Origin of the sequence: Sphingopyxis sp. YF1, from assembly GCF_022701295.1 — a bacterium.
GTDB lineage: Bacteria > Pseudomonadota > Alphaproteobacteria > Sphingomonadales > Sphingomonadaceae > Sphingopyxis.
In genome coordinates this window covers 3,465,001-3,557,500 of sequence record NZ_CP033204.1, presented here as the reverse complement: position 1 = coordinate 3,557,500, position 92,500 = coordinate 3,465,001, and the positions used below count along the sequence as shown (strand labels likewise).

General features: G+C 67.5%; 73 protein-coding genes, 2 tRNA genes and 2 rRNA genes (2 of these 77 running past the window's edge). 42 read left to right on the top strand and 35 right to left on the bottom strand.

Annotated features, from left to right (window positions below; all coding sequences use genetic code 11):
• From EAO27_RS17175 to EAO27_RS17165, 3 genes are all read left to right on the top strand, one after another.
• A 23S ribosomal RNA gene (locus EAO27_RS17175) occupies positions 1-1,130 on the top strand (it extends 1,663 nt beyond the left edge of the window).
• A gap of 132 nt (positions 1,131-1,262) precedes the next feature.
• Positions 1,263-1,377: ribosomal RNA gene (gene rrf, locus EAO27_RS17170) — 5S ribosomal RNA — on the top strand.
• Between the two features lie 106 nt (positions 1,378-1,483).
• Positions 1,484-1,560: transfer RNA gene (locus tag EAO27_RS17165), tRNA-Met, on the top strand.
• Between the two features lie 69 nt (positions 1,561-1,629).
• Here EAO27_RS17165 and EAO27_RS17160 read toward each other — a convergent pair.
• Both EAO27_RS17160 and EAO27_RS17155 read right to left on the bottom strand, forming a co-directional pair.
• The gene (locus EAO27_RS17160; protein WP_242772205.1) at positions 1,630-3,357 is read right to left on the bottom strand and encodes an amidohydrolase; all 1,728 of its coding nucleotides are present in this window, start codon (positions 3,355-3,357) and stop codon (positions 1,630-1,632) included.
• A 15-nt stretch (positions 3,358-3,372) separates the two neighbouring features.
• Complete coding sequence (locus EAO27_RS17155) at positions 3,373-4,815, bottom strand: alginate export family protein (RefSeq protein ID WP_242772202.1); 1,443 nt, start codon at positions 4,813-4,815, stop codon at positions 3,373-3,375.
• Positions 4,816-5,024: 209 nt separating this feature from the next.
• Between EAO27_RS17155 and EAO27_RS17150 the strand changes: the two genes are divergently transcribed.
• Entirely contained in the window at positions 5,025-6,524 is a 1,500-nt protein-coding gene (locus EAO27_RS17150) for an AMP-binding protein (protein ID WP_242780629.1), read from the top strand.
• A gap of 214 nt (positions 6,525-6,738) precedes the next feature.
• Here the strand turns inward: EAO27_RS17150 and EAO27_RS17145 are convergent, their stop codons facing one another.
• From EAO27_RS17145 to EAO27_RS17110, 8 genes are all read right to left on the bottom strand, one after another.
• Positions 6,739-8,166 (bottom strand): aldehyde dehydrogenase family protein, encoded by a 1,428-nt coding sequence (locus EAO27_RS17145; protein WP_242772200.1) that lies wholly within the window; start codon positions 8,164-8,166, stop codon positions 6,739-6,741.
• Positions 8,167-8,194: 28 nt separating this feature from the next.
• Positions 8,195-9,307, bottom strand: coding sequence for an NAD(P)-dependent alcohol dehydrogenase (locus tag EAO27_RS17140; protein ID WP_242772198.1), 1,113 nt, complete (start codon positions 9,305-9,307; stop codon positions 8,195-8,197).
• A 10-nt stretch (positions 9,308-9,317) separates the two neighbouring features.
• Complete coding sequence (locus EAO27_RS17135; RefSeq protein ID WP_242772196.1) at positions 9,318-10,202, bottom strand: AraC family transcriptional regulator; 885 nt, start codon at positions 10,200-10,202, stop codon at positions 9,318-9,320.
• 9 nt (positions 10,203-10,211) lie between these two features.
• The gene (locus tag EAO27_RS17130) at positions 10,212-11,429 is read right to left on the bottom strand and encodes a cytochrome P450 (protein WP_242772194.1); all 1,218 of its coding nucleotides are present in this window, start codon (positions 11,427-11,429) and stop codon (positions 10,212-10,214) included.
• 2 nt (positions 11,430-11,431) lie between these two features.
• Positions 11,432-13,654: a TonB-dependent receptor gene (locus tag EAO27_RS17125; protein ID WP_242772192.1), complete on the bottom strand. Its 2,223-nt coding sequence runs from the start codon at positions 13,652-13,654 to the stop codon at positions 11,432-11,434.
• A gap of 133 nt (positions 13,655-13,787) precedes the next feature.
• Complete coding sequence (locus EAO27_RS17120) at positions 13,788-14,171, bottom strand: OsmC family protein (RefSeq protein ID WP_242772190.1); 384 nt, start codon at positions 14,169-14,171, stop codon at positions 13,788-13,790.
• Between the two features lie 22 nt (positions 14,172-14,193).
• Positions 14,194-15,168 carry an alpha/beta fold hydrolase gene (locus tag EAO27_RS17115; protein ID WP_242772188.1) on the bottom strand — a complete coding sequence of 325 codons (975 nt, stop codon included), beginning with the start codon at positions 15,166-15,168 and terminating at the stop codon, positions 14,194-14,196.
• A gap of 171 nt (positions 15,169-15,339) precedes the next feature.
• Positions 15,340-16,206 (bottom strand): oxygenase MpaB family protein, encoded by an 867-nt coding sequence (locus tag EAO27_RS17110; protein WP_242772186.1) that lies wholly within the window; start codon positions 16,204-16,206, stop codon positions 15,340-15,342.
• 88 nt (positions 16,207-16,294) lie between these two features.
• Between EAO27_RS17110 and EAO27_RS17105 the strand changes: the two genes are divergently transcribed.
• The gene (locus EAO27_RS17105) at positions 16,295-17,506 is read left to right on the top strand and encodes an acyl-CoA dehydrogenase family protein (RefSeq protein ID WP_242772176.1); all 1,212 of its coding nucleotides are present in this window, start codon (positions 16,295-16,297) and stop codon (positions 17,504-17,506) included.
• A gap of 142 nt (positions 17,507-17,648) precedes the next feature.
• Here EAO27_RS17105 and EAO27_RS17100 read toward each other — a convergent pair whose 3' ends face one another.
• Entirely contained in the window at positions 17,649-18,740 is a 1,092-nt protein-coding gene (locus EAO27_RS17100; protein WP_242772173.1) for an acyl-CoA dehydrogenase family protein, read from the bottom strand.
• Positions 18,741-18,772: 32 nt separating this feature from the next.
• The gene (locus EAO27_RS17095; RefSeq protein ID WP_242772171.1) at positions 18,773-19,420 is read right to left on the bottom strand and encodes a TetR family transcriptional regulator; all 648 of its coding nucleotides are present in this window, start codon (positions 19,418-19,420) and stop codon (positions 18,773-18,775) included.
• A gap of 118 nt (positions 19,421-19,538) precedes the next feature.
• Here EAO27_RS17095 and EAO27_RS17090 point away from each other — a divergent pair, with 118 nt between their 5' ends.
• From EAO27_RS17090 to EAO27_RS17075, 4 genes are all read left to right on the top strand, one after another.
• Positions 19,539-22,022: a TonB-dependent receptor gene (locus tag EAO27_RS17090; RefSeq protein ID WP_242772169.1), complete on the top strand. Its 2,484-nt coding sequence runs from the start codon at positions 19,539-19,541 to the stop codon at positions 22,020-22,022.
• Positions 22,023-22,200: 178 nt separating this feature from the next.
• Positions 22,201-23,502: a hypothetical protein gene (locus EAO27_RS17085; RefSeq protein WP_347567088.1), complete on the top strand. Its 1,302-nt coding sequence runs from the start codon at positions 22,201-22,203 to the stop codon at positions 23,500-23,502.
• A 160-nt stretch (positions 23,503-23,662) separates the two neighbouring features.
• Positions 23,663-28,387: an NAD-glutamate dehydrogenase domain-containing protein gene (locus tag EAO27_RS17080; protein WP_242772167.1), complete on the top strand. Its 4,725-nt coding sequence runs from the start codon at positions 23,663-23,665 to the stop codon at positions 28,385-28,387.
• A 147-nt stretch (positions 28,388-28,534) separates the two neighbouring features.
• Positions 28,535-29,398 carry a hypothetical protein gene (locus EAO27_RS17075; RefSeq protein WP_242772165.1) on the top strand — a complete coding sequence of 288 codons (864 nt, stop codon included), beginning with the start codon at positions 28,535-28,537 and terminating at the stop codon, positions 29,396-29,398.
• A gap of 30 nt (positions 29,399-29,428) precedes the next feature.
• Here EAO27_RS17075 and EAO27_RS17070 read toward each other — a convergent pair whose 3' ends face one another.
• A complete protein-coding gene (locus EAO27_RS17070) occupies positions 29,429-29,659 on the bottom strand; it encodes a ribbon-helix-helix domain-containing protein (protein ID WP_242772163.1) in 231 nt (76 codons plus the stop codon).
• Between the two features lie 133 nt (positions 29,660-29,792).
• Here EAO27_RS17070 and EAO27_RS17065 point away from each other — a divergent pair, with 133 nt between their 5' ends.
• Entirely contained in the window at positions 29,793-30,536 is a 744-nt protein-coding gene (locus EAO27_RS17065) for a DUF4019 domain-containing protein (protein ID WP_242772161.1), read from the top strand.
• A 291-nt stretch (positions 30,537-30,827) separates the two neighbouring features.
• Here EAO27_RS17065 and phbB read toward each other — a convergent pair whose 3' ends face one another.
• The 7 genes from phbB to EAO27_RS17030 form a co-directional block, all read right to left on the bottom strand.
• The gene (gene phbB, locus EAO27_RS17060) at positions 30,828-31,550 is read right to left on the bottom strand and encodes an acetoacetyl-CoA reductase (RefSeq protein ID WP_242772158.1); all 723 of its coding nucleotides are present in this window, start codon (positions 31,548-31,550) and stop codon (positions 30,828-30,830) included.
• A gap of 102 nt (positions 31,551-31,652) precedes the next feature.
• A complete protein-coding gene (locus EAO27_RS17055) occupies positions 31,653-33,470 on the bottom strand; it encodes a DUF1963 domain-containing protein (protein WP_242772155.1) in 1,818 nt (605 codons plus the stop codon).
• A gap of 334 nt (positions 33,471-33,804) precedes the next feature.
• On the bottom strand, positions 33,805-34,800 hold the full coding sequence (gene hemH / locus EAO27_RS17050) for a ferrochelatase (RefSeq protein WP_242772152.1): 996 nt from the start codon (positions 34,798-34,800) through the stop codon (positions 33,805-33,807).
• Positions 34,797-37,085, bottom strand: a complete 2,289-nt coding sequence (locus EAO27_RS17045) for a molybdopterin cofactor-binding domain-containing protein (RefSeq protein ID WP_242772136.1) — start codon at positions 37,083-37,085, stop codon at positions 34,797-34,799. Before EAO27_RS17045 ends, hemH begins: the two co-directional genes overlap by 4 nt.
• A gap of 89 nt (positions 37,086-37,174) precedes the next feature.
• Complete coding sequence (locus EAO27_RS17040; RefSeq protein WP_242772133.1) at positions 37,175-37,780, bottom strand: hypothetical protein; 606 nt, start codon at positions 37,778-37,780, stop codon at positions 37,175-37,177.
• A gap of 471 nt (positions 37,781-38,251) precedes the next feature.
• Positions 38,252-38,677 (bottom strand): CoA-binding protein, encoded by a 426-nt coding sequence (locus EAO27_RS17035; RefSeq protein WP_242772116.1) that lies wholly within the window; start codon positions 38,675-38,677, stop codon positions 38,252-38,254.
• Positions 38,678-38,708: 31 nt separating this feature from the next.
• Complete coding sequence (locus tag EAO27_RS17030; RefSeq protein ID WP_242772105.1) at positions 38,709-39,683, bottom strand: Mrp/NBP35 family ATP-binding protein; 975 nt, start codon at positions 39,681-39,683, stop codon at positions 38,709-38,711.
• 91 nt (positions 39,684-39,774) lie between these two features.
• Here EAO27_RS17030 and EAO27_RS17025 point away from each other — a divergent pair, with 91 nt between their 5' ends.
• The 7 genes from EAO27_RS17025 to EAO27_RS16995 all read left to right on the top strand — a co-directional run bounded on the left by EAO27_RS17025 (position 39,775) and on the right by EAO27_RS16995 (position 47,066).
• Positions 39,775-40,953, top strand: a complete 1,179-nt coding sequence (locus EAO27_RS17025; RefSeq protein WP_242772103.1) for a protease modulator HflK — start codon at positions 39,775-39,777, stop codon at positions 40,951-40,953.
• Positions 40,953-41,804, top strand: a complete 852-nt coding sequence (locus EAO27_RS17020) for a protease modulator HflC (protein WP_242772094.1) — start codon at positions 40,953-40,955, stop codon at positions 41,802-41,804. Before EAO27_RS17025 ends, EAO27_RS17020 begins: the two co-directional genes overlap by 1 nt.
• 134 nt (positions 41,805-41,938) lie before the next feature.
• Entirely contained in the window at positions 41,939-43,435 is a 1,497-nt protein-coding gene (locus EAO27_RS17015) for a trypsin-like peptidase domain-containing protein (RefSeq protein WP_242772092.1), read from the top strand.
• 138 nt (positions 43,436-43,573) lie between these two features.
• Positions 43,574-43,939, top strand: coding sequence for a VOC family protein (locus EAO27_RS17010; protein WP_242772089.1), 366 nt, complete (start codon positions 43,574-43,576; stop codon positions 43,937-43,939).
• Positions 43,940-44,105: 166 nt separating this feature from the next.
• On the top strand, positions 44,106-45,284 hold the full coding sequence (locus EAO27_RS17005; protein WP_242772079.1) for a VWA domain-containing protein: 1,179 nt from the start codon (positions 44,106-44,108) through the stop codon (positions 45,282-45,284).
• 116 nt (positions 45,285-45,400) lie between these two features.
• A complete protein-coding gene (locus EAO27_RS17000) occupies positions 45,401-46,207 on the top strand; it encodes a lipid II flippase Amj family protein (RefSeq protein ID WP_242772076.1) in 807 nt (268 codons plus the stop codon).
• The gene (locus EAO27_RS16995; RefSeq protein ID WP_242772071.1) at positions 46,200-47,066 is read left to right on the top strand and encodes a DUF817 domain-containing protein; all 867 of its coding nucleotides are present in this window, start codon (positions 46,200-46,202) and stop codon (positions 47,064-47,066) included. The genes EAO27_RS17000 and EAO27_RS16995 overlap by 8 nt, the downstream gene beginning before the upstream one ends.
• Here EAO27_RS16995 and EAO27_RS16990 read toward each other — a convergent pair.
• The 4 genes from EAO27_RS16990 to EAO27_RS16975 form a co-directional block, all read right to left on the bottom strand.
• Complete coding sequence (locus EAO27_RS16990; protein ID WP_242772069.1) at positions 47,057-47,464, bottom strand: DUF559 domain-containing protein; 408 nt, start codon at positions 47,462-47,464, stop codon at positions 47,057-47,059. The genes EAO27_RS16995 and EAO27_RS16990 overlap by 10 nt on opposite strands.
• Before the next feature lie 70 nt (positions 47,465-47,534).
• A complete protein-coding gene (locus tag EAO27_RS16985; protein ID WP_242780625.1) occupies positions 47,535-48,779 on the bottom strand; it encodes a Xaa-Pro peptidase family protein in 1,245 nt (414 codons plus the stop codon).
• Between the two features lie 14 nt (positions 48,780-48,793).
• Positions 48,794-49,999, bottom strand: a complete 1,206-nt coding sequence (locus tag EAO27_RS16980) for a DUF1343 domain-containing protein (protein WP_242772067.1) — start codon at positions 49,997-49,999, stop codon at positions 48,794-48,796.
• Positions 49,996-50,910, bottom strand: a complete 915-nt coding sequence (locus EAO27_RS16975) for a GIY-YIG nuclease family protein (protein WP_242772065.1) — start codon at positions 50,908-50,910, stop codon at positions 49,996-49,998. The genes EAO27_RS16980 and EAO27_RS16975 overlap by 4 nt, the downstream gene beginning before the upstream one ends.
• Before the next feature lie 99 nt (positions 50,911-51,009).
• On the opposite strand from EAO27_RS16975, the gene tyrS reads away from it, so the two are divergent.
• Positions 51,010-52,236, top strand: a complete 1,227-nt coding sequence (gene tyrS, locus EAO27_RS16970) for a tyrosine--tRNA ligase (RefSeq protein WP_242772063.1) — start codon at positions 51,010-51,012, stop codon at positions 52,234-52,236.
• 75 nt (positions 52,237-52,311) lie between these two features.
• Positions 52,312-52,650 carry a PilZ domain-containing protein gene (locus EAO27_RS16965; protein WP_242772061.1) on the top strand — a complete coding sequence of 113 codons (339 nt, stop codon included), beginning with the start codon at positions 52,312-52,314 and terminating at the stop codon, positions 52,648-52,650.
• A gap of 117 nt (positions 52,651-52,767) precedes the next feature.
• Here EAO27_RS16965 and recG read toward each other — a convergent pair whose 3' ends face one another.
• Complete coding sequence (recG, locus tag EAO27_RS16960; protein ID WP_242772058.1) at positions 52,768-54,831, bottom strand: ATP-dependent DNA helicase RecG; 2,064 nt, start codon at positions 54,829-54,831, stop codon at positions 52,768-52,770.
• Between the two features lie 606 nt (positions 54,832-55,437).
• On the opposite strand from recG, the gene EAO27_RS16955 reads away from it, so the two are divergent.
• Positions 55,438-55,698: a succinate dehydrogenase assembly factor 2 gene (locus tag EAO27_RS16955; protein WP_242772051.1), complete on the top strand. Its 261-nt coding sequence runs from the start codon at positions 55,438-55,440 to the stop codon at positions 55,696-55,698.
• Positions 55,695-59,189, top strand: coding sequence for a transcription-repair coupling factor (gene mfd / locus EAO27_RS16950; protein ID WP_242772041.1), 3,495 nt, complete (start codon positions 55,695-55,697; stop codon positions 59,187-59,189). Before EAO27_RS16955 ends, mfd begins: the two co-directional genes overlap by 4 nt.
• Positions 59,190-59,210: 21 nt before the next feature.
• On the opposite strand, the gene EAO27_RS16945 is transcribed toward mfd, so the two are convergent.
• From EAO27_RS16945 to EAO27_RS16935, 3 genes are all read right to left on the bottom strand, one after another.
• The gene (locus EAO27_RS16945; RefSeq protein ID WP_242772038.1) at positions 59,211-60,419 is read right to left on the bottom strand and encodes a GNAT family N-acetyltransferase; all 1,209 of its coding nucleotides are present in this window, start codon (positions 60,417-60,419) and stop codon (positions 59,211-59,213) included.
• Positions 60,353-61,135: a cupin-like domain-containing protein gene (locus EAO27_RS16940; protein WP_242772035.1), complete on the bottom strand. Its 783-nt coding sequence runs from the start codon at positions 61,133-61,135 to the stop codon at positions 60,353-60,355. The genes EAO27_RS16945 and EAO27_RS16940 overlap by 67 nt, the downstream gene beginning before the upstream one ends.
• Before the next feature lie 184 nt (positions 61,136-61,319).
• Positions 61,320-62,519 carry a GGDEF domain-containing phosphodiesterase gene (locus tag EAO27_RS16935; protein WP_242772033.1) on the bottom strand — a complete coding sequence of 400 codons (1,200 nt, stop codon included), beginning with the start codon at positions 62,517-62,519 and terminating at the stop codon, positions 61,320-61,322.
• 62 nt (positions 62,520-62,581) lie between these two features.
• On the opposite strand from EAO27_RS16935, the gene moaA reads away from it, so the two are divergent.
• From moaA to EAO27_RS16905, 6 genes are all read left to right on the top strand, one after another.
• Positions 62,582-63,586, top strand: a complete 1,005-nt coding sequence (gene moaA, locus EAO27_RS16930; protein ID WP_242772030.1) for a GTP 3',8-cyclase MoaA — start codon at positions 62,582-62,584, stop codon at positions 63,584-63,586.
• A 27-nt stretch (positions 63,587-63,613) separates the two neighbouring features.
• Positions 63,614-64,384: an NAD kinase gene (locus tag EAO27_RS16925; RefSeq protein WP_242772026.1), complete on the top strand. Its 771-nt coding sequence runs from the start codon at positions 63,614-63,616 to the stop codon at positions 64,382-64,384.
• 120 nt (positions 64,385-64,504) lie between these two features.
• A tRNA-Asn gene (locus EAO27_RS16920) sits at positions 64,505-64,579 on the top strand.
• 167 nt (positions 64,580-64,746) lie between these two features.
• Positions 64,747-66,315 carry a helicase HerA-like domain-containing protein gene (locus EAO27_RS16915; RefSeq protein ID WP_242780623.1) on the top strand — a complete coding sequence of 523 codons (1,569 nt, stop codon included), beginning with the start codon at positions 64,747-64,749 and terminating at the stop codon, positions 66,313-66,315.
• A complete protein-coding gene (locus EAO27_RS16910; RefSeq protein ID WP_242772023.1) occupies positions 66,312-66,755 on the top strand; it encodes a hypothetical protein in 444 nt (147 codons plus the stop codon). The genes EAO27_RS16915 and EAO27_RS16910 overlap by 4 nt, the downstream gene beginning before the upstream one ends.
• 55 nt (positions 66,756-66,810) lie before the next feature.
• Positions 66,811-68,097 carry a cytochrome P450 gene (locus EAO27_RS16905; RefSeq protein WP_242780621.1) on the top strand — a complete coding sequence of 429 codons (1,287 nt, stop codon included), beginning with the start codon at positions 66,811-66,813 and terminating at the stop codon, positions 68,095-68,097.
• Positions 68,098-68,226: 129 nt separating this feature from the next.
• Here the strand turns inward: EAO27_RS16905 and EAO27_RS16900 are convergent, their stop codons facing one another.
• Positions 68,227-68,637: a thioesterase family protein gene (locus EAO27_RS16900; protein WP_242772020.1), complete on the bottom strand. Its 411-nt coding sequence runs from the start codon at positions 68,635-68,637 to the stop codon at positions 68,227-68,229.
• A gap of 70 nt (positions 68,638-68,707) precedes the next feature.
• On the bottom strand, positions 68,708-69,178 hold the full coding sequence (gene queF / locus EAO27_RS16895; protein ID WP_242772017.1) for a preQ(1) synthase: 471 nt from the start codon (positions 69,176-69,178) through the stop codon (positions 68,708-68,710).
• A gap of 112 nt (positions 69,179-69,290) precedes the next feature.
• Between queF and EAO27_RS16890 the strand changes: the two genes are divergently transcribed.
• From EAO27_RS16890 to EAO27_RS16870, 5 genes are all read left to right on the top strand, one after another.
• Entirely contained in the window at positions 69,291-70,619 is a 1,329-nt protein-coding gene (locus tag EAO27_RS16890; RefSeq protein WP_242772014.1) for a hypothetical protein, read from the top strand.
• A 175-nt stretch (positions 70,620-70,794) separates the two neighbouring features.
• Positions 70,795-71,637 (top strand): 3-mercaptopyruvate sulfurtransferase, encoded by an 843-nt coding sequence (gene sseA, locus EAO27_RS16885; RefSeq protein WP_242772012.1) that lies wholly within the window; start codon positions 70,795-70,797, stop codon positions 71,635-71,637.
• Positions 71,638-71,836: 199 nt separating this feature from the next.
• Positions 71,837-73,168, top strand: coding sequence for a chromate efflux transporter (chrA, locus tag EAO27_RS16880; RefSeq protein ID WP_242772010.1), 1,332 nt, complete (start codon positions 71,837-71,839; stop codon positions 73,166-73,168).
• A gap of 139 nt (positions 73,169-73,307) precedes the next feature.
• Positions 73,308-74,522, top strand: a complete 1,215-nt coding sequence (metC, locus tag EAO27_RS16875) for a cystathionine beta-lyase (protein WP_242771999.1) — start codon at positions 73,308-73,310, stop codon at positions 74,520-74,522.
• Entirely contained in the window at positions 74,519-75,445 is a 927-nt protein-coding gene (locus EAO27_RS16870) for a mechanosensitive ion channel domain-containing protein (protein WP_242771997.1), read from the top strand. Before metC ends, EAO27_RS16870 begins: the two co-directional genes overlap by 4 nt.
• A gap of 77 nt (positions 75,446-75,522) precedes the next feature.
• Here the strand turns inward: EAO27_RS16870 and ppa are convergent, their stop codons facing one another.
• A complete protein-coding gene (gene ppa / locus EAO27_RS16865; protein ID WP_242771995.1) occupies positions 75,523-76,059 on the bottom strand; it encodes an inorganic diphosphatase in 537 nt (178 codons plus the stop codon).
• Positions 76,060-76,197: 138 nt separating this feature from the next.
• Positions 76,198-78,123, bottom strand: coding sequence for a peptidase M61 (locus tag EAO27_RS16860; protein WP_242771992.1), 1,926 nt, complete (start codon positions 78,121-78,123; stop codon positions 76,198-76,200).
• Between the two features lie 93 nt (positions 78,124-78,216).
• Between EAO27_RS16860 and hisS the strand changes: the two genes are divergently transcribed.
• From hisS to EAO27_RS16815, 9 genes are all read left to right on the top strand, one after another.
• The gene (gene hisS / locus EAO27_RS16855; RefSeq protein ID WP_242780619.1) at positions 78,217-79,491 is read left to right on the top strand and encodes a histidine--tRNA ligase; all 1,275 of its coding nucleotides are present in this window, start codon (positions 78,217-78,219) and stop codon (positions 79,489-79,491) included.
• Between the two features lie 95 nt (positions 79,492-79,586).
• Entirely contained in the window at positions 79,587-80,654 is a 1,068-nt protein-coding gene (gene prfA, locus EAO27_RS16850; RefSeq protein ID WP_242771989.1) for a peptide chain release factor 1, read from the top strand.
• Positions 80,655-80,784: 130 nt separating this feature from the next.
• A complete protein-coding gene (gene prmC / locus EAO27_RS16845) occupies positions 80,785-81,624 on the top strand; it encodes a peptide chain release factor N(5)-glutamine methyltransferase (RefSeq protein WP_242771986.1) in 840 nt (279 codons plus the stop codon).
• 252 nt (positions 81,625-81,876) lie between these two features.
• Positions 81,877-82,737, top strand: a complete 861-nt coding sequence (locus tag EAO27_RS16840; RefSeq protein ID WP_242771983.1) for a DUF4167 domain-containing protein — start codon at positions 81,877-81,879, stop codon at positions 82,735-82,737.
• A gap of 195 nt (positions 82,738-82,932) precedes the next feature.
• A complete protein-coding gene (locus EAO27_RS16835; RefSeq protein ID WP_242771980.1) occupies positions 82,933-84,339 on the top strand; it encodes a DUF4139 domain-containing protein in 1,407 nt (468 codons plus the stop codon).
• A 10-nt stretch (positions 84,340-84,349) separates the two neighbouring features.
• Positions 84,350-85,960 (top strand): hypothetical protein, encoded by a 1,611-nt coding sequence (locus EAO27_RS16830; protein WP_347567087.1) that lies wholly within the window; start codon positions 84,350-84,352, stop codon positions 85,958-85,960.
• An 8-nt stretch (positions 85,961-85,968) separates the two neighbouring features.
• Entirely contained in the window at positions 85,969-87,555 is a 1,587-nt protein-coding gene (locus EAO27_RS16825) for a hypothetical protein (protein WP_242771978.1), read from the top strand.
• Between the two features lie 11 nt (positions 87,556-87,566).
• The gene (locus tag EAO27_RS16820; RefSeq protein ID WP_242771976.1) at positions 87,567-89,054 is read left to right on the top strand and encodes a DUF4139 domain-containing protein; all 1,488 of its coding nucleotides are present in this window, start codon (positions 87,567-87,569) and stop codon (positions 89,052-89,054) included.
• Between the two features lie 3 nt (positions 89,055-89,057).
• Positions 89,058-90,758, top strand: a complete 1,701-nt coding sequence (locus tag EAO27_RS16815; protein WP_242771974.1) for a hypothetical protein — start codon at positions 89,058-89,060, stop codon at positions 90,756-90,758.
• A gap of 17 nt (positions 90,759-90,775) precedes the next feature.
• On the opposite strand, the gene EAO27_RS16810 is transcribed toward EAO27_RS16815, so the two are convergent.
• Together EAO27_RS16810 and EAO27_RS16805 are read right to left on the bottom strand one after the other, a co-directional pair.
• Positions 90,776-91,171 carry an acyl-CoA thioesterase gene (locus tag EAO27_RS16810; RefSeq protein ID WP_242771972.1) on the bottom strand — a complete coding sequence of 132 codons (396 nt, stop codon included), beginning with the start codon at positions 91,169-91,171 and terminating at the stop codon, positions 90,776-90,778.
• Entirely contained in the window at positions 91,161-91,469 is a 309-nt protein-coding gene (locus tag EAO27_RS16805; RefSeq protein ID WP_242771970.1) for a hypothetical protein, read from the bottom strand. Before EAO27_RS16805 ends, EAO27_RS16810 begins: the two co-directional genes overlap by 11 nt.
• Positions 91,470-91,596: 127 nt before the next feature.
• Here EAO27_RS16805 and EAO27_RS16800 point away from each other — a divergent pair, with 127 nt between their 5' ends.
• A complete protein-coding gene (locus EAO27_RS16800) occupies positions 91,597-92,022 on the top strand; it encodes a CBS domain-containing protein (protein ID WP_242771942.1) in 426 nt (141 codons plus the stop codon).
• A gap of 25 nt (positions 92,023-92,047) precedes the next feature.
• On the opposite strand, the gene EAO27_RS16795 is transcribed toward EAO27_RS16800, so the two are convergent.
• Positions 92,048-92,500, bottom strand: the final stretch of a protein-coding gene (locus EAO27_RS16795; protein ID WP_242771938.1) for a lipopolysaccharide biosynthesis protein. The gene runs 1,059 nt beyond the window's last position; the window shows 453 of its 1,512 coding nt (coding positions 1,060-1,512); its start codon lies off the right edge, out of view — the gene reads right to left on this strand; the stop codon is at positions 92,048-92,050.

Below are 92,500 nucleotides of genomic sequence, written 5' to 3'. Positions count from 1 at the left end.
GGGGGCACAGGCCAGGGGGTAGCGACTGTTTAGCAAAAACACAGGGCTCTGCTAAGTCGGCTTCAAGACGACGTATAGGGCCTGACGCCTGCCCGGTGCCTGAAGGTTAAGTGGAGGGGTGCAAGCTCCGAAATGAAGCCCAGGTAAACGGCGGCCGTAACTATAACGGTCCTAAGGTAGCGAAATTCCTTGTCGGGTAAGTTCCGACCTGCACGAATGGCGTAACGACTTCCCCACTGTCTCCAGGAGATGCTCAGCGAAATTGAATTCTCCGTGAAGATGCGGAGTACCCGCGGTTAGACGGAAAGACCCCGTGCACCTTTACTGCAGCTTCAGAGTGGCATTAGGAAAGAACTGTGTAGCATAGGTGGGAGGCTTTGAAGCACTGGCGCCAGCCGGTGTGGAGCCATAGGTGAAATACCACCCTGTTGTTTTCTGATGTCTAACCTCGATCCATGAAACTGGATCAGGGACCCTCTGTGGCGGGTAGTTTGACTGGGGCGGTCGCCTCCTAAAGAGTAACGGAGGCGCGCGATGGTAGGCTCAGGACGGTTGGAAACCGTCTGTTAGAGTGCAATGGCATAAGCCTGCCTGACTGCGAGACTGACGAGTCGAGCAGAGACGAAAGTCGGTCATAGTGATCCGGTGGTCCCGAGTGGAAGGGCCATCGCTCAACGGATAAAAGGTACGCCGGGGATAACAGGCTGATGATTCCCAAGAGCTCATATCGACGGAATCGTTTGGCACCTCGATGTCGGCTCATCACATCCTGGGGCTGGAGCAGGTCCCAAGGGTTTGGCTGTTCGCCAATTAAAGTGGTACGTGAGCTGGGTTCAGAACGTCGTGAGACAGTTTGGTCCCTATCTGCCGTGGGCGTCGAAATTTGAGAGGAGTTGACCCTAGTACGAGAGGACCGGGTTGAACATACCTCTGGTGTACCTGTCGTGGCGCCAGCCGCGCAGCAGGGTAGCTATGTATGGACGGGATAACCGCTGAAAGCATCTAAGCGGGAAGCCTCCCTCAAGATAAGATTTCACAGAGCCGTGGAAGACCACCACGTTGATAGATCGGATGTAGAAGCGCGGTAACGTGTGGAGCTAACCGATACTAATTGCTCTATTCGCACTTAAGAGTCCCGCCATCAACGACAGTCCTGTCAGGCCAAAAGCCTTCAGACTGTCCGCGAAGGACGGATGATTGAAGATCAGTCCATATTGCACGGGCATCGATTGAACCCTTTTTGACCTACGCCGGCTTCATTGCTTGGTGACCATGGCGTCAGTGACCCACCCGATCCCATCTCGAACTCGGACGTGAAACCTGACAGCGCCGATGGTACTGTGGCTCAAGCCCCGGAAGAGTAGGACGTCGCCAGGCATTGCAGCCGGCGTATGGTCGAAACACAAAACCCATTCACAAGTTCAAAGGCCGGCAGAAATGCCGGCCTTTTGCTGTTCAGCGGCCCAGGGCCGCTCTTTGGTGGCGCGGGATGGAGCAGCCCGGTAGCTCGTCAGGCTCATAACCTGAAGGTCGTAGGTTCAAATCCTACTCCCGCAACCAAAATAACCACCCCCCAACTCCCGGGCTTGCTTGCGCCCGGGGGACAGTTCGGACAATCTCTACCCCTCACTAAACCCGCCGTCCTTCCTTGAAGGTGTCGGTGACGGCAATGTTCGCGAGCCGGTCGGGATCGATCGTCAGCGGATTGTCCGAAAGCACGGTCAGGTCGGCAAGCTTGCCGGGCAACAGCGATCCTTTGCGGCCATCCTCATAATGCTGCCATGCGGCCCAGAGCGTCATCGCCTTCAGCGCGACATCGACCGGCACGCGCTGGTCGGGCCCCAATATGTCGCCCGAGCGCGTGCGGCGGGTGACCGTCGCCGACAGCACGCGCATCGCATTGGGATGCGCGACGGGGGCGTCGTGGTGCGAGGTGAAGCGCATGCCGCGGCGCAACGCCCATCCGCACGGCGAGATATTTTCGGCGCGCCGCGGCCCGAGCACCGAATCGCGGTGCCAGTCGCCCCAGTAGAAGGTGTGCATCGGAAAAAAGGAGGGGACGATGCCAAGGGCTTTGAGCTGGTCGACCTGATCCTCGCGCGTTACCTGCCCGTGGATCAGCACCGGGCGCCGGTCGGCGGCGCCATGTTTTTTCGTCGCCTCGCGCACCGCGGCGATCATCAGGTCGACCGCGGCGTCGCCATTGGCGTGGACCTGGATTTGCCAGCCGCGGGCAAAGGCCAGCTCGATGGCGTCGATCGCCTGTTTCGCGGTGATCGCCGGATAGCCGGCATAGGCCGCCGACTGGCCATCGGGGGGAATATGATAGGGCTGCGACATCCACGCGGTCTTGGCCTGCGGCGATCCGTCTATCGTCAGCTTGGCGCCGCCGATGCGGAAGCGACCGGCGTAATCCTTGCGATAGGCGGAGAGATCCATCGCATCCGGCGACGCCAGAATGTCGGGAAAGGACAGCAGGTCGATCGGCAGCCCGCCCTGCTGCGCGACCGCATCGATGAGCTTGCACGTATCGGTCGACGACCGCCCGTCCTGACAGGTGGTATAGCCGAAGCTCGCGTAAAAGGCCGCGCCCTCGCGGATCATTTCCATATTCGCCTGCGCGTCGAGGCGGGTGAAGAGCACCCCCATCATCGCGAACAGCGCGCTTTCCTCGAGCACGCCGTTCGGCTCGGTCGACCCGGCCTCGCGCCGATAGACGCCGCCGTCGGGATCTGGCGTCGCGGCGGTGACGCCCGCGGCGGCGAGCGCGGCGCTGTTGACCGACCCCATGTGGCTCGACTGGTGGAGCAGCAGGATCGGGACATCGCTTGAGATCGCATCGAGTTCGGTACGGGTCGGATGCCGTCGCTCGCGCAATTGCGAATCGTCATAGCCGAAACCGATCACCAGCCCGGTCTTGCGCACCAGGTTGGCGTGTCTGCCCATCCATTCGCGCGTGATCTTCTGAAGCGCGGGGATCGAATCGCCCGCGCCGTCGGGGGCCGGCAGCAGATTGGCGTAGCGTGCCTGCAAACCGACCATCACGACATGGCCGTGCGGATCGAAAAAGCCGGGAAGCAGCGTCCGCCCCTGCAGGTCGAAGCGCTGCGCGCCGCGGCCAGCCGCGGCATTGGCGGCGTCGAGCGTACCCGCGGCGACGATCAGCCCGCCCCGCACCGCGATCGCCTCGACGTTCGGCGCTGCATCCTCCATCGTCAGGATCGGGCCGCCGTGAAAGACCGTCACGACGCCGGCATCCTGCGCCATGACGCGCGTGCCCGTTGCGAGGAGGCCCGCCGCGATTCCGCCCTGTGCGAGCAGCATCCGGCGATCGATGGCGGCATCGGTCCAGGCCATGACGTTTTTCCCCTGTCAGAAGTTGACGACCATATTGACGAAGCCGCCGGTCCAGATCGGTGCGGTGACGTCGTTCGAGATCGAATCGACGCCCTTTCCCGGCGACGAGAGCGAGATGCCCGCGGTGAGAAAGACATTGGGCGTCATCACGCGCCGATATTCGAGGTAGAAATCGTCCGAGAGATGTTTGCGCGTCACCCCGGTGATCGGCTGCGCGATGCCGTCCTCGAACTCGACGCGGGTCGCCTGACCGAACTGGATTGGGCTGCGCAGTCTGTTGGCGCGGATGTGCGCCGCGCGAAGGGAAATCGTGTCGCGCGGACCCGGCGCGACGCTCAGCACCAGTTGATGCGCGTTGACGTTCGAATTGATGAACATCATCGACGATTTCGTGCCCGTCGACCAGGCGCTGGGGTTGCCCTCGTAATAGAGCGGATCGAAACGTTCGAGCCCGGGGGTGTCGGGATCGTCGCCGGAGAAGGTCTGATAGACATAGGAAATCGACGGCCGCCAGCGATGGCGGGTGAAGGTGTAGCCGACCTGCGCGCGCGCGGCCCATGCCTTGAGGTCGATCCGCTTGTTGCGCTCGATCGCGAGGTCGAGCCCGATCCATGCTCCTTCGAGCGGACCGCCAGCGGGTGCAAGCCGGCCATAGGCCGAAACGAAACGCAGCCCGTCGCGCCCGCCCTGGATGAAGTTCGGAACGCCGATCCCGCCGGGGGGGGCCTGCGGATAGGGTGAGGATGAGTTCAGCACCTTGCCCAGCGTCACCCCGACAAAGCTTCCGCCCTCCGCGTCGTAGCGCAGGTCGACGCCGGCGATATGCGTGCCGGTGTCATTGTCGGGCGCCTCGTTGGGATCGAGATAGAAGGCGGTTCCCTGCACTCCCCCGCTCGCGGCGGTCGCCAGCGCCGCGACCCGCCACGCCCGACGCGGCCCGAGCTTCAGTGCGCCGCGGGAAAAGCCGTTCGATCCGCCGTTGGACAGCAGCATGCCCGTTCCTGCCTTCCATTCGCGGGCGCCGAAGGAGACGTCGAGGCGGGATCCGTTTTCGTCCCCGCGCCGCAGCCCCAGATACAGTTCCTCGACGGTTGCCTGGCCGGTGTTGCCGGCGGCAAAGGCATCGGTGCCCACCGTCGTCGATACGACGACCGACGCCGCGCCATAGATGCTGGTGCGATCGTCGGGACGATGGTCGAAGGCGATCCCCGGCTTCACGTAGAATTCGGCCCATTCGCCATCCGAATCGAAGTCGCTGTTGCCCGCAACCGTTTCGGCAAACTCCCAGAACAGATTTTTTTCGGCGACTAGGTTGAGGCCCGCCTCGACGCGCGCGCGCACCTCGAGATCGTCGGTTTCGGCCAGAAGAAAGGGATTTTTTTCTTGCGCTGCGGCTCGGTCGGCGGCCGGAAAAGCCGCCCCCAGCATCACCATGGCTGCCCAGGCAGATCGGAGCATCGTTCGCACGCCTCCCTCGGCGAAGACTATCAGCATGTTGGCGCGAAAGATAGCCGCAAGTCCGGCGGTTTTCCGGATACGCGTCGCTGGACCCTGCGCCCGCCGGTGATCGTGTCCGCGCTCTGGACTCAAAATAGTTAGTATACTAATTGTATTGGGTGCATGGGCCGTTCCGGCGCGGCGGGAGAGGGAGAAAGCCATTGCGGATCGTGACCGCCGATCATGCTGTCGAGGGCGCCGAGTTCGGGGAGCGTGTCGACCGGGCGGCGGGACTGTTCGCGGCGCGCGGGATCGGCGCGGGCGATTGCGTTGCGCTGCTGCTGCGCAACGATATCGCCTTTCTCGAGGCGAGTCTCGCGTGCCGGCGCGTCGGCGCCTATTGCGTGCCGGTCAACTGGCACTTCGCCGCCGACGAAATCCTCTATGTGCTCCGCGACTGCGGCGCGAAGCTGCTCGTCGCGCACGCCGACCTGCTCGCACCCGTCGCGGCCGACGTCCCTTGCCCCGCGATCACCGTGCCGGTGCCGCCGGCGATCGCCGCAGCCTATCGCAGCGCGACCGCCGACACGGGGACGCGCGACGACTGGGACGCCGCGCTCGCCGCTGCCGTCCCCTGGACCGCGCCGTCGCCGCCCGCGGCCGATTCGCTGATCTATACCTCGGGCACCAGCGGCAATCCGAAGGGCGTAAAGCGCCGTCCGCCGGCGCCCGAACAGGCCGCGGCGAGTGAGGCGATGCGCGCGTGCCTCTATGGCATCGGTGCGGGCGCGCGGGTGCTGGTGCCCGCGCCGCTCTATCACACTGCGCCGAACCTGTTCGCGCACCGCGCGGTCGCGCTTGCCGACCTGCTCCTCCTCCCGCCGCGCTTCGATCCGGTCGCGCTGCTCGCGGACATCGCGCGTCACCGGATCACGCACCTCTATGCCGTGCCCGCGATGTTCAGCCGCCTGCTCGCGCTGTCCGCCGTCGAGCGAACGGCGCACGACCTGTCGTCGCTGCGCTTCGTGCTCCACGCCGGTGGGCCCTGCGCTCCGGCGGTCAAGGCGGCGATGATCGAATGGCTGGGGCCGGTGGTCGAGGAATATTATGGTTCGACCGAAGCGGGGCCGATCACCCATGTGTCGAGCGCCGAATGGCTGGCGCATCCGGGCACCGTCGGCAAGGCAATTCCCGGCGTCGAGATCGCGATCGTCGATGATTCGGGGCGGCCGGTGCCGCAGGGCGAGGTCGGAGAGGTGCAGTCGCGCAACCCCGGCTATCCCGATTTCACCTATCTCGGCCGCGACGCCGACCGCGCCGCGCTCGACCGCGGCGGCATGCTCGCCTCGGGCGACATGGGCTATCTCGATCCCGAGGGGCGGCTGTTCCTGTGCGACCGCAAGCGCGACCTCGTCATTTCGGGCGGGGTGAACATCTATCCCGCCGAGATCGAGGCGGCGCTGCAGACGGTCGAGGGGGTTGCCGACTGCGCGGTGTTCGGGGTGCCCGACGACGTCAACGGCGAAGCGCTGCTCGCGGTGGTCGAGCCGGTCGCGGGCGCGCGCGTGACGCCCGAGGGCATCGGCGCGTCGCTGCGGAGCCGCATCGCATCGTACAAGGTGCCGCGCACGATCCTGCTCACCGACGCGCTGCCGCGCGAGGAGACGGGAAAGATCCGCAAGCGGCTGCTGCGCGACCCCTATTGGGCGGCGGCGGGGCGCAGCATCTGAGCGCGCTGCGCGATTCGGTTTCGACTCGGTTCGGCAGCCCCCGATGCGCCGGCGATTCGCATCGGGCGCGGCGATGAACCGAGTGTCTGGCGCGGTCGCCGGAGGGGCCGGGCGCTAGCCAAAGCCCGCTGCAACTGTCACTCTACCAAAGCAGTAGAGATACTGGCGCGGCCCGTAGCCGAGACTGGCTTCCCTTGGCTACGGGCCGCCAATATCAGGCGTTTTGCTTCTTGCGCCGCACGATCGTCTGCGCATTGGTATATTCGAGCAGGCCGTCGAGCCCGCCCTCGACCCCGACCCCCGACTGCTTCATGCCGCCGAATGCCGCGGTCGGCGACAGATGCTGGGTTTCGTTGACCCACACCGTCCCGCTCGCGATGCGCTGCGCGATCGCGAACGCCTTGTCTTCGTCGCTGCCCCACACCGATCCGCCGAGGCCGTAATCGGTCGCGTTGGCGCGCGCGACGACATCGTCATAATCGTCGAAGCGGATCAGCGGGAGCACGGGTCCGAACTGTTCCTCCTGCACGATGCGGCTGTCCTCGGGCGGATTGTCGAGGATCGTCACGGGAATGAAATAGCCCGGCACATCGGCCGTCTCGCCCCCGATAAGGAATTTATAACCCCTGTCCTTCGCGTCCTGGATCAGGTCGAGCACGCGGCGGTATTGCGCCTCATTGTTGATCGGGCCGATCTGCGTGCCCTGTTCGGACCCGTCGCCTACCTTCACCGTCTTTGCATAAGCGACGAGCGCGTCGCGGAGCGGTTCGTAGATATCCTTGTGCACATACATGCGCTTGGTCGCGATGCAGATCTGGCCATTGTTGCGGAATGCGGCCCAGAACAGTTCCTCGGCGACCTTTCCGACGTCGATGTCGGGCATGACGATCGCGGCGTCGTTGCCGCCGAGTTCGAGCGTCACGCGCTTCAGCGTCGGTGCCGCCGATTCCATCACCCGGCGCCCGGTCGCGGTCGACCCGGTGAAGCTGATCTTGTCGAACCCGGGATGGCTCGTCATCCATGGTCCCAGCGCATCGCCGCCGGTGACGATGTTGAGCACGCCGGGCGGCAGCATGTCCTTGACCAGTTCGCCGAATTTCAGCGTTGCGAGCGGGGTGAAGGGCGAGGGTTTCAGCACCATCGTGTTGCCCGCGAGCAGCGCCGGGCCGACCTTGAACATCGCGAGGATCATCGGAAAATTCCACGGCGCGATCGCACCGACGACGCCGAGCGGGACGTGCCGCGTCTCGCTGTATCGCTCGTCGCTGTCCTCGTTGACCGTTACCGGCAGGTCGAGGCTCGCCGCGCCCATCAGCCAGTATCCCGCGCCCATGATTTCGCCCTCGGCCTCGGCATGCGGCTTGCCCTGTTCGGCGGTCAGCAGGCGTTTGAAGGCGTCGACGTTCGCGAGCACGGCCTGCCCCATCGCGTTGAGCGCGGCCTTGCGTTCTTCGACCGGCGTGGCCGCCCAGCCGGGGAAGGCTGCACGCGCCGCGGCGATCGCGCGGTCGAGGTCGGCCGGCGTCGCGTCGGGGACGCTGCCGATCACCTGTTCGGTCGCGGGGTTGAGCACGTCGAAACATGCGCCCCCGCGGTCGAGCCTGCCGCCGATCAGCATCGCATAGTCGCGGTCGAAATCCATGGTTTCTCTCCAGCTTTATGGTGTCTTTTTAAGGTATCAGCACGACCTTGATGCACTCGCCGCGTGCCTGCGCTGCCAGCGCCTCGTTGATCTCGGCGAGCGGAAAGGTCCGGATGAGCCTGTCGAAGGGAAAGCGCCCCGCGGCATGATGCGCGATCAGTTCGGGAATGAAGGTCTGCGGATCGCTGTCGCCCTCGATGATCCCGATGATGCGATGTCCGGGGGTCATCAGCGCGGCGATATTGACGCTGATCGCGGCATCGCGGTTCGCGGGCACACCGACCAGCCCGATCGCGCCATGGCTGCCGAGCGCGGCGAGCCCCGCCTCGATCACCGACACGACGCCGCTGGTGTCGAAGGCGAAATCGAGCCCCGCGGGGACGATCGCGCGCAACGCTTCGGCGAGATCGCCCGCTTCGGCAGGGTCGATGGCATGCGTCACGCCAAGTTCCAGTCCGAGTTCGCGCCGCGCCGCGACCGGCTCGACGAGGATGATCGTCGCACAGCCCTGGATCACCGCGCCCATCACCGCGGCGAGCCCGACCGGACCGCCGCCGAAGATCGCGATGCTCGATCCCGCCGGGCAGGCGAGCGAGTTCATCACCCCGCCCGCTCCGGTCTGGAACCCGCAGCCCAAGGGGCCGAGCAGTTCGAGCGCGATGTTCGATGTATCGACCTTCACGACATTGCGCGCGCGCGTGACGGTGAGCGCCGAGAAGGATGACTGGCCGAAGAAGTGCGAGGTTATCCTTTCGTCGCCCTTGGCATAGGCGGTCGATCCGTCGTCGAGCCGCATCCCGGCATAGTTGAGCGGCACGAAGCTCTGGCAATAGCTCGGCAGATGTTCGTCGCAGCGCGGGCAGGCGCCGCAGCTCGAAAAGCCGACGACGACTTCGTCGCCGACGGCAAGGCCCTCGACACCCTCGCCGATCGCCTCGATCACGCCTGCGCCCTCGTGGCCGAGCACGCCGGGCAACGCGAAGGGCGCGAACTGGTCGCGGAAGATCAGGTCGGTGTGGCAGAGGCCGACGCCCGCGATGCGCACGCGCACTTCGCCCGCGCGCGGCGCCTCGACCTCGATCGCCTCGATCGTGAATTCGCCCCCGGGCTGGCGCACCACGGCCGCCATCGCTTCGGTCATTCCCGTCTCCCTAATGCTGTCGCCGCGCTTCCTGCTGGCGATAATCGCTCGGCGCCATGCCGAACCAGGCGCGGAAGGCGCGGCTGAAATGGCTCTGGCTGGTGAATCCCGTCGCCTCCGACAAGGCGGCGAGGGTCAGGTCGGTCTGGACGAGCATCTGCTGCGCACGATCCAGCCTTGCCTTCATCACATATTGGTGCGGCGAGATGCCCGTCGCTTTCTTGAACAGGCGGCAGAAGTGCGACGGGGTGACCCCGGCGACCGCAGCCATCGCCTCGAGGCTATGCTCTTCCGCGGGGTTCGCGAGGACCGCGTTCATGATCTTGTGGAGGCGATAGGCGGAGAAATCGGACACCGGAATCTCGACCGGATTGCCGTGCGCGGGCGGCCCCGAGAGGATGTGCGCCTTGAGCGCACCCACCATCGCGGCGACATAGGCGGTGCGCTCCTCGGCCTGCGGCGCATAGAGTTCGGACAGGATCTGGCGCGTCAGCGCGACGCCGAGCGGATCGGCAAAGGCAAAGCGCATCTTGTTGAACTGTTCGGCGTGCGGCTGCCCCGCGAGCACTTCCGACGACATCGACAGCGTCACCACGTCGAGCTCGCCGTCGACCAGCCAGCCGGTCGGCATGCCCGCGGGGACGATCGTCGCGCAGCCGGGGATCGAACTCGTCTCGGTCCAGCCGTCCCTGTCCCATGTCTTGACCTGCGGCTTGCCGGCGACATGGACGGTGAAGATCGGCTGTGGTAGCGCGGGGAGCGTGTAGCTGCCGACGAACTGGCGCCAGCGGCACAGCGACCAGCCGTCGCCGAACGATCCCATCTCGACGTCGGGCGCGCGGCCGAGGACGTCGCAGATGATCGCCTTGTTGTCCCAGACGCTCTCGTTTCGCATTCTTCTTCCTCAGGCCGTCAGCCTGATCTCGAGCCGCTTGAAGCCGTTGATGAAGTTCGACCGCACGCGGCTCGGCTCTCCCATGATCTCTATGCGCCGAACATGACGCGCCATTTCGGCAAAGGCGAGTCGCAATTGCATCTCGGCGAGGCGCGAGCCGACGCAGACGTGGACGCCCGCACCGAAGGCGAGATGCTGGCGGATCGGACGCGCGATGTCGAAGGCGTCGGGATCGGGAAAGACCGCCGGGTCGCGGTTGCCCGCGGGGTAGAAGACGACGACCTTGTCGCCCTTGCGGATGACCTGGCCGCCCAGCTCGGTGTCGCGCGTCGCGGTGCGGCGCATGTGGATGACGGGGCTGGCGTGGCGCACCATTTCCCTGACCGCGTTCGGGAGCAGCGTGGGGTCGGCGCGGACCCTCTCCCATTGATCGGGGTGGTTCGCAAAGGCGATCAGGCTGTGGTTGATCGAGTTGCGCGTCGTCTCGTTGCCGCCGACGAGCGCGAGGATGAGGTTGCCGATGAAGTCGCCGAGCGGCACGGGCTGCCCGTGGATCTCGGTGTTCGCGAGCAGCGAGGCGATGTCGGAGCCGGGGGTAGCGCGCCGCTCCTCGAACAGCGCCGCGGCGAAGCCGATGAACTCGCCCATCACCGCCGCCATCGCTGCGGGCGACTGGCGGAAATCGGGATCGTCCTCGCCGACGAAGGCGTCGGTCCAGCGGTGGAGGTCGTGCCACATCTCCGCCGGCACGCCGAGCAGTTCGGCGAGGGTGAGGAGGGGCAATGGCACGGTCAGGAGCGGGAGGATGTCGACCGTCTCGTTCAGCGGCACGTCGGCGAACAGCCGTTCGACGCGTTCGGCGATGCGCGTCTCGATTCCTTCCAGCCGCCCCGGCGACAGCGCGGGCATCACGAACTTGCGATATTGCGTGTGCGTCGGCGGGTCGCGCGAGATGAAGGGGATGCCGATCGCCGCTTCGCCGGCACCGGTCAGCCCGACCTCATTCTCGTTGAAGATGCGGTGCCCGCCATTCTCGTGCGCCGAGGAGAAGAGATCGGCCTGCCGGGACACCTGGTTGATCTCGTCGAATCCCAGCACCGCCCAGAAACCCGCGCCATCGCTTTCGGGGTTCCAGTGGACCGGGCCCGCAGCGCGCAAGGCTGCGAGCTCGGCATAGGGCATGCCGCCGACATAGAGGTCGGGGTCCTTGAGGTCGACGGCCGCCACGATCAGAAGCCGTAGCGCAGGCTGACGCCGTAGGTGCGCGGTGCCGCAGGGATCAGGAAGTTGAACGGGAAACCCGCACCGCGCAGGTCGAGGCCGTAACCATAGGTCTTGCGGTCGAAGATATTGTTCGCGAACGCCCGGACCGTCAAATTGTCGTTGCTCCAGCTCAGCGATGCGTTGACCTTGGCGTTGGCGCGCTGTTGCAGTTCCGAATTGACCTGCGGCGTGCCGGGCGCGTCGATGTCGTTGAACGGCGAGAAATATTGGCGGCTCGAATAGGCCATGTTCGGCGCGAAGGTCAGCGTGCCGCCGCCGACCTCGACCATGTCCCATTCGAAACCGAGCTGCGCGGTGAGCTTCGGCGCGAAGGGCAGTTCGTTGCCCGAAAGGTCGGCGCCCTGCAGCGTCAGCCTTTTATATTTCGAGTGCAGCCAGCCGAGCGCGGCGTTGACGCGCAGCCCGTCGGCCGGGCGCAGCGTCGTTTCGACCTCCACTCCATAGACTTCCGACGCCGGTGCGTTGACGAGGAAGGAGACCGGCCCCGCGCGCGTGTCCTGCAGCTGCTGGTTCGAATAGTCATAATAGAAGGCCGAAGCGGCATAGGTCAGCAGCCGGTCGGCGGTGCGCCCCTTGATCCCGACCTCATAGGCGTTGACGCGCTCGGGTTCGATATAGCCGATCCCCGCAGACGAGGTGTAGCCGCCGCCGTTGACCGCGCCGGCGCGGTAACCGCGGTTGTAGCTCGCATAGACGAGCGGGCCGTTGTCGAACGTATAGCTCAGCGCGATACGGCCGGTCAGCGCATCGTTGGTGTCGGCGAGCGCGAAGCGCGCATCGGGATCATAGGCGCAGGTGCCCGCGACCCCGGCGCACGGCACCGTCGTTGCGATCGGGGTCGGCGTGTCGTCGACGCCGCCGACGAACAGATAGGCGAAGGCGTCATCGTAGCGCGACTTGTCCTTGGTGTAGCGCGCGCCGACCGTCAGCACGAGCCGCTCGGCAAGGTCGATGTCGGCCTGCCCGAACACCGCATAGCTTTTGCGCACCTGCCGGTAATGCTGGAAGAAGCCGCCCGCGGGGGGCAGCGGCAGGTTGAAGCGATTGTCGGTGATGTTGCGGTCCCAGCCGTAGAAAAGGCCGCCGACGAAGGCGATGCCGTCGCCGTCATAATTGGCGCGCAGTTCCTGGCTGAACTGGCGGTAGCGCGAGCGCCAGTTGATATCGAGCAGGTCGAGCGGCGAGCCGTCCGCCGCCTGCTGCAGGTCCTGCTTGCCGCCGTCGTAGCTGGTGATCGAGGTCAGGCTGAGCGTGTCCGAAAGTTCGAGCGCGATATTGGCCGAAAAGCCCCACGCGTCGGTGCGGTTCTCGCCGATCCGATTCTCGTTCGTCTCGAAAAAGCCCAGCCCGGTGCGAAAGGGTTCGAGCCCGTGCACCGCCGCCTGCGTCCCGCGGTCGCGGCCGGCATAGGCGCGCAGTACCACGTCGAGCGTTTCGGTCGGCTTGATCCGCAGCGACGCGCGGCCCTGCAGCGTGTCAACCGAATTGGCGTCGCGGCCGCCGGGGAAGACATTTTTGATCTGCCCGTCGCCCTTGGCGTAGTTCGCCGCAAGGCGAAGCCCCGCGACATCCTCGGCGAGCGTCGCCTCGGCGGCGCCCTGCGCGGTGATCGTATCGAAATTGGCGTAGCCGACCTGCACATAGCCGTTCGTCCCCGACAGGCCGGGCTTCTTCGTGATGAAGTTGATCGCGCCGCCGGTGGTGTTGCGCCCGAACAGCGTCCCTTGCGGCCCGCGCAGCACCTCGATGCGGTCGAGGTCGAAGAGGCCCATGCCGTGGCTGGTGCGCGGCGCGAGATAGACGTCGTCGAGATAGACGCCGACGGGCGAGGCCTGATTGCTGTTATATTCGTTCGCGACCCCGATGCCGCGCAGCGAGAAATTGGGCTGCGTATCGCCATAGGGGCTGTTGATCTGGAGGTTCGGGACGGCGTCGCCGAGCTGCGCCGAATTGGTGATGCCGCGTTCGGCCAGCGTGTCGCCGCCGAGCGCGGTGACCGCGAGCGGCACGTCGAGCAGCGATTGTTCGCGGCGCTGTGCGGTGACGACGATGTCGCCGTCGGCTGCGCCGTCAGCGACCGGAGCGGATGTTTCCTGGGCCAGCGCGGCGGTTGATGCGGTCGCGGCCAAGGTCGCCAGAAGGGCGCGTTTGAAGCGCGGATATGCCATCGTCTTTCTCCCATCAACGCGCCTCTGCGGGCGCCGTTTCGGGAGGAAGGCTAGACGCGATGCCGGCGACGGGCTTTAGCCGGGCTTGCAACGAGTTTTGACATTTCTTGCGCGGGGTGGGCCGCCGGCCGCCCTAGACCAGCCGGGTGTCGATCGGCAGCCCGCCTTTCAGCGTCAGCGTCACCGGCGTGCGCTCGGCGATGTCGGCGAGGCGCGCGGCCTGTTCGTCGTCGAGCCCGGTGATCTTCAGCGTGCGGTCGATGCGGCGGTCGGGATGCTGGCCCGACAGGCGCAGTCCGACCTCGACCGACTCGAGCGGCCATTGCTTGCGGTCGGCGTACATGCGCAGCGTGATCGCGGTGCAGGCGCCGAGGCTGGCGAGCAGCAGGTCATAGGGCGCGGGGCCGACCGCGCCGCCGCCGAGCGCGGGGGGCTCGTCGGCGATCAGACTGTGGCCGCCGACGTCGATGTCGGTGCGATAGCGGTCCTTGCCGATCGTGGCGGTGCCGTGGGCCATGCGTTTCTCTCCTGCAGGCGGGTCAGGCGGCGACGGTGCGCCGAAGCCATGGAACGAGCAAGGCCTCGACCTCGGTCGCGCGCTCGGCCTGCGTCCAGTGGCCGCACCCCGCCAGCATATGCGCCTCCAGATCGGGAACGACCGCGCGCATCAGCGGGATCGGATCGGCGGTGCCGAGGATCAGCGCCGGATCGCTGGTGCCGCCGATGAACAGCGCGGGGCGGCGAATGACGGGATCGAACGCGGCGGCCCAGTCGAAATCGCGGCCGTGGTTGCGGTAGCGGTTCAGCGTGCCGGCGAAACCGGTGCGCGCGAAGGTCGCGGCGGCATGGTCGAAATAGCCCGGTTCGAGCCAGCCCGGCACCGCGTCGGGGAATCGCAGCCCGTCGAGCAGCGCCGCGCCGTGCGGCTTGTCGTTCGGCCAGTCGCCGGGCGCGGCATCGCCCGATATGCAATGGTAGAAGGCGCGCAGGAACAATGCGGGATCGGCTTCGAGTTCGGCCTCGGCGACGCCGGGCTGCTGGAAATAGGCCTGATAGAAAAAGCGCCCCTTGTCGGTGAAGCGCCGCGTGAAGATCGCGTCGAAGGGCGCGGCGGCGCGGCCGAGCCAGGGGATCGAGAGCGCGGCGACCGCGCCGAAGCGGTCGGGGCGCGCCATGATGCTGTTCCACACGATCGAGGCGCCCCAGTCGTGGCCGACAAGCGTCACCGGTATGCCGGGAGACAGCGCGTCGGCGACCGCGACCAGATCGGCGACGATCGCCTCCATCCGGTACGCTTCGATCGCGCCGGGGCGGTCGCTGTCGCCATAGCCGCGCACGTCGATCGCGCAGGCGGTATAGCCGGCGGCGGCGGTGGCGGGGGCAAGGCGGTTCCACGACTGGCGCAGTTCGGGGAAGCCGTGGACGAACAGGACGAGCGGCCCGGTGCCGTGGACGTCGGCGGCGATGCGGGTGCCGTCGGGGGTGGTGAAATAGGTCGGTCTCTCGTCCACCATTGCACGCCTCAACCCCTCACATCCTGTTATGTGCTTCCCTATCCTCCCTGCGGCGAAGCCGTGGGGAGGGGGACCATCCGAAGGATGGTGGAGGGGCTGTGACGGCAGCGCCATCGCCCCTCCGTCAGCGCTTCGCGCTGCCACCTCCCCATGGCTTTGCCACAGGGAGGATCAATCCGCGCGCTGACCCTGACGCCAGGCGGTATCGCCGGGCAGGCCGAGGCGCAAGGCGGCCTGCCACGCGGGTGACGCGGGATCCTTGCGACGCTCGGCGAGCTTGCCCATCGCCTTGACCATGATCCGGTCGCGCAGGCCGAGATCATGTTCGGGACCGAGCGTGAGCCGCTGGCGCACCACCGGCGGCAGCAGCGACACTGCGGCGCGCGCGAGCGCCTTGTGCAGGAAGCGCGGCACCGTCGGTGCGGCGCGGCCCGAGCGGATGATGTCGAGAAATTCCTCGTTGATCGGGTGCGATTCGAAGCGCGGCAGCAGCGCGTCCATCATCGCGAGGAATTCGGCCTCGGACTTGGGCGCGTGCGTCACGCCGTAGAGCGCGGCGACGGGTTCGCCCTCGGCCCAGAAACGCGCCTGATCGGCGGGCGAAAGCGGCCGCACGAAACGGTGATAGGCGGTGAGGAAACCATATTGGGCGGTGGCATAGACCCAGTTCAGAAGCTCGGGGTCGAGCGCCGAATAGGCCTCCCCCTTCGGCGTTTCGCCCGACACCCTGGCGTGCATGCGATTGACCCCGCCGATGACGCGGCGTGCGGCGCTGGCGGGGCCATAGACGCCGACCATCGCCGCCATGCCGGTGCGCTGCGAGCGGCCGATCGGGTCGACCTTGTAGATCGAATGATCCCACACCCCCGAACGGATGCGCGCGTCGGCGAATTCGAGCAGCACCGCCGCGACCCCGCCGACCGCCATCGCGATCGGGTTCTTGAAGACGCGCCACTGGACCGATGTCGGCGCGAGCAGCGCGGCCTCGCCCGCGGGTTTGGTAAAGTCGATCGCCATCGCGGGCGGTGGATTGCTCATGCGGTTCATGCCGATCGTCTTCCGTCGCAATTGACCCTGTCGCAAAAGTTGTTATCAGGATTGATAATTCAATGCAACGGACGAGACGATGGACCTGAACTGGAGCGCCGAAGAAGAGAATTTCGCGGCGGAGATACGCGAGCTGCTGGCTGGGGCGCTGACCCCCGGCCTGCGCGCGGGGGCCGAAGGGGCGACGAGCGTCTATCCCGACCATCATGTCTCGATGGACTGGCAGGCGCGGCTGCATGCCGAGGGGCTCGCCGCGCCGCACTGGCTGCCCGAACATGGCGGGCGCGACTGGACCCCGGCAGAGTTCTACCTCTACGCTCGCGAACGCGCGCGCGCCGGGGCGCCGGCGCTGTCGCCGATGGGCATCCACATGGTCGCGCATGTCATCGCCGCCTTCGGCACGCCCGAGCAGAAGGAATATTTCCTGCCGCGCATCCTGACCGGCGAGGTGTTTTTCTGTCAGGGCTATTCGGAACCCGGCGCGGGGTCGGACCTTGCCGCGCTCCAGATGAGCGCGGTGCCCGACGGCGACGATTATGTGCTCAACGGGTCAAAGATCTGGACGACGCATGCGGGCGAGGCGAACTGGATCTTCTGCCTCGTGCGTACGTCGAAGCACGAGCGGCCGCAGCAGGGGATCACCTTCCTGCTCGTGCCGATGGACCAGCCGGGGGTGACGGTGCGCCCGCTGACGATGATCTCGGGCGAGACGATCCAGGCCGAGGTCTTCTTCGACGATGCGCGGTCGGCGCGAAGCAACGTGATCGGCGAGGAGGGGCGCGGCTGGACGGTCGCCAAATATCTGCTCGAATTCGAACGCGGCGGGTCGGCGCATGCGCCCGCGCTGGCGATGCGCGTCGACGCGCTCGCCCGGCAGGCGCGGGAAACGATGGCGGGCGATCCGGTCTTCGCGCACAAGCTCGCGAAGGCGCGCATCCGCGTCGACATCCTCGAGATGATCGAGCTCAAACTGCTGTCGGGCGCGGGGCAGGGCGAGAGCGTCGGCGTGATGGCGTCGATGCTCAAGATCCTGTCGACCGAACTCGCGCAGCACATCACCGAACTCGCGCTCGAGGCGGCGGGCCCCGCGGGACTGGCGTTCCAGCCGCATGCGGGCATGCCGGGCGCCGACGTGCCCGCGCACGAGCCGCCCGCCGACGGACATGTCACCGGCGCGGCATGGCAGGCGGTCGCGCCGCTGCGCTATTTCAACGAACGTGCGGGGTCGATCTACGCGGGGTCGAACGAGATCCAGCGGAATATCCTGGCGAAGGCGGTGCTGGGATTGTGACCCTTTCATCCTCCCTGTCGCGAAGCGATGGGGAGGGGGACCGTCGCCGAAGGCGATGGTGGAGGGGCCGGCAACGTCGCGCCATTGCCCCTCCGTCAGCGCTCCGCGCTGCCACCTCCCCATGGCTTCGCCACAGGGAGGATCAGGAAGCCATCGCCGCCGCATAGCGCGCGACATGAAAATCGCTCGTCCCCAGCCTTTGCCCGATCGCGGTCGCCCGCTTGAAATAATGACCGACGCGCAGCTCCTCGGTCATCCCCATCGCGCCGTGGAGCTGCACCGCTTCCTGTCCGATCGTGCGCAGCGCGTCGCCGATCGTCGCCTTGGCGGCAGCGGTCGCCTGTGCGTCGCCGGGCTTGAGCGCCGCGAGCATCGCCGCGGCGGAAATCGCCTCGCGCAGCATCAGCATGTCGACCATGCGGTGCTGGAGCGCCTGAAAGCTCGACAGCGTCGCGCCGAACTGGCGGCGCTGCTTGGCGTAGAGCAGGGTGTCGTCGAGCAGCACGCGTGCGAGCCCGGCCGCCTCGGCGGACAGCGCGGCGATGGCGGCGTCGATCGCCGCCTGCAACGCCGCCTCGCCATCGCTCCCGCATCCGATTTCGGCGGCGCCGTCGATCCACAGCCCGTCGAGGTCGATGTCGGCCGCGGGCATGTCGTCGATCGTCCAATAGGGTTGCAGCCGGCCCGCCAGCGACGCCGCGGGGACAAGGAACAGGCGCAGGTCATCTTCGCCGTCGCGCGCCGGGACGACGATATGGTCGGCCTCGGCTGCGAAGCCGACCGCGATCTTGCGGCCGGTCAGCGTCCATCCGTCATCGGCGCGCGCCGCGCGCGCCGCGATCGCGCCGATGTCGCCGCGCGTCGCGGCTTCCTCGATCGCGGTGACGATAAGCGCTTCGCCGCGCGCGATCGCGGCGGCGCGTGCCGTTTCGTCCAGCGCCAGCAGCAGGCCGGCGGTCAGGACGTGGCAATCGATATAGGGGGTCACCGCGAGCGCGGCGCCGAGCTCCTCGGCAACGATCATCGCCGCGACGCGGCCGCCGCCGAAGCCGCCGACATCGCCGGGCAGCGCCGCCGCGCCGATCCCGATCGCCGCGTCGGCGGTGCGCCAGAGCGCGAGCTGCGCGCCTGCGTCGCGCATCGCCCGGCGTTTTTCGAACGGCAGTTGCTGGGTCAGGAAACGCGCGAGCGAGTCGCGCAGCAGGCGTTGGTCGTCGTCGAGTTCGAGCTTCATGCCCGGGGCTATGCGCCCGCGGGCCTTAATTATCAAGTCTGATAATTTTTGACCAGTCCCGCGAGCAAGGTTTCGACCGTATGCTGGCGATAGCGGGCATGGAGGTCATCGTCGGCGTGCGGCTTGCCCTTGAACACCACCTGCAGGGTGAGGCGGTTCGAATAGAGGCCGTCCGCCGCGCCGATCGTGTTGAAGTAGAAAAGCTTGGGATCGACAGGGTGGAATTCGCCCGCGGCGATGCCCTCCTCGATGATCCGCGCCTGTGCCCCCGCGATTTTCGACAGCAGTTCGTCGCCGATGTGGCGGACGCGCTCGGGCTCGGCGTCGCGGACCATATACTGGATCAGGCGGTTGAGGTACGGGATGCGGTAATAGGTGTCGAGGATGCCCTCAAGATGGATGCGCATCCGTTCGGTGGGGGCGACCGCCAGCCGGAACAGCGCGTCGAGCTGGCGGATCGCGCGGATGACGTCGCGATCGAGCAGCGCCGCGAGCATGCCTTCCTTGTCGCCGAAATAATAGCGGATCATGCCGTGGTTGACCCCGGCGCGCGCGGCGATCTCGACGATGCCGATGTCGATCTTGTCCTGTTCGCGCATAAGCGCGCTCGCGGCATCCAGCAACGCGTCGCGAATCGATCCGCGCGTCCGGGTTTCCGCCTTTGCTGCTCGGGTGGCCATTGTCGCTCCTTGCGCCCGAAAGACCATTGTTGCCTGCAAAATGCAAATGCTGGTTGCAATATCTATCATGACTGATAACTATCACCTCTGATAATAAGCTTCATCAGGGAGAGTGATCATGGCGGTTGGGGTGCGTGCAATGGGTCTGGCCGGCGTGGCGCTGGCGGCGGTGCTGGCAAGCCAGCCGGCGATGGCGCAAACGGGGGCCGGGGAAGCGCCCGCCGCGGCGAAGGCCGATCCGGCCGACGACGGCGCGATCGTCGTGACCGCGCAGCGCCGGGCCGAGAGCATCAACGACGTCGGGCTCGCGATCCAGGCCTTTTCGGGCGACACGCTGAAGGACCTGCGCGTCACCTCGACCGAGGATCTGCAGGCGGTGGTGCCCAGCCTCAATGTCTCGCGCGGCTATCAGGGCATCCCGATCTACACGCTGCGCGGGATCGGCTTCAACACCATCAACCTGTCGGCAACCTCGACCGTCGGCACCTATCAGGACGAGGTCGCGCTCGCCTATCCCTTCATGAACAGCGGCCCGGTCTACGACCTCGAACGCGTCGAGGTGCTGAAGGGCCCGCAGGGCACGCTCTACGGGCGCAACACCACCGGCGGGCTGGTCAACTTCATCAGCGCCAAGCCCAAATTCGGCACCTTCGCGGGCGGCGTGACGGTCGAGGCGGGGAGCGAGAAGACGCTCAACAGCGAGGGCTATCTGAACATCCCCGTCGGCGATGCGGTGGCGATCCGCGCCGCCTTCCGCACCGAGGACAGCTGGGACGGCTGGCAGAAGAGCGTCTCGCGCGACGAGGATCTGGGCGAGGTGCACCGCTATGGCGGCCGCCTCACGCTGACCGCCGAGCCGGTCGACGGCATGAAGATCGAGCTGGCGGGCAATTTCTGGATCAACAAGTCGGACACGCTCGCGGGGCAGGCGGTGGGCTTCACCCCGAACACCGATCCGGCGAACGGCACGATCTTCAGCCTGTTCAACGCGGCGGGGCTGCCCGCCTATGTCGCGGCGAACAAGGACAAATGGGATTCGGGCAGCGCCGACTGGGCTCCGCTCTCGCAGCGCGGCCCGAACATCGGTCGCGGCACCGGCATCGACGGCCCGCTTCAGGAAGACAGTGACTTCCTCGGGCTGCGCGGGCTGATCCAGTTCGACCTGACGAGCGATCTGAGCTTCATCTCGCTCACCGGCTACAACAAGGTCAACCGCGACGCGACCTACGACTGGAGCGGTGCACCCTATGAAATCCTGATCCAGCGCGCGCAGGGCAAGATCGAGAGTTTCTCGCAGGAACTGCGTTTCCAGGGCTCGACCGGCCCCGCCGAATGGGTCGTCGGCGGCTATTATGCCAAGGATGTCGTCAGCGACACCAACCAGACCTTGCTCGGCCAGAACGCCAATGTCGGTGCGATCCGCGCGCTGGTCCTCCAGCTCGGCCTCCTGAACACGCCGTTCAACAGCCAGGGCTTCACCGCCGCCGACGTCGCGACGGCCTTTCGCACCTATCGCGACGTTGCGGATTTCGACACCGAAACCTTCAGCCTGTTCGCCAGCGCCGACTGGGAATTGTCCGAAACGCTCAAGCTGACGACGGGGGTGCGCTATACCGAGGACCGGCAGGAATATCAGGGCTGCTCGCGCGATCTGAACGGCTCGATGCTGCCCAACGTCAACCTCTTCAACCGCGCCTTCTTCTTCCAGGTCTATGGCGCCTTCACCGCGCCGATCACCGAAAACCAGTGCAACACCTACGACGTCGATACCGGTACCTTCGGGCTTGTCACCTCGGACCTCAAGGAAGACAATGTCGCCTGGCGCGGCGCGCTGACGTGGGAACCGACCGACGACACGCTCGTCTATGCCTCGGTCAGCCGCGGCTACAAGTCGGGCTCGACCCCGGTCAACGCCGCGAACATCGCGACGCAGAACCGCCCGGCGCGACAGGAACAGCTCACCGCCTATGAACTCGGCACCAAGCTGGCGCTCGCCGACCGCAAGGTGAACCTCAACCTCGCCGCCTTCTATTATGATTATCGCGACAAGCAGCTCGCGGTCTATTTCGCCGACCCGATCTACACGACGCTGCTCCGCCTCGACAACATCCCCAAGTCGCGCGCCTACGGCCTCGACGGCGACGTCAGCATCCAGGCGACCGACAGCCTGAACGTCACGCTCGCGGGGACCTGGCTCAAGACCGAGATCCAGGGCTATGTCGGGATCAACGCCGCGGGCGCGCCGTTCGACTTCGACGGTTTCGCTTTCCCCTACAGCCCCAAATTCTCGGGTTCGGCGACGATCACCTACGACACGTCGGTCGGCGATACGCTCGGGCTGCGCGCGATCGTCAACGGCCGCTACCAGTCGAAGACCGGCAGCACGATCGAGGATTTCGCGCCGCTCGAGATCAAGGGCTACGGCATATTGAACGCCAGCCTCGCGCTCTACGAGCAGGACGGCCAGTGGGAGGTGTCGGTCTGGGGCAAGAATATCACCGACACCTATTATTGGCAGTCGGCGGCGACCAACGCGAACACCGCCGTGCGCTTCCCCGGCCGCGCGCCCTCCTATGGGGTAAGTGCGAAGGTGAATTTCTAGGCGTCCAGGCCCCGCCCCGCCGTGCGTCGGCGGGGCGGGGTGGATGCCTTCCCCGGCTCTGCACGCTGCTGCGTGCCGGAGATACTCCCGCGCTGTAACCCACCGCATCCCGCATCGTTTACGCCGCCTTTACCGTTCCCGGTGCACAAGATTCGCCGATGTTTGCGACTGGGGACATATGATGGACAGCATGCGCGGGCTGCTTTCGGGCAGTCACGACCAGGGCGATGGCGCGATCGATGCGCCGCCGGTCGTCGGCGTCGACGAACGCCGGATGCAGGTGCGGGCCTATAACCACTGGGCCTCGCTGCTCGCCGATCGCGCTTACCCCTCGGTCGAGGATCTCGACCTCGACCGTGCCGGCGACTTCGGTCCCTATTCGGTGCTGCTCGATTTCACCCAGGGAATCGAAAATCCCGCCATCGCCTTTCTCGGAGACCAGCTGCGCGCCGAATCGCGGATCGACGACGACGTCCACTATATTGCGCAGGTGCCGGGGCGGTCGCTGCTGTCGCGGCTGACCGACCATTATCTCCAGATCATCGCCAACCGTGCGCCGATCGGCTTCGAGGCCGAATATGAGAGCGACCGCGGCCAGACGATCATGTATCGCGGCATCCTGCTGCCCTTCTCGTCCGACGACGACACGATCGACTTCATCATGGGGGTGATCAACTGGAAGGAAGTGGCGCCCGCCGAACAGGAAGCCGAATTGCAGCTGTCGGTCGAGCAGGCGCTGCGCAGCGCCGCGCCGCTGACCGCGCCGGTGCCGGTGTGGGCCGACGGCCCGGGCGAGCATGGCGAGGACGATCCTGCACCCGGTTTCGCCGCGCTGGCGGCGCTCGACGACGGCGCCGACGCGGTGGTGCCCGACACCGGGGCGGGGCTCGCCGACTGGCTTGCCGCCGCACGCGAAACCGCCGAACGGGCGCTCGCCGCCGACAGCCGCAGCCGCAGCGCGCTCTATCAGGCGGTCGGCAAGGCTTGGGATTTCGCGCTCGCCGCCGAGGCGCAGCCCGAAGAATTCGCCGATCTGCTCGCCGATGCCGGGCTGAAGGCGCAGGCGCGCGCGCCGATGACGCCGCTGGTCAAGCTGGTTTTCGGCGCGACCTACGACAAGACCCGCCTTGCCGAATATGCCTGCGCGCTGGCGCATGCGCGCGAAACGGGGCTGGAGCGCGGGGCGCTTGCGCCCTATCTCGACGCCTATCCGGGCGGGCTCAAGGGGTTGGTCCGCGACGAACGCGCAAAGCGCCGGCCCGCCGCCGCGAAGCCCGACGGCGGCGCGTCGCTCGGCACGCTGCGCGCGGCGCAGCCGGCGCTGGTCCTCGAACATGATGCGGGCGACGCCGAATTCGTCGTGCTGATCGCGCGCGCGATGCCCGGCGGGCATATCGGCATCGTCGCCAAGGCGGCCGACGAACCCGCGCTCGTGGCGCGGCTTGCCCGCGGCGCCCATCTGATCGCGCCGGGCGCCTGAGCGCGGCTGCGTAACAGACAATCCGAAACTTGAAATAATTTTACGCGCGCGTTTCGCGGGGTCTTGAGCCGCGCGCGCGGCAGGCGCATAGGGGCGGACAGCGAACGGGCCAGCCGATCGTGGCAAGGGTCCGTCGTCCCGCTACTGGATGCGCCCACCCATGCCCAAAAAAGATTCCGACGTCGCCGACAGCCCCGCACAGGAGGCGCCGGCACCCGCGGCCGTTCCCGCAAAACTGACCAAGGCCTATGTCACCGCGCTGCGCGGCAGCGCGCTGCCCGGCGAGGATGACGATCTTCACGCCGCGGCGCTTGCCGACGCCGGCGAATTCGCGGCGCGCGCGTCGCTCGACCGCAAGGCGGGCAAGCCCTCGCTCTTGCTCGAACCGATGGTTGCCGACGGTACCGACCGCCGCATGCGGCTCGCGGTGATCAACGACGACATGCCCTTCCTCGTCGATTCGGTGTCGCAGATCGTCGGGGCGCAGGGCCTTGCGGTGCACCGCATCCTTCACCCCGTCGTCTCCGCGGCGCGCGACGCATCGGGTCATCTGACCGCGGTCGAACCCGCGCGTCCCGGCGCCGTCGATCGCGAATCGGTGATCTACATGGAGCTCGAGCGTGGCGACGCGCGCGCGCGCCGGCGCCTGCTCGACGGCCTCGAAGCCGCGCTCGCCGACGTGCGCGCCGCGGTGACCGACTGGAAGGCGATGCGCGCCGCGATGCTCGCCGATGCCGCGATGCGCGCCGACGGCGAAGGCGCCGAGCTCCTGCGCTGGTTCGAGGGCGGGGCGATGACCCAGCTCGGCCACGAATGGCGGACGCGCGCCGGCAAGGCGCAGGATGCGCTCGGCATCGCGCGGTCCTCGTCGAGCGACCTCCTGTCGCCCGCCGGGCTCGAAGCGGCCTTTGCCTGGTTCGACAAGGGACGCGCGGCGCCGCTGCTGATCAAGTCGAACCGGCTGTCGTCGGTGCATCGCCGCGTGCTGCTCGACCTCGTCGTCGTTCCCGAAATGAAGGGCAAGAACGTCGAGCGGCTGTCGATCCACGCCGGCCTGTGGACCAGCGCGGCGCTGTCGACGCCGACCGCGAAGGTGCCGGTGCTGCGCGCGCAGCTCGACGCGCTGATGACGAAATTCGGCTTCGACCCCGCGGGCCACGCCGGCAAGGCGCTGGCGCATGCGCTGACCGCGCTGCCGCACGACCTGCTGATCGCCTTCGATGCGCAATCGCTCGAGGATCTTGTCCTCACCTCGATGTCGATCACCGACCGCCCGCGGCCGAAGCTGGTGATGGTGCGCAGCGCGCTGGGGCGGCATCTGTTCGCCTTTGTCTGGCTGCCGCGTGACGAGGTGTCGACCGGGCGCCGGCTCGCGGTCGAATCGCTGCTCGTTCGCGAAGCGCAGGCGGGGGTGATCGGCTGGACGATGGTGCTCGAGGACGGCGGCGCGGCGTTGCTGCGCTTCACGCTCGACCTGCGCAGCGGCGGGGTCGTGCCCGACGCGGCAAAGCTCAACGCGCAGCTCGAACAGATGGTGCGCGGCTGGCAGCCTGAGGTCGAGGCGGCGCTGGCGAAGCGCGGCGATGCGGGCCGCGCGGCGGCACTGACCGCGCGCTTCGCGCCGCTCCTTCCCACCAATTACCGCAATCTCTATGACCCCGAGGAAGCAGCGCGCGACATATTGCGTCTGCGCGACCTCGACGCCGACCGCCCGCGCAGCGTGCGTCTGGCGAAAAAGAGCCTCGACGGCGACGATCTGCTGCGGCTCAAGGTCTACAGCGCGGCGGGGCCGCTCGCGCTGTCCGACGTGGTGCCCGCGCTCGAACACTTCGGTTTCGAGGTGCTCGAGGAAATTCCGACGACGCTGGGTGCCTATCGCGCGCCGGGGGCCGAGGAAGAGGCGGCCGAGCGGCCTGCGGTGATCCACGACTTCACGCTGCGCGTGCCCGCCAATGTCGACGAGACCGCGCTGCTGCCGCACGTCGGGGTGATCGAGGGCGCGATCGAGGCGGTGCTGGACGGCAAGGCCGAAAATGACGCGTTCAACGAACTGGTCATCGTGACGCAGACCGATCCGCAGGCGATCGTGTGGCTGCGCGCCTGGTTCCGTTACATGCGGCAGGGCGGGTCGAGCTACGGCATGGACACGGTGGTCGCGGCGCTGCGCCACGCCCCCGACCTGACCGCGGCGCTGGTCGAGCGCTTCTGCGCGCTGCACGATCCCAGGAAGCAGGACGCCGACCGCGCGGCCTATCTCGACAGCGAGATCCAGGCGGGCTTCGCGGGGATCAAGTCGATCGACGACGACCGCATCCTGCGGCTGTTCCACGCGGTGATCGGCGCGACGCTGCGCACCAACGCCTTCGCCCCCGCCGCGGCCGAGGCGCTGGCGTTCAAGATCGATTCGAGCCTCGTCCCCGGCCTGCCCAAGCCGCTACCCTGGCGCGAAGTGTGGGTCTATTCGCCGCGCGTCGAGGGCACCCACCTGCGCGCCGGCCCCGTCGCGCGCGGCGGGCTGCGCTGGTCCGACCGCCGCGACGACTTCCGCACCGAGATCCTTGGCCTCATGAAGGCGCAGCGCGTCAAGAACGCCGTGATCGTGCCGACCGGCGCGAAGGGCGGCTTCTATCCGAAGGCGCTGCCCGATGCGTCGCTCGACCGCGACGCCTGGTTCGCCGAGGGCACCGAATGCTATCGCATCTTCATCCGCTCTTTGCTGTCGATCACCGACAATCTGGTCGGCGGCAAGGTCGTCCATCCGAAGGGCGTGGTGATCCGCGACGGCGACGATCCCTATTTCGTCGTCGCCGCCGACAAGGGCACCGCGACCTTCTCCGACGTCGCCAATGCGCTGGCGATGGAGCGCGACTTCTGGCTCGGCGACGCTTTTGCGAGCGGCGGGTCGAAAGGCTATGACCACAAGGGCATGGGCATCACCGCGCGCGGGGCGTGGGTGTCGGTCCAGCGTCACTTTGCCGAAATGGGCGTCGACGTGCAAACCGACAGCATCCGTGTCGTCGGCTGCGGTGACATGTCGGGCGACGTGTTCGGCAACGGCATGCTGCTGTCGAAGGCGATCCAGCTCAACGCGGCGTTCGACCATCGCCACATCTTCCTCGACCCCAACCCCGATCCGGCGAAGAGCTGGAAGGAGCGCGACCGTCTGTTCAATCTGCCGCGGTCGAGCTGGGACGATTATGACCGGAAACTGATCTCGAAGGGCGGCGGGGTGTTCCCGCGCAGCCAGAAGAGCATCCCGCTGACCCCCGAGGTCCAGGCGATGCTCGGGCTGTCGGTCGACGAGATCGATCCGGTCGGGCTGATCTCGGCGATCCTCAAGGCCCCCGCCGACCTGCTCTGGTTCGGCGGCATCGGCACCTATGTGAAGGCCGCGAGCCAGAACAATGCCGAGGTCGGCGATCCCGCCAACGACGCGCTGCGCGTCGATGCCGAGGATCTGCGCGTGCGCGCGGTCGGCGAGGGCGCGAACCTCGGCGTCACGCAGGCGGCGCGCATCGCCTTTGCGATGAAGGGCGGGCGGATCAACGCCGACTTCGTCGACAACAGCGCGGGCGTCGACTGTTCGGACAACGAGGTCAACATCAAGATCGCGCTCAACCGCGAGATGGCCGAAGGGCGGCTCAGCCAGGAGGACCGCGACGCGCTGCTCGTGCGGATGACCGACAATGTCGGCGCGCTCGTGCTCGAGGACAACCGGCTCCAGGCGCTCGCGCTGTCGATCGCCGAAAAGGGTGGATCGGCGGCGGTGCCGTCGCTGGTGCGGATCATGGAGACGTTCGAGGCATCGGGCCGGCTCGACCGCAAGGTCGAGGGGCTGGCGGCGAACGACGAGCTCTTGCGCCGCGCCGCCGAGGGCCGCGGGCTGACGCGCCCCGAACTCGCGGTGCTGCTCGCGACCGCGAAGCTCGCGCTGCAGGACGCGATCGAGCATAGCGACCTCGCCGACGATCCGGCACTCGCGGGCGACCTCGCGGCGGCCTTCCCCGACGAGATGCAGCGCGATTTCGCCGGTGCGATCGCCGATCACCAGCTGCGCCGCGAGATCATCGCGACCAAGCTCGCCAACCGCATCGTCAACCGCATGGGGGTCGTCCACCCGTTCGAACTGGTCGAGGAGGAAGGCTGCTCGCTCGGCGACGTCGCCGCGGCGTTCGTCGCGGTCGAACGGCTGATCGAGATGAAGGCGATCTGGGCGTCGCTCGACAGCGCCAGGATCGACGAATCGGTTCGACTGTCGCTGTTTTCGCAGGCCGCGTCGGCGATGACCTCGCAGATGGCCGACCTGCTCCGCCTGTCGCCGAACACGGTGCAGCCGGGGCCGATCGTCGCGCGGCTCGAACCCGGCGTCGACCGGCTCACCGCGGGGGTCGACGCGCTGCTCAGCCCGTCGGTCCGGCGCCAGTGGGACATGCTGTCGCAGCAATTGCTCGACGCGGGCGCGCCCGAGGCGTTGGCCGCGTCGGTCGTCCGCCTGTTCAAGACCGACGGCGCGATCGGCATCGTCGACCTCGCCGAACGGCGCGGCGACGACGAGATCGCGGTGACGCGCGCCTTCACCCATCTGGGTGAGGCGCTCGGGCTCGACTGGGCGCAGACGCTGGCGGCGCACATGAGCCCGACCGATCCGTGGGAACGGCTGCTGGTGAACAGCCTCGCGCGCGATTTCCAGCAGATGCGGCTGGGTTTCCTCGCGGGGCTCAAGGGCGGCGATCTCGACGCCGCGGTGACCGGATGGCTCGCCGAGCATGCGGCGCGCGTCGCGCAGTTCCGCGCGACGGTCGACCGTGCGCGGACGATCCCGAACCCGAACGGCGCGATGCTCTCGCACCTCGCCGGCCAGGCGCGCGCGCTGCTGGGACGGTAATCATCGCGTCCATCATCTCGTCATGGCGACCCTGGCAAAAGCCGGGGGAAGCAATCCGGAGTGGTACACGCCACTCTGGATTGCCGCGTCGCCCCGATCGAGCCCGGGGCTCCTCGCAAGGACGGGTTTGAGAAGGTGAAGTAGCAGATGCCCTTTCAACCCCGCGTCGCGATCCTCGTCCCGGCGCCCGATTATTACGAGAAGTGGCAGCCCGCCTTCGCGCGCAAGGCGGCGGCGCTTGCAGGCGCAGGGCTGGCGGTCGAGCAAAGGGTCTGGGGCGACCCCGGTGACCTGTCGGGTTTCGACCTGATCCTGCCGCTCTTCGCCTGGGGCTATCAGCGCGACGTCGTGCGCTGGTACGCGCTACTCGACCGGCTGGAGGCCGAGGCGCTGCCGGTGGTCAATCCGGTGCCGGTGCTGCGCTGGAACAGCGACAAGGCCTATCTCGGCGAACTGGCGGCCGGGGGCGTCGCGGTGGTGCCGACGGTCGAGGTCGCGGCGCTCGATGCGGCCGCGCTGGCCGGTGCGCGCATGACGCTCGGCGCCGACGAGCTGGTGGTCAAGCCCGCGATCTCGGGCGGTGCCGACGGCACGCACCGCATCGCGGCCGGTGCGGACATTCCCGCCGATGCGCTGGGCGAGCGGCGACTGCTCCAGCCGCTGATGCCGGGGATCCTCGCCGACGGCGAATTTTCGCTCTTCTTCTTCGCGGGCCGGTTCAGCCACGCCATCGTCAAGCGCCCCGCGGCGGGCGATTTTCGCGTCCAGGAACAGTTCGGCGGGTGCGAGACCGCGTGGGACGCGAGCGATGAAGCGCAGACGCTCGCCGCTGCGGCGCTGGCGGCGGCACCCGCCGCGCCCGTCTATGCCCGCGTCGACATGGTCGGCGATGCGGCGGGCGTGCTGCACATCATGGAACTCGAGCTGATCGAGCCCTCGCTGTTCCTGCACTTCGCCGAGGACAAGGGCGCAGCGTTCGGCTTCGCGGTGGCGGGCGCGATCAACCGATAGTCCTCGCTGTGGCGCAGCCCATGGGGAGGATCAATGGCGCCCCCGCCACAACCACTGCCGGATCGCCGAGGTCAGGTTCGGCGGATCCTCCGCCTCCATTCTTTCGACGTCGATGCGTGCCACCAGCGCGTTGATGGGGAGCGCCTGCCGCACGGCCTCGGCTTCGAGCGCGTCCCAGAAGACCGGTTCGAGGCTGATCGAGGTCGGGTGGCCGGCGATCGTCACCGAGCGCTTGACCGGGGGGTGATAGGGATATGGCACGGCCCGGGTTTATCGCGCGCTCCGTGCGGGGGGTACGATTAATTTGGGGGTGACCGCGATTCGGGCGGATCCTAAACCCCGGTCGCAGGAACGTCGCCTTCGCGGGGGCAGCGGACAAGGGATTTGACGGGTGATGACGGGAATCGAGGCGCTCACCGAAAAGGAGAAGGAGACGCTGCGCCTGCTCGTCAGCGGCCACGACGCCAAGTCGATGGCGACCCTCCTCGGGCTGTCGGTGCACACGGTCAACGAGCGGCTGCGCGACGCGCGGCGCAAGCTGGCGGTGTCGAGCAGTCGCGAGGCGGCGCGGCAGTTGCGCGCGAGCGAGGACCGGGCCCCCGAAATATTGGGGGACAAGGCTTTGGGGGAAGCCGCGGCCGCCCCGGGCGTGGAAGAGACGACGGCATCTGCCGGGACGCGCCGCATGGGGCGGCCGTCCGGCTGGATTGCCGGAGGTCTCATCATGTCATTGGCTCTTGCCCTGTTCGCTTTCGTTTCCCTGTCGGGGAGCGCCGATACGCCCGCCGCGGCGCCCGCGACCGCGCCCGCCGAAAGCCCCGCGGTCGCCGCGGCGCGGGGGTGGCTCGTGCTGGTCGACAGGGGCGACTGGAACGGAAGCTGGGAGGCGACCGGGCAGGCGTTCAAGGCGCTCAACACCGCGGAGACCTGGGCACGCGTGGCGCGGCAGGTGCAGGGGCCGATGGGGGCGGTGAAGTCGCGTGTGCTGCTGAGCGAAGAAACGGTACCCGCGCCGCCCTATGGCTATCAGATGGTCAAGTTCCGCACCGACTATGCGAACAAGACGGGGGTGATCGAGACGCTCTCGCTGGTGCGCGAGGGCGGAAGCTGGCGCGTCGTGGGGGTGACGGTGGAATAGGTCGCTGTTCCACGGTCGGTCAGAGATTTGACGTTACCCTCTTCTCCGTCCGTGCTGAGCTTGTCGAAGCACCGTTCTTCCTTTCGACGTCGCGAGGAAAGAACGGCGCTTCGACTGGCTCAGGGCGAACGGGTTTGTAAGTCATATGCTATCGGCGACGGCAAAGCCCTCGCCCTGACGTCAGACGGGGCCGGACGGCCCTATCGGGCCGTGCCGGTGGCTGCCGTTTCGCGGCACCGGCGCCCAACGCGTCATTCGCTGCGCGAACGCCTTGTTAAGCGCCTCCCTGGCTCAATACATATGCTGCCCGCCGTTGATCGACATCGTCGATCCGGTCACGAACCCCGCATCCTCGCTGCACAGAAAGGCGACGCCGCGCGCGATTTCGTCGGCCTGGCCGAGCCGCCCGACGGGGATTTTCGCGACGATCTTTTCGAGCACCGGCGCGGGCACGGCGGCGACCATGTCGGTGTCGATATAGCCCGGGGCGATCGCGTTCACCGTGACGCCCTTCTTGGCGCCTTCCTGCGCCAGCGCCTTGGTAAAGCCGTGGATGCCCGATTTGGCGGCGGCGTAATTGACCTGGCCGTACTGGCCCGCCTGGCCGTTGATCGATCCGATGTTGACGATCCGGCCCCAGCCGCGCTCGACCATGCCGGGAAAGCACGCCTTCGCCATGTTGAAACAGCCGCCGAGGTTGATGCGCATCACGTCGTTCCAGTCCTCGAAGCTCATCCGCGCGAGGGTGCCGTCGCGGGTGATGCCCGCGTTGTTGACGACGATGTCGATCGGGCCGACTTCGGCGGCGACGCGCGCGCAACCCTCGAGGCAGGCCTCATGGTCGCCGACGTCCCATTTATACGCCGCGATGCCGGTGCGTTCGGTGAATTCGCGCGCGCGATCGTCGTTGCCGCCATAATTGGCGACCACCGTGGCGCCCGCTTCCTTGAGCTTCAGGGAGATGGCTTCCCCGATGCCGCGGCTGCCACCGGTAACGATTGCGATTCGTGCCATATTCACTCTCCCACAGGGTCGGTTCGCCCCTGATTAGGGCGCGCGCGGGAGGGCCGCAAGTTGACCGTTACGTCAATCGGACGGGCCGCCGCGGGGGGCCCGTCAGCTGCCGAACTGGACGAGCGGACGGTCCCAGCGCCCGGCGGCGAGGTCGGCCTTGCGCATCGTCAGCACCAGGGGATCGGTGTCGCCGAAACTCCAGCTCATCAGCCCGCTCGACGGCAGCTCGAGCAGCGTCGCGTGGCTGTCGGCGTCATAGTCGCGGACGTAGCGCTGCGGGACGTGGCCGATGCCCGGCATTTCGCGCGCGGCGAGTTCGCGCGCCCAGGGTTCGAAGCGCGCACGCGCCGCCGCCGGCAGCGCGGCGGGATCGGCGGCATAGGCATGTTTGGCATGGTCGAACCAGATCGCCAGATAGTCGTGGACCCACAGCGGCGCGTCGGGATGATGTTCGGTGAGCGGCAGCGTCAAGCGCTCGACCAGCTCGGTGCCGGGGCGGCCTTCGGGGTCGGGCTTGCGGTTGACCTTGGTCCAGCGGATCGCGCGCAGCGCTTCCATCACCGCAGCGGCGTCGGAAGCCGAAAAGGACAGGCGCCCGGCGCTGTCGCGGACGATCGCGACGATCTCTTCGGCGCGTGCGCGCGCCTCGCGGTTCGCCGCGCGCGCGGCATCGGTCGCGGCGTGGAGCGCGTCGAGCGTATCGCGCATCGCCACCAGCCCCTCGCGGCCGAGCGGGTCCCTGGTGCCGGCATCGTGCTGCGCCAGCCGGCGCTCGACGCTCGCGCGCTGGGTGTCGATCGGCGACGGGCCGTCGACCTCGCGCCAGAAACGCTCGATGCGCATCGCGAGGATGTCGACCATCGCGCGCATCAGCGCCCAGTCGAAGGGATGGAAGGCGGGGTCGGCGATGTCGTATCCCGCGCGATGGAGGCGATGCGCGGGATCGTCGTCATCGCCGGGTGCGTCGTCCGCCGCGCCGGGGGCCTCCGGCCCGACCGCGACCAGGTCGACCGGCCATTCGGGAAAGGCGTGGCGCGTGAAGGGCATCAGGTCGCCGAAGCGCAGCCCGCCCGCTGGGGCGAAAAAGCTGCCGCCCGCGTCCGGCGGGTGCGGCGGGTCCATCGGCTCGCCATCCTCGGAGACCGGAACGACCGCGATGTCGCCGTCGCGCGGATGGATGAAGAAGGCGAGGCTGCCCTGCCGCGGGCCGAGCCCGTCCCACAGGTCGCGCGGCAGATCGGCGCACGCGATCTGGCCGAGGAAGTCCCCTGGAACCTCGCGGATTTCGGGCCAGCGCGCGCCGGGGTCGAGCCGTGGGCGCCCGCCGAGCCAGCTCGTCCGGGCCTCGTCGGTGCGCGGCGGGATCTGCGCAACCAGGCGCACCGCGGCGCCGCCGCTGCCGCGCGCCTCGATCCGGTCGGCTTCGCGCACCACCCCGGTCGCCATCGCGTCGAGCATCGCACCGATCGTTGCGCGGCCGCCTTCGTCCGGTGCCGTGGAGCGTGGCGGCGCGGCGGGCGCGTCGCGTTCGGCGACGAGGGTCTCGCCGGCAAAGGCATGGGCCGCGGGGATGACGGCCGGTCCCGGGCTGGGCTGGGGTGCCGCCGGTTCGGGGGGCGGCGCGGCGAGGGTTTCGGGCGCCGGTGCCGCCTTGCCGCTGATCCGCGCAAGGCGCGCGGCGGAGATTTCGGCCGGCGCATCGAGCGCGGGGTTGCGGCGCGGCAGCCGCGGCGGTTTCTCGCCTGCGCTGCGCGAACCCGACGATCGCGTCGGCCATCGCGGCAGCCGGAACGACGACAGCGAAGACAGCGAAAAGGGCACCGACGGCCCGCGGCGGGCGCGCCACACGAAGAAGACGATCGCAAGATAGGCGAATGTCACCGCGCCGAGCGTCAGCATTGCGGTTCCGACTTCACTCATCCCGACCTCCTCGAACGGCGCGGCGCAGGCCGCGGCACGCGGCGACGAGCCTAAACAAAGAGGTTAAACAGGAGGTAAGCGACGGAAGCGAGGGGGCGGGTATCGACCGATAGAAGACAGATATCCTCCCCATGGCTTCGCCACAGGGAGGATTTAGATATCCGCCAACGACCGGTCCTTGCCGTGCCCCGGCGAAAGCCGGGGCCCAGAGCAGAACTACGCAACGCTGACTTTCTAACGCCCTGGGCCCCGGCTTTCGCCGGGGGACAAACTGAGAGCAAACGTCCGCTTCCCACGCCAAAGCCGCCGCCCGGTCCGCGCCCTGCCTTGCCGCCTACACCCACCCCGCCAGTTCGCGGCGGAGCAATGCTTCGAGCATCGCGAGGCCGGGCTCGCTGTCGTTCAGGCAGGGGAGGTAGGCGAAATGCGTGCCCCCTGCGGCGATGAATTGCTCCTGGCCGCGGATCGCCAGTTCCTCGAGCGTTTCGAGGCAGTCGGCGGCGAAGCCGGGGGCGAAGATCGCGAGCTTTTTCCCTTCGCGGCCGAACTGTTCGAGCATCGTGTCGGTCGCGGGTTCGAGCCATTTGGCGCGGCCGAAGCGCGACTGGAAGGCGGTTTCGACCGGACGTCCGAGCGCGTCGGCGAGCAGGCGCGCGGTCTTGAGGCACTGGCAATGATAGGGGTCGCCGAGGTGCAGCGTGCGTTCGGGCATGCCGTGGAAGCTCGCGACGAGCGTATCGGGGACGAAGTCGAGCGCGGCGAGCCCCGCTTCGACCGACGCCTTGAGCGCGCCGATATAGAGCGGGTCGTCGGGATAGGGCGGCAGGAAGCGCAGCGCTGGCTGCCAGCGCAGCGTCGCCAGATGCGCGGTCGCGGCGTCGGTGACCGTCGCCGTCGTCGCGGCGCAATATTGCGGATAGAGCGGCGCGATCAGGATACGGCGGCACCCCGCGGCGAGCATCGTATCGAGCGTCGCGGGAATCGCGGGCCGGCCGTAGCGCATCGCATGCGCGACGATCACCGCATCGCCGAACGCCGCCTGCAAGGCCGCCGCCTGCCGCCGCGTGATCGCGGCGAGCGGCGAACCCTCGTCGGTCCACACTTGGGCGTAGGCGTGCGCCGATTTCTTCGGCCGCGTCGGCAGGATCAGCCCGCGCAGGATCGGCTGCCAGACGAGCCGCGGGATTTCGACGACGCGCGGGTCGGAAAGAAATTCGGCGAGATAGCGGCGCACCGACGGCGCGTCGGGCGCGTCGGGGGTGCCGAGGTTGACGAGCAGCACGCCGATGCGCGGCGCGGCGACCGCGGGATGATCGTCGGGGCGGGTCATGCGGGATCGGCCGTCAGCGGCAGGCGGCGGATGCGGCGCCCGGTCGCGGCATAGAGCGCGTTCGCGATCGCGGGGGCGACGACGGGGACGCCGATCTCGCCCAGTCCGCCGGGATCGCGGTCGCTTTCGACGAATTCGACCACGATCTCGGGTGACTGCGACAGGCGCGGCAGGCCGAGCTGGCCCAGCTTGCGCGCGGTCGCGACCCCGCCGTCATAATCGGTGGTCGCGCTGGCCGCGGCGGCGAGGCCGAAGATCAGCCCGCCCTCGATCTGCTGGCGCGCGATCGCCGGATTGACGAGGCGGCCGGCGTCGACGACCGCGACCAGTTGCTCGACCTGCAGTCCCTGTTCGCTCGGTCGCGCGGTCGCCATCAGCGCGATATGGCTGCCGCGCATGCTGTGGCAGGCAAGCCCCTGCGCCGATCCCGACAGCATGCCTTCCCACCCGCCGATGCTCGTCGCGGTGAGCAGGCAGCGCGCGAGCAGCGGCTGGTCGCCGAGCATCGCCATGCGGTACGACAGCGCGTCCATCTCCGCATACGCTGCCATCTCGTCGACAAAGCATTCGGTGAAGAAGGCGGTGTAGCTGTCGGCGTTGCCGCGCCAGCGCCCGGTCGGCAGGCCGATGTCGGCGGGGCAATGATCGACCGCGAGGTGCGGGATGGCATAGCCGCTCGCCGCGCCCTCGACCGCGACCGCGTCCGACGATCCCGCCGCGGCGCGCTGTGCGACGTCGGGGGGCGTGTTGGCGAACAGCCGGTCGCGAAATTCGTGCGTCGCCGGCGGGACCGCGATCCGCGCGACCAGCGCGTCGATGCCCCCCGCGGCGTTGAGCGTCGCGACCATCTTGGCGCGGGCGGGGGGGCGGGGAAGGTCGCGCATGATCTCCTCGGCGCGCGACCAGCACAGCTGGACCGGGCGCTTGACCTGCATCGCGACGATCGCCGCCTGCACCGCGACATTGTGGTCGAGGCAGGCGTCGAACGATCCGCCCGCCATCATCGGGAACAGCGTGACATCGCTTTCCGCCAGCCCGGCGCCGCGGGCGATCGCGGTGCGGCATTGCGCGGGCGCCTGCGTCGCGACCCAGACGCGCAGCCGGCCCTTGGCAAAGGCGGCGGTTGCGGTGCGTGTCTCGATCGGGGCGTGGAGCGCCGGTGCGACGCTGTATGTCGCCGAGATCCTGGTGCGCCCCGCCATCGCCGCGCCGACGTCGCCGCGGTGGACGATGCGGTGGCCGTCGGCCTTGATCGCGGCCTTCAGCGCGGTGTCGATGCGCTGCGAGGACACCGGTTCGCCCGCGGTCTCGAACACCGGCGCGAAGCGGTCGAGCGCGCGGTTCGCCGCCCACCAGTTGCGCGCGACCGCGGCGACCCAGCGTTCGTGCTCGACGACGTACAGCACCCCGGGCGCGGCGAGTCCCGCCTTGCGGTCGATGCCTTTCAGCCGCGTCGCGCCGAGCGGCCCCTGGCGGATCGCGGCATAGACCATGTCGGGCAGGCGGATGTCGCCCGCGAAATTGGCCGAGCCGTCGACCTTGGCGGGCAGGTCGAGCCGCGTGACCTCCTTGCCGTAGAGCGGGTCGGCGCTTGCGGCGCGATAGGCGGGCTCGGGCGGCGGTTCGAGCCGCGCGGCGGCAGCGGCGACCTCGGCGAAGCGCAACTTCTTCGCGCCGTGCACGACGAAGCCCTCCTGCGTGTCGCATTCCTCCCAGTTCGCGTCCCAGCGCCGCGCCGCGGCCATCATCAGCAACGCGCGCGCCTGCGCCGCGGCGTCGCGGCACGGCCCCTCGAACATGCGCACCGACGACGAATTGGCAGTCAGCATCACCGCGTGGCGCACTGCCCACTCGCGCCGCGCCCAGCCGCGCACGTCGGCGACGAAATCGGGCACCCCCGACCGCGGGGTAAAGGTGCCGGCGTCCTCGTCGACCAGCAGCGTATTGGTATAGAGCGGGCTGATCGGCGCGGTCTCGACCGCGACCGTGCGCCAGTCGGCGCCAAGCTCGTCGGCAATGATCTGGGGCAGCAACGTTGTCACCCCCTGCCCCATCTCGCACTGCGGAACGACGACGCTGACATGGCCGTCCTCGCCGATCTTGAGGAAGGCGTTGAAAATATGCTCGCGATCGGAGGCGGTCAGGTTGGGGGCATAGTCGCGCGGCCACAGCGACCAGGCGAGCGTCAGCCCCCCCGCCGCGGTCGCGCCGACGAGCAGCGACCGGCGGCCGATCGGCGGCCCGCGCCGCTTTTCCATCTCGATGCTGTCGCGAATGCCCGCCATCGCCGACGCTGATAAGCGGGGCGTCGAGGCGAGGCAAAGGCTTTCAGTTTGCCATCCTCCCCATGGCTACGCCACAGGGAGGATATTCCTTACCACCCCCACGGTGCGGGCGGGGGCGGGGTCACCGGGCGGTCCCACGAAAAGCCGACACGGAAATGGCGGTTTTCGCGGCGCAGTTCGTAAGCGAAGCCGAGCGGGGTCTGTTCGATCGCCCAGACATTAGTCGTCGACGCGCGGCGGCCGGTCCGCTCGAACAGCGCGATCGATTCGGCGTCGACCGGAAATTCCTGCCGCGTCGCGGTGCCGGGCGCTACGGTGTCGCCGCCATAGAGCGGGCGCTCGTCCGGGGTGCCATCGGCGTGGCGATGATCGTGCTTGAGGCGTAGGCCGGTCGCGGTGCGGGTGACGATCCAGGTGCGCGAGCGGTCCCAGCTGTCGTCGGGTCCCAGCCCGTCGATGTGGAAGGGGATTTCGATGCGGTGGGGGGTGCAATGGCGGATGTGCATCACCATCGCCTTGCCCTGCATGTCGGCGTCAGCGGCTTCGCTGGTTTCGATCTTGCCGGCATAGGCCTGTCCGCAGCGTTCGGCGAGCGCGGCGAAGAAGGCGTCCTGCGGGTTGGGCGGCGTCGCGGGCGTCGCGGCGCATCCGGCAAGGAGGGCGGCGGTGGCGAGGAGGGGGAGGGCGTGTTTCATCGCCCCTCTTCTGGAGGGAAATACCGGAAATCGAAAGGCCAGCGCAAAATATTGCCGATGACGCCCTCGCGAACGCGATCCAGCGCTGCCGGTTTCGGTCGGTTGTTGCAGTTCCATTTCCCGTCACCCTGGGCTTGATCCGGGGCCTGCCTTATCTTTGATCCGGCAGCGAAAGAAGGAAGGCGGGTCCCGGATCAAGTCCGGGATGACGAACGGCAGCAAGCGACCGGAAGCGGCCATTCTTCTCCCCTCCCGCTTGCGGGAGGGGTCGGGGGTGGGCAGCGGCGTCGCGATAGCCCACCCCGCTGCGGCTAGCCAGCAAGCTGGCAAGCCTCGCTGCCCCTCCCGCACGCGGGAGGGGAAACCGGTTCGTCGCTCAATCGGCAGCTCCCCACCCCAAAGACGACGTCAGCAGACGCCCGTGCGATCAACAGGATCGCGAAAATCCAAGGCGAAAATCCGAGCGCGTCCCTATCGGCGCAGCAGCCCCAGGCGCGGGATCTCGACCTTGGGACAGCGGTCCATGACGACGGTCAGCCCCGCCGCGTCGGCGCGCCGCGCCGCGGCCTCGTCGATCACCCCGATCTGCATCCACACCGCCTTTGCGCCATGGACGATCGCCTCGTCGACCGCGGCGCCGGCCTGGGCGCTGTTGCGAAAGATGTCGACGATCTCGGCGGCGGGTTCGACGTTGGCGAGCGTCGCGACGACGGGCGCGCCGTGGATGGTCGTCCCCGCGTGGCCGGGGTTGACCGCGATCACGTCGTGGCCCTGGCCGATCAGGAATGCGAGCACCTCGTTCGACGCGCGGGCCGGGTTGGGCGAAGCGCCGATCACCGCGATGCGGCGCGGGCTCGCGAGCAGGTCGCGAATTTCACCATCGTCGTTGATCGCCATATGTCCTCCCGTTGACGAGGGGGCGTCCGCCCTATTTCTTGCGCGCCTTGAGCCAGTCGGCGACCTTCGCCGCTATCGCGTGGAACGGCTCGCCCTGCGGGTCGGTTCCGGCCGCCGGCGGCACGCCGCCGTCGCTTGCGAGACGGATGCCCATCGACAGCGGGACGCGGCCGAGAAAATCGAGCCCCATCGTCTTCGCCGCCGCCTCGGCGCCGCCATGGCCGAAGGGATCGCTGAGTTCGCCGCAATGCGGGCAGGCGTAGCCCGCCATATTCTCGACCAGCCCGATCAGCGGCACGTCGGCCTGCTCGAAGAAAGCGATCGCGCGCGTCGCGTCCATCAGCGCAAGGTCCTGCGGGGTCGAAACGATCACCGCACCCGCGGGCTTGTGCTTCTGGATCATCGTCAGCTGGACGTCGCCGGTGCCGGGGGGTAGGTCGATGATCAGCGTGTCGATGTCGCCCCAGCTCGCGTCGACGAGCTGTTCGAGCGCGCGCCCGGCCATCGGCCCGCGCCAGGCGATCGCCTGGCCCGGGGCGGCGATCTGGCCGGTCGAGAGCATCGGTACGCCATAGGCGTTGGGGACGGGGGCGAGTTTCGATCCGCGTGCCTCGGGCTTGACGCCCTCGCTGTCCATCAGCCGCGGCTGCGACGGGCCATAGATGTCGGCGTCGACCAGTCCGACCTTCAGCCCGCGCCGCCGGAGCGCGACCGCAAGATTGGCGGCGAGCGTCGACTTGCCGACCCCGCCCTTGCCGCTGCCGACCGCGATCAGGGTCAGCCCCTTGCGTTCGGCGGTCATCGCGACGCGGACGCTGGTGACGCCGGGCCGTGCGAGCAGGCCGGCGCGCAGCTTCTCTTCGAGCGGGGCGCGGTCTTCGGCGGCAAGCCCGGTGACGTCGAGGACGATCGCGAGCGTGCCCGCCTCGTCGAGGAAGCGCAGGCCCGAGGTGCGGCCGCCGCTAAGGTCGGTCGCGATGCTGGCGAGGGGAGCGGTGTCGGTCATGTCCGGGGCAGATAGGCATGGCGGAGGCGATTGCCAGCCATTTTCGCGTACACCCCCTGTTATTCGACGCGCGCGTCCCTATAAAAGCTCCATGAGCAACGAGAATAGCGACGTTACGGGACGCCGCCCCCTTTCGGGTGTGCGGCATTTTTTCGGGTCGATCGTCCAGATGGCGAACAGCCCATGGGGCCCCAAGGGCGGCGACGACAGCGCCAGGGGAAGCGGCAGCGGCGGCGATGGCAAGAAGCCCGGCCCGCGCAATCCGTGGGTCAGCCCCGATCCGGTCGACATCAATCGCGGGCGCAAGCCGCGCGGTCCCTCGGCGCTCGACGAACTGCTGCGCAAGGGACGCGGCGGTTTCGGCGGCGGTGGCTCGGGCGGCGGCGGCGGCCAGATGAACCTGCCCGATTCGGCGAAGCTCTGGAAATGGGGCATCCTCGCGCTCGTGCTCGTCTGGGCGATCTTCTCCTCCTTCCACATCGTTCCCCCGGAAAAGGAGGGCGTCGTCACGCGCCTCGGCAGCTATTCGCGGACCGTCGGTCCCGGCGTCAAATTCACCTGGCCGGCGCCGATCGAGCGCATCAGGCTCGAGGACGTGCGTGCGATCCGTACCATGCCGATCGGCTCGCCCAACGCGACCGACGAGAATTTCGTGCTGACGCGCGACCAGAGCATCGTCGACCTTGCCTATGAGGTCCGCTGGTCGGTGCGCGATCCCGAACTCTTCTTCTTCCAGCTCGCCGATCCCGAAGGCACGATCCGCGAGGTCGCCGAAAGCGCGATGCGCGCGACGGTCGCCAATTTCGACCTCGTCCAGGCGATCGGCCCCGGCCGTGTCGAGATCGAGGCGCAGGTGCAGCAGCGCATGCAGGATCTGCTTGACCAGTATCGCGCCGGCGTGACCATCCAGGGCATCGCGATCCGCCAGGCCGATCCGCCGAGCCAGGTCGACGAGGCGTTCAAGGAGGTCACCGCGGCGCGGCAGGAACGCGAATCGGCGATCAACCTCGCGCGCGCCTATCAGCAGCAGGTGCTCGAACGCGCGCGCGGCGACACCGCGGCGTTCGACAAGATCTACGAACAATATAAGCTGGCTCCCGCGGTCACCCGCCAGCGTCTCTATTACGAGACGATGGAGCAGGTGCTGTCGAACGTCGACAAGACGATCGTCGAGGCGCGCGGCGTCACCCCCTATCTCCCGCTTCCCGAGGTGCAGCGCCGGATGAACACCACCCCCGCACCCGAAGCCGCGCCGAAGGGAGGCCAGTGATGTTCGAGAATATGACCCAGCGACCGATGCGCCTGCTGATCGGCGTCGTCGTCCTGCTCGTCATCCTGTCGCAGTCGCTCGCGATCGTGCCCGAGGACAAGCAGGCGCTGATCCTGCGCTTTGGCGAGATCGAACGCACGGTGAACCGCTACAAGCCGAAAGAGGATTTCGGCCGCTCGGGTGCCGGGCTCGTGCTGCGCGTGCCCTTCACCGACGGCATCCAGTTCATCGACAAGCGGATCCTCGGCGTGAACATGGAGCGGCAGCAGGTGCTGTCGACCGACCAGCAGCGGCTGCAGGTCGACGCCTTCGCGCGCTTCCGCATCACTAACCCGGTGCGCATGTACACGGCGATCCGGACCGAGGAGCGGCTGCAGCAGCAGCTCGCGACGATCCTCGGTTCGTCGCTGCGCAACGAGCTCGGCAAGCGCACCTTCGCGACCTTGCTGTCGGCCGAACGCGGCGCGGTGATGGACAATATCCAGGTCGCATTGAACCGCGAGGCGCAGAAATATGGCGCCGAGATCATCGACGTGCGGATCAAGCGCGCCGACCTGCCCGAGGGCGCGACGCTCGAGGCGGCGTACAACCGCATGCGCACCGCGCGCCAGCAGGAGGCGATCTCGATCCGCGCCGAGGGGCAGAAGGAAGCGCAGATCATTCGCGGCGCCGCCGACGGCGAAGCGGCGCGCATCTATGCCGAGAGCTTCGGCAAGGACGCCGACTTCTACGACTTCTACCGCGCGATGCAGAGCTACCGCCAGACCTTCCTGGGCGAGAACAACCAGGGCGGAACGTCGGTGATCCTGTCGCCGGACAATGAATATCTGCGCCGGTTCCGGGGGAATTGAGGCCGGCGGCCGGGCGGCGGATGAACAAGGGCTGTCATGGCCGTTCATGTTCAATCGCCGTTCAGCCTCCGCCGAGCAGACAACCGCCGCCGGGGCATTTTGAGTTTTTCCTGAAGAGAAGAGGAATAGCGATCGTGCGTTATGTTTATGGCATCACTTCGGCGCTGCTGGCCGGTGGCACGGCGCTGGCGCTGGTTACGCAATCACCCGTCGGCGCGCAGGTCGCGCAGAACGAAGGCAGCGAGATCGCCAAGGTCGTGCCCCGCTCGGGCGCGCCCGAAAGCTTCGCCGACCTTGTCGAACAGCTCCAGCCTGCGGTGGTCAACATCTCGACCAAGCAGGAAGTCACGCTCGGCGTCCGGCTCAATCCCTTCGCGGGGACGCGCGAGCCGATCACGCAGGAACAGCAGGGCGGCGGCTCGGGCTTCCTGATCTCGGCCGACGGCTACATCGTCACCAACAATCACGTCATCGCGGGCGGCCCGCGCGGCGAGGAAGTCAACCAGGTCACGGTGACGCTGACCAACCAGAAGGAATATCGCGCCAAGATCGTCGGCCGCGACGTCGCGTCCGACCTCGCGCTGCTGAAGATCGAGGCGACGGGGCTGCCCTTCGTCAAGTTCGCGCAGGGCAGCAACGCCCGGGTCGGCGATTGGGTGGTCGCGATCGGCAATCCGCTCGGGCTCGGCTCGACGGTGACCGCGGGGATCATCTCGGCGGTGCAGCGCAACCTCGGGCAGGGCGGCGCCTATGACCGCTACATCCAGACCGACACCGCGATCAACCGCGGCAATTCGGGCGGGCCGCTGTTCGACCTCCAGGGCAATGTCGTCGGCATCAACAACATGCTGATCTCGCCCGTCGGCGCCAACATCGGGGTCAATTTCGCGATCCCCGCCGACGCCGCGATCCCCGTGATCAACGCGCTGCGCGCGGGCGAGACGGTCCAGCGCGGCTATCTCGGCATCGGCATCGCCCCGGTCGACGAGGATCTCGCGGCGGCGCTCGGCCTGCCCAAGGACCGCGGCGAATTCGTCCAGCGCGTCGAACCCGGCCAGGCCGCCGAAAAGGCGGGGCTGAAGCGCGGCGACGTCGTGACCAAGGTCGACGGCAAGGAAGTCTCGCCGCGCCAGACGCTGTCGTACATCGTCGCCAACACCAAACCGGGGACGCGCATCCCGCTCGAAATCGTCCGCGACGGCAAGGCGATGACGATCAACGCAGTCGTCGGCACGCGGCCGCCCGAAAGCGAGCTGACCGGATCGAACTTCGACCCCGAAGAGGAACAGACCGTTCCCGAGGATCCGAAGGGCGCCGCCGACAAGACGATCCAGGACAGCCTTGGGCTCGCGGTGCAGGTTCTCACCCCCGACATCGCGCGTGCGGTCGGGGTCGATGCCGGGACCAAGGGGCTCGTCGTCGGCGCGGCGTCGGCGAACAGCGACGCGGGTCGCAAGGGCCTGCGCCGCGGCGACGTGATCCTCAGCGCCAACCGCACCCCGGTGACGTCGAGCGAAGCGCTCGCAAAAATCCTCACCGATGCGAAGACGGCGAACCGCGAGGCGGTGCTGCTCGAAATCCTGCGCCGCGGCGGCCCTTCGGCCTTCGTCGCGATCCGGGTCCAGAAATGATCTGACGCCTTGCCCCGCCGGGGGAAGGAAGTCGATCGACAGGCGGGCGCCGCGACCTTCGGGTCCGGCGCCCGTTTTTCTTTGCGCACCCTGTATTGTGTTCCTATTATGTTCCAACCTCGAATCGGGAGAGAGACGATGATCGGATATGTGACCCTCGGAACCAGCGACCTCGGCAGGGCCGCGGCCTTCTACGACGCGATCGCCGCCGAACTGGAAACGCCGCGGATGATGGAATTCGACACCTTCATCGCCTGGGGCAAGCCGGGCGCGGCGGGCATCGGGCTGACCAAGCCCTTCGACGGCAACCCGGCGAGCGTCGGCAACGGCGTGATGGTCGCGCTCGAGGCAAGGGACAAGGATCAGGTCCACCGCCTCTACGACATCGCGCTTGCGCACGGCGGCACGTGCGAAGGCCCTCCGGGACCGCGCGGCGAAGGCTTCTACGCCGGCTATTTCCGCGACCCCGACGGCAACAAGCTCAACGCCTTCGTGATGGGCTAGGCGCCGCGTTCGCGGGACCGCTGGTTTCTCGACGCGGGTATGGACGCCGGCATCGGGAGGGGGAGCTGTCCCATCCAAGGCATGCTCGCCACGCCGCGCCCGCGCGCTGCTTTCCGTTTACGTAAAGTGATTGCGTGCGCCGCGCCGACGCGATAGGCCTTGGCGCATGTTGTTCGGTTTCCTCGAAGAGCTGCGTGCCGCGGGCATCCCCGTGAGCATGAAGGAGCATCTTTTGCTGATGGAGGCGCTCGACCGTGAGGCGATCGACCGCAGCCCCGAACAATTCTATTACCTCAGCCGGGCCATCTATGTGAAGGACGAGGGCCAGCTCGACCGTTTCGACCAGGTGTTCAACAAGGTCTTCAAGGGCCTGCTCACCGATTACGGCCAGAATCCGGTCGATGTCCCTGGCGACTGGCTGAAGGCGGTCGCCGAGAAATTCCTGACGCCCGAGGAAATGGCCGCGATCGAGTCGCTTGGCGACTGGGACAAAATCATGGAGACGCTGAAACAGCGGCTCGAGGAACAGCAGAAGCGCCACGAGGGCGGCAACAAGTGGATCGGCACCGGCGGCACCTCGCCCTTCGGCAATTCGGGCTATAATCCGGAGGGCGTGCGCATCGGCGGCGAAAGCAAGCACAAGCGCGCGCTCAAGGTCTGGGAAAAGCGCGAATTCCAGAATCTCGACAACACCAAGGAACTCGGCACCCGCAACATCAAGATCGCGCTCCGCCGCCTGCGCAAGTTCGCGCGCGAAGGCGCGGCGGACGAGCTCGACATCCCCGGCACGATCGACGGGACGGCGCGGCAGGGCTGGCTCGACATCCGCATGCGTCCCGAGCGGCGCAACGCGGTCAAGCTGCTGTTGTTCCTCGATGTCGGCGGGTCGATGGATCCGTTCATCAAGCTGTGCGAGGAATTGTTCAGCGCCGCGACCACCGAATTCAAGAATCTCGAATTCTTCTATTTCCACAATTGCCCGTACGAAGGGGTGTGGAAGGACAACAAGCGCCGCTGGTCCGAACGCCATCAGATGTGGGATATCCTCCACAAATATGGCCATGACTACAAAGTGATCTTCGTCGGCGACGCGTCGATGAGCGCCTATGAAATCACCCATCCGGGCGGCAGTGTCGAACATTTCAACGAGGAATCGGGCGCGGTCTGGCTCCAGCGCATCACCCATGTCTATCCCGCCGCGGTGTGGCTCAATCCGGTGCCCGAGGCGCATTGGGGCTACACCCAATCGGTGAAGCTGATCAAGCAGCTGATGAACGACCGCATGTACCCGCTGACGCTCGCGGGGCTCGACGACGCGATGCGCGAGCTGACGCGCAAGCATTGAGCCTAATCGTCATTGCGAGGGCCGCAGGCCCGTGGCAATCCAGCGCGGCGTAAACCGCCCTGGGTTGCTTCGCTTCGCTCGCAATGACGAGGCTCCGGGTTTCTGACTGGGCCCCCATGTTCGACCTGCCCCTGCTGACCATCCTGCTGCTCACCGGCTTCATCAATCTGATCGGCGCGCTCGCCTATGCGGCGCGGATCGCGGGGGTGCGGACGCGGCGGATCGCGATGTCCTTTGCGCTGTTCAACATCCTCGTGCTCTTCTCGCGCACCTCGAACAGCTTTTTGGGGCCTTTCCTTGCCAAGCGGATCGAAACGCGCATCCACGACGGCAGCGGCGCGTCGCTCTTCATCGACATGCAGCTCGTGCTCGCCGCGGCGAGCGTCGCGACGCTGGTCGGCATCTTGCTGGTACCGACGGGGCAGCGCATGTTCGCTGCGGCGATCGACTGGTACCAGGACAATCGCTCGACCACCCGGCTGGCGCTCAAGGCGGTCAGTCCGGCCGGACTGCGCACGCTGCGCCAGTCGCTCAAGTTCCCCAGCCTCGCGCACCTCAAGGGCTGGCGCATGCCCAAGGGGATCGGTTGGGGCGTGCTGGTGGCGAACTGCCTCGCGCAGTCGCTCCTCGCGGTGGGCGTCGTCGCGTCGCTCTACGCGGGCTATCTCGCCCCCGAATTTCGCGTCACCGCGTCGCAGCTCTCGGCGCTGATCAACGGTTTCGCGACGATCCTGCTCTTCGCCTTCATCGATCCCCAATTGTCGGTGATGACCGACGACGCGGTCGAGGGGAAGGTCGACGAGGGCGATTTCCGCCGCGCGATCACCTTCATCTCGCTCAGCCGGCTCGCGGGCACGATCCTTGCGCAGGCGCTGCTGCTACCCGCGGCGCTGCTGATCGCCTGGGTCGCCGTGCATGTCTGAGCCCGGGTCGGGCAAACCGCGCGGCCACAGCCGTTTCCACGCCGTTCGCGTGCGGATCGAGGCGATGGCGGTCGAGCCCGGACCGCGCGGCTGGTTCCTCGAATTTCTCGTCTTCGGTTTCAAACAGGGCTGGGCCTGCCTGTTCGGCGGGCTGATGCTCGCGCTGCTGCTCGGCACGCACCTGTTCTGGCCCGACGGCGCGTCGCTCCACCGTTATGACGCGATCACGATCGGCGCGGTGCTGATCCAGTTCGGCATGCTCGCCTTCCGGCTCGAAACGCCGAAGGAAGCACTCGTCATCCTGATCTTCCACATCGTCGGCACGGTGATGGAGCTGTTCAAGACCGCCGCCGGATCGTGGCAATATCCCGAGGCGAGCCTGCTCCACATCGGTGCGGTGCCGCTCTTCTCGGGCTTCATGTACGCCGCGGTCGGCAGCTATATCGCGCGTGTCTGGCGGATTTTCGACTTCCGCTACACGGGCTACCCGCCGGCGTGGACGAGTTACGTCCTTGCCGCCGCCATCTATATCAATTTCTTCGCGCACCACTGGCTGTACGATATCCGCTGGTTCCTGTTCGCCGCGACCGCCCTGCTCTTCTGGCGCTGCCAGGTGTGGTTCCGTCCGCTGCACGTCCACCGCCGCATGCCGCTGCTCGTCGGCTGGGGCCTCGTCGCGCTGTTCATCTGGTTCGCCGAGAATATCGGCACCTTCGCGCGCGCGTGGACCTATCCCAGCCAGGACGACGGCTGGCACATGGTCGGGCTGGAGAAGCTCGGCAGCTGGTATCTGCTGATGATCATTTCGTTCGTGCTGGTGAGCCTGGTTCAGCGGCCGAAGGCGCCGGATCATGCATAGCGTCGCTTTCTGATCCTCCCCTCTCTGGAAGGGAGGGGGCGGGGGTGGGTCCCGCCGAGGCACTCGGCGGCTTCTTCCAGAATCAGCTGCGCGACGCCTTCAGGATTGGCGAACACATCACTGTTCCACATGCGCATGACGTGCCAACCTTCCGCCTTCAGGAATTCTGTCCGCCGCTGGTCATAGGCGCCCTGATCGAGATGCTGGCTGCCGTCGAATTCGATAGCCAATCTGGCTTCCCGGCACGCGAGATCGATGATGTAAGTTCCGACCACCAGTTGGCGTGTAAATGCTGGTCGATAGCGGGAGAGGAGCCGCCAGATCGCTCGCTCCGCTGGCGTCGCTTCATTCCGCAGCCGTCGAGCGCGTTCAGTCATCTCTTTCGAAACACGGCGCATCGCCAATCAGTAGGGCGGCGAGCTTCGCTCGCCAACCCACCCCTAACCCCTCCCTGGAAGGGAGGGGGATTTAGTCGAACGGCTTGTCGATCGACGGCGGCGGTTCGCTGAACCATTTCGGCCCGCTGTCGGTCATGGTGAAGCAGTCCTCGAGCCGGATGCCGAACTCCCCGGGGATATAGATGCCGGGCTCGTTCGAGAAACACATGCCGGGTGCGAGCCTCGTCGTCTCACCGCGTACCAGATTGACCGGTTCGTGCCCGTCGAGCCCGATGCCGTGGCCGGTGCGGTGCGAGGTGCCGGGCAGCTTGTAGCCGGGCCCCCAGCCGAGGCTTTCATAGTAGGTGCGCACTGCGTCATCGACCGCGCCCGCCGGCGTGCCGAGCTTCGCCGCAGCGAAAGCGACGTCCTGTCCTTTGCGCATCTGGTCCCATACCTGTCGCTGCCGCGGGGTCGCCTTGCCGAAGACGAAGCTGCGCGAAATGTCGGATTGATAGCCGTGCACCGTCGCGCCGCAGTCCATCAGTACGACCTCGCCTTCGCGCACCGCCTGCGGCTTGCCGCTGCCATGCGGATAGGCACTCGCCTCGCCGAGCAGGATCAGCTCGAATTCGCTCCGGCCGCCGAGCGCGACGGTCGCGGCGCGCATGATCGCGCCGATGTCGGCGGGCGCCATCCCCGCCTCGATTCGCGGCGCGGTGTGGCGATAGGCGGCAAGCGTGATGTCGGCCGCCAGCTGCATCAGCGCGATTTCCGCGGGCGACTTGTGCATCCGGCACCCGCGCACCACCGGCGCGCCATTGACCACGGTCGCCTCCGGCATCGCCTTTTCGAGCCCGTCGACCGCGAAATAGCGCACCGTCTCCTCGACGCCGATGCGGCCCTTCGCCAGCCCGCGCTTGCCGAGCCAGGCCGCGGCGGCCGCGAGCGGATTCGCGTCCTCGTTCCACGTCAGCACCGCGGCCTCGATGCCGAGGCTCTCGCGCACCGAGGGCTCCTCGAAGAAGGGGGTGACGATCGCGACCTCGCCCTCGCGCGTCAGCACTGCGGCGGTCAGCCGCTCGCTCCGCCACCATTCGACCCCGGTGAAATAGACGAGGCTCGACCCCGGCTCGATCAGCAGCGCGCCGATATCGTTCGCGGCCATCAGCGCTTTTGCCTTGGCGATGCGCGCCATGCGTTCGTCGCGCCCGATCGGGACGGCCTTCGCGGCGAGGTTCGGAAGGCCCGCGGTGTCGGCGGCAAGCACCGGCGCCGGCCATGTCGCGGCCAACCCGCCCAGCGCCGTGATGCCGAGAAATTGCCGTCGCTGCATCATTCGCCCCCTCGTCAATATAGCAGCAGATCGGCGATCTCGTCCCGCCAGCTGCCCTCGTCCGGTCCCGCCAGCGCATCGAGGTCGCCAGCCTCCGCCGCGGCATCGTCGACCCACGAGCGCAGCCCCGGGCCGCCGTTGATCACGTCGATCGCGAGCACGTCGTCGGTGTACTCGTACTTGAAATCCTTGCCGCGCCAGACCGGATAATCGGGATACAGCGAACGGATCGCCTTGAACCCCAGCGCCTGCACGCGCCACGGCCGGAACGCCGTATGGTCGTACCAGCCGCCCTCGGCATGGATGAATACCCCGCTGTTGAGCGTCCCCCGATGCTTGTGAAAGGTCGGCTCGAACCAGATGTCGCGCAGCCGGCAGCCCGCGAGCCATTCGGGCGCGAGCCGGTGCATTTCGGCGATGACCGCGCGCGCATCGATGTTGGGAGCGCCGAACAGTTCGAGCGGGCGCGTCGTGCCGCGCCCCTCGCTCAGGGTCGCGCCCTCGACCATCACCGTCCCCGCATAGGCGCGCGCCATGTTGAGGTTCGCGGCATTGGGGCTGGGGTTGATCCACACGCGCTCTTCCGGCCAGCCGAAGCCCGGCCCCGCGGGCTGCCACCCTGCCATTTCGATCACGCGGTAATCGACGTCGAGCCCGAAGTGACGGATGAACCAGTGCCCCATCTCGCCCAGCGTCAGCCCGTGGCGCATCACCATCGGCCCGGCGCCGACGAAGCTTTCCCAGCCCGCCTGCAGCCGCGTCCCTTCGACCGGACGCCCCGCCGGGTTCGGCCGGTCGAGCACCCACACCGCCTTGCCGTGCGCCGCCGCGGCTTCGAGCACGTAGAGCAGCGTCGTCACATAGGTGTAGATGCGGCAGCCGAGATCCTGGAGGTCGACGAGCATCACGTCGAAGGTGTGCATCGACTGCCCCGACGGCCGTCGCACCTCGCCGTAGAGGCTGAACACCGGCATGCCGTAGACCGGGTCGGTGAAGTCGGGCGACTCCATCATATTGTCCTGGAGGTCGCCGCGCACGCCATGCTGTGGCCCGAACACCGCGGTGACGTCGATCCCCGCGGCGACCAGCGCGTCGAGGCTGTGGACCAGGTCGGCGGTGACCGAGGCGGGATGCGCGAGCAGCGCGACGCGCTGACCCTCGAGCGGTTTGCGCAGTGCGGGGTCGGCGAGCAGGCGGTCGATGCCGAATAGGGTGGTCATGCCGCGGGGGGTGCCCCAAGCGTCAGCGCAAAGCAATCGGGATGATGGAAGTCGGGTTTGCCGGACGGGTGGGCGAGCGCCCAGTAGCTTTTGGTGCCGTCGACCTCTTCGATGACGGCGGAGAGGCCGATCTGCCACGGCTTGCGCGCCGATAGCCGTGTCAGGGGTGACATATCGACAGCAGCCGAAATGATCATTTCGCCGTCCGCCAGTTCTACATCGATCGGAGGAGCGTCGAGCGGCGGCGGCGCGATGGGCTGCCGGTAAGCTTCGAATTCATAGGCGGCCCACGCGCTGGAGGGCGCGAAATTGAATTCGGCATAAGCCGAGCTGGCGACGGGCTTCGCAAAGGCTTCGACACAGGTCGTTTGCCACAGTCCGTCGCTCCGACGGGCATAGGCAACGGGCCCCGGTATCGACAGGCGGTGGAGATCTCCGACGACATGAAAGCGCAGAACGAGCTGACCCCATTCGTTTCGGGCAGCGGATGCGGTGATCCGCCTTACTGCGTCACAAGGTGTTTCGGGGTGGCAAGACAAGGACAGCCCTTCGACAAGCTCAGGGCAAACGGTGGCGGGGGTATGGGACATTGCGGCCTTCTTTTCCGTTCGTCCTGAGCTTGTCGAAGGACCGTTCTTGCTTTTTGCCAACGTCGAAATCTGGTGCCAATCGCCCCTGATCAGTGCCATCTTCTTGATGCGGCTCCAACCCTTGATCCGGCGCTCGGCCTCCAGCGCTTCGTATCGCGTCGGAAACTCCTGACTCCAGACCAGCGTGACGGGCAGGCGATCGGCGGTGAAACCCGGAAACGAGCCGGCCTCATGCTGGCCGATCCGGTGCGGCAGATTGTCGGTATGGCCGATGTAGAACATTCCGCCCCGGCAGTGCAGCATATAGGCCCAGAAACTCATCGGGCGAAGGTGAAGGAAGAACGGTCCTTCGACAAGCTCAGGACGAACGGGTTTGGGTTGTTTCCATCGCTTATGCCGCATGCTAAGCGCCCGCCCGCTATGACCAGTTACAAATCCGATCTCCTGCGCGTGCTCGACGAGCGCGGCTATATCCACCAGACGACCGATGCGGAAGGGCTCGATGCTCTCGCCGCGCAGCAGATCATTCCCGGCTATATCGGCTTCGATGCCACCGCGCCCTCGCTGCACGTCGGCAGCTTGGTCCAGATCATGATGCTGCGCCGCCTGCAGCAGACGGGGCACAAGCCGATCGTGCTGATGGGCGGCGGGACGACGCGGATCGGCGATCCGACGGGCCGCGACGAGAGCCGCAAGATGCTGTCCGACGAGACGATCGCCGCGAACATCGCGTCGATCTTCAGCATCTTCCAGCGCTTCCTGACCTTCGGCGACGGCCCGACCGACGCGGTGATGGTCGACAATCAGGACTGGCTCGGCCAGCTCGGCTACATCCAGCTGCTGCAGGAAGTCGGCACCCACTTCACGATCAACCGCATGATGACCTTCGATTCGGTGCGGTTGCGGCTCGAACGCGAACAGCCGATGACCTTCCTCGAATTCAACTACATGATCCTCCAGGGCTATGATTTCCGCCACCTGTCGCGGTCGATGGGGGTGCGGCTCCAGATGGGCGGATCGGACCAGTGGGGCAACATCGTCAACGGCATGGAGCTTGGCCGTCGCATGGACGGCGCCGACCTGTTCGGGCTGACGACTCCGCTGCTGACCACCGCCGCGGGCACCAAAATGGGCAAAACCGCCGCCGGGGCGGTGTGGCTCAACCCCGAACAACTGTCCCATTTTGACTATTGGCAATTCTGGCGCAACACCGACGACCGCGATGTCGGCAAGTTCCTGCGCCTCTTCACCGACCTGCCGATCGAGGAGATCGCGCGCCTCGAAACGCTCGAGGGCGCCGCGATCAACGACGCCAAGAAAATCCTCGCCGACGCCGCGACCGCGATGTGCCGCGGCGAGGAAGCGGCGCGGACCGCAGCGGAAACGGCGATGCAAACCTTTGAAAAGGGCCAGATCGGCGGTGACCTGCCGCAGGTTGCCGCCCCGGCCGAAGGGCTTCGCATCCTCGACGCGCTGCGCGAGCTCGGTTTCGCGGCGTCGAACAAGGAGGCGCGGCGCAAGCTCGAAGAGGGCGCGGTGAAGGTCGATGGTGCGGTGATCCGCGATCCGCAACACCTGATCCTGCCCGCCGCCGACCCGGTCCCGGTCAGCCTCGGCGCCAAGAAACACGGGCTCGTCATCGGCTGACGGCTTGCCGCATCGTTTACCGTTTTTTAGAAGTATCCGACCGATCCTTCGGGTCTGACCAGCAAGGGTATGAGCATGCGCAAGATCGACACCAGCAAGGCCAATTACGTCGGGCTCGACCAGCGCCTCGCGCCGCGCAGCGACGTCTATTGCCGCCTGCCCTTCATCCTGCCCGACGGCGGACAGGAAATGTGCACCTGCGTCAACATCAGCGCCGACGGCCTGCTGATGCGCTACGAGCGCGCGCTCGAGGTCGGCGATCCGCTGGTGTTCCGCATGCCGATCGTCGGCCGCATCGGCGCCAAGGTGATCTGGTCGCTCGCCGGCAAGACCGGGGTCCAGTTCGAAACGATGATCGCGGTCGAGGATTATCTGCCGATGATCCGCGCCATGGGCGCGCGCGGCGACGCCTAACCGCCAACCTTTATATTCCGTTCGCCCTGAGCTTGTCGAAGGGCTGCTCTTTCTTTCCGCGTTGAAGGAGAGAAGGACGGTGCTTCGACAAGCTCAGCACGAACGGGAGTTGGTGGTTCATCCGCTCCTGAGCAGCGGTACCGCGGCGTCGCGTTCGAACAGATACAGGCAGTGGCGCACGGGTTCGCCGCGGGCGCCTTCCATTCCGCCGTCGCGCTCGACGAACAGCCGGGCGTCGTCGTGCGCGACCGGGAGCAGCCGCACGAGCTGTTCGGCCGACGCCAGCCGGTAATCGGCGTCGCCCGACTGCTTGAGCCCGAGCAGTTCGCCGCCGCCGCGCAGTTCGAGGTCCTTTTCGGCGATCACGAAGCCGTCGTTCGTCTCGCGCATCAGCGCGAGCCGCTCGCGTGCGGTTTCGGACAGGCTCTGCGACCGCAGCAGCAGGCACACCGACTGCGCGGTGCCGCGCCCGACCCGCCCGCGCAGTTGGTGGAGCTGCGCGAGGCCGAAATTCTCGGCATGCTCGATGACCATCAGGCTTGCGGCGGGGACGTCGACCCCGACCTCGATCACCGTGGTCGCGACCAGAACGCCGATCTCGCCTGCCTGAAACCGCGCCATCACCGCATCCTTGTCGGGGCCCTTCATCCGCCCATGGACCAGCCCGACGCGATCCGCGCCGAGCCGTTCGGCGAGCAGCGCGGCGCGCTCCTCGGCGGCGGCGAGTTCGCTCGTCTCGCTCTCGGCGACCAGCGGGCACACCCAATAGGCCTGCGCGCCGCCGGCGAGATGCCGGGCGAGGCCCGCGATCACCTCGTCGAGCCGGTCGATCGACAGCACGCGCGTATCGACCGGGGTTCGCCCCGGCGGCATCTCGTCGATCCGCGACACGTCCATCTCGCCATGGTTGGCGAGTTGCAGCGTGCGCGGGATCGGCGTCGCGGTCATCACCAGCAGGTGCGGCGGCCGCGCGCCCTTGCCCGTCAGCATCAGCCGCTGCGCGACCCCGAAGCGATGCTGTTCGTCGACGACGACCAGCGCCAGATCCTTGTAGGTCACCGCCTCCTGAAAGATCGCGTGCGTGCCGACGAGGATGTCGATGCCGCCGTCGGCGAGCCCCATCAGGGTCGATTCGCGCGCGCGGCCCTTGTCGCGCCCGGTCAGGATGGCGAGGTTCACCGGCAGCCCGCCGAGCATCTTTTGCAGCGTCGCGAAATGCTGGCGCGCAAGGATCTCGGTCGGCGCGAGCAGCGCCGCCTGCGTGCCTGCCTCGACCGCCGCGAGCATCGCACGCAGCGCGACGAGCGTCTTGCCCGACCCGACGTCGCCTTGCAGCATGCGCAGCATCGGGGTCGGCTGAGCCATGTCGCCGGCGATCTCGCGCCCGACGCGCTCCTGCGCGCCGGTCAGCCCGAACGGCAGTTTGAGTGCCCCGGTCAATCGCCCGTCGCCGGCCACGGCGCGTCCGCGCCGGTTGCGCAGCCCCTGACGGATCAGCATCAGCGCGACCTGGCTCGCGAAAATCTCGTCATAGGCGAGCCGGTCATGCGCCGCGGCATCGTGGGGACTGGCGTGGGCGCGGGCCAGCGCTTCGTGCCAGGTCGGCCAGTCGCGCGTTGTCAGCAACGGGCCGTCGATCCATTCGGCAAGGTCGGGGCGCCGTTCGAGCGCGATGGCGACGAGCTGGTTCAGCCGCGCGTTGGTGAGTCCTTCGGTCAGCGGATAGACGGCCTCGCTGGTCGCGATGCCGCCTTCGCCGGGTTCGCCGACATGGTCCGGATGGACGATCTGGCGCATGTCACCATAGGCGTCGAGCCGGCCCGATACCTGCCGCGCTTCGCCGAGCGGAAACAGTTTTTTCGCAAGCCCCGCGGTGCGTCCGAAATAGACGAGGCGGACATGATCGCCCGCGCCGTCGAACGCCTCGACCCCGAACGGCGCGCGCGGGCTGCGTCCCGAACGATAGTCCTGCGCGGTCAGCGTGACGATGATCTGCTGCCCGACCTGTGCCTGATCGAGCCGGTCGACGGGATAGCGCTGCACCAGTCCGGTCGGCAGGTGGAACAGCACGTCGACCACGCGTTCCAGCCCCAGCCGCGTCAGCGGTTTGGCGAGCTGCGGCCCGACGCCCTTGAGGTCGGTGAGCGCGGCAAAGAGCGGGTTGAGGATATCTGGACGCATCGCGATTCGGTCAGGTCCGCCGCCCGAGGCATTTTCGTCGGAAGGTCACAAAGGTCACGCCACGTCCCCCTTCCCTTCGCCCTCTTCGGCGCGCGGCACGACAATGGAACGGCAGAGGGTCGGCAGGCAGGGGATCCGCATCATCGCTCGACGCTATCGCGCCGCGATAATGTAGGACAGCGAAAATTGAGGGCGGTGCCGGTTCCCGGGACGGACAGTGGGTCGATCTGAATTTCGGCTTTGGGGTAGGAAGCGGACTGTCCTCTATGCCCGTTCGTGTCGAGCGAAGTCGAGACACCCGGAAGGCACACGTTCCCGAGGGGTGTCTCGACTTCGCTCGACACGAACGGGATTATCCGACGGAATGTCCGCAATCGGTCGCTTGCTACCATGGGTATCGAACCGACCCGTAGTTTCCGAAAGGGGGTGGAGAGCTGCCGATTGAGTGGCGAACCGGTTTCCCCTCCCGCAAGCGGGAGGGGAGAAGAGCGGCCGCAACCGGTCGAAAACCGCCATCCCTCCCTTTCGTCATGCCGAAACCGGGGCAACGGCGTGAGGCACGGCGCTTCTCTTGATACATCGCGCAACCGCTCTAAAAGGCCCGCCATGCAAGACCGCCTCAAACGCCTCAAATTCCGCGCCTGGCACCGCGGCACGCGCGAGGCCGACTATATGATCGGCGGCTTCTTCGACCGCTATGCGTCCGGCTGGGACGAAGCGGACGTCGCCTGGTACGAACTGGTCGTCGAGGAGGATGACGTCGACATCATGGCGTGGGCACTCGGCACCGGCCATCCGCCCGCGCATCTCGACCGCCCCGACATGATCGCCGCGATGCGGCGGCTGGACTATATCCCGCTGCCATGACGATGCCCGCCGCCGACATTTTTGCCGCCATCGCGTCGGCACCGGCATCGCTGACCCTCGCGCGCGCCGCGGACGGCTTCCTGCCGCTGCTGCTCGCCGACCTCGCGCGGGCAAGCGACAAGCGGCTCGTCTATGTCGCGACCGACGATGCCGCGATGCAGGCAATCGCCGACGCCGCACCCTTCTTTGCCCCCGACCTCGCCGTCCACCGTTTCCCCGCTTGGGATTGCCTGCCTTACGACCGCGCCGGGCCGTCGATGCGCGTCAGCGCCGACCGGCTTGCGACGCTGTCGGCGTTGCAGGCGCCGCCGGGGCGCGGCGAGCTGATCCTCACCACCGTTGCGGCGCTGACCCAGCGCACGCTCACCCCGTTTCGCGTGCGCCAGCTCGCGACGACGCTGGCCGCGGGGCAGCGGATCGATCGCGATTCGCTCGCGGACCTGCTCGTCTCGAACGGCTTTTCGCGCGTCGACACCGTCGCCGACCAGGGCGAGTTCGCGGTGCGCGGCGGCATCGTCGACCTGTTCCCCGCTGGCGAGGAAACCGGATTGCGCGTCGATTTCTTCGGCGACGAGATCGAGAGCATCCGCCGCTTCGACCCCGCCGACCAGCGCAGTCTCGGGCCGGCGAAGGCGCTGAGCCTGCTCCCCGCCGCCGAAACGCTGCTCGACGAGGCGACGATCAAGCGCTTCCGGTCGAGCTACCGCGAGATGTTCGGCGCGCAGGCAACCGGCGACCCCCTCTATCAGGCGGTGAGCGAGGGCCGGCGGCAGGCGGGCATGGACCACTGGTTGCCGCTGTTCGAGGAACGGCTGGCGACGCTGTTCGACCATATCGACCCCGCGACCCCGGTATTGCGCGGCCACCGCACCGACGCGACCGCCGAGACGCGCTTCGCCGCGATCGCCGACTATCACGCCAACCGCGTCGCCGCCGAGCGCGAATCGCCGGGCAGCTACCGCCCGCTCGCGCCCGAAACGCTGTATCTGAGCGAGGCCGAATGGGCCGGGGCGACGGCCGATCGTCCGATCCATGTCGTCACGCCCTTCGACGTCCCGCCCGCGCCGCGGGTGATCGATCTCGAAAGTTTCGCGGCGCGCGACTTCACCCCCGAGCGCGCCGCCGACCTCAACATCTACGACAAGGTCGCCGACCATCTGTCCGACGAGCGCCGCAAGGGGCGCCGGACGATCATCGCGAGCTATTCGGGCGGCGCGCGCGAGCGGTTGTCGGGGTTGCTGCGCGAGCATGGCGTGACGGCGCTCGCCCCCGCCGACAGCTGGCAGGATGCGCTCGGCACCGCGTCGGCGACAAGCGGCGGCGCGACCGCGATGATCGTGCTGCCGCTCGATCATGGCTTCGCCAGCGACGCGATCAGCCTGCTCACCGAACAGGATATTCTCGGCGAACGCCTCGTCCGCCGCCAGAAGCGTCGCAAGAGTGCCGATGCCTTCCTCGCCGAACTCGCGACGCTCAGCGTCGGCGACCTCGTCGTCCACCTCGATCATGGCATCGGGCGCTACGAGGGGCTGACGTCGATCCCCGTGGGCAGCAGCCCGCACGACTGTGTGGCGCTCACTTACTCGGGCGGCGACAAGCTCTACGTCCCGGTCGAAAATCTCGACGTCCTGTCGCGCTACGGCGGTGAAAGTGATGGCGTCGGACTCGACAAGCTCGGCGGCGAGGCGTGGCAGCGCCGCAAGGCGCGGATGAAGGAACGCATCCGCGAGATCGCGGGCGAACTGCTGGCGACCGCCGCGCAACGCGCTTTGCGATCGGGCGAGTTGCTGGCACAGGATGCCGCCTATCCCGCCTTCGCCGACCGCTTTCCCTATCAGGAAACCGACGATCAGGACCGCGCGATCGGCGATGTTCTCGCCGACATGGCGTCGGGTCGACCGATGGACCGGCTTGTCTGCGGCGACGTCGGTTTCGGCAAGACCGAGGTCGCGTTGCGCGCCGCCTTCGTCGCCGCGATGGCGGGGGTACAGGTGGCGGTCGTGGTGCCGACGACGCTGCTCGCGCGCCAGCATTACAGCAATTTCGTCGATCGCTTCAAAGGCTTCCCGATCAACATCGGTCGTCTGTCGCGCCTGGTGCCGGCCGGCGAAGCGCAGAAGACGCGTGACGGTCTGTCGGCGGGAACGATCGACATCGTCGTCGGCACCCACGCCGTCATCGCGAAATCGGTCGAGTTCAAGAATCTCGGTCTCGTCATCGTCGATGAGGAGCAACGTTTCGGGGTCGTCCACAAGGAGCGGCTGAAGCAGCTCAAGACCGACGTCCATGTGCTGACGCTGACCGCGACGCCAATCCCGCGCACCTTGCAGATGGCGATGTCGGGGCTGCGCGAACTCAGCGTGATCCAGACCCCGCCGGTCGACCGTCTTGCGGTGCGGACTTATGTGGCACCCTGGGATCCCGTCGTCATCCGCGAAGCGCTGCTTCGCGAGCACGACCGCGGCGGGCAGAGCTTCTTCGTCACCCCGCGGATCAAGGACCTCCCCGATATCGAGGAGTTCCTCCGCACCCGCGTTCCCGAGATCAAATATGTCGTCGCGCACGGCCAGATGGCACCGGGCGAGGTCGAGGAGCGGATGGGCGCCTTCTACGACCGTAAATATGACGTGCTCGTGTCGACCACCATCGTCGAAAGCGGGCTCGATATTCCGAGCGCGAACACGCTGATCGTCCACCGTGCCGACCGCTTCGGCCTTGCCCAGCTTTACCAGCTGCGCGGCCGCGTCGGGCGCTCGAAGACGCGCGCCTATGCCTATCTCTCGACGCTGGAGGGCGGCGCGATCACCGATGCCGCCGAGAAGCGGCTGAAGCTGCTCGGCGATCTCGACACGCTCGGCGCGGGGTTCCAGCTTGCGAGCCACGACCTCGACATCCGCGGCGCCGGCAACCTCGTCGGCGACGAACAGTCGGGGCATATCCGCGAGGTCGGCTTCGAACTCTACCAGTCGATGCTCGAGGAAGCGATCCTTGTCGCCAAGGCCGAAGGCATGGGCGCGGCACCGCCGCGCGAAGCCTTGTCGCCCGTCATCACCGTCGATGCTCCGATCCTGATACCCGAGGATTATGTGCCCGATCTGCCGCTGCGCATGGCGCTCTATCGCCGCATCAACGATGCCGAGGATCGCGCCGGCCTCGACGCCTTCGCGGCCGAAATGATCGACCGTTTCGGCCCGCTTCCGCCTGAAACCGCGAACCTGATCCAGCTGATGGAGATCAAGGCGAACGCCAAGGTCGCGGGGATCTCCAAGCTCGACGTCGGCGCCAAGGGCGCGCTCGTCAGTTTCCACGGCGACCAGTTCGCCAATGTCCCCGGCCTCATCGCCTATGTCGAACGATTGAAGGGGCGCGCGCGCCTGCGGCCCGACAACAAGCTGTCAATCAGCGGCGACTGGGGCGGCGTGGGTGCGCGACTCAACGGGGCGCTGCAATTGTCGAAGGGGCTCGGCAAGCTGGCCAGGCAGGCGGGTTGAGCAGATTTCGGGTCGGAGTCTTTATCCGGGCATGATGGCCGTATAGGCGGCCCGCGCCTGCATCAAGCCATCGAAGAGCAGGCGGCGAAGCGGCGGCCCGACCGCGACAGCGCAGTCGAAGATCGTCCGGTTCCCGCCCCAGAGCTGCTGTGCGCAGTTGCCGCCCGCCGACGCGCAGGTGTCGAAAAGCATCGCCGGGTGCCGGTCGATCTCGTCGGCGACGTGACGCATCAGGAGAAGGCCGGGCGCATAGGCCCGATACGCCTCGTCATACGCCATCTTGAAACCGAAGCCGCGGTCGCCACCGACAAACCAGCTCGACATCGCGAGCGGCCGATCGCCGGTCGCCAGCGTTGCCAGCCTGACCTGTCCGTGTTTCCTCCCCTGCGCGATCACCTCGCGGAAAAGGGCTTCGGTCTGGGACGCGCATCCCAGCGCGCTGCCGGCCCGTCCCTTCCATCCCGATTGTTCGAGCGCGAGAAAGTCGTTGATCCATCGTTCGCAATCGGCGCTCGACGTCTGGATGTCGATCGACACGGGGCCGTGGTCACGATTCAGTCGCCGCGCCAGGCTGCGCAACCGTGCCCGCGGCTTGCCCTGCAACGCGAGGATCTGGTTCGGAAGGCGCGCGGCGCGTTCGAACCGGTCGAGCAGGCGAAATCCCCGCCCGCTCGCGGCGCAGACGTCGATCAGCGCAGCGCAGGCCGGGTCGTCCCACGCGAACTGGCGGCAATGCAGCAATGTCCCGCCGTTGCCATGATCGTCGAGATGGCGCAGCAGTGCGGTCCAGAAGCCGTGCGCGGCATCGGGGCGCACGAGCGGCGAACCGAGAAACTGGTTGGTTGCCGACCATGTCTGCCAGTTGGCCACCGGCCAGCGTCCGAAGCGCGGCTGGATCGTCAGCGGCAGCGCCCCGATCCATCCGCCGTCGCGCCGTTGCACGATCGCCAGCCAGGCCGCGCGCGCCGATCCGGCATGGCGCAGCGCAGCATGCATGAACCAATGCTCGGCAAAGACGTTGGCGGTGCCCGCCGCTGTCGACAGCTCCGCCCATCGGGCCTGATCGGCGTCGGTCAGCTCGACGGGGCGCAACAGCCGCACTGTATATGCCTCGCTTGCGCCGGGATCGCGGACGATATCGTCGCCGGTGATCGGCTGATGGATCACAGCAGCCCCACCCGCCGTGCGGCGCGGCAGCCCAAAGCGCGCCAGCGCGGTTGCTGCGGCCATTCCGGAATCCCGGCGGGCAGCCCCAGACGGCGCAGCAGCGGGTTGACGACCAGCGCGTCGGCCGCCGCCGCGCTCCAGTCGCACTGCCAGGTCATCGACAGCGATACCGATGGCGACGATCCTGCCCGCACCCAGTGCGGTGCGGCATAGGGGACATAAAGTGCATCGCCGGGCGTCAGGTGATGCGCCGCGCCGCGCGTATCGAAACCCTCTTGCCACGGCAGCATATTTTCGCCCGCGCGATGATAGGCTTCGCGCTGGTCGCGCGACAGAAAGGGTGGTTCGGGCGGATAGGTGACGAAATCCTTGTCGCCGGCGATCTGGAACAGGATATTATATTCGGCGTCGAAGTGGAACGGAGTCAGCGTGTCCGGCGCCGAGATGAAGACGAATCCCTTGAGCGACTGTGGCGGTCCGGTCAGCGGGGCAATCGTCGGCGCGAGTTCGGCCATCAATCCATGCAGCAGGTCACGATAGCGGGGCAATTGCTCGACGAAGCGTAGCATGATCCAGCTGCCGCTGGTTTCGATCGACGGGATGATATCGGCGGTCGCGCTGTCGTCGGCACCGATCATGGCAAAGTCGCCGCCATTGGCTGCGCCGGCGATACGCCGCTCGATATGCTGCGGGGGCAATTCGCGCGCGGCATCGGCGAGCGCGGGCAAGGACAGCAGCGGATGAGGCGCAAGGTCGTGCCGCAGCATCGCGGACGACATCGGATAGGCCCTCGACAGACCGTCCAGACTCGATGGTGCCACAAAGGTCATAGCCGGTCCTGAACACTCCGCTTCCCGCTTCGGGGCAGTATCGGGCAAGGTTGAAAAACCGGTTAATTCCTGAGATTTGCGTGAACTTCGTGAGCTGCTGCGCGGAGAAAAGAGGGCGGTCGCTATCCCGTCGTCATGCAGTGAGGAGGGCGGGAAGTTCCCCCCCGGGCACCGGCCCCGATTTGAGGAAGCCTTGCCAGGTGGCCACGCCCAGATCCTTCAGACGCGCAAGCTGCGCCGCGTGTTCGATCCCTTCCGCGACCACGAGGAGGCCGAGCGCGCGCGCAAGGTCGACGATCGCGCGCACGACGATACGGTCGCGGTCGCTGCCGTCGATCGTCCGCGTGAAGCCGCTGTCGATCTTGAGATAGTCGATGGGCAGCCGGGCGAGCAGCGACAGGCTGGAATAGCCGGTACCGAAATCGTCGATAGCGATCGCGCAGCCGAGGTTGCGGATCTGCGCAAGCTGCGCCGCGGCGCTGGCGGGGTCGCTGAGCATCGCCTGTTCGGTGAGTTCGAGCGTCAGACGGTCGGGATCGACGCCTGCCGCCTTGGTCATCGCAGCGAACCGGTCGGCAAAATCGGGGTCGCCGAGGTCGGCGGCAGTGATGTTGAGCGATACGCGGAGCTTTGCGAGCGGCTTGGGCCACTTTGCCATTTCGGCAAGCGCGACGCGGTGTGCATGTTCGGTGAGTTCGCACTCCATCCGTGCGGCGCGCGCGGCGGTGACGAGTGCGCCTGCACCGAGCAGGCCAAGTTCGGGATGCTGCCAGCGGAGCAATGCCTCGACACCGGTCATGGCGCCGGTCGCGACGTCATATTGCGGCTGGTAGTGAATTACGACCTCGCCTGCGGACAGCGCCGCCTTGACCGTTGCGCCATCGCGCGCCGATGCGGGGCGCGCGAGCTGGTCGCTCGCGGTGCGCAACTGCTCGGCGACGGGCTCGTCGCGCGTGATCATCGCCGCAGCGATGCGGATTGCGAGGCGGCCGTTGGGATCGCCGACCATCGGCTCGGCGAGCGCGACGTGGAGCGTTCGTTCCTGTGCGCGGAGCGCCCCGAGCGACAGCGGCGCGGCGGGAACGATCAGGAAGCGCGGTCCGTCGAGCCGGTCGATATGCGAACCGTGTCCGAACTCGTCACCGGCGAAATTCTCGAGTCGGCGCCCGACCTCTTCGAGCAGCGCATCGCCCGCTGCGGTGCCCGCGCTGTTGTTGATTCGCGCGAGTTGGTCGACTTGGACCAGAATCACGCCGATGTCGGCGGCGTGGCGGGCGTGCAGCGCCTCAAGGTGCAGGACGGCGGCGGAGAAGGTGTCAACTATGCGATTCATCGGCGCGGCCATAGCAGGCATTGCTTGCCAATCCCCTGCCTTTTGCATCACAATCCGTGCCAATGGTCGCATTGTCACCCTCGACCGCTCCGCTGACCGATGGCCACGGCCGACGGATCAGTTACTTGCGCCTGTCGGTCACCGATCGCTGTGACCTGCGCTGCCGCTATTGCATGGCAGAGGACATGACCTTCCTCCCCAAGGCGGAGGTGCTCAGTATCGAAGAAATGGCGAGACTTGCCGAACGCTTCGTCGCGCGGGGCATCCGGCGCATCCGCCTCACCGGCGGCGAGCCGCTCGTGCGGCGCGGGATCGATATACTCGCGAAGCGGCTCGGCGCGCTGCTCGGCAAGGGGCTCGACGAGTTGACGCTCACGACCAATGGCATGCGGCTCGCTGAATATGCATCGATGCTTGCCGAAGCCGGAGTGCGGCGCGTCAACGTCAGCCTCGATACACTCGACGCAGCGGCGTTTCGTCATATCACCCGTGTGGGCGACCTCGCGGTTGCGCTGCGCGGGGTTGCCGCAGCGCGCGGAGCCGGGCTGTCGGTCAAGATCAACATGGTCGCGCTCGCGGGGCTCAACGAGGACCAGTTGCTGCCGATGCTGGACTGGTGCGCGGCCAATGGTTGCGACCTGACGCTGATCGAGACGATGCCGCTCGGCGAGGTCGAGGGCGATCGCAGCGACCATTATGTCCCGCTTCATCAATTCGTGGCGCCGTTGCGCGCCGAACGGGCGCTCTTTCCGGTCGACAAGCGGACCGGCGGCCCGGCGCGCTATTTCGCGATCGAGGACAGTCCGGTGACGCTCGGCCTGATCACGCCGCTCAGCGACAATTTCTGCGCGACGTGCAATCGTATCCGCCTGACCGTCGAGGGGCGCGTCTATATGTGCCTGGGGCAGGACGATCATGTGGACCTGCGCACCGCGCTTCGCGACGGCGGCGATGTCGATGGCTTGATCGATGCGGCTTTGGCTGGCAAACCCCGCGCGCATGACTTTCAAATCGAACGAGAGTCCAAACCGGCGGTCGCGCGTCACATGAGTGCTACGGGCGGGTAAAGTCCGCCCCTGGGGGACCGAAGCAATATGCAACGCAGGATCGCGCTTGTCGCGTCGAACGCGCCCGCGGCGGCGGAGGCCGAGGCCGAACTTCGTCCGCTGTATGATTTCGTCGACCTTGCCGAGGCCGACATGCTGATCGCCTTGGGCGGCGACGGCTTTCTGCTGCATATGCTGCACATGCTGCTCGACCAGCGTCGCAGTCTGCCGGTGTTCGGGATGAATCGCGGCACCATCGGCTTTCTGATGAACGAGTTCCGCGTCGAAGGGTTGCTCGATCGAATCGCCTCGGCGCGTCCGTTCCTGGTCCACCCGCTGTCGGGGGACATCACGACGATCAGCGGTGAACGGCATATCCTGCCCGCGATCAACGAAATTTCGCTGCTGCGCGAAACGCGGCAGGCGGCGAAGCTCGAAGTAATGATCAACGAAAAGACGATGCTCGAAGAACTCGCCTGCGACGGCGTACTGGTGGCGACCCCGGCCGGATCGACCGCCTACAACCTCAGCGCCAACGGTCCGATCCTGCCGCTCGAATCGGAAATGCTCGCGCTCACCCCGATCAGCCCGTTCCGTCCGCGGCGCTGGCGGGGGGCGCTCGTCCCCGAATCGACCAGCATCCGCTTCAACGTCCGCGAGGCTGCAAAACGCCCGGTCAGCGCGGTCGCCGACCAGCGCGAGATTCGCGACGTGAAGACGGTACTGGTCACCACGGACCGCAGCCGGCCGCTGACGCTGCTTTTCGATCCCGACCAGGGCCTCGACGAACGCATCGCGATGGAACAGTTCATCAGTTGAGCGCATGCGGGAGGCGGACGGCTATCGGCTGTCCGGCTTTCGTGAAACAATCATCATAACCTCTTGCAAATTCCTTCGGGCGGCGGCAAAGGGGCCGCCTTGTCCGCCTCGGCGGATTGCTCCTCGGTAGCTCAGCGGTAGAGCAGTCGACTGTTAATCGACCGGTCGTAGGTTCGAATCCTACCCGGGGAGCCATTTATCCTCTTCGCCACAATTGCAGCCGCTGCCGCCATTGGTTCGGCGGTTCGATCGTCGCGGATGCGGGATGACGGACTTGGCGATTGCCCGTCTCTGCCCTAGACCTTGCGACAGGTTCGAAGAGCGGAGGACAACGGGTGACCGAGGGCGGTACGGCAAGCGAAATCTATATCGGGCTCGGTGGCGGCGGAGCGGCCGATGGGCCGCGCCAGTCGCTGGTGCTGAGGCGCGCGAACCGCCACGGGCTGATCGCGGGTGCGACCGGCACCGGCAAGACGGTGACGCTCCAGGGGCTCGCCGAGGGTTTCTCTGCAGTGGGCGTTCCGGTTTTCGTCGCCGACGTGAAGGGCGACCTTGCCGGCATGGCAATGGCGGGCAGCCCGGCGTCGAAGATGCACGAGATTTTCGCCGCGCGCGCCGCCGAGATCGGCGACAGCGACTGGGCGTATCGCGACAATCCGGTGATTTTCTGGGACCTGTTCGGCGAACAGGGCCATCCGATCCGCACGACCATTTCAGAAATGGGGCCGCTGCTGCTCGCGCGGCTGATGGGGCTGAACGAGGTCCAGGAGGGCGTGCTGGCGATCGCGTTCCGTGTCGCCGACGAGCAGAATCTGCTGTTGCTCGATTTGGGCGACCTGCAGGCGATGCTGGCCTGGTGCGCGCAAAATGCCGACGAGCTGACGATCAAATATGGCAATGTGTCGAAGGCGACCGTCGGGACGATCCAGCGGCAATTGCTGACGCTTGAAAGCCAGGGCGGCGATCATTTTTTCGGCGAGCCGGCGCTCGATATCCAGGACATGATCCGCACCGACGAGAACGGCCGCGGCTACGTCAACATTCTCGCCGCCGACAAGCTGATGGCGAGCCCCAAGCTCTACGCGACCTTCCTGCTGTGGCTGCTCAGCGAAATGTTCGAGACGCTTCCCGAGGTCGGCGACCCCGACAAGCCCAAGCTCGTCTTCTTCTTCGACGAGGCGCATCTGCTGTTCGACGACGCGCCGCCCGCGCTCGCCGAGAAGATCGAGCAGGTGGTGCGGCTGATCCGATCGAAGGGCGTCGGCGTCTATTTCGTGACGCAGAACCCGATCGACATTCCCGAGGATGTCGCGGGGCAGCTCGGCAACCGCGTGCAGCATGCGCTGCGCGCCTTCACCCCGCGCGACCAGAAGGCGGTCAAGGCGGCCGCCGACACCTTCCGTCCCAATCCGAAGGTCGATGTCGCGCGCGAGATCACCGAACTGAAGGTCGGCGAGGCGCTGGTATCGCTGCTGATGCCCGATGGCGCACCCTCGCCGGTCGAGCGCACGCTGATCAAGCCGCCCTGTTCGCGCGCGGGGCCGCTCGATGCCAAGGAGCGCGCGATCATCCGGTCGATCTCGCCGGTCGACGGCAAATATGACACTGCGGTCGACCGCGAGAGCGCCGAGGAGCTGCTCGCCGCCAAGGCCGAGCAGGCGCAGGCCGCGGCGGTCGAAGCCAAGGCGCAGGCTGAGGCCGACAAGGCGGCAGCGATCGCCGCCAAGGAAGAGGCGAAGCGCAAGGCGGCCGAGGAAAAGGAACGGTTGCGGCTCGAAAAGGTGGCCGCGCGGGAGGCGGCGAAACCGAGCATGGCCGAAAAAATGGTCCAGTCGGCCGCACGGTCGGCGGCGACGAGCCTTGGCCGCCAGGTCGCGGGCAAGTTCGGGGGCCAGTTGATGCGCGGCATATTGGGCAGTTTGTTCAAGTGAGCGACGCCGATGCCGCGGTGATGGAGGCGAGCCTGATCGCCATCGCCGACGCCGATGAGGGCAGGGGCATCGATATCCGTCACCGGCTGTTTGCGCGCTTCCTTGCGGCCTTTCCCGCGCGGGTATCTGCCTTCCTCAATCTCGAGGCGGCGTCGTTGCGCATGACCGACGAGACGCTGCAACTGCTCGTCGGACTGGCGCGGGGAGAGCGTTGGGTCGGGCCGCACGTCGCCGAACTTGTCGGCAACCACCGCAACTACGGAGCGTTGACGCGGGCTGAATATGACGCCTTCATCGACCTGATCGTCGAAGAACTCGCCGCAGCGGCGGGGCCGGCGTGGGACGCCGCCGCGGCGGCGGCCTGGACGCGCCACGCGACAGGGCTGAAAGCGCTGGTGGTGCAGGCGCAGACCGACTGGGCGAGTGCACTGTCCGCCTGAGGCGGGCGCACCTTCGCGCTCGACAAGCCCCTCGAATCGCGGCAGCATGGGTTTCATGACAAAACCTATATTGCCCGGAGAGGTAGCCGCCGCCGTCGTCGATCCCGCCGCTTATGGCGAATGGGGCGCGCTCCACGAACGACTCGCCTGGGCGCGCGCCAATGCGCCGCTCGCGGTCGCAGAGAATCCCGAGGTCGATCCTTTCTGGCTGGTGACGCGCCACGCCGACATCATGGCGATCAGCCGCGATCCGCAGCGGTTCGCGAACGGCATCCGTCCGACGGTGCTGACCAACCGCGACGGCGAAGCGCTGGCGCGCGCGGCGACCCCGAACAACGACGGGCACCTGATCCGGTCGCTGGTCCAGATGGACGCTCCCGATCATATGAAATACCGCCTGCTCACACAGAGCTGGTTCATGCCTAAAAATCTCCGCATCGTCGAAGAGCGCATCCGCCAGATCGCGCGTGACACGGTCGAGCACATGCTCAGCTTTGATGGCGAGTGCGATTTCGCGCGCGACGTCGCGGCGCATTATCCGCTGCGCGTCGTGATGGATATTCTGGGGGTGCCGCCCGAGGACGAGCCGCGCATGCTGATGCTGACGCAGCAATTGTTCGGATCGACCGACCCCGAACTCAACCGCAGCCGCGAAGCGATCAGCAGCGCCGAGCAGGCGATCGCGATGCTCCACTATGTCATTGCCGATTTCGAGCAATATTTCGGCGCGCTGACCGCCGATCGCCGGGCCAACCCGCGCGAGGATATCGCGACGGTGATCGCCAACGCGACGATCGACGGCGGGCAAATCCCCGACCGCGAACTGGCGGGTTATTATATGATCATCGCCACCGCCGGCCACGACACGACGAGCGCCTCGACCGCCGGCGCGCTGATGGAGATGGCGAAGGATCCCGCGCTGTTCGGGCGCTTTCGTGCCGCGGAAAGCGACAAGTCCGGGCTGATCGAGGAAGCGATCCGCTGGTCGACACCGGTGCAGCATTTCATGCGCAGCGCGCGCGAGGATGTCGAGATCGGCGGGCAGCAGGTCCGGGAGGGCGACTGGCTGATGCTAAACTATGTTTCGGGCAACCGCGACGAGAGCGTATTCGCCGATCCTTTCGCCTTCGACCCCGACCGGCCGAAGAATCAGCAGATCGCCTTCGGCTTCGGCGCGCATGTGTGCCTCGGCCAGCATCTTGCGCGGATGGAGATGCGCATCCTGATGGAAGAACTGCTGCCGCGGTTGAAGCGGCTGGAGCTGGCGGGCGAACCTGCGCGCGTCGAATCGGTGTTCGTCGGCGGATTGAAGCGGCTGCCGATCCGGTTCGAGGCAGCGTGATGGTTGCTCAGGGCCATCAGTAGGCAGATTTGACGGGGTGGTCGCTTCGCCGGGAGTCGCCTGCCTGGGCGGACGCAATGCTCGTTAGCCCCAACTGGCCTTTTGCCGAAAACGGGGCAGGCGCGGCGTCTAGACCTTCTCACCCGGAAAGAAGCGCGCGATCACGTCGCTCGCCAGCCGCGCGGGGCGCAGCGTTTCGGCGTCGATACAGCACCAGCTGGACTTGACCTCGGCGAGCACTTCCTCGCCGCGTTTGATAACCGTCTCGTAGAAAGCGCGGGCACCCTGTACCTTTTCGAGGATCACCGTCGCGATGACCTGATCGTCGAGGAAGGCGGGGCGGCGGTAGGTGATCTCGTGCTTCAGTGCGACCCACAGATGCGCCGCAACAGCGTCGGGCGGCGCAATTTTGCGCCAGTGCGCGAGCACTGCTTCCTGCACCCAGCTCAGATAATGGGCATTGTTGACATGCCCCATAAAGTCGATCGCGTCGGCGCCGACGGCGATGGCGTGATTGTGGGGGAGCGAGGCGGTGGTCATGTCTTTGACATTAGTGTCAGCAAACCGTGACGGAAAGATGAAAGATCGACTGAATTCATAGAATTTCAGCTCAGCCGCGCCCGCGATAGGGCGCAACGCTCTGATCGGGAAGCCACAGGCTGGCGGGCGGTGCGCCCGATTGCCAGAAGACGTCGATCGGGATGCCCCCGCGCGGATACCAATAGCCGCCGATTCGAAGCCATGTGGGGCGCATTTCATCGAACAGGCGGCGGCCGATACCGACCGTGCAATCTTCATGGAAACCCGCGTGATTGCGGAAGCTGGCAAGAAAGAGCTTGAGGCTTTTCGATTCGACGATGGTCTCGCCCGGAGCGTAGTCGATGACCAGATGCGCAAAATCGGGCTGGCCGGTTACCGGGCAGAGCGAGGTGAATTCGGGCGCGGCGAAACGGACGAGGTAGAGCTCGCCCGCGCGCGGATTGGGAACATAGTCGAGCACCGCGGCCTCGGGCGAGGCGGGCAGTGCGCTGGACTGGCCAAGATGCAGGGGCGCGGGGCGTGGAGGGGTGGAATCGGACATGGAAACCCTCTAGGGACGCGCGCGGCCGATGTCATCCGGTGATGCGGCCGATCATTCAGCGCCGATTCAGCCGATGCGGCGCCAACGAGACGACCGGGATCGCGTAGGGATCATGACGGACAGGCTTTCAGGAACATGGGGCACGGCGTCGGCGGTGCTGGCTTTGGCGCTGGCGGCGGCCCCGCTGGCGCCGGCTGCGGCGCAGGACAGCGAAACCGCTGCGCCCGCTCGTTCGATCGATTTCCGCCTGCCCCCCGCCCCCGAGAATGACGGTCGCGCGCCAGGGATGCAGGGGCCGTCGAACAACGGTCTGGCGCCGCTCGCTCCGGGCGAACGCCGTGGCCCGCCGCAGACCCCGACACCTGCGCCCACGCCAGCGCCGCCGCGCGTCGCGCCGACACAGCCGGGGGCGGCAGCCTCTCCGGCTTCCCCCGCACGCCGGGAGGCGCCCGCCGCGGCCGTGCCCGACCGCGCAGCCTCCGCTACGCGCACCACGCCTGCCGCGGCTGTGGCCGCGCCGCCGCCCGAATCGGCGCCGCTGCCAGCGACGGAGGCGCCGTCACGTCCCGTCGAAACTCCGGCCGCGGCTGTCCCCGCGCCCGCCGCCGACGACGCGGAGACCTTATCCACGGTACCGGATTCGCAAGGCGCGATGCCCGTGTGGGCGTGGCTGCTTGCCGCGCTTGCGGCGGCGGGCGCGGGCTATTGGTATTGGCGCCGACGTCCCGCCGTTGCGGGTGGCGCGCCCGCGGAGCGCGATGCGAGCCCCGCCGAAGCACCGCCGCCTCCCTCGAAGGCCGCTGCGACCCGGCCCGCAGCGCCGCATCCGGCCCCCGCACCGGCGCGCCGCCCCGAGCCTGTGCCCGCGGGGGGCGCCGCAGTGGCGCGCGCCGCTTCGCCGCTCGTGACTCGTCCGGCGGCCGAACAGCGCGCGTTGGTGTCGCTCGCGCTGGAGGTCACGGGGATCCGCATGACCGCCGAGCACGTCGCGGTCGCCTTTTCGCTCAAACTTGCGAATCGGGGCGCCGCGGATGCGACGGGGCTGATGGTGCGTATCGCGTTGAACCAGGGATCGGCGATGACCGAACCCGTGCTCGCGCGCTTTTTCGACGGCGCCGGGGGCAGCGTGTTGCGCGATGACATGGAGATCAGGACGGGGGACGGCGAGTCGCTGGCGACCGAGGCGATGCTGCCACGCGCGATCCTCGAGCCGCTGATGATCGGCGGCAAGCCAATGCTCGTTCCCGTGGTGGCGTTCGACGTGACCTATCACTGGGATGGCGACGCCGATGCTTTCGGCCAGGTCGCGGGCAGCTTCGTGCTCGGCCGCGAACAAGGCACAAGCGGCAGCGAAAAGCTTGCCCCGCTCCCGCTCGACCGCGCGACCTATGTCGTCGACCGGCCCGGCGCGCGCTCGACCGCGGTCCGCCGCGACCAGTAGCGCAGCCTGCTTGCGCCTCCCTTTTCTGTTGCGGTGCAGCATCGGCTAAGGCATGACCCCGATGCTTGAAAAAGCACCGGTGGGGGCATAGGCTGGCGCTCCCCGGAAAGAACCGCAGGATGGCAGGCGAGGGGACAGGAACAGGTCTTCCGTCGGGTCGTAACAGGAGCATGACATGGACGCCTTGGTCTCAACCGACTGGCTGGAACGCGAACTGGGGGCATCGGACCTGCGGGTCGTCGATGCGACGAAATTCTTGGCCGGGACCGATCGCGACGCGCGCGCCGAATATGAAGCCGGCCACATCCCCGGCGCGGTATTCATGGACCTCGCCGAACTGGCCGACACGAACAGCGACATCGACAATATGGCGCCGCCGGCGGAAAAATTCGCGAGCCGCATGCAATCGCTCGGGCTCGGCGACGGCAGCCGCATCGTGATCTACGACGACAGCCCGCTCAAGAGCGCGGCGCGGGGGTGGTGGTTGCTGAAATTGTTCGGCGCTCACGACGTTGCACTCCTGGACGGCGGGCTCGCCAAGTGGAAGGCCGAGGGGCGGCCGCTCGAAATGGGCAAGCAGACGCTGCGCCACCGCCATTTCACCGTGTGGCGCGACGCCAAGGCGGTGCGCACCAAGGACGAGATGCTCGCGAACGTGGCGAGCGCCGCCGAACAGGTCGTCGACGCGCGCCCCGCCGCGCGCTTCACCGGCGAGGAGCGCGACCCGCGCCCGGGCATGGCGCCGGGCCACATCCCCGGCTCGCGCAGCCTGCCGCACAGCGAATTGTTCAACGCCGACGGGACCTGGAAGCAGGGCGATGCGCTCAAGGCCGCGTTCGACGCCGCGGGCATCGACCTCGACCAGCCGCTCGTCACGACCTGCGGCAGCGGCATGACCGCGACCGTGGTTGCGTTCGGCGCCCACCTGCTCGGCAAGGACGATGTCGCGGTTTACGACGGCAGCTGGACCGAATGGGGCGCCGATCCCGCGACGCCCAAGGCGACCGGCGCCGCCTGAGGCGCTTGCAGGCCCCTCGCCGCCTTCGGGGGAGGGGCCTGATCCGGCCGAAAGCGCGGCTTCCTTGCCGTGCAGCTTTTTCTTGCTTGCCCGCTCCGGGGCTGCGGCGTTAGTCCTGCGCCATCGGGGTCAGGCAACCTCCCGGTCAGGCGTCCGCCCAAGCGTTGTTTTTTCACCCGGCTTTGCCGGCTGGAGAAGCATGACGATGACGCCAGATCCCGACCCCAACCTTCCCCTCCAGCACCCATCCTTCGCCGAAGCCGTACGCGCCTATGCACGCGTCGGCCTGCTCAGCTTCGGCGGCCCGGCGGGCCAGATCGCGCTGATGCACCGCGAGTTCGTCGACGACCGCCGCTGGGTCGACGAGGCGACCTTTCTCCACGCGCTCAATTTCTGTCACCTGCTCCCGGGCCCCGAGGCGCAGCAGCTCGCGACGTGGATCGGCTGGCGGCTGCACGGGTTCAGGGGCGGGCTGGCCGCGGGGCTGCTGTTCATTGTTCCCGGCGCGCTGGTGATGCTCGGCCTGTCGGTGCTCTATGTGATGGCGGCGGGGCTCGGCTGGTTCGCCGCGCTGTTCCTGGGGATCAAGGCCGCGGTGCTCGCGATCGTCGTGCAGGCGCTGCTGCGTATCGCCGCGCGCGCGCTCCGGACCCCGCTCCAGCGCGCGATCGCGATCGCCTCCTTCGTCGGCATCGCGCTGCTCGCCCTGCCGTTTCCGCTGGTCGTGCTCGCGGCGCTGCTCACCGGCTGGGCCGCAGGGCGCTGGCGGCCCGAATGGCTGAAGCTCGCGCCGGTGACGAACGGCGCGCCGCCGCCGCCCGCGCGCGCGGCGTGGCGCGAAAGCCTGCGCGCGGTGCTGCTGTGGGGGGCGATCTGGGCGGCGCCGATGCTGCTGATCCTCGTGACGCTGGGACGCGGCCATGTCCTGTGGGACATCGGCGCCTTTTTCTCGCAGCTCGCGGTGGTGACCTTCGGCGGCGCCTACGCGGTGCTCGCCTATATGGCGCAGGAGGCGGTGAGCGGGTTCGGCTGGCTGCGCCCGGGCGAGATGGCCGACGGGCTCGGGCTCGCCGAAACGACGCCGGGGCCGCTGATCCTCGTCACCCAGTTCGTCGGTTTCCTCGCGGCCTATCGCGATGCGGCGCCCTTTACGCCCTTTGTTGCGGCATTCCTCGGCGCGGGGCTGACGCTGTGGGTGACCTTCGCGCCCTGTTTTCTGTGGATTTTCGCCTTTGCACCGTGGATCGACCGGCTCGAACGCGCGGCGGGGCTCAAGGGTGCGCTCGCGGCGGTGACCGCGGCGGTGGTGGGCGTGATCGCCAACCTGTCGCTGTGGTTCGCGTTGCACGTGCTGTTCCGCGAGCTGGTCCGCACCGGCTGGGGCGTCGAGGTGCCGGTCCTGTCCAGCATCGACGGTCCCGCGGCCGCGCTGGCGCTGCTCGCGGCGGTGCTGTTGTTCGGCTTCCGGCTCGGGATCATCCCGATGCTGGCGCTGTGCTCGGCGGCGGGGCTGGCGCTGGGTTTCGTATAGCTTCACTCCCATGATCGGTTCGTGCCGAGCTTGTCGAAGCACCGGCCTTCGGCTTGCCGCGCCGGAAAGAAGGAACGGCGCTTCGACAAGCTCGGGGCGAACGGTATATGTTTGGGGCACATTGGGCTAACGGACACGCATGGCGAACAATCACGAATCCGACGACGACACTCTCCGCCCCGCGACCCGGCTGGTGCAGGGCGGGCGGCGGCCCGAATGGACCGGCGACCCGCGGCTCGGCGGAGGCGTCGTCAACCCGCCGGTGTGGCGCGCCTCGACGATCCTGTACGACAGCATCGCCGACCTCAAGGCGCGCGGACATGCGACGCACGACAAGCTCTATTACGGCCGCCGCGGGACGCCGACGGTGTGGGCGCTCGCCGATGCGCTGACCGGGATGGAGCCGGGGGCCGAGGGCACATTGCTCTATCCGTCGGGGGTCGCGGCCAATTCGGCGGGGCTGCTCGCGCTGCTGTCGCCGGGCGACCATCTGCTGATGGTCGACAGCGCCTATGAGCCGACGCGCGCCTTTTGCGACGGAATGCTGCGCCGTTACGGCGTCAGCACGACCTATTATGATCCGCTGGTCGGCGCCGGTATCGCCGAGCTGATCACCCCGGCGACGAAGCTGATCTTCCTCGAATCGCCGGGCAGCCTGACCTTCGAGGTGCAGGATGTGCCCGCGATTGCTGCGGTCGCGCGCGAGCGCGGGGTGCTGACGATGCTCGACAACACCTGGGCGACGCCGCTCTGTTTCCCCGCGCTGGCGCACGGAGTCGACGTGACGATGATGAGCCTGACCAAATATGTCGGCGGGCATTCGGATGCGATGATGGGGTCGCTCACCGCGACGAAGGCGGTGTGGCCGAAGCTGCGCAGCGCGACCTACCAGCTCGGCCACGCGGTCTCGCCCGACGATTGCGCGCTGATGCTGCGCGGCCTGAGGACGCTCGACGTGCGGCTGGCGCGGCACCGCGAGAGCGGGCTTGCGGTCGCGAACTGGCTCGCGGACCGTGCCGAGGTCGGGCGCGTGCTGCACCCGGCGCTGCCGGGCGATCCCGGGCACGCGATCTGGGCGCGCGATTTCAAGGGGGCGAGCGGACTGTTCGGTTTCACGCTGAAGGGCGCCGACGAGGCCGGGCGCACGCGCTTCATCGAGGCGCTGGCGCACTTCGGGATCGGCTTCAGCTGGGGCGGCTATGAAAGCCTCGTCGTGCCGAGCAATCCCGGGACCATCCGCACCGCGACCGCGTGGAGCGACCCCGACCCGCTCGTCCGCCTGTCGATCGGGCTCGAGGATGCCGAAGACCTGATCGCCGACCTTGCGCGCGGTTTCGCGGCGATGGCCGCATGAACGTCGAGGCGGGGCTTCGCCAGGGGGCGGAGGGCGTCGTCGCGACGATGCGTGCGATCGGCATCGACGTCGGCCAATATCGCCTCTCGCTCTACAGCGTGTTTTCGACGGTGGTCGTCGCGATCCTGCTCTACATCGCGGTCCGGCTCGCGATGCGCGCGATCAAATGGCTGCTGCGCCGCAACAAGCAGATCGACGATACGCAGCGGCTGTTGACCGAAAAGCTGATCGCGATCGCGCTGTTCACGCTCGCGCTGCTGTTCGGCATCGACCTGCTCGGGATCGATCTCACCGCGCTCGCGGTCTTTTCGGGCGCCGCGGGGCTCGCGATCGGTTTCGGCCTGCAAAAGACCGTCGGCAACCTGATCGCCGGCATCATCCTGCTGATGGACCGTTCGATCAAGCCGGGCGACGTGATCGTCGTCGGCGACGGCAGCAGCATGGGCAGTTCGGCGACGATCAACGGCATTCCCAACGTCGGACGGGTCGCCAAGATCGGGGTGCGCGCGGTCAGCGTCGTGACGCGCGACGGCAAGAAGCACCTGATCCCGAACGAATTGCTGATGACCCAGCCGGTCGAGAACTGGAGCTATTCGAGCCGCGACGTGCGCGTGCGGATGCGCGTGCCGGTCGCCTATGACTGCGACCTGCGCGTCGCGCAGGCGATCATGGTCGAAACCGCGAAGGCCAACCCGCGCATCCTGGCCGATCCCGAACCGGTGGTGTGGATCACTGCCTTTGGCGAGCGGGCGATCGAGCATGAGCTGCGCTACTGGATTTCGGACCCCGAAGCGGGGCTCGGCAATATCCAGGGCGAGGTGTTTCTGACGATCTGGGACCGGTTCAGGGAAGCGGGGGTCCGGGTCCCCTATCCGCGCACCGATGTGCGGGTGCTGGCCGACGAGGGCGAGGTGAACCCATAGAACCGTAGCCCTGAGCCTGTCGAAGGGCGCCTATCCGAGAGGCGCCCTTCGACAGGCTCAGGGCTACGGTGATGGGATCAGAACCCCGTCTTCTTCGCGCGCTCGATGCATTCGACGATGATGCGCTTGGCGTCGTCGACGTCGCCCCAGCCGTTGAGCTTGGCCCATTTGCCGGGCTCGAGATCCTTGTAGTGGGTGAAGAAATGCTCGATCTGCTGGAGCACGATCGGCGGCATGTCGGTGTAGGTCGCGACATCCTTGTAATAGGGGAAGGTCTTGTTGACCGGCACGCAGAGCAGCTTCTCGTCGCCGCCGGCATCGTCTTCCATCAACAGCACGCCGATCGGGCGGCACTTGACCACTGCGCCCGCGACGATCGGCGAGCGCGCGACGACGAGCGCGTCGAGCGGATCGCCATCCTCGCCCAGCGTGTGCGGGACGAAGCCGTAGTTGGCGGGGTAGCGCATCGGGGTGTGGAGGAAGCGATCGACGAACAGCGCGCCCGAAGCCTTGTCGAACTCATATTTCACCGGCTCGCCGCCGATCGGGACCTCGATCAGGACGTTGAGGCTGTCGGGCGGGCTGTCGCCGGCCGGGATGAGGTCGATGCGCATGGGAGATGTCCTTTGGTTTTTGATTCGCGCGCGCCTTAGACCTTGCGGGCGGGCGAAGTCGAGGGATTAAGCCCCGCATCGCGGCTGCGCGATGCGGGAGTCCCCCGGGGATGCCAGAGGAAGGCGCGGGGATTGGCCTTACAGGCTCCGCCTCGGGGCGAGCAGGCGATCGAAGGCGTCGGGGCCGGCGCCGGCCTTTTCGAGGTGCGGCCAGCGCAGCCCGCCGCGATAGTCGATCTCGACATTGCGGTAGCGCCCACCGCGCTCGACGAGCAGCTTCACCGGCGTCTTGCCGTCGGTTGCGGCGCGGATCGCGGTTTCGATGCGTTCGCGGCTGTAGGCGAGGCCGTCGACGGCGACGATCTTCGTCCCGTTGACGATATCGGCCCTGAAGGCGGGGCCGTCCCACAGGATGCTGCCCGCGACCCCGTCGCGGTCGATGACCAGCCCCAGGCTGTGGGTGAGGTCGGCGTTCTTCGCCTGCGCCATGCGGTCGCGGTCATAGGCGTTCGGGGCGTCGCGCCAGACGAGGCGGTAACCCGCGGCCTCGATCCCCGCGGTCGGCGCCGGACGGCCGCTCGCCTGCATCCGCTCGCGCAGGAATTTCGCCCAGTCGTACGGATGGACGGCGTTCAGCGCCGTGACGACGTCGTCGAAATCATAGGGCGACTGGCCCCAGTCGCCCTCGCGCCCGCCGAAGAAGGCGCGCGCGAAATCGTCGAGGCTCTTTCCGTTGCCGGTCGCATTGCGAATCAGCATGTCGGCCTCGAGCCACATCAGCGAGCCTTCGTTGTAATAATCCTCGGTGCGCGTCGCGCTGGGGAAGGCGCGTGCCTTGCGGCCGGCGATGATCGGATCGAGCGTCGTATCTTCGACCGAGCGCCACGCGCGGCCGGGCTGGACCGCATAGAAACCGGCGTTGGTGGCCCATTCGGCGAGCACCATTTCCTTCGACTGCATCCCCGAACGCCCCGCGAGGACGAGGTCCCAGAAGCTCGTCTGGCCTTCGTAGACCCACAGGAGATTGTCCTGCATCGGCGTGCGGTAGTCGGGGGTCCAGAGCTTGTCGGGGCGGCGGTATTTGCCGTTCCAGCTATGCACCAGTTCGTGCGGGAGCAGCCCGCGTTCGCTGTCATTCTCGTCCCATTTGGTGAAATAGTCGGGGTTGCGGCTGTTTTCGCTCGACCGATGGTGTTCGAGCCCGATGCCGCCGAGCTGGTCGGTGAGCGCGAGCAGGAATTCGTAGCGGTCGAAATGGCGCACCCCGAACAGCGCCACCGTCTCGGCGACGAGCGCGGCGTGGCGGGCGATATGGTCGGGGCTGGCCTCGAGATATTTCGCCTCGTCGGCGACGACATTGAGCGTGACATTCTGCCCCAGGTCCCATTTGCGGAAATGGGCGCCCGCGAACATCGGGCTGTCGACCAGATTTTCATAGCTGGTGGGGGCGTAGCTGTAGCGATTGCCCGAGACTTTCAGGCCGTCGAGCGCGGCCGCGCCCGTCCAGCCCTCGGGCAGCGTGACGTCGAGCTGCACCGGAATCTGGCGCGTGAACCAGCCCGCGGGATAGACGCTCACCTGTTCCCATTGCAGGTTGATCATCGCCGGGGTGGCGACGACGCGCCCCTCGCTGCTGCGCGTCGGCGACAGGAAATCGAAGGCGATGTCGATGCTCTTCACCCCCTGCGGCACGTCGATGTCGAAAGCGTAGACGTCGGTCGGCTGGCGCGTCCAGACGAGCGGCTTGCCGCCGGCGCTGGCCCTGAACCCCGCGACCTCGGCGATTGCGCCGCGCGGGGCGTGCTTGCCGGGCAGCCATTCGGGATAGAGCAGGGTCAGCTTGCCGCTCTTCGCCACCGGGATCGTCTGGCGGACGCGAAAGATGCCGCGCGCGACGTCGGTGGCGTCGACGCGCAATTGCATCGTGCCGGGATAGGGCCGGTCGGCGGGGAGCGGGATGGTGAAGGGTTGCACGACGGGTTCGGGGCGGCTGTTGCCGTCCTGTGCCCGGACTCCGGGAATGAGGGCGATGAGGGCGGCTGCGACGAACGGTGCTTTTTTCATGGCGACGTTCTGCCGCCATTTGCGGGGAAGGTCCAGCCGGGGGACTGCACGCGCGCTTTGCCTTTCGACCAAAAGCGATTAGACGCGCGCGGCATGAGCAAGGACAAATCCGCGAAGATCCAGACGCCGCAGCCGGTTCGCGGCACCCAGGACATGCTCGGCGATTTCGCCGACCGCTTCCAGCACGTCGTCGACGCCTTCGACCGGGTGCGCCGCCTCTATGGTTTCAAGCGCGTCGAGGTGCCGGTGATCGAGCCGACCGCGGTGTTCGCGCGCTCGCTGGGCGAGACCACCGACGTCGTGTCGAAGGAAATGTATTCGTTCGAGGACCGCGGCGGCGAATCGATCACGCTGCGCCCCGAATTCACCGCGGGGATCGCGCGCGCCTATGTCACGGGCGGCTGGCAGCAGTTCGCGCCGCTGAAAGTGGCGACCCATGGGCCGCTGTTCCGCTACGAGCGCCCGCAGAAGGGCCGCTATCGCCAGTTCCACCAGCTCGACGCCGAGGTGCTGGGCAGCGACAGCCCGCTCGCCGATGCCGAATTGCTGGTGTTCGCGGATCAGTTGCTGAAGGAACTCGGGATCGCCGAGGGCGTGACGCTGACGCTCAATACCTTGGGCGACGCGGAAAGCCGCGACGCCTGGCGCGCGGCGCTGGTCGAGCATTTCGAGGCGCATCGCGGTGCGCTTTCGGAGGACAGCATCGCGCGGCTCGACAAGAATCCACTGCGCATCCTCGACAGCAAGGACCCGCAGGACCGCCCGGTCGCCGACAGTGCGCCCGACATCGATGCGTTTCTGACGAGCGAAGCGCAGGATTTCTTCGGCGCGGTCACCGCGGGGCTCGACGCCGCGGGGGTCGCGTGGGAACGCAATGCACGGCTGGTGCGCGGGCTCGACTATTATCGCCACACCGCGTTCGAATTCGTCACCGACCGGCTCGGCGCGCAGGGCACGGTGCTCGGCGGTGGGCGTTATGACGGGCTGATCGAGAATCTCGGCGGCCCGCCGACCCCGGCGGTCGGCTGGGCGGCGGGGATCGAGCGGCTGGCGATGTTGGTGGAGGAATCCGGTTCGTTTAGAACTCATGTGCCGGACGTTGCCGTGGTGGCGGAAAATATCGATTGCGAGCTGACGGCTTCCAGCTTGGCGGCGGCTTTCCGCCGTTCGGGCTTTTGGGCCGAGCTCGTGGCGACTGGCAGTCCTCGGAAGCGCTTCGATCGCGCGCGTAAGCTTGATCCCGCATTGATTGTTTCCCTCGACGTTCGCGATGGCGTTCACACGCGCAACATAAAGCTCCTGGATGAGCGCTATAATCGGTTGCCTACCGCCCACGCAGTCTTCGATTCCTTTTTCTCGTCACCCTAAACTTGTTTCAGGGTCCATGGCCCGAGGCCGAAAGGTCAGGCCATGGATGCTGAAACGAGTTCAGCATGACGAAGACTTGAAATGACAGTGAGTAGATGACCTCCGTTTCCGCCCGCCAGATCGATGCCATCATCGAACGCCACGCCGCGCTGCAGGCGCGAATGGCGACGGGGGACATGGCGCCCGCCGACTTCGTCGCGGCGTCGAAGGAGTTCTCCGAGCTCGAGCCCGTCGCGAAGGCCGCGGCCGAGGTCGTGCGGCTACGCGGCGAGGTGGTCGCGCTGAACGAGATGCTGGCTGATCCCGAGATGAAGGCGATGGCCGCCGAAGAACTTGCGAGTATCGAGGAGGCGCTGCCCGCCGCCGAACACGACCTCGCGATCAAGCTGCTCCCGAAGGACGTTGCCGACGAGCGCGCCGCGATGCTCGAAATTCGCGCCGGCACCGGCGGTGACGAGGCGGCGCTGTTCGCAGGCGACCTGCTGCGCATGTACAGCCGCTATGCCGATGCGCAGGGCTGGAAGGTCGAGATCATCTCGGCGAACGAGGCCGAGGTCGGTGGATACAAGGAAGTCGTCGCCAGCGTCGCGGGGCAGGGCGTCTTCGCCAAGCTGAAGTTCGAAAGCGGCGTCCACCGCGTCCAGCGCGTGCCGGTGACCGAAAGCGGCGGGCGCATCCACACCAGCGCCGCGACCGTGGCGGTGCTGCCCGAGGCCGAGGAGGTCGACGTGGCGATCAACGACAGCGACCTCAAGATCGACATCTATCGCGCGAGCGGTGCGGGCGGGCAGCATGTCAACACGACCGACAGCGCGATCCGCATCACGCATATCCCGACCGGGCTGGTCGTGATCCAGCAGGACCAGCGCAGCCAGCACAAGAACCGTGCCAAGGCGATGCAGGTGCTGCGCGCGCGGCTCTACGACCTCGAGCGCGAGAAGATCCACAGCGCCGAGGCGTCGGCGCGCAAGTCGATGGTCGGGTCGGGCGACCGCTCCGAGCGCATCCGCACCTATAATTTCCCGCAGGGGCGCGTGACCGACCACCGCATCAACCTGACGCTGCACCGCCTCCCCGAGATATTGGAAGGCGCGATGGACGAGCTGATCGACGCGCTGATCGCCGAGGATCAGGCGCAGCGGCTGGCGGGGCTGAGTGACTAGTTCGATTCACCCGTGCTTTCCCGACCCCGTTCGCATCGAGCGAAGTCGAGATGCCCATCGGAATAGCGCTGCGCCGTGGCGTGTCTCGACTTCGCTCGACACGAACGGAATTAGAGGTGGGTGATTGGGCGTGAGCGAGGTCGCCGACAATATCCGCACCGCGGCGAACCTCCTGTCCGCGGTAAGCGATACACCGCGGCTCGATGCCGAATTGCTGATGGCGCATGCGCTGGGGATCGAGCGGCAGGCCTTGCTGCTCGACCCGGCACGCTATGCGGTGCCCGAAATCTATGCGAACCTGATCGCGCGGCGGATGGGGCATGAGCCGGTGGCCTATATCGTGGGATATCGCGATTTCTGGACGATCCGGATCGAAGTGGGGCCGGGGGTGCTGATCCCGCGGCCCGACAGCGAGACGCTGGTCGAGGCGTGCCTCGACGTCACCGGGCACCAGCCGCGGGCGGGATGGCCCGCGCGCGTCCTCGATCTGGGCACCGGGCCGGGCACCTTGCTGCTCGCCGTGCTGAGCGAATTCCCCGAGGCGACCGGCGTCGGCGTCGACGCGTCCGAATTTGCGCTCGCCTATGCGCGCGACAATGCCGCAGCACTCGGCATGGCGGCGCGCACCGACTTCCGGTCGGGCGACTGGGGCGCAGGGGTCGACGGTCCGTTCGACCTGATCCTCTGCAACCCGCCCTATATCGCGGACACCGAATGGCTGATGCCCGATGTCGCCGACCATGAGCCGGCGGAGGCGCTGTTCGCGGGCGCCGACGGGCTCGACGATTATCGGCGGATCATCCCCGACCTGCCGCGTCTGCTGGCGCCCGGCGGGGCGGCGGTGCTTGAAATCGGGGCGAGCCAGCTTATGTCGGTTTCCGCCCTTGCCGAAGCTACGGGTTTTGCGGTGGCGTGCCGCCGCGATCTTGGCGACCGCGACCGCGCGCTGGTCCTGACATTTGCATCATGACGCCACGCAAAAATCGCTTGGTTTCGCCGCGAAAGCACGGTAGGGGCGGCTTACAGGCCTGATCAGGGTCCCTTTGGCGATGCGCAGCATCGATACTGGTCCGGCAGGTCTGCTTCCCACTTGCGATGCTTGTGCAGGGCCTTGGTCCGGCGCCGGCGGTAAAAGGAAGAGCCGCGCAGGGAGCGCGGGCACGACGCGCAAGGACGCGGTCGGCCAAAAGGGGTTGGCATAGCTTAGAGCTTATTCGACAGGATGTCTCAGTTGAACATGAACAACCGTCAGGGCGGCCGCCGTCGCGGCCGCAACAACAATAACAACAACAACCGCTCGCAGTCGGGCGGCGGTCGCGGTGGCGTCGATCAGGCGAACCGCATCGACAGCCGGGCCCGCGGCAACGCGGTGCAGATGATCGAGAAATACAAGAATCTGGCCCGCGACGCGCAGCTTGCCGGCGACCGGGTGCAGACCGAATATTACCTCCAGTTCGCCGACCATTATTTCCGCGTGCACAGCGATTTCCGCGCGCGCCAGGAAGAGCGCAACGGCGGCCAGCCCGATCGGCAGGATCGCCAGCGCGAAGTGCGCGGGGTCGAGGATTTCGACGCGCACGACGATACCGACATCGACGAGGGGCAGGGCGAAGAGGCCGGCGAGCGCGAGGACGCGCGCGAAGGCCGTGGCGACCGTGCCGAGCGCGGCGACCGGGCCCCGCGCCAGGATCGTGGCGAGCGGCCCGACCGCGGCGACCGCCAGGAGCGTCCCCGTCGCGACGATCGCGATGCCGATCGCGGCAACCGCCAGCCGCGCGCCGAGCGGGCGCCCGTGACGCCGACGCCGACGCCGGCCGCCGATGTCGACGCCGAGGCGCAGGGCGCCGAAGCCGAAGTTGCCAAGCCCGCGCGTGCACGCCGGACGACGCGTCGGCCGCGCGATGCCGATGTCGATACGGGTGCCGGGATCGACAGCGCCGTGCTGCCGCCCGCGATCGGACGTCCGGCGCCTGCCGCCGAACCCGAAGCGAGCGAAACCGCCGAAGACGCTCCGGCGCCGAAGGTTCGCCGCACCCGCCGCACGCTTGCGGCGCGCGACACCGGGGTCGAGGCCGCCGAATAGGTCATCGCGCCACCATCGCGGGCGTTTCAACGAAGCCCCGAATCCTTCGCGGACGTGCCACATTGCGGCGGCCGCGGCGGGTTCGGGGCTTCGTTCATGGGGCCCGATGCGCATCCCGATCCGGTACGATTTCGTGCTGGCCAATCGCGACGACTTGACCTAGCCTGCCCGGCAGCAACAGTGGGGAGAGCGATTATGCGCGCTTTGGCAAAGGCTTGGCTTCGTGGAGCTTGCCTGTCGGGAGCGGCCGTCGTTCCCTTGTTGGCACTGCCCGCCGCCGCGCAGCAGGAGGCCGACGGCACCGCGCAAGGCGATGTCGCGGTCACCATCTACAACAATGGTCAGTCGCTGGTGCAGGACGACCGCCAGCTCGCGGTGAATGCCGGGCGCAACCGCATCGAATTTCCCGACGTCTCGGCGCGGATCCGGCCCGAGACGGTGACGCTGTCGGGCGGCGGGCTTGCCATCGTCGAGCAGAATTTCGACTTCGACCTGCTAACCCCCGACAAGCTGATGGACAAGGCGGTGGGACAGTCGATCACGCTGGTGCGCACCAACCCCGCGACCGGCGCCGAACGCAGCGAGCGCGCCAAGGTGCTCGCCGCGAACGGCGGCATCGTGCTCCAGATCGGCGAACGGATCGAGGTGCTGCGCGACGACGGCCTGCCGGTGCGCGCGGTGTTCGACCGCCTGCCCCCCAATTTGCGCGCGCGGCCGACACTGTCGGTGACGGTACAGGCCGAAAAGGCGGGAACGGTTCCGGCGCGCCTTTCCTACCTCACCCCCAATCTCGGCTGGACCGCCGACTATGTCGCGCTGTTCGACGCCGCGAAGGGCGCGATGGACATGCAGGGCTGGGTGACGCTGACCAATTCGACCGGCACGACCTTCAGCAACGCACGGACCCTGCTCGTCGCGGGCAACCCCGGCGGGGGCGGTGGTTTCCGCCAGATGACCGGCGCGCTCGACGCTGCGGGAACCGAGAGCAACGACCGCGAACGGCTCGGCGACTATTATCTCTATCCGCTCGCCGAGCGCACGACGATCGCCAATGCGCAGCAGAAGCAGGTGAGCTTCCTCGACGTGAAGGGTGCGCCGGCGCGCTCGACCTATGAATATGTCAACGGCTGGCTGGGCAGCAGCACCGAACCGGTGAGCGCGGCGAGCGTGCTGCGCTTCTCGACCTCGGCCAACGGCGGGCTCGGCGATCAGCTGCCCGCGGGCACGATCCGCGTCTATATGCGCGACGCGCGCGGCGACCCGCAGTTCATCGGCGAGAACCAGATCGGCCACACCCCGATGGGATCGGCGATGACGCTGCGCACCGGCGACGCGTTCGACGTCAAGGTCCAGTCGACCGTCGTGTCGCGCACGCGCAAGGGCGATTCGCGCTGGGTGACCAAGATGAAATATGTCGTCTCCAACGCGCGGCCGGGTCCGGTGACGGTCGACCTGTCGCAATCGGGACTGTGGGGCGACGTGCGAATCACCGACGAAAGCCTCAAGAGCAACCGCATCTCGGCCGACCGCGTCGAATGGGCGGTGCCGGTGGCCGCGAACGGCAAGACCGAAGTCACCGCCACGTTCGATTCGCGTTACTGAGATCGGGACCGTGCGCTGGCGGCGCCTGTTCCCGCTGGCCCTCGCGGCCCTGATCGCGCCGCCGCTTGGCGCGCAGACGGCGCGCCTGCCCGCGGCACCCGCGCGCCCCGATGCCCCGGTCGTGGTGTCGTCGGCGCTCCAGGACGTCGCGGTCACCGTCTATCGCGCGCCGAATCGCGGTGCCGGACCGATCAACCCCAACTGGCCGCAAGGTTTCGCGCTGGTGACCGAGACGCGCCGGGTGACCCTGCCGGCGGGCAGCGCGGTGCTGCGCTTCGAAGGGGTATCCGAAGGGCTGCTGCCCGAGACGGCGGTGGTGTCGGGCATGCCCGACGGGGTGCGCGAGAAGAATCGCGACGCGCGGCTGCTGTCGCCCGCGGGGCTGGTCGATGCCTATCTGAAGCGTAGCGTCACGCTGCGCCGCACCGACCGCAAGACGGGCCGGGTCCGCGAGCAGGACGCGATCATCCAGGCGGGGCCGAACGGCGGGGTGATTCTCCAGACCGGCGAGGGGTATGAGGCGCTCGGCTGTTCGGGACTGCCCGAACGCATGCTCTACAGCCGCGTGCCCAAGGACCTGTCGGCGAAACCGACGCTGTCGATCCTCGTCGAATCGAGCCGCGCACGCACGGTGACGCTGCAGCTCGTCTATCTCTCCGAAGGTTTCGACTGGGCCGCCAACTATGTCGTCGACCGCGCGGGGGACGGCAAGGCGCTCGGGATGACCGGGTGGATCACCGTCGCCAACGGCGGGGTGACGAGCTTTCCCGGCGCGCAGCTCAACGTCATCGCGGGGCGGCTCAACAAGGGGTATCGCGCGCCGTTGCCGCGCACGCCGCCGGGCGCGCTGCAATTGCGCTGCTGGCCGATGGATATCACCAGCACGCATCCCTTCTGGGAATTGCCGCCGATCGTCGAGGTCGAACAGGATTATGCCGAAGAGGTGATGGTGACGGCGAACCGCATGGAACGCCGGGCCTATGTGATGGCGCCTCCGCCCCCGCCACCCCCGCCGCCCGCCGCGCCGCCACCGCCCCCGCCGCCCGCCGAAGATCTGGGCGACCTCAAATTCTATCGCATTCCGTTCCGCGTCGACGTGTCGGCGAAGGGGCAGAAGCAGGTCGCGCTGCTGATCAAGGACAAGGTCGCGGTCGAGCAGCTTTATTTCGGTACGCTCTATCAGTCCTATGGCGATGCGCCGCAGCCGCTGGTGACGCGGTTGCGCTTGCAGAACCGCGCCGAGGACGGGCTCGGGCTCGCGCTGCCGTCGGGGACCGCGGCGGTGTTCGAGACCGTCGGCGGGCGGCGCCTGCTCGCGGGCGAGGCGCCGGTCGGCGACAAGGCGGTCGGCGAGCGCGTCGATTATGACATCGGGCAGAGTCCGGCGGTGCAATCGCGCATCGTCGTGCAGAAGGACCCCGATCCCGACTATCGGCTGTGGCAGGTGACGCTGACCAACGCGCGGCCGTTCGATGCCGAGGTCGAGATGCTGATCCCCTTTGCGATCGACCCCGAACCCGCGGACTGGGAACGGCGCGGGGCGAGCTGGGTGTGGCGCGTGCGCGTGCCCGCGAACGACAGCCTGATCCGGACCTTTCGCCAGAAGCTGAAGAGCGGCTGACGCCGGTGATGCGGGGCGGTCGCGCGCGATCTGGAAGGCTCCTCGCTTCGGCGCTGCTGCTCGTCGCGGCACCGGTTTCGGCCAGCGACCCGCCCGTCGTGGTGTCGGCGGCGATCGACGATGTCGCGGTCACCGTCTACCGCGCCCCCGACCGGGCGTCGGGGGGCATCGATCCCGACTGGCCCGAAGGCTTCGCCTTCATTGCCGAGACGCGCACGGTCCGGCTGCCCGCGGGGACGGCGGCGCTGCGCTTCGAGGGGGTCGCCGAAGGATTGCTCCCCGAAACCGCGGTGGTTGCGGGACTGCCCGGCGGGGTGATCGAAAAGAACCGCGACGCGCGGCTGCTGTCGCCCGCTGGGCTGGTCGACGCTTATCTCAAGCGGAGCGTGACGCTCGAGCGCACCGACCCCGCGACGGGCAAGGTCCGCCGGCAGGATGCGATCCTCCAGGCCGGGCCGAACGGCGGGGTGATTCTGCGGACCGCGGAGGGCTATGAGGCGCTCGGCTGCGCGGGGCTGCCCGAACGGATGCGCTATGGCGGGGTGCCCAAGGACCTGTCCGCGAAGCCGACGCTGTCGGTTCTCGTCGCGAGCGACGCCGCGCGGACGGTGACGGTGCAGCTCCTCTATCTGGCCGAGGGGTTCGACTGGGCGGCGAACTATGTCGCCGAGCGCGCCGCCGATTCGCCGACGCTGGCGATGACCGGCTGGATCACCGTCGCCAATGGCGGGGTGACGAGCTTTTCGAACGCACAGCTCAACGTCATCGCCGGCCGGCTCGAGAAGCAGGAAGCGGCGGGGGCGCCCGAAAGCGAGGTCGAGCCGCTGCGGCTGAGCTGCTGGCCGATGGACAACACCAGCACGCATCCGCTGTGGACCTTGCCCCCGGTCGTCCCGGTCCGCGGGTCGCAATATGGCCTCGCGAGCGAGATCACCGTGACCGCGCGGCGGCGCGCCGAACCGATGATGGACGTGCCGCTGGCGGTGACCGCGATCAGCACCGCAGCGCTGGCCGAGCAGGAGGATCTCGGCGACCTCAAATTCTACCGCATTCCCTTTCGGACCGACGTTGCCGCGAAGCAGCAGAAGCAGGTCGCGCTGCTCGCGCGGGACCGCGTGACATATGAACAGCTTTATTCGGCGCGTGTCAGCGATCGGGCGCGCGGCGAGTTTCGGCCGGCCGGCGTCGTGATGCGGTTGTGGAATCGCAAGAATGACGGGCTGGGGCTGGCCTTGCCGGCGGGCGAGGTGGCGCTGTTCGAAAATGCCGATGGCCGGCGTCTGCTGGTCGGCGAGGCGTTTTCGCCGGACCGCGCGGTCGACGAGCGCATCGATTTCGACCTGGGGGTCAGCACCGGGGTGCAATATCGGGCCGTCGAACGGCCGCGCCCCGAAAAGACATGGGGCGACTGGGAGGTCATAATCACCAACGACCGCGGGGCCGATGCCGAGGTCGAATTGCTGATCCCTTTCGCGCTCGATCCCGAGCCGGCGGATATGGAACGGCGCGGCGACGATCGGGTCTGGCGCCTCCGCGTGCCCGCCAATGGGCGCCTGGTCCACGCCTTTCGCGAAAAGCGGGCCGCCGACGAATGAGGAGAGCGAGGATGACGGGCACGAGAATATGGGGCGCGCTGACGGTGAGCCTTGCCTGCGCGGCGCCCGCCGCGATGGCGCAGCCGACGGTGAGCACGAACGGACAGGGCGACGTCGCGGTCACCATCTATACGGGCGAGCTCGCGCTGGTCACCGATAGCCGGCAGATAAATTTGCCCGCGGGCACGTCGCGCGTCGAATTCCCCGACGTGTCGAGCCGCATCCGCCCCGAAACGGTGAGCCTCGTCGGTACCGGGCTGGAGATCGTCGAACAGAATTTCGATTTCGACCTGCTGTCGCCGACCGCGATGATGCAGAAGGCGGTGGGGCAGGAGATTACGCTGATCCGCACCAACCCCGCGACCGGGGCCGAACTGCGCGAGCGCGCGAAGGTGCTCGCGGTCAACGGCGGGGTCGTGCTCGACGTCGGCGGGCGAATCGAGATCCTGCGCGACGACAATCTTCCGGTGCGGGTGATCTTCGACGGCATCCCCGCCAATCTGCGCCCGCGGCCGACGCTGTCGGTGACGGTCGACAGCAAGGCGGCGGGGCCCCGGCCGCTGACGCTGCGTTACCTGTCCGAAGGGATGAGCTGGCGCGCCGACTATGTCGCGCTCTACGACGAAGCGGCCAAGGCGATGGATCTGCAGGGGTGGGTGACGCTGCGCAACAACAGCGGCACCGGCTTTGCCAACGCGAAGCTGTTGCTCGTCGCGAGCGACCAGATCGGGGTGCGGCGCGGGCGGCGCGGCGGCGAGGGCGAACCCGCGGAGCTGACCAGCGCGGGAACCGAGACGGCGAAGGCGGAGGCGCTCGCCGACATGAACGCCTATCCGATTGCCGACCGCACGACGATCGCCAGCGCGCAGCAGAAGCAGATCGCCTTTCTCGACGCGATGGCGGTGCCCGCGACGCGCGCCTACGCCGCATCGCACGACCGGCTGCGCTCGATCGAGGAAGCCCAGAGCGCGATGTCGACCTATCGTTTCTCGACCGGCAAGGGCGGGGTCGGCGACGCGATGCCGGCGGGATCGGTGCGCCTCTACGTCAAGGATGCGCGCGGCGCGGCGCAGTTCGTCGGCGAATCCTATATCGGGCATACGCCCGCGGGTTCGAAGCTGTCGCTCGCGACCGGCCGTGCCTTCGACGTCAAATATCAGCCCGTCGTCGAGAAGCGTGAGAAGCTCACCGAGGAGCAATGGACGCGCAGCAGCACGACGCGCGTGCGCAAGAACGGGGTCGTCGAGGTGACCGAGACCGACGTGAAGCGCAATTTCTGGCGCACGCACATGCGGTACATCTTCACCAACGCGCGGCCGCAGCCGGTCACGGTCGAGTTCACCCAGAGCGGGCTCAACGGATACAGCAACGACACGCGTGTGCCATTCGAGAGCATCGCCGCCGAGCCCGGCGAGACGTGGGACATGCGCAAATGGATGGTGACCGTCCCCGCGAACGGGCGCGCCGAACTTACCGTCCAGTTCGACACGCTGAACTGAGCGATGGCGCGCGCCGCATCCGGCTGGCTGCTCGCGATGGTCGCGATGCTCGCGGCGCCGGCGCGCGCGGACGAACCCCCGGTGGTGGCTTCGGCGAAGCCCGACCATGTCGCGCTCAGTCTTTACCGCGATCCGAACCGCGAACCCGATTCGCGGTTGCCCGCCCCCGACGAGGAAGAGCCGCTCGGCGGTTTCGCGCTGATTCGCGAGACGCGCACGCTCGACCTGCCGCGCGGACCGGTAACGATTCGCTTCGAAGGCGTGTCGAGCAGCATCATGCCCGAATCGGCATTGCTGCGCGGCGGCGACGCGAAGCCGCGCGAGAAGAATTTCGACCGGCGGCTCCTGTCGCAGCGCGGACTGATCCACGCCTTCACGGGGCAGCAGGTGCTGCTGCGCACGATCGACCCCGCAAGCGGCAAGCCGCGCTACGAGCGCGTGCGTGTCCGGTCGGGCCCCGAAGCGCTGATCGTCGAGCGCGGGGGCGGATTCGAGGCGGTGCAGTGCAGCGGACTGCCGCAGACCCTGCTCTACGACGCCGTGCCCGCCGGGCTCACTCCGGTGCCGACACTGTCGATGACGCTGGGCGACCAGCCGGGCGGGCGCACGACGCTCGAGCTCACCTATCTGGCGACCAATTTCGACTGGCAGTCGAACTATGTCGGCGAGGTCGCCGATCGCGCCGACGCGGCCGACCTCTTCGCCTGGCTGACCGTCGCGAGCGGCGATTCGACGAGCTTCGTTGGCGCCGACATGGCGGTGATCGCGGGGCGCATCGCTTTTTTCAACCAGCCGCCGCTTCCCGAGGGCGTCAACCGCTGGGAGGAAGAGGAGCGCCGCGAGGAGGAGGCGCGGCAGGATCCCTGGCACCCCGACAATATCGAGGTCTGGTTCGACTGCTGGCCGCAAGGTTCGACCGGGGCGGCGCCTTTTGGTTCACGGCTGTTCGGGCCGCAATCGCTGCCATCGGCCCAGCCCGAATATGCGCTGGGTCTTTTCTATGGCGGCGGGGGCGGCGGGTGCGGCGACGACGATGAATCGGGCTGCGACATCGTCGTCACGGGTAGCCGGATCGCGCCGCGCGAAGATATCGGCGACTATAAACTCTATCGCGTGCCGCAGCCGACAACACTCGGCGCGCACAGCCGCAAGCAGATCGCCTTCCTCGAAAAGGCGGGTGTGCGGGTGGAGATGCTCCATATTTTCGAGCTGCGCGGCGATGATGTTTCGGGCCCCCAGACGGTGCTGCGCATCGACAACCGGCGCGACGGCCCGCTCGGCGAGCCGCTGCCCGGCGGGCAGGTGGCGCTGTTTCAGGCGCGGGCGGGCGAGCGGATGTTCGCGGCCGATACGCAGATGAAGGACAAGGCGGTCGGCGAGCTCGTCGATCTCGACCTTCCCGATCCGGACGGGGTCTCGGTCGATGCCGACCAGGAGGAACTCGATTCGGGCGAGGGCTGGACGCGCTACCGGCTGACGATCGAGAATGACGGCGAAAGCGCCGAGCCGGTCGAGGTCAGCTTCGCCGACGCCTATGGTTATGCGATCGACAAGATCGGCAAGGCGGTCCGGGTGCGCAACGGCAAGCGCATCTGGTCGGTCACCGTTCCCGCCGAAGGCAAGCGCAGCGTCGAGTATCGCGTCCGCGAGATCGTGCGAATCGGCGCCGACAACCAGGATGATTGGGAAGGGCCGGACGAATAGCCCGGCCCCCGTGCCGGTCATTCGGGCGGCAGGGGCCGCGGCCGGTGATTTTCGTCGAGGGCGACGAAGGTGAAGACGCCCTCGGTCACGCGTTCCTCGGTGCGGCCGCCGTCGCGCGTCGCGATGACCTCGAGCCGGATCGCCAGCGAGGTGCGCCCGCGCCGCTCGATCGTCGCATAGAGCGAGATGATGTCGCGGAGCAGGATCGGGGCGATGAACTCCATCGTCTCGATCGCGACCGTCGCGACCGGACCCTGCGCGATTCGCCCGGCGATGATGCCGCCGGCGATGTCCATCTGCGACAGCACCCAGCCGCCGAAGATATGGCCGTTGGCGTTGATGTCGGCGGGTCGCGGGACGACGCGCAATATCGGGTCGCGCGGGCAGTCGGGCGCGGCGGGCTTACCGGTCATTTTTCATGTCCGGATCGTCTTCGAACGGATCCTCGATCGCTTCGTCGTGGCCGCTGCCGCTCGACAGGAAGACGAGCCCCATCAGCGCGGCGCCGAGCATCACCGACAGGCCGACCCCGGCGGCGGTCGCGATCATCATGTGGATGGTCAGCCCGCCGGGCAGGGTGGCCTGGAGCCATGCGAGCGCGAGCACGACCGCGCCGGTCGAGACGAGCGCCATGCCGCGCATCAGCCGGCGATAGCGCGCCCAGGCGATTCGCGACGTTTCGTCGCGGTCGAGCGGAGAGGGTTTGACCATGGCGGCCCTCATGGACCAGCGGACGCACGAGGCCAAGCGGCAAAGGGGCGCGGCAGGATGTTTCGCGTCGGGAGCGAATCATGATAGATTGTTCGTCCGGACATTTCGGCATGGGGAGCGGACAGGCATGACGATCGGAGCGATTCTCGGCGGACGGACCGGCGGTGTCATCTCGGCGCAGAAGGGCGACAGCGTGCGCGCGGTGGTCGACCTGCTCGCGCAGCATCGCATCGGCGCGGTTCCGGTGGTCGAGGGCGACACGATCGTCGGCATCTTCTCCGAACGCGATCTGGTGCGGCTGATGTCGGCCTATGGCCCCGAGGCGCTCGATCGCAGTCTCGACGACGTGATGACGAAATCGCCGGTCACCTGCGATTCGCGCATGGCGGTGATCGGCGCCTTGTCGCAGATGACGCAGAAGCGCATCCGCCACCTGCCGGTGGTCGATGGCGGCAAGCTGGTCGGATTCGTGTCGATCGGCGACCTCGTCAAATATCGCATCGACCATATCGAGGCCGAAGCCGCGGCGATGCGCGACTATATCGCGTCCTGATTCGCCTACCCGCTAGGCGCGGCGGCTACGCCGGATCGGCGCCTTTCCGGCGCAGCACGAGCCGCAGCACCTCGCCGATCGCCTCGCGCTCGAGCAGCCAGAGCAGCGCGCCGTAAAGGGCGACGCCGAGCCCGACGAGGAGGATGAGCCGAACCGGCGGGCTCCAGCCGAGCCCCGCGAGAAAGGTCGCCGCGAACCCGACCCCGATCGCCATCAGCAGCGCCGGCACGAGCCCGGGCAGCATCGCGCGCGCGATGTCCCAGAGCGTCACCCCGATCAGCGGCGCCGCCAGCCGCGCGGTGAGCAACAGCAGCAGCGGCGCGGCGACGAGCCACGCCCAGGCCATGCCGATCAGCCCCCATTGCGAACCGGTCAGGAAGGCGGCGGGAAAGATGATCGCGCCGCCGAGCGACGCGACCATCGGGATCGAGGGTTTGCCGAGCGCATTGGCGACCGGGGCGAACAGGATCTGCACGGT

What these genes read in the sequence shown, in the direction of transcription:
- EAO27_RS17020 (WP_242772094.1), top strand. Translation starts at nt 40,953, where the DNA reads ATGTTCGAGAATATGACCCAGCGACCGATGCGCCTGCTGATCGGCGTC.
- EAO27_RS17010 (WP_242772089.1), top strand. Translation starts at nt 43,574, where the DNA reads ATGATCGGATATGTGACCCTCGGAACCAGCGACCTCGGCAGGGCCGCG.
- EAO27_RS17110 (WP_242772186.1), bottom strand. Translation starts at nt 16,206, where the DNA reads ATGAGCAATCCACCGCCCGCGATGGCGATCGACTTTACCAAACCCGCG.
- phbB (WP_242772158.1), bottom strand. Translation starts at nt 31,550, where the DNA reads ATGGCACGAATCGCAATCGTTACCGGTGGCAGCCGCGGCATCGGGGAA.
- EAO27_RS16900 (WP_242772020.1), bottom strand. Translation starts at nt 68,637, where the DNA reads ATGACCACCGCCTCGCTCCCCCACAATCACGCCATCGCCGTCGGCGCC.
- tyrS (WP_242772063.1), top strand. Translation starts at nt 51,010, where the DNA reads ATGACCAGTTACAAATCCGATCTCCTGCGCGTGCTCGACGAGCGCGGC.
- EAO27_RS17125 (WP_242772192.1), bottom strand. Translation starts at nt 13,654, where the DNA reads ATGGCATATCCGCGCTTCAAACGCGCCCTTCTGGCGACCTTGGCCGCG.
- EAO27_RS16905 (WP_242780621.1), top strand. Translation starts at nt 66,811, where the DNA reads ATGACAAAACCTATATTGCCCGGAGAGGTAGCCGCCGCCGTCGTCGAT.
- EAO27_RS16825 (WP_242771978.1), top strand. Translation starts at nt 85,969, where the DNA reads ATGCGGGGCGGTCGCGCGCGATCTGGAAGGCTCCTCGCTTCGGCGCTG.
- EAO27_RS17030 (WP_242772105.1), bottom strand. Translation starts at nt 39,683, where the DNA reads ATGACCGACACCGCTCCCCTCGCCAGCATCGCGACCGACCTTAGCGGC.
- EAO27_RS16860 (WP_242771992.1), bottom strand. Translation starts at nt 78,123, where the DNA reads ATGAAAAAAGCACCGTTCGTCGCAGCCGCCCTCATCGCCCTCATTCCC.
- prfA (WP_242771989.1), top strand. Translation starts at nt 79,587, where the DNA reads ATGACCTCCGTTTCCGCCCGCCAGATCGATGCCATCATCGAACGCCAC.
- mfd (WP_242772041.1), top strand. Translation starts at nt 55,695, where the DNA reads ATGACGATGCCCGCCGCCGACATTTTTGCCGCCATCGCGTCGGCACCG.
- EAO27_RS16890 (WP_242772014.1), top strand. Translation starts at nt 69,291, where the DNA reads ATGACGGACAGGCTTTCAGGAACATGGGGCACGGCGTCGGCGGTGCTG.
- EAO27_RS17005 (WP_242772079.1), top strand. Translation starts at nt 44,106, where the DNA reads ATGTTGTTCGGTTTCCTCGAAGAGCTGCGTGCCGCGGGCATCCCCGTG.
- EAO27_RS16870 (WP_242771997.1), top strand. Translation starts at nt 74,519, where the DNA reads ATGAACGTCGAGGCGGGGCTTCGCCAGGGGGCGGAGGGCGTCGTCGCG.
- hisS (WP_242780619.1), top strand. Translation starts at nt 78,217, where the DNA reads ATGAGCAAGGACAAATCCGCGAAGATCCAGACGCCGCAGCCGGTTCGC.
- EAO27_RS17120 (WP_242772190.1), bottom strand. Translation starts at nt 14,171, where the DNA reads ATGGCCCACGGCACCGCCACGATCGGCAAGGACCGCTATCGCACCGAC.
- ppa (WP_242771995.1), bottom strand. Translation starts at nt 76,059, where the DNA reads ATGCGCATCGACCTCATCCCGGCCGGCGACAGCCCGCCCGACAGCCTC.
- EAO27_RS17105 (WP_242772176.1), top strand. Translation starts at nt 16,295, where the DNA reads ATGGACCTGAACTGGAGCGCCGAAGAAGAGAATTTCGCGGCGGAGATA.
- EAO27_RS16835 (WP_242771980.1), top strand. Translation starts at nt 82,933, where the DNA reads ATGCGCGCTTTGGCAAAGGCTTGGCTTCGTGGAGCTTGCCTGTCGGGA.
- EAO27_RS17160 (WP_242772205.1), bottom strand. Translation starts at nt 3,357, where the DNA reads ATGGCCTGGACCGATGCCGCCATCGATCGCCGGATGCTGCTCGCACAG.
- EAO27_RS16990 (WP_242772069.1), bottom strand. Translation starts at nt 47,464, where the DNA reads ATGCGCCGTGTTTCGAAAGAGATGACTGAACGCGCTCGACGGCTGCGG.
- EAO27_RS17145 (WP_242772200.1), bottom strand. Translation starts at nt 8,166, where the DNA reads ATGGATTTCGACCGCGACTATGCGATGCTGATCGGCGGCAGGCTCGAC.
- EAO27_RS16975 (WP_242772065.1), bottom strand. Translation starts at nt 50,910, where the DNA reads ATGAGTTTCTGGGCCTATATGCTGCACTGCCGGGGCGGAATGTTCTAC.
- EAO27_RS16800 (WP_242771942.1), top strand. Translation starts at nt 91,597, where the DNA reads ATGACGATCGGAGCGATTCTCGGCGGACGGACCGGCGGTGTCATCTCG.
- EAO27_RS17080 (WP_242772167.1), top strand. Translation starts at nt 23,663, where the DNA reads ATGCCCAAAAAAGATTCCGACGTCGCCGACAGCCCCGCACAGGAGGCG.
- EAO27_RS16810 (WP_242771972.1), bottom strand. Translation starts at nt 91,171, where the DNA reads ATGACCGGTAAGCCCGCCGCGCCCGACTGCCCGCGCGACCCGATATTG.
- EAO27_RS16955 (WP_242772051.1), top strand. Translation starts at nt 55,438, where the DNA reads ATGCAAGACCGCCTCAAACGCCTCAAATTCCGCGCCTGGCACCGCGGC.
- EAO27_RS16995 (WP_242772071.1), top strand. Translation starts at nt 46,200, where the DNA reads ATGTCTGAGCCCGGGTCGGGCAAACCGCGCGGCCACAGCCGTTTCCAC.
- EAO27_RS16815 (WP_242771974.1), top strand. Translation starts at nt 89,058, where the DNA reads ATGGCGCGCGCCGCATCCGGCTGGCTGCTCGCGATGGTCGCGATGCTC.
- EAO27_RS17095 (WP_242772171.1), bottom strand. Translation starts at nt 19,420, where the DNA reads ATGGCCACCCGAGCAGCAAAGGCGGAAACCCGGACGCGCGGATCGATT.
- EAO27_RS17140 (WP_242772198.1), bottom strand. Translation starts at nt 9,307, where the DNA reads ATGACCGAAGCGATGGCGGCCGTGGTGCGCCAGCCCGGGGGCGAATTC.
- EAO27_RS17135 (WP_242772196.1), bottom strand. Translation starts at nt 10,202, where the DNA reads ATGCGAAACGAGAGCGTCTGGGACAACAAGGCGATCATCTGCGACGTC.
- chrA (WP_242772010.1), top strand. Translation starts at nt 71,837, where the DNA reads ATGACGATGACGCCAGATCCCGACCCCAACCTTCCCCTCCAGCACCCA.
- EAO27_RS16965 (WP_242772061.1), top strand. Translation starts at nt 52,312, where the DNA reads ATGCGCAAGATCGACACCAGCAAGGCCAATTACGTCGGGCTCGACCAG.
- EAO27_RS17115 (WP_242772188.1), bottom strand. Translation starts at nt 15,168, where the DNA reads ATGGTGGACGAGAGACCGACCTATTTCACCACCCCCGACGGCACCCGC.
- EAO27_RS16945 (WP_242772038.1), bottom strand. Translation starts at nt 60,419, where the DNA reads ATGGCCGCAGCAACCGCGCTGGCGCGCTTTGGGCTGCCGCGCCGCACG.
- hemH (WP_242772152.1), bottom strand. Translation starts at nt 34,800, where the DNA reads ATGACCCGCCCCGACGATCATCCCGCGGTCGCCGCGCCGCGCATCGGC.
- EAO27_RS17025 (WP_242772103.1), top strand. Translation starts at nt 39,775, where the DNA reads ATGAGCAACGAGAATAGCGACGTTACGGGACGCCGCCCCCTTTCGGGT.
- EAO27_RS17075 (WP_242772165.1), top strand. Translation starts at nt 28,535, where the DNA reads ATGCCCTTTCAACCCCGCGTCGCGATCCTCGTCCCGGCGCCCGATTAT.
- EAO27_RS16805 (WP_242771970.1), bottom strand. Translation starts at nt 91,469, where the DNA reads ATGGTCAAACCCTCTCCGCTCGACCGCGACGAAACGTCGCGAATCGCC.
- EAO27_RS16925 (WP_242772026.1), top strand. Translation starts at nt 63,614, where the DNA reads ATGCAACGCAGGATCGCGCTTGTCGCGTCGAACGCGCCCGCGGCGGCG.
- moaA (WP_242772030.1), top strand. Translation starts at nt 62,582, where the DNA reads ATGGTCGCATTGTCACCCTCGACCGCTCCGCTGACCGATGGCCACGGC.
- EAO27_RS16940 (WP_242772035.1), bottom strand. Translation starts at nt 61,135, where the DNA reads ATGTCGTCCGCGATGCTGCGGCACGACCTTGCGCCTCATCCGCTGCTG.
- EAO27_RS16820 (WP_242771976.1), top strand. Translation starts at nt 87,567, where the DNA reads ATGACGGGCACGAGAATATGGGGCGCGCTGACGGTGAGCCTTGCCTGC.
- sseA (WP_242772012.1), top strand. Translation starts at nt 70,795, where the DNA reads ATGGACGCCTTGGTCTCAACCGACTGGCTGGAACGCGAACTGGGGGCA.
- metC (WP_242771999.1), top strand. Translation starts at nt 73,308, where the DNA reads ATGGCGAACAATCACGAATCCGACGACGACACTCTCCGCCCCGCGACC.
- queF (WP_242772017.1), bottom strand. Translation starts at nt 69,178, where the DNA reads ATGTCCGATTCCACCCCTCCACGCCCCGCGCCCCTGCATCTTGGCCAG.
- EAO27_RS17090 (WP_242772169.1), top strand. Translation starts at nt 19,539, where the DNA reads ATGGCGGTTGGGGTGCGTGCAATGGGTCTGGCCGGCGTGGCGCTGGCG.
- EAO27_RS17155 (WP_242772202.1), bottom strand. Translation starts at nt 4,815, where the DNA reads ATGCTCCGATCTGCCTGGGCAGCCATGGTGATGCTGGGGGCGGCTTTT.
- EAO27_RS16980 (WP_242772067.1), bottom strand. Translation starts at nt 49,999, where the DNA reads ATGACCACCCTATTCGGCATCGACCGCCTGCTCGCCGACCCCGCACTG.
- EAO27_RS16985 (WP_242780625.1), bottom strand. Translation starts at nt 48,779, where the DNA reads ATGCAGCGACGGCAATTTCTCGGCATCACGGCGCTGGGCGGGTTGGCC.
- EAO27_RS17085 (WP_347567088.1), top strand. Translation starts at nt 22,201, where the DNA reads ATGATGGACAGCATGCGCGGGCTGCTTTCGGGCAGTCACGACCAGGGC.
- EAO27_RS17000 (WP_242772076.1), top strand. Translation starts at nt 45,401, where the DNA reads ATGTTCGACCTGCCCCTGCTGACCATCCTGCTGCTCACCGGCTTCATC.
- EAO27_RS17035 (WP_242772116.1), bottom strand. Translation starts at nt 38,677, where the DNA reads ATGGCGATCAACGACGATGGTGAAATTCGCGACCTGCTCGCGAGCCCG.
- EAO27_RS17040 (WP_242772133.1), bottom strand. Translation starts at nt 37,780, where the DNA reads ATGAAACACGCCCTCCCCCTCCTCGCCACCGCCGCCCTCCTTGCCGGA.
- EAO27_RS16935 (WP_242772033.1), bottom strand. Translation starts at nt 62,519, where the DNA reads ATGAATCGCATAGTTGACACCTTCTCCGCCGCCGTCCTGCACCTTGAG.
- EAO27_RS17065 (WP_242772161.1), top strand. Translation starts at nt 29,793, where the DNA reads ATGACGGGAATCGAGGCGCTCACCGAAAAGGAGAAGGAGACGCTGCGC.
- EAO27_RS16840 (WP_242771983.1), top strand. Translation starts at nt 81,877, where the DNA reads ATGTCTCAGTTGAACATGAACAACCGTCAGGGCGGCCGCCGTCGCGGC.
- EAO27_RS17045 (WP_242772136.1), bottom strand. Translation starts at nt 37,085, where the DNA reads ATGGCGGGCATTCGCGACAGCATCGAGATGGAAAAGCGGCGCGGGCCG.
- EAO27_RS17055 (WP_242772155.1), bottom strand. Translation starts at nt 33,470, where the DNA reads ATGAGTGAAGTCGGAACCGCAATGCTGACGCTCGGCGCGGTGACATTC.
- EAO27_RS17100 (WP_242772173.1), bottom strand. Translation starts at nt 18,740, where the DNA reads ATGAAGCTCGAACTCGACGACGACCAACGCCTGCTGCGCGACTCGCTC.
- recG (WP_242772058.1), bottom strand. Translation starts at nt 54,831, where the DNA reads ATGCGTCCAGATATCCTCAACCCGCTCTTTGCCGCGCTCACCGACCTC.